Raw genomic sequence first — 115,343 nt, 5'->3', positions numbered from 1 at the left:
CTGTACAACCGTTACTTATGTATTTTATCGCCATTCTTATGGGTCTTTCGGCGGATGAAATTACAAAAGCTGTATTGCTTGTTGCCTTCCCAGGTTCAGCTGTTGCGGCCATGATCGCCACTCGATTTGAGAAACAGGAAGCAGAAACAGCATCGGCATTTGTGATCAGTGCGATCATGTCACTCATTACATTACCGATCATTATTGCACTTACCGTATAATATAGTAGAAAGGCTGCCTCGTTAGGCAGCCTTTCTTAGCGAAATGAATGAAACAGAGGGAAGAGTGCACGCTTTTTTTTCATTTCGGGGTGTGCCTTTTCCTTTTCTTCTTCTTTTAATGGTTTTGGTTTTGTCAATGTGGCTGTGAGGCGTTCTAATTTTGCAGTTAATTCTTCAATTTCTCTTCTGTGCTGGAGGAGCTGGTAGGAAACGCCTTCATCTGCTTTCTTAGCGAGTTTCCGTTCCATTTCTTGAAAACGCGCTTCAATATGACTGACGTGTGATTGCTCTTGAAGGAGCTGTTTCATTTGTTTTTCTAAGGCTTCTATCCGTTTTGATGAGTCAGAAGTTTCTACAGTAGGTGATAATTGCTGGGCGGTTTCTTCATGGATCGGCAGTCTAATGTCATGGAGAATCACACCTTCGTTCATTTGGTGTTGGACCTCTTTGAGCAGCTGGACAATGTCATCATGAAATTCATAATGTCCTAGTTCATTCCGGGCGACAGGGATGTTGAGCTGTTTGACCCAGCGCTGAATGGTTTTTGAAGATACACCAATTTCCTTTGCAACCTCATTTGTATTCAAACCAAATGCCCTCCCTTTTTTCAATTACAAGTACCATTCTCTTTCGTGAGCATCCGTTCCTTCACGTTAGACAAAACAAGTAACCAATCGCCAAAGATCGTGTTTTCTAGTGAAAAATTGCAGAAAATCAATTGTTTTGGAAATTTTTTTGACTGTCATACCCCGCTATACTATAATTAGACTGTTACGCACAAAACAGAGGTGAAGACCATGTTAGACCGTTTAAAATCAATTGAAGAACGCTATGAAAAGCTAAATGAATATTTAAGTGACCCTGAAGTGGTGAACGACCCTAAGAAGCTTCGTGAATATTCGAAGGAACAATCTGATATTCAAGAAACTGTTGAGGTATATAGACAATATCGTGCGGCATATGATCAGCTAAGTGATGCGAAAGCCATGCTGGAAGATAAGCTCGATGCCGATATGCGCGACATGGTCAAAGAAGAAATTTCAGAGCTCACAGAGGAAACAGAACGTTTAGAAGACGAGCTGAAAATCTTACTCATCCCGAAAGATCCGAATGACGATAAGAACGTTATTGTGGAGGTTCGTGGTGCAGCGGGCGGAGAAGAGGCTGCGCTGTTTGCAGGAAACCTGTACCGTATGTACAGCCGTTATGCTGAAATGCAAGGCTGGAAAACGGAAGTCATGGAAGCGAGTGTCACTGGAACTGGCGGTTATAAGGAGATCATCTTTATGATTAGCGGTAAAGGTGCATATTCTAAACTAAAGTTTGAAAACGGTGCACACCGCGTGCAGCGTGTTCCTGAAACTGAGTCAGGCGGCCGTATTCATACATCAACAGCGACAGTTGCTGTATTACCAGAGGCTGAGGAAGTTGAAATTGATATCCACGAAAAAGATATTCGTGTGGATACATTCGCATCAAGCGGACCAGGGGGACAAAGTGTTAATACCACAATGTCTGCTGTTCGTTTGACTCACCTTCCAACCGGTGTAGTGGTTTCCTGTCAGGATGAGAAATCACAAATCAAAAACAAAGAAAAAGCGATGAAAGTTTTGCGTGCGAGAATTTATGATAAATTCCAGCGTGAAGCACAAGCTGAATATGATCAAACCCGTAAATCTGCTGTTGGAACAGGGGATCGTTCAGAGCGTATCCGTACGTACAATTTCCCGCAAAACCGCGTGACGGACCACCGCATTGGATTGACGATTCAAAAGCTTGATCAAATTTTAGAAGGAAAACTTGACGAGGTCATTGATGCATTAATTATGGAAGACCAAGCAAGAAAACTTCAAAATGCAAAATAAAGAGCGAACGATCTTTGAAGCCCTTAAATGGGCTTCTTCTTTGTTAACGGAAGCGGGCAGAGACCAAAACGCAGCAGAGTTAATGTTGATGCATGTGCTTGGATGGAGCAGAAGTGAACTTCTTGCCCGTTTTCATGATCCACTGCCAGAGGAGCAAGATTCACAATTCAGCGAGTTCGTTACGCAGCACAAGCGTGGAGTGCCTGTGCAGCATTTAACGGGTGTTGAATTTTTTTATGGGCGTCCTTTTGAGGTAAACAAACACGTTCTGATTCCTCGTCCTGAAACGGAGGAAGTGGTGCTGGCGGCATTAAACATGATGAATCGTGTGTTTTCTGATGGTCAGCCTCTCAAAGCTGTTGATGTAGGAACAGGTAGCGGTGCAATTGCGATTACGTTAGCTCTTGAAAAAGAATCTCTCACTGTGACAGCGACGGATATTTCACATGAAGCACTTGAAGTAGCAAAGCGAAATCAAGAAGCGCTTGGTGCAGACGTTCATTTTGTCCAAGGGGATTTACTTGAACCGATTATGGCTCAAGGCATTAAAGTCGATGTGTTTATTTCCAATCCGCCTTATATTGCGGCAGAAGAAATGGATGGTTTATCAGAGGTTGTCACAAAGCATGAACCTGTCAATGCGCTGACAGATGGGCGTGATGGCCTGTGGTTTTATGAGCGTATCGCCTGTGATCTCCACAAGGTACTTCATCAGCAAGCGGTGGTTGTCTTTGAAATAGGACATACACAAGCACAAGATGTAAAAGCGCTTCTTTTGCAGGCGTTCCCTTCAGCTGATGTTCATATCATCAAGGACATCAACGGAAAGGATCGAGCGGTTTGCGCACACATTCAAAACGGAAGTCCGGCTGAATAAAGTCGGACTATTTTATTATGTAAAGATGAAACTTATGGTAAAAGGGAAACGTATATATAGAAGAATGAACATTCTGATCATGATTTTTTACATAAATTTGTTTTGAAGGAGCGAATGGTGTGAACAGAAGGTATGCGATGGTGTTGGTCATCGTCAGTGTACTATTGATTGTGAGTGCTTGCGGTAAACCGAGCTTTAAAAAAGAAGCAGCAGCATTTGGGGAAAACTATAAAAAAGCACAATACACAGTGAATCGGACGGATGACCTATCTGACATGAAGGAGAAGTTGAAGAATTATTTAACCGAGCATGAATATCAAGAATATACAGAAGACAGCATGTTTCCAAGTGTATTAGAAGCAGCAAAAGATCAAGATTGTCAAATTAAACTGAAAAAAATTACGTTTACACCTTCAGATGAAAGCGATGACAGGATTGAATTTGACTATGAAATGATCATTCAATTTATTGACCATAAAGGAAAGGTCAAAAAGGAAATTGAGAAAAAAGGTGCAATGACAGTTATCAAAACAGATGCGGGATTAAAAATCAGCCGAGATTGGGATGGAAGACTGTACCCGTCCGATTACCAATCCTCACTAAAAAGCCGTTCATAAGTTGTTGAATGGCTTTTTTGCATGCAGAAAAAACATTGATTCGCTCACCTCATGTAGTTGTTTTTTACTCATAATCTATTAAAAAAATCATTTTTGCTGTTTACGAGATGCGTTTCCTGGACACAATGTTTGTAGCGAAGAGAAAAAGTGGGGGGAACACATTATGTTCAAAAGTAAAATGATGATTTGTCTTTATATGTTTCTATTATTATGTGGTGCTTTTGCAAACCTTGGAAAAGAGGAGACGGCGGCTGCTTCTGCTAATCAGCCTGTTGTGATTCCAGATGAAGCCATTCGTTTACGCATTTTAGCCAACAGTGACCAGTCGGCAGATCAAGATGTGAAACGAAGTATTCGAGATGAGGTCAATGCCAATATAACGGAGTGGGTGAAAGACCTCACATCCATTGAAGAAGCTAGACGTGTGATTCGTTCAAAGCTTCCAGACATCAATCGTATTGCCAAAGCAAAATTAAAGGAACAACACATTGATCAATCCGTATCGGTCAGCTTTCAAAAAGCCTCATTTCCAACAAAGCTATATGGCAACTTTGTTTATCCTGCTGGGAAATATGAAGCCATTTTGATTACGTTAGGGGAAGGAGACGGAGCCAATTGGTGGTGTGTGTTATTCCCGCCTCTCTGCTTTATCGATTTTTCAAACGGAGAAGCGATCGCCTCACCAGAAGGAGATGATAAAGAGCAGGTAGCCGCAGAGCCATCAAATGAATCTGTCAATGAAGTGGTAAAAGAAGAAGAGACGGGTGAAGTGAAATTCTTTCTGTTCGAATGGGTCTCTAGTCTTTTCTCTTAAAAAAGGTCTAAATCTGTTTTTGCCTCATAGAGTTGAAGTAAGAGAACAAAAAGAGGTGAAAGCATGTATTATCAATTAAGAATAGCGACAGAAGAAGATGCCCCGGCCATTAATGCTTTTCTTGAAAAAGGCCAAGCAAAAGGCGGGGTGACGATTGCAGAGTGTATGTCATTTGTGGTCATGGAAGATGCAGACGGTGAGCTTGCAGGCTGTTTAGGTCTTGAACGACTAAATGAACAAGAAGGATTGCTAAGATCACTTGTGATATCAGATAAACTGGGTCAGGGGCATATCGTTTCTCTGTTCCAAAGTGTTCAAACGCTAGGGGAAAAACAAGGTGTGGACACCTTTTATGTTGTAGCCAATCACTCCTCTTCGCATGATTTTTTAGCGCTGATGGGCTTTACGCCTATAGAGGAAATCCCAGAAAGTGTGTGGGTATCTGCGCATGCAAAAGAGTCATTGGGAAAAGAGCAGGCGGTTGTGCTGCAAAAAACAGCTAGTTAATCACAAAACACCGGACTTATTCACATACTTATCCACTGTAAAACAAGCGTTATCCACAAATTGTGGACAACGCTTGTTTTATTTAGCATCATCTTTTATACTTTCAAAAGGATAATTGAGATATATCAACAGTTTTATCTTTTTTAAAAGGAGTTTGTATGATGTTAAATACAAAAAGGTGGTCTGTGGATTTAAAAAAGGATTTATCCACATACTATCCACAAATTGAACAAGCAGCTCTGTTGTTGCGGCAGAATGAAGTGGTCGCTTTTCCGACAGAAACGGTTTATGGACTAGGGGCAAATGCAAAAGAGACAGAGGCTGTGAAGAAAATTTATGAAGCGAAAGGACGCCCAAGTGATAATCCGTTGATTGTTCACATTGCGGACGTTCAACAGCTTCATGAATTTGCGCAAATAGAAAATGAAAAAGTAACAGCGCTGATGGATGCCTTTTGGCCAGGCGCTCTCACCATTGTTCTACCTTGTAAGCCGGGCACATTATCAAAGCAGGTGACGGCAGGTTTAACGACAGTAGGCGTAAGAATGCCTGATCATCCTGTTGCGCTTGAACTCATCCGAGCAGCTGGTCTGCCAATTGCCGCACCAAGTGCCAACCGTTCGGGAAAACCGTCGCCGACACTTGCGGACCATGTCGCGAGTGATCTTGATGGGAGAATTGCTGGCATTGTCGATGGTGGTTCAACAGGTATTGGTGTGGAGTCAACGGTTGTATCCTGTATAGACGAGATTCCAGTGATCTTAAGGCCGGGCGGTATTACAAAAGAAGCGTTAGAAGAGGTCGTAGGAACAGTCAACATAGATCCAGGGCTGACGAAAAAGGATGAGGCGCCTGTATCGCCGGGAATGAAATACACACATTATGCACCTGAAGCACAAATGTATATATTTCATGGAAGTGATGAAGACATGCAGCTGCACATTCAGAAGTACCGAGCTGAAGGGCTAAAAGTAGGTGTGCTGACGACAGAAGAAAAGAAGGAATGGTTTGCGGCAGATGTTATCTTTAGCTGTGGATGGAGAGAAAAGCCTGAAACGGTTGCGGCAAACTTATATCGTGTGCTGAGACAATTTGATGAAACGGATGTAGACTTGATCATTTCAGAAGCCTTCTCAGAGCAGGGAGTTGGTTCTGCGATCATGAACCGTCTGCAAAAAGCGGCAGGAGGGCGCACTCTCTCTTCATTCAAATAGTTCTAACCTCTCTTGGACAAACATAGGTTAAAGGAGAATGCGTGTCCAAGGGGGATTTACATGAATGAACTAGCTGGCGAATTGCTGACACTCAGTATCATGGCTTTTGCACTTGGAATGGATGCCTTTTCGGTTGGACTCGGCATGGGGATGATTCAGCTGAGATTCCGCCAGATCCTTTATATTGGACTTGTCATTGGGATATTTCATATGTTTATGCCTCTTTTTGGCATGCTGACAGGTCAGCTTTTATCTGGCTGGCTTGGGCTCCTAGCAACCTATATTGGCGGGGCGCTGCTTTTGGTGCTGGGTCTGCAAATGATCATCGCTTCTATCCGAAAAGAAGATAAGCCATTTATCGCACCTGTTGGGGCCGGTCTCGTTCTTTTTGCAACAAGTGTGAGTTTAGATAGTTTTTCCGTTGGCTTAAGCCTGGGGATTTACGGTTCTCGGGTGTTGATGACCATTTTATTGTTTGGTTTTTTTAGTATGATGCTCACATGGCTTGGATTATTACTCGGTAAACAGGTTCGGTCATGGGTAGGTTCATACAGCGGGGCGCTTGGCGGATTGATTTTACTAGCCTTTGGAATCAAATTATTATTTCCGCTCTAGCCAGTCTCCTTACATAACATGTAGAATGAAATGCTATATAATAGAAGAAAAGGAGGTCGAAAGATGAATATCTTATTTGTTTGTACGGGAAATACTTGCAGAAGTCCGATGGCTCAAGCCCTTTTTTCCTCCATTGCAGATGAAAAAGGCTTACAGGTCACTGTAAAATCAGCGGGCATCTTCGCCTCTGATGCAGGGAAGGCTTCTCCTCAAGCAGTCGAAGCATTATTTGAGAAAAGCATTCCACTCAATCACTCGTCGTCTAAACTAACAGAAGAACTTCTTCATGAAGCAGATTATGTCTTCACCATGACGATTCAGCATAAACAGTTGATTGTGGAGCAATATGCTCATGTGAAAGACAAGGTCTTCACTCTAAAAGAATTTGCGACAGGATCAGAAGGTGACGTGTCGGATCCATTTGGAGGGAGTCTCTCCATTTATCAGGAGACACGAGATGAACTAGAAACGCTATTGTATCAACTTGCTAAAAAACTTAAACAGGATCACCAATCCTCATAAATGGACAACCTGTAAAACCGTTGCGCAAACGGTTTTTCTGCTTTTGTTTGCAAATGACTAGGCAGAGGTTAAAATATAACTGTAAATAAAAAATGAATGTAAGACATGACAGATTAACTCACCCTTAGGAGGAATTGCCCGATGAAAGTAGCCATTGCATCCGATCACGGCGGAACGAATATTCGTGAAGAAATCAAACAACTAATGGATGAATTAAAGATTGAATACATTGATATGGGTTGTGAATGTGGATCAGGTTCTGTAGACTACCCAGACTATGCTTTTCCCGTAGCCAATATGGTGGCAAACGGGGAAGTCGATCGTGGCATTTTGATTTGCGGGACAGGTATTGGTATGAGCATTTCAGCAAACAAAGTGAAAGGCATCCGCTGTGCACTGGCGCATGATACATTCAGTGCAAAGGCGACGAGAGAACATAACGATACAAATGTTCTTGCGATGGGAGAACGAGTCATTGGACCAGGATTGGCAAGAGAGATTGCTCACATTTGGCTGACAACAGAATTTACTGCAGGACGTCATGCTGTGCGGATTGGTAAAATCGCTGATTACGAAGAAAAGCACCTGTAAGGAGCGCTTAACATGAACATTGGTCAAGATTGGCTTGAGATGTTAAAAGAGTTTCATCAAACAGTTGAACTGCGAGCCGGCCACATTTTAGTGATTGGCTGCAGTACATCAGAAGTGGCTGGCGAGCACATTGGGACAGCGGGAAGTGAGCAAATTGCTGAAGCTATTTATCAAGAGCTCGATCAACTGAGACGCGAGACAGGAATTGAATTGGCCTTCCAATGCTGCGAGCATTTGAATCGTGCCCTCGTTGTGGAAGAAGAGGTGGCGTACCGGCTTAACTTAGAGATTGTAGCGGCAGTACCTGTCCGTAAGGCGGGTGGTTCTATGGCGGCTCATGCGTATCAGCAAATGGAACACCCTGTGCTGGTTGAATCCATTTCAGCACATGCAGGTATTGATATCGGTGATACATTCATCGGCATGCACTTAAAGCGGGTAGCCGTACCGGTCCGTCTCAGCCGTCATCAATTAGGACAAGCACATGTGACGTTTGCAAAAACTCGTCCAAAGCTGATTGGCGGAGAACGAGCCGTTTATACAAGATCATAGTTCGGATATATTTCTAATATAATGTTGAATGATGAAGACGCTTCACCCTTTGAATATTCGGGTTTTCATAAAAAATAAGTCGATTTTCCAAAAAAACTTTTACATTTTACTCAAAAACCGTGTACAATGAGATGGTGAAAACATCGAATGGAAATAGATTGGAGAGGATTTCGCTGATGAAACATTTACCTGAGCAAGACGCACAAGTATTCAAAGCAATTCAACTAGAGCGGAAACGCCAGCAGGACAAAATCGAATTAATTGCATCAGAAAACTTCGTAAGCGAAGCAGTCATGGAAGCACAGGGCTCTGTCTTAACAAACAAATATGCAGAAGGTTACCCTGGTAAACGCTACTATGGCGGCTGTGAACATGTAGACGTTGTAGAAGATATCGCACGTGACCGCGCAAAAGAAATTTTTGGCGCTGAGTATGTGAACGTACAGCCTCACTCAGGAGCTCAAGCGAATATGGCCGTATACTTTACAATCCTTGAGCATGGCGATACAGTGCTAGGCATGAACTTATCACATGGCGGGCATTTAACACATGGAAGCCCTGTAAACTTTAGCGGCGTACAGTACAACTTTGTAGAATACGGTGTAGATAAAGAAACACAACATATCGACTACCAAGATGTACTTGAAAAAGCACGTGAGCATAAGCCGAAACTAATCGTAGCGGGGGCAAGTGCTTACCCACGTCAAATTGATTTCAAAAAGTTCCGTGAAATTGCCGATGAAGTCGGTGCTTACTTTATGGTGGACATGGCTCACATCGCGGGTCTTGTTGCAGCAGGTCTTCATCCAAATCCAGTTCCTTACGCTGATTTTGTGACAACGACAACTCACAAAACATTGCGCGGACCTCGCGGCGGAATGATTCTATGCCGTGAAGAGTTTGGTAAAAAGATCGACAAATCGATCTTCCCTGGTATTCAAGGTGGACCACTCATGCATGTGATCTCTGCAAAAGCTGTTTCTTTCGGTGAAGTATTGAACGGAGATTTCAAAACATATGCACAAAACGTGATTGATAACGCAAAACAACTAGCTGAAACCCTTTTATCTGAGGATATTCAGCTTGTATCTGGTGGAACAGATAACCATCTTGTTCTCATCGACTTGCGCTCTCTTGGCATTACAGGAAAAATTGCAGAAAACGTTCTTGATGAAATTGGTATCACGGTGAACAAAAATGCAATTCCATATGATCCAGAGAAACCATTTGTTACAAGTGGTGTACGTGTAGGTACAGCAGCAGTGACAAGCCGTGGCTTCGATCAAGAAGCGATGAAAGAAGTCGGTTCCATTATTGCGCTTGCTCTGAAACATCATGAAGATGAAGCGAAATTAGAAGAGGCGAAAAAGCGTGTATCTGATCTGACAGCTCGTTTCCCTCTATATCATGAATTAGATTATTAAAATGCAGACCCATTTGCCTATTTTTGGCATGTGGGTTTTTTTTGTAGGATTTGCGAATCATATTGAAAGATGATGTCTTTTTATGTAGAATTGTAGGAAGTGTGCAAAGTTCACCGGAAGATGACAGAAAAGGAGTTGTAGCAAGCAATGGCAAAGGTTTATGTATTTGATCACCCGCTTATTCAGCACAAACTTACATATATTCGTGACGTTCATACAGGAACAAAAGAATTTAGAGAGCTAGTGGATGAAGTCGCAACATTAATGGCATTTGAAATCACAAGAGACTTACCGCTTGAAGAGGTAGATGTAGAAACACCTGTACAAGTCGCTAAATCAAACGTGATCTCAGGTAAAAAACTCGGAGTTGTGCCGATTTTAAGAGCAGGTCTTGGAATGGTAGACGGGATTTTGAAACTCATTCCAGCTGCCAAAGTGGGACATGTCGGTTTATACCGTGATCCGAAGACATTAAAGCCTGTTGAATATTATGTGAAGCTTCCATCTGATGTGGAAGAGCGTGAATTTATCGTAGTAGACCCAATGCTTGCAACGGGCGGATCAGCAGTAGAAGCATTAAACAGCTTGAAAAAACGCGGTGCGAAAAACATCCGCTTCATGTGTCTGATTGCTGCGCCAGAAGGTGTAGAAGAAATGCAAAAGCATCATCCAGATGTTGATATCTACATTGCAGCATTAGATGAGAAGTTAAACGAAAAAGGTTACATCATCCCAGGTCTTGGTGATGCTGGTGACCGTATGTATGGAACAAAATAAGAATGATTCATGAAAAGCCCACATGCAAACGTGCATGTGGGCTTTTTTGAAAAATATGACAAACGGTTGATATCGTTCTTAGAAAAATCAATGTATACTGAACATTAGCAGTTTTTTTAATGAATGTCACATCTCTCCTAAAGTTTGATGAAATTGTGAACATTTTGTGTGCTCTCTCATTATAGAAAAGTTTTTTAACTTTCAACGGATTGACACATCATAGACGCTATTGTATGCTAAACGAGGGTATTATGGTAAGGTTTTCATAGCCTATAGCACTCTACTAATCCTCATTGTGAACCCTTTAATAATCAGGGTTTGTATCAGCGAATGAAGCAGAATCCCATAGATCTAAAGATTTCAAGTCTGATTGCACAATTAGACCGATGGGTGATTGATTTTTTTCAAACAGGACGGCTTATCATAAGCGTCTTCTACGCAGTTTTCATCACCATTTATCACCTTTTTTACAATATTTTTCATCGGGAGTCAGATGAATGAACGATCCAAACGTCATTTTCCGCAGACAGAGTAAATATATGTTCTATTTATTGGCAATTTTTGTGTTTGGCTATGCCATGCCTGGTTTTAAACCACTGTTTCTTGGTTTCATTATCGGCACAATTTTTGCTTTCTTTAATTTATTCCTGCTTATTCGGAGAATGCATGCTTTTGATCGAGCAGTTAAAAAAGGAAAATCTATTCGTTCAATGGGAAGTACAGCCAGGTGGGCCAACGCAATTCTCGCAGTAGCGATTGCTTGGCGTTACCCTAACGAAGTTCATCTGGCAGGTGTTGTTATAGGATTAATGACAATATATCCTGTCATTATGATAGATTCCTTCATTCAACTTAAACGTTCTACTATGGAAGAGAGGTGAATACTCTTTGGGTCACAGTTCAAAAACTACAGAATTTTTAGGGTTAACGTTCAACTTATCCAATGTTCTCATGATTACGATTGCTAGTATCATCGTTCTTCTCATAGCGGTGCTGACTACTCGTGTTCTGGCTATTCGTCCGACAAAGGCGCAGAACTTCATGGAATGGATTGTTGATTTTGTTCGAAATATCATAGGTAGTTCGATGGACATGAAAACAGGAGCCCCATTTCTAGCGCTTGGCGTTACATTACTCATGTACATATTTGTTTCAAACATGCTTGGACTGCCATTCTCGATTACGGTCGATCACAACTTATGGTGGAAATCACCAACTGCTGATCCTGCAATCACAATGACACTAGCGGTTATGGTCATGGGATTGACACACTACTATGGTGTTAAAGCAAAAGGAGTCAAGGAATATACAAAAGACTACTTTAGACCAATCCCACTTTTAGTACCGCTGAAAATTATTGAAGAATTTGCAAACACATTAACACTTGGTTTGCGTCTTTATGGAAATATTTTCGCTGGAGAGATTCTTCTTGGTTTACTTGCAGGACTTGCGACTAATTTCTATTCGCAAAACCTTGCACTAGGTATCATTGGTACATTAGGTGCCATCGTGCCGATGATTGTATGGCAGGCATTCAGTTTGTTTGTCGGAACCATCCAGGCATTTATCTTCACCATGCTGACAATGGTGTATATCTCCCATAAAGTCAGCGACGAACACTAAAAAATTGAGAGTCCAAAAAGGACGTTATTTTAAAGGAGGAGCTTTTTAATGAATTTAATAGCAGCAGCAATTGCAATCGGTTTAGGAGCACTAGGAGCAGGTATTGGTAACGGTCTAATCGTATCTAAAACAGTAGAAGGAATCGCTCGTCAGCCAGAAGCTGGTAGAGAACTAAGAACACTTATGTTCATCGGGGTAGCTTTAGTTGAGGCACTTCCAATTATCGCTGTCGTTATCGCATTCTTGGCATTCTTTGGTTAATATGTGAGAAGCGTTCTAATATGAATTTTAATGGCGAAGATCAGATTAGTTCGAAACTTCGCCATTCCTTTATGTTTTGTTTCTTAACATATTATTTAAAGAAGGGAGTTGCCGTACTAAATGTCTCAGTTACCAGTAGTTTTAGGAGCAGGTCTAAACACCGGAGATATCATATTCCAGCTGATCGCTATGCTCATCCTGCTTGCACTTTTAAAGAAATTTGCGCTTAAGCCTTTATTAGGGATTATGAAACAGCGTGAAGATTATATAGGAAATGAAATTTCAAGTGCTGAAGAAAAGCACGTTCAAGCTGAAAAGCTTCTTGAAGAACAACGTGTCTTATTGAAAGAAGCACGCGAAGAATCACATACACTCATCGAAAATGCGAAAAAGATTGGTGAGAAACAAAAAGAAGATATCATTCAAGCAGCGCGTCAAGAATCAGAGCGCTTGAAAGAGTCTGCTAGAACTGAAATCGTGAAAGAAAAAGAACAAGCTGTGGCTGCACTGCGAGAGCAAGTTGCATCACTATCTGTATTAATTGCTTCTAAAGTGATTGAAAAAGAACTTGATGAGCAAGCACAAGAGAAATTGATCCAAGAGTATCTTAAAGAGGCAGGCGAAAGCCGATGAGCGTGACTATTGTCTCTAAGCGTTACGCTTCTGCTCTTTTTGACATCGTTCTTGCTTCTTCGGCAGTAGACGAAACTGAAAAAGAGCTGAATGAGATCAAAAAAGTTCTCAAGGCTGACCAAGAATTAAATGACTTTCTTGTTCATCCGAAGATTACGGCAGACAAAAAGAAACATCTGATTGCAGAAGCTTTCAAAGGTGTTTCGACATATGTTTTGCACACAATGTATTTACTGATTGACCGCGGACGCACGAATATTTTTCCTGAAATGGCGTCTGAGTTTGTGAAACTTGCAAACCGTACGAAACAAATAGACGATGCGATCGTGTATTCAGTTAAACCGCTCAGCGGAGCTGAAATTCAATCTTTATCTGAAGTATTTGCCAAAAAAGCCGGAGTCACATCACTGCGTGTAGAAAACGTGATTGACAAGGATCTAATAGGCGGAGTGAAAATCCGTATCGGAAACCGCATTTATGACGGCAGTGTCAGCGGAAAGCTTTCCCGCATTGAACGTCAGCTTGCAGGCGAAAATCGTTAGAAGGGGTGAAACCTTAGTGAGTATCAAAGCTGAAGAGATTAGCGCGCTGATAAAGCAGCAAATCCAAAACTATCAATCTGAAATTGAAGTAAAAGATGTCGGTACAGTCATTCAAGTAGGGGACGGTATCGCGCGTGTACATGGCCTTGACAACATTATGGCAGGAGAGCTTGTTGAGTTCTCTAACGGTGTAATGGGTATGGCTCAAAACCTTGAGGAGTCTAACGTAGGTATCGTAATCTTAGGACCTTACAAAGATATCCGTGAAGGTGACGACGTAAAACGTACAGGTCGTATCATGGAGGTTCCAGTAGGAGAAGAGTTAATCGGACGTATTGTGAACCCACTTGGTCAGCCTGTTGATGGACTAGGTCCAATTTTAACAAGCAAAACACGTCCAATCGAAAGTGAAGCACCAGGCGTTATGGATCGTAAATCGGTACATGAGCCGCTTCAAACGGGAATTAAAGCAATTGATGCCTTGATTCCAATCGGACGCGGACAGCGTGAATTGATCATTGGGGACCGTCAAACAGGTAAAACATCTGTTGCAATTGATACGATCCTGAACCAAAAAGATCAAGACATGATCTGTATCTATGTAGCGATCGGACAAAAAGAATCAACTGTTCGTGGTGTTGTTGAAACACTTCGTAAGCATGGTGCGCTTGACTACACAATCGTTGTCACAGCTTCTGCATCACAGCCAGCTCCACTTCTTTACCTTGCTCCTTATGCAGGTGTAACGATGGGTGAGGAATTCATGTATAACGGCAAGCATGTGCTTGTTGTGTATGATGACCTTTCTAAACAAGCGGCAGCTTACCGTGAGCTTTCATTATTGCTTCGTCGTCCTCCAGGTCGTGAAGCATTCCCTGGTGATGTTTTCTATCTTCACTCTCGTTTATTAGAGCGTGCAGCGAAGCTTAGTGATGAAAAGGGTGGCGGTTCTATCACAGCATTGCCTTTCGTAGAAACGCAAGCTGGTGATATCTCTGCATATATCCCAACAAACGTTATCTCAATCACAGATGGACAGATCTTCTTACAATCTGACCTCTTCTTCTCAGGCGTACGTCCAGCGGTAAACGCAGGATTGTCTGTATCTCGTGTAGGTGGTTCTGCACAAATCAAAGCGATGAAAAAGGTAGCAGGTACACTTCGTTTGGATCTTGCTTCTTATCGTGAGCTTGAAGCATTCGCTCAGTTTGGATCTGATCTAGACCAAGCGACTCAAGCCAAATTAAACCGTGGTGCTAGAACAGTTGAAGTCTTAAAACAAGACTTGAACAAACCGCTGAAAGTTGAAAAACAAGTAGCGATTCTTTATGCACTGACAAGAGGATACTTAGATGATGTAGCGATTGCTGATGTCAAACGCTTTGAAGCTGAGTTATTCATGTACATTGAAGAAAACCATAAAGACTTGTTTGACACAATCTCTCAAACAGGAAACATGCCTGCTGATGAAGAGTGGAAAACAGCGATCGAAGGCTTTAAACGTACGTTTGCACCAAGCAACTAATTAGTAATCTTTCCGAGAGAAAAAGATTCTCTTTTTCTCTCTTTTCACGTAAATGAACACGGATTCCTGAAAAAAGGTGGTGAAATCTTTGGCCTCATTACGCGATATTAAGTCAAGGATCACGTCAACAAAAAAATCGAGTCAGATCACAAAAGCGATGCAAATGGTATCAGCTGCGAAACTGAATCGTGCTGAAAATAATGCGAAGTCCTTTGTTCCTTACATGGAGAAAATCCAAGAAGTCGTTGCGGCAATTGCAACTGGAACAAGTGCTAAGCACCCAATGCTTCTTTCAAGACCTGTTAAGAAAACAGGGTATCTCGTCATTACATCTGATCGAGGACTTGCAGGACCTTTTAACAGCTCGATTTTACGTGCCGCTTACCAAGCCATTCAATCTCGTCATCAATCTGCTGATGAATATGCGGTGATTGTGATTGGTAAAATCGGACGCGACTTCTTCAAAAAGCGTGGTATTCCAGTTATTTCTGAAGTAACAGGGCTTGGAGACGAAGTAGCGTTTGCTGATATTAAAGAATTAGCAAGCAGTACAGTGCAAATGTTCTCTGATGAAGCGTTTGATGAGCTTTACATGTTCTATAACCATTTCGTCAGTGCCATTTCACAAGAAGTAACAGAGAAAAAATTATTGCCGCTAACGGACCTTTCGGCCGCAGCGACACCAAATAAACGTTCCGCATCTTATGAGTTTGAGCCTTCTGAAGAAGAAATTCTTGAAGTTCTCCTTCCTCAATATGCAGAGAGTTTGATTTTCGGTGCGCTTCTTGACAGCAAAGCAAGTGAACATGCTGCAAGGATGACAGCAATGAAGAGTGCAACAGACAACGCAAAAGAATTGATCGACAGCCTGACACTCTCTTACAACCGTGCTCGTCAAGCAGCGATTACACAAGAGATTACAGAAATTGTCGGCGGAGCAGCTGCCTTAGAATAGAAATAATTGTCAGGAGGGAATGCAATGAAAACAGGACGCATCAGTCAGATCATGGGACCAGTCGTAGACGTTCGTTTTGAAGACGGTCACTTGCCTGAGATTTATAATGCGATCAAAGTTTCGCATAAAGCGGAAAGCGAAAGTGAAGTTGATATCGACTTAACTTTAGAAGTAGCACTACATTTAGGTGATGATACAGTGAGAACCATCGCAATGGCATCAACAGACGGTGTGAAGCGCGGTATGGAAGCTGTAGACCTTGGAAAACCAATTTCAGTACCAGTTGGTAACGTAACACTTGGACGTGTATTCAACGTACTGGGAGATAACATTGACTTAGATGAGCCACTTGGTGTGGAAGCGCAAAGAGACCCAATCCACAGACAAGCGCCTTCTTTCGATCAACTTTCTACAGAAGTTGAAATTCTTGAAACAGGTATCAAAGTTGTTGACCTTCTTGCTCCTTACATCAAAGGTGGAAAGATCGGTCTATTCGGTGGAGCCGGTGTTGGTAAAACCGTTCTGATTCAAGAATTGATCAACAACATCGCACAAGAACACGGCGGTATTTCTGTATTCGCTGGTGTTGGAGAGCGTACACGTGAAGGAAATGACCTTTACTACGAAATGAAAGATTCTGGCGTTATCGAAAAAACAGCGATGGTCTTCGGCCAAATGAACGAGCCACCAGGTGCGCGTATGCGTGTAGCTCTAACTGGTTTGACAATGGCAGAGCATTTCCGTGATGAACAAGGTCAAGACGTATTGTTCTTCATCGATAACATCTATCGCTTTACACAAGCAGGTTCTGAAGTATCAGCCCTACTTGGACGTATGCCTTCAGCGGTAGGTTATCAGCCAACTCTTGCAACAGAAATGGGTCAGCTTCAAGAGCGTATCACGTCTACAAACGTAGGATCGGTTACATCGATTCAAGCGATCTATGTACCTGCGGATGACTATACAGATCCAGCTCCAGCTACAACGTTCGCTCACCTTGATGCAACGACAAACCTTGAGCGTAAGTTGACAGAGATGGGGATTTACCCAGCGGTAGATCCACTTGCTTCAACATCTCGTGCCCTTGCACCTGAGATTGTTGGCGAAGAGCATTATGCGATCGCGCGTGAAGTTCAGCAAACATTGCAACGTTATAAAGAATTGCAAGATATCATTGCCATTTTAGGTATGGATGAATTATCTGAGGACGATAAGCTTGTGGTACACAGAGCTCGTCGTGTTCAATTCTTCCTATCTCAAAACTTCCACGTAGCAGAACAGTTTACTGGTCAAAAAGGTTCTTATGTGCCATTGCAAGAAACTGTTAAAGGCTTCAAGGAAATCTTATCTGGTAAATACGATCACCTTCCAGAAGATGCATTCCGCTTAGTCGGTCGCATTGAAGAAGTGGTTGAAAAAGCCAAAGAGATGGGTGTAGAGGCCTAATCTGGTCCTTAGGAGGGTAAAAGCATGAAGACCGTTCAAGTCAATATCGTTACTCCCGACGGCCCAGTGTATGAAGCGGATGTGGAAATGGTCAGTGTAAGAGCAGAAAGCGGTGAGCTTGGAATTTTAGCTGGCCACGTTCCAATGGTTGCTCCGCTAAAAATCGGTGCAGTTCGCTTAAAACATAGTGGATCAACTGAATTGGTTGCAGTAAGCGGTGGATTTGTTGAAGTTCGCCCCGAAAAAGTAACCATTCTTGCTCAGGCTGCTGAAACATCAGACAAAGTTGATGTCGATCGTGCAAAGTCAGCGAAACAGCGTGCTGAAGAGCATTTGAACCACCCGAATGAAAGTGATGTACGCAGGGCGGAACTCGCATTAAAACGGGCATTAAACCGTTTAAATGTAGCAGGGAAATAAAACAGAAAATCCTTCTTATCATTGCGATAAGAAGGATTTTTTTTAGGATGACATGAGAGACTGATACATCGACACATACGGATGAGATGCTTGCTTTTCAAGATATAAATGCTCGCAAAAATGCGTACTATGCCACGTTTTATTGTTTCGGCGCAAGCCAAGGGTATATTGATGCGAAGAGTCCATATAAGGCCGCACGACCCAATCAGCATCTGAATGATGCTTGATGACAACCTCTCCCATGTACACACTCAACATCGCTTCCAATGCATCAATAGGCATTTTCCACTCAGCAAAAAGCTGCTGACGGAAGGCATCGAAGTATAATGACTCTAACTGATAAAGGCTTTCCTCTGAGTAATCCAAAGAAATGTTATGAAAATGACACAATTGTGCTAATTCTTCTAGCTGTGTCTGTCTATAATCAAAGTAGAAAGCAATGGCTTCCCATTCATGTTCAAATGAGGGAACCAGTTCTCCGTACAAATCAACAAAGTCAGGAAAAGAATCTTTCAAATATGATCAGCTCCTTCCACCGCAGTATATCATCTCCTTCGCATCAGAATAAGAGGGGATTCACTCTAAATGTAGCTCTTTTTTCCAAATGATTCATCTTTCCGATTTTGGAGGATATAATGAAAGGGAGTTTTCCTTTACAGAAATCAATAAAAGGAGGATTCAAGTGTATGGAAGACGTAGGACAACAAGCAATTGTCAGTATTGTGATCCACCTATTTTTTATCGCCATTACGTGGTGGGCATTGCTTGCGGTGAATATCGATCCACTGATTAAAAAAGGAAAAATTATTCAAGCTAGATTGCTCATGATGCTGCTCACGATTGCTATTGCATCGGCAGTCAGCAATTTCTTCCTTGATTATTTAAATTTCTCCAGACAAATCCCTTATATGTTTTAACATAAAAGGTTTGGTCACTGCCTTCTGCGGGAACGTAAAAAGAAGTGTCAAAAATATGGCCTTTGATGACTTTTCCACGTATGCATTGATCTCCTTGCGGCAACACTTGTAGCAAGGGGGAATGACAAGTGAGAAAGTATTTAAAAGGTTGGCCATTATTTGCATTTATTCTTTTTTTTGTTCTGATGATTCAAGGTGTTCGGGCAGAAGAAACATCGACGCTCGCCCAAATAGCAGAAGGTATGAAAAACCAGCAAATCGAAGTAAGTGGATGGACGCTTCATGCCAAAACAAATATAGACATTTCATCCGAACAATTTTCAAAAAAAGTGAAACGTTTGAAAGACGAACTACGACAGTATGAGTGGACCGAAAAAAAAGAGAAACATGTCACCAAAGTCACAGGAATTTACAAAGATGAAAAAAATGATACATTATCGAAAATTTTACTCGTGAAGACCGACACAAAATCAAACCAAAAGTCGTATTTATTATATGAGCAAAAAGGTGCTCGCCCACTGAATACCTGGGAGCATACATATGATCAGTTCGTACGTCATGCAAAAAGCATATTACAAGAAAAATTTGTGATTTTTACTTGTCTCGATGGTCATGTAAATGGTATGATGGATGTTGTTTTGCAAAAAAAAGCTGAAATGATAGCAAATGAATTTCAAGCAAAACCTGTTGAGTATCTCGTTGAGTCTAATTTTGTGTCGCTTTCCGCTTACACAGAGAAGTGGGAACAGTTCATTATGACTTCAAATGATAAAATGAATGTTCAAATTGCCATCAGAAGTTCGGAAATGAACGAAAATCATACGATTACGGTTGGCACACCAATCGTAACGACTGAATATTAATATAGAGAATTTGGGACGCGGAGGGGAAGACCTTGGAAAAAATCATCGTCCGCGGCGGTCAAAAGTTAAACGGCACAGTTAAAGTAGAAGGCGCAAAAAATGCCGTTTTACCAGTTATCGCTGCATCTTTGTTAGCAAGTACAGAAAAAAGCGTAATTTGTGATGTACCTACGCTCTCCGATGTATATACAATCAATGAAGTGTTACGTCATTTAGGAGCAGAAGTACATTTTGAAAATAACGAAGTATCAGTAGATGCATCTCATGCACTAGAAACTGAGGCTCCGTTTGAGTACGTCCGTAAAATGAGAGCATCTGTGCTCGTCATGGGACCACTTTTAGCTAGAACAGGTCATGCAAGAGTTGCATTACCTGGTGGTTGTGCGATTGGTTCAAGACCAATTGATCAGCATTTAAAAGGCTTTGAAGCAATGGGAGCTAAAATTCAAGTAGGTAATGGTTTCATCGAGGCTGAAGTAAATGGCCGTTTAAAAGGTGCAAAAATCTATTTGGATTTCCCAAGTGTAGGGGCAACTGAAAACATCATCATGGCAGCAGCATTGGCTGAAGGAACGACGATTTTAGAAAACGTAGCAAAAGAACCTGAAATTGTTGATTTGGCAAACTACATCAATGCCATGGGCGGTAAGGTTCGCGGTGCTGGAACTGGTACAATCAAAATCGAAGGTGTAGAAACACTTCACGGTGCAAAACACAACATCATCCCTGACCGAATTGAAGCTGGTACGTTTATGGTGGCAGCAGCCATTACTGAAGGGAATGTTCTTGTAAAAGGCGCTGTGCCTGAGCACATGACTTCACTTGTGGCGAAAATGGAAGAAATGGGTATTCAGATCATTGAAGAAGAAGAAGGTTTAAGAGTCATTGGACCATCTGAGCTCAAGCCAATCGATCTAAAAACAATGCCGCATCCTGGTTTCCCGACGGATATGCAATCTCAGATGATGGCGCTATTGCTTCGTGCGAACGGAACAAGCATGATCACAGAAACTGTGTTTGAAAATCGTTTTATGCATGCTGAAGAATTCCGCCGCATGAATGGCGATATTAAAATTGAGGGTCGCTCTGTGATAATCAATGGACCTGTTCAACTTCAAGGTGCTGAAGTGGCAGCGACTGATTTAAGAGCAGGAGCAGCACTTGTACTTGCTGGATTAGTGGCAGAAGGTCATACACGTGTCACTGAATTGAAGCATATTGACCGTGGATATGTGAACTTCCACCAAAAACTAGCAGCAATCGGTGCAGACATTGAAAGAGTAAATGATGAATCAGCAGATGTGACACAAGAACAAGTTGTATCAGATCTAAACGCATAATCATAAAAGAAATCAGTGTGTCCATTTGGGCATGCTGATTTTTTTTAGAATCATAGACTGGTTGCATTTTCAAAAGCTTATCATTAGTGTATCCAATCGTTTTAAATTTTATTCATAAAGATGAACAGTAAATCAAATGATGAAGAGCACAAACATATCAGCAAAAGACTTGTCCAATGAATGAAAGAAGCTGTCATATTAGCTTGTCCTTGCCCATAGGATAAAAGAGATTCAATGACAAATGGGGGCAGCCAATATGAAACCAATGATATGGACAATCGCAGGAATTTGCATCATCATTTTAATGATTCCAACCTTACTCGTGTTGCCGACGTTCCAAGGAAAACCAGCAGCCAGCCAACACGTAGCAGCAGAACCATCAGTTAAAAAAGAAGTGAAAGGTTCAGTCAAATTGAAACAATCACCCGTCTCCATTCCCGTCTACCGTTCAGCGCATCAGCAGGTAGAAAACATCCCCTTAGAAGAGTATGTGATCGGTGTCGTCGCTTCTGAAATGCCAGCCGATTTTGAAATAGAGGCGCTCAAGGCACAGGCACTCGCCGCTAGAACGTATATCGTCAGACAAATGATCATTGATAAAACGGTCAAATCTCCACAGGGTTCTCTTGTAGATGACACTCAAATGTTCCAAGTGTACAAAAATAAACAGGAACTGAAGAAAATTTGGGGAAAAGCGTACAATTGGAAATTAAAAAAGGTCACAGAAGCGGTCGCCAGTACACAAGGGAAAGTACTGACGTATGACGAAAAACCAATTGATGCTTCCTTCTTTTCAACAAGTAATGGGAAAACCGAAAATGCAGAAGCTTATTGGAAAAATGAAATCCCTTATTTGAAAAGCGTCTCAAGCAAATGGGACGAAAAATCACCCAAATTCCAAAACAAGAAAACCATCACAGTGAGCGAATTTCAGCAAAAACTGGGTGTGACCCTTGGCCAGCAGCAGGTGGGAGAAATTGTAGAACGAACACCAGGCAATCAAGTAGCCAAAGCCGTCATTAACGGAAAAACATTGTCGGGCAGAGACATTCGCGAATCACTAGGATTGCACTCTGCAGACTTTACATGGGAACGAAAGGGTCAGCAAATCGTGATTACGACAAAAGGGTATGGCCATGGTGTGGGCATGAGTCAGTATGGTGCACATTATATGGCACAGTCAGGCAAAAAAGTAGAGGCGATCGTGAAACATTATTATCAAGGGATAAAAATTGAATCAGCTGATCGCTTTCTGAACACATATATGGCTAAGAAATAAAAGCAAAGGTGCCTCAAAATGGGGGCATCTTTTTTTATGTGTGAAGAGGTTTGAACAGAATGTGACAAATTGCGACTTAAGGCGCACCTCAGGAAATCTTAAACATTTACATCCCGACAAGAACCGATGGCCGATACAAAGCCCCTCGAAAGAATGAGAAAACGAGGGTGACAAAAGAGTCGTTAGGTGAATATATCTAGACATCTGACAGAATTTTAGTGATTTTGATGAAAGAGAAAAAGGGATCGAGTCCTATACCATTCCAAGACAGAATATTTTACGATTAAGATGTTTCAATCGAATACATAAGGAGGAAGGAAAAGCATGTTGAAAAAAGTATTTACACTCGTAACCTTAGCTGTATTGACATTATCAATGTCAATCTCTTCACCAGTATTTGCAGAAGCAGCATCAGCCAAAAAACATAAGAAAGATGTAAGAGTGACGATCTTACTTGATGCAAGTGGAAGTATGGCAAGAAAAGTGGATGGAGAGCGCAAATTCGATTTAGCAAAACAAGAGGTATTTAAATTTGCTCAGTCTCTTCCGAAAGATGCTAAAATCCGTATGAGCTTGTTTGGATCTGAAGGAAACAACAAAAACTCAGGTAAAACTCAATCATGTGAAGTCATTAGAGGCGTTTATGGCGTTCAGCCTTATGAAAAGGATAGTTTCGAAAACTCTCTAAACGGTCTTGGACCAAATGGCTGGACACCGATTGCACGTGCTCTTGAAAGTGCAAAGCAAGCGGATAAGCAGCTTCATAAGGGAACAAAACACATTGTGTACTTAATTACTGATGGTGAAGAAACTTGTGGTGGAGATCCAGTGAAAGTAGCGAAAGAGCTTCATAACTCAAAAGGATCTACTGTAGTCAATGTGATTGGATTAGACTTTAACGATGGCTATGAAGGTCAATTGAAGCAAGTAGCTAAAGCTGGTAAAGGTCATTACTACCAAGCAAGCACAGGGAAAGAAATGGGTTCTATCCTTACAGCAGAATCATTAAAACTACACGAATAACTTGCTGAAGAAAAGGGAAACGATTGATGCTTTCGTTTCTCTTTTTCTGTACAAATGAAAAAAAGGGAGATTTTTTAATGAAAAGAAATATTATATTAACCATTTTAGCGAGTCTTGTTCTGCTTCTTTCTTCACCAGCTCATGCTGTAACGAAAAAGGAGCCTGCTCATGTGGTGATTTTACTTGATTTAAGCGGAAGCATGGCACAATCGGTTGAAGGCGAAAAGAAAATCGATATCGCAAAACGCTCGATCCAAAGTTTCGCAAGTATTTTATCAGAAGATACACAAGTCTTGCTTCGTGTTTTTGGTCATGAAGGAACGAATAAAAATGCAGGAAAAGCCGTTTCTTGTGCAAGTTCCGAAGCAGTTTATGGATTTGGAACATATGAGCAAGCAGCCTTTCAACAAGCGCTAAATGTGTATGGTCCAACAGGGTGGACACCACTTGCCAAAGCATTAACTGATACGAAACAAGATTTTGAAGATCACCAAGCTAAAGGAAAAAATATTGTATATGTTGTCAGCGATGGTGAGGAAACATGTGGCGGAAGCCCATCACAAGCAGCAAAGCAATTACATGAAGAAGGTATTGACACAATCGTCAATATCATTGGCTTCGATGTAAATGAAAAAGAAGCAAAAAGTCTAAAATCTGTTGCCAAAGCTGGTGGTGGACAATATCAACCAGCAGCAAATGCAGAAGAATTGAATCATATTCTTCAAAAAGAAGCGAACTCTTTTGGTCAATAGGATGTGAATAGACAGCTGGGGAGAAACCCCCAGCTGTTTTTTCATTAAGGATCAATAAGGATCAATTTAAAGTCGTTTCCAATTCATCAATCCGTTTCTCCACGTAGTGCTGATCTTTTCTTGCATGAAAGGTTTCGGCTTTTTCTAATATTGCGGTGGTATTGTATTCTGGAATCTGGGAATAGCTTTCGTAAACTCCTTTTGGTATTAACACGTTTCCTTCAGGCCAATAAACTGCGATATTTCCACGTTTCAGCTCTCCGAATTGAGCAACTCCTTGGTAGGATCCATATTGATTAAAAAGGACAACGGGATCGCCTTCTTGGACGTAAAGCTCTTTCGCATCTTCTTCATTCATCAAGATAGAATGCCGCTTTCCACCATTAAAGGCATCCTTTTCACTGTAAATCATAGAGTTGAATTGCTTGCCTCGTCTTGTCGTGATATTGAAATGCCCCTCAGTTTTTCGGTATTGAGGCAGCTGTGCTGGGAGCAGGTGTCCTTTTCCATCCGGTGTTGGACACACCCCATCTTCGCAAAGCCATGCGCCACCCCATTGAAAGACATCCCCTTTATGACGCAAATGCTGGATCCCATCATAGTTCCGATTTGCGATGGCAATCTCACGACGAATGTCTTCAGCATGGTCAAAATGAATCAGCTTCGCGTCTTCTGGGCGAACTCTTTTTGCTAGGTCAATATAAATGTCCCATTCAGCTCTGGCTTCTTCAATGCGAGGTCCTTCAATTTCCGGACTGAAATACACCATGCGTTCCGTACTGGTTGATGTACCGCCGCCTGGCTGTTCATATCTTGTCATTGCAGGCAGAACAATCACAGTCTCTTCTGCTTCTACCAGTGTAGAGGTGTTCAAAATAATATCTTGATGGACACGGAGTTCAAGTTCGGATAGTGCTTTTTCAATCGCTTCAGGATTTGGCATCGTTTCTAAAAAGTTTCCACCGCTAGTAAACAGCATCTTCAGCTTTTGCGGGTGTTCTTTTGGAAGAGCCATTTTTTCAAATGATTGCCCAATCGTGTCACCATGCCATTTTGGAATATCAAATCCCCATATCTTCTCGATTCTTTTAATATTCTCTTCATCAAAATCACTGCCGGGCAATACGAATGGATCGGCACCCATTTCGCCTGAACCTTGGACACCGCTATGGCCACGAATAGGCATAACGCCACAATGTTTTCTGCCAATAAATCCGCGTAACATGGCAAGGTTTGCGACTTGTGATATATTATCAGTTGCAAAGCGATGCTGAGTGAGACCCATACTCCAAATAAACACCCCTGAATTGGCATTGGCAAGCAGTACAGCGAATTCCTTCATTCTTTCTTTAGATAAGCCTGACGATGCTTCGAGATCCGACCATTTTAACTGAGTGACATGCTGCTTTACATCTTTTATGCCGGTTGTATGTGCTTGGATAAATTCATGATCAAGAGCGGAATGGGGCGCTTGCTCCTCCATATCAAACCAATGTTTGATGACACCATTCATAAACGCAATATCGCCGCCTATATTGACTTGATAAAAATCATCCGCTATTTTTGTGCCGAATAAAGCACTTTCTGGAATAGAAGGGACCCAATATTTTTCCATTGCAGGTTCTTTATATGGATTGATGACAATGATCTTGGTTCCTTTCTTTTTAGCGGCGTACATATATTTAGTCGAAACCGGCTGGTTGTTTGCTGCAACAGAGCCCCAAAATATCAATACATCTGTTCCAATCCAATCACTGTAATTACAGCTGGATGCACCTATACCAAGGGAGCGTTTAAGAGCGGTTTTGCTTGGTGAATGGCAAATACGAGAAGCATTATCGATATGATTTGTTCCAATAAATCGCGCAGCTTTCGCCGCAGTATAGTACACTTCATTTGTAATCCCTCTAGCCGTTAAATAGAAAGCAAGCTGACGTTTATCAATGGATTTGATTTTAGCGGCGATTTGATCTAATGCACTATCCCAAGAAATGCGTGTAAAAGCATTCTCACCTTTTTTTCGAATCAGGGGATAAGGAATACGCCCAAGTTTTCGAAGAGACGTGCTATCCATTTGTTTGAGCCGCTCAATATCTTCGAACCATTTTGGATCAATAGCTGGCATTGTGTTAAGCCGTAGCACATTCAGTCTTGTAGTGCATATATGGGGTCCTGCTAGTGTTTGATCGTATAAACCTGATACACCAAGAGCACAGCCGTCACAAACGCCCTGAGTCAATATACGGTACGCATAGGGGAGATTATCTTTGTTCTCCCATGCCACTTTCATCGTGTCTCGAATGTGTTTCGGTTTTACTTTTCCGAGCCCCATAGGAGCAAAAGAGGCCCATAGCTTTGGTGAGGGTTTTTTGTTGAGTTTAATAGGCCCCTTGTGTTTTGTTTTTCCCATGATATCGTCACCCTCCTATCATTTTGTAAAGCGTTTTCATATCTAAAAATTACCTGTAGATTGTCATTCTGTCAAATTCATATTAAGAGCGGACCGTGACAGAAGAAGGAGCAGTAAGATTTGATTCACGAAGTTGTTTAATATCCTTCCGAATGAGAAGAGATATGATAAACGCAATGAAAAATAGGCCAGAGAAGACCATGAGACTTTGTGTGTAATTGCCTGTAATGTCACGAATAAAGGAGGAAAATAAAGGTCCTGCTAAACCAGCAGCGGCCCAAGCGGTGAGAATATAACCGTGTATGGCACCTAGCTGCTTCGTACCAAATAAATCTCCGATATAGGCTGGAATTGAAGCAAACCCTCCTCCGTAGCACGTATAAATGATCGCCATCACGATTGAAAAGATGAGCGGTTCTTTTAAGTAAGGAAGTAAGGGAAAAGCAATGAGCTGTATAGTAAAGAAAATCGTATACGTATTCGGCCTTCCGATATAATCAGAGAAAGATGCCCATCCGATCCGTCCTAGCCCATTAAAAGCACCTAAAATTCCAACAAGAGTAGCTGCTGCACCGGCCGTGAAACCAACGCTTTCTTGAGCAAGTGGTGATGCTACAGAAATAATAGCAATTCCGCATGTGATATTGATAAAGAGCATGATCCACAAATAATAAAAGCGCCGTGTTTTAATGGCTTCATTTGCGGTGAGCTGTGATAAATCTTGAGGAATTTTCCTTTGGCTTGTTTTTAGCACGTTAAATTGTTTGACATCATCAGGTGTTGGTGGTGATAAATAAAGAGATGAAACGACCATGATGATAAAATAAGAGATTCCGAGAATATAGAAGGTGTTTGCAATATCAACTTTTTCAATGAGAAATTGAATAATGGGACTGCAAATCAGAGAAGCAAACCCAAAACCCATAATGGCTAAACCCGTTGCGAGTCCTCTTCGATCTGGAAACCATTTGACTAATGTGGATACTGGAGCAATATAGCCTACACCTAATCCGATTCCAGCGAGTACACCATAAAATAAATAGAGGAGAGGTAATGAAGACATGTGGACAGCGAACCCTGATCCAGTCATCCCAATGCCGAAGAAAATAGCTGAGAAGAGCCCTGATGCCCTCGGCCCATACTTTTCAACGAAATGCCCCATAAAGGCAGCCGATAAACCTAAAAATAAAATAGCGATGCTAAATGTCAGGCTTATTTCTGTTAATGACCATTGAAAGGTTTGATGTAAAGGATTCGTAAAAACACTCCATGCATAAACAGATCCGATAGATAAATGAATCCCCACAGCACTTGTAGCGATAAGCCAACGGTTTTTTGTTTTGTTCATTGTGTTCCCTCCATATAAAGCAAACAAAAAGTTTGATAAGATAGAAATATGTTACATTTTTATGACTTTTTAAAATAATATCACAATTCGTCTGGTTCATATAACTAAATTTGTGTTGAAAGGAAGATCAGATCATGAATCCTTCTGTTAAAACGAAACGACGCATACACCAATATCGCAGTGGTCAAATGACATGTAAAACAGATGAAGTTGTAGAAGAATTCCCTTTAACCGTGCTGGTGAATGGTGAAGAGTTTGTCACACTCGTTTGTTCACCGGATCATTTGAAAGAATTGGTGATCGGTTTTTTAGCTTCAGAAGGAGTCATTCGATTTGAAAAAGAGATTAAAAGGTTTACAATAGATGAAAGTATGGGTTTTGCATATGTTGACTTACATCACTCAACTCAGTTCCAATCCTCAGATTTTACAAAACGAGTGATCGGATCTTGCTGTGGGAAAGGAAGACATTTTTATTTTCTCCAAGATGTGAAGACGGCAAAAACAGCCATTGACCAAATCAGTATTTCTGCTGAAACTTGTATTCATTTAATGAAATGTTTACAGGAGGAAAGTCAGTTATTTCAACATACTGGTGGTGTCCATAATGCTGGACTGTGTGATACAGAAAAGCTATTCATCACTAGGACGGATATAGGACGGCATAATGCGTTGGATAAAATCTATGGATATTGTTTACTTCATAAAATCCCACTGAGAGATAAAATCCTTGTATTTAGCGGCCGGATATCGTCTGAAGTTCTGTTGAAGGCAGCAAAATTAGGGGTATCAATCGTCATATCAAAATCAGCTCCTACTGAGTTAGCACTTAAAATGGCAGAAGAATTAAATATAACAACAGTTGGATTCGTAAGAGGAGAATCTTTTAATATCTATACTCATCATCAGCGTATTACAGAATAGGAGGCTAAGTATGGTCAGTATTTTGGATAAAAGACATCGACCATTGCGCGATTTAAGAATATCCGTAACAGATCGCTGTAATTTTAGATGTACGTACTGTATGCCTGCTGAAATCTTTGGACCAGATTATCCTTTTTTAGATAAAGAAGAGCTGCTTAGCTTCGAGGAAATTGAACGACTTGCTGCGCTTTTTGCAAAGGAATTAGGTGTGGTGAAATTACGTATTACGGGTGGTGAACCTTTAATGCGTAAAGATTTGCCCGTTTTGATAGAAAAACTCGCAAAAATTCCAGGTATTGAAGACATCGCGATGACAACCAATGGAACGCTGTTACCTTTGTACGCAGATAAGCTAAAGAAAGCAGGTCTGAATAGAGTCACCATTAGTTTAGATTCTTTAAATCCAGATCGTTTTAAGCAGATGAATGGAAGACACATTTCTATCCAAAAAGTATTTGATGGGATAGAGGCTGCAAAAAAAGCTGGACTTGCTATTAAGATCAATATGGTTGTCCAAAAAGGTGTGAATGATCAAGATATCTTACCAATGGCAGCCTATTTTAAAAAAGAAGGACACATTCTACGATTTATTGAATTCATGGATGTTGGCAATACGAACAAATGGAATCTCAAGCATGTATTGACGAAAAAAGAGATTATGGAGCTAATTCATTCAAAATACCCTATCAAACCAGAACCCCCTCGATATCAAGGTGAAGTAGCCAAGCGTTATTTTTATGAGGATGGGTCAGGAGAGATTGGCATTATTTCTTCCGTTTCAGATGCTTTTTGTGGATCGTGTAATAGAGCTAGACTATCTGCACGTGGCGAATTATTCACCTGTCTTTTTGCATCATCGGGCTTTGATCTGAGACGATTCATCCGTAATTCAGAAAATGATGAATATCTAGTGAACATATTGAAGGAACTTTGGTCAAACAGACAGGATCAATATTCAGCTGAGAGAGAGCAAAAGAAAGATCAGAAAAAAGTTGAGATGTCCTACATCGGCGGGTAATGACAACAAAGTATCATGATCATCGATTTTTGAAAAGAAGAGAAAATGCTATAATCACTGTTGAAAATCTTCTTTTAACATCAGGACAATTTTTCCTATAAGCTCATCCCCATAAAAAAACAGCAGAGATTCTGCTGTTTTTTTAAAATGCTATTTTGTACCTCAAAATTGACGGAGTAAGGATGAAAAAAAGATTTTTATTCATTTTGTCCTACTTTACATTGACAGGAACTATGCTAAGATCAAATCAATATTTACCAACTCGATTTTTTCACTCCTGGAATCTGTCCTTTATAGGCAAGCTCACGAAAAGCAATTCGAGACATTTTAAATTTTCTCAAGTAACCTCTAGGACGGCCAGTTAATTCACAGCGGTTTTTTAAGCGAGTGGGTGAAGAGTCTCTAGGTAGTTTCTGCAAAGCTTCATAGTCACCTTTTTCTTTTAGCTCTTTCCTTAATTGTGCATATTTCAAAACGAGCTGCTGCCGCTTTTTTTCTTTTGCTATTTTTGATTTCTTTGCCATTTAAAACCCTCCTGGTTTAAGTGTGTATGTTCCATTGAAAGGGGTCTTCAAACGTTGTCCAATCTTGAACAAATTCTTCAGGTGTAAGTAAGCATTGATCTAGTGTACGAATAATATCTGCTTTTGGTAAATCTACACCGATAAAGACAAGTTTTGTATGTCGATCACCAAACTCTGCATCCCACTCATCTAGAATGTCTGGTTCCTGATTTAAGATCCGTGATCGTTCTTGCTCAGGCAAGGCAGCAATCCAGTATGCGATTGGTTCAATTGCCACAGATTTTCCGGCTTGTGAAATTAAAATGGTTAAATCATGATGTGTCGCTAGCCATGTAAATCCTTTCGCTCGAACGATTTGCTCTGGCATTTGATCTAACCATGCATTCAGTCTGCCAGTATGAAAAGGAAGCCTTCTTTCATAAACAAAAGATGAGATTTGGTATTCTTCTGTTTCAGGCGTATGCTGAGAGTGTCCAGCATTGATTTCTTTGATCCAGCCCGCAGAAGCACTAGATTTTTCAAAATCGAATAAACCAGTATTCAAAATATCACTAGGCTGTACGTTACCTTTAGAGGTTCTAATAATAGTTGCTTCTGGTTGAAGTTTAGTTAATACGTGCTCAAGCCGATCTAGTTCTGATGCTGATACAAGATCACATTTATTGATAATGAGTACATTACAAAATTCAATTTGATCAATAAGTAAATCGGAAATCTCTCGTTCATCATCATCTGAAACTGCTTCTTTACGATCCAATAAACTTTCTCCTGACTGGAAATCTGTCCAGAAACGGTTTGCATCTACCACCGTTACCATCGTGTCTAATCTGCAAAAACGTGTCAAATCTATGCCCATTTCTTCATCAATGTAAGAGAAAGTTTGAGCGACAGGAATTGGTTCACTAATACCTGTAGATTCAATGACAATATAATCGATATTCCCAGCCTTACAAAGGCGTTCTACTTCAATTAATAAATCTTCTCTCAATGTGCAACAAATACAACCATTAGATAGTTCAACCAGTTTCTCATCTGATCGAGAGAGTTCGCCGCCTTGCTTAACTAATTCCGCATCAATGTTTATTTCACTCATGTCATTGACAATAACAGCTACTTTTAGCCCTTTACGATTCTGAAGAACATGATTTAATATCGTGGTTTTTCCAGCTCCTAAAAAGCCGCTTAAAACTGTGACAGGTATTCTTTTATCCATTTGTTTTAGTCCTTTTGAACATGCTCATTTTGTATGCATCCTCACTTATATAGTAATGATTACGATTTAAATCTTAAAAATTATTTTGTTTCCCGATGAAGGGTGTATTTCTTTAATCGTGGAGAATATTTTTTTAACTCCAATCGGTCTGGGTTCGTTCGTTTATTTTTTGTAGTGATATAGTTTCTGTCACCTGTTTCAGTACAGGCTAAGGTGATTTTCACACGCATAATTGCTATAATCCTCCTTCATTTCGTAATGATTACGATTTGTATTTTAAAATGATAAAGGCTGATTGTCAAGTTTAGTATCAAGTCTATGCCAACTCAAATAAAAAAGGGGTATCGTATTTCATTGATACCCCTTTTCATTAATAAAAGTCACCAAGTTCTTCTTCGTAATAATCTTCGTACTGTTGGACATCGGTAGGAAGCTCTTGGAGAAAGGCTAGCCCGCCTAGTATAAACATCAAAACGATAGCGATGAATGAGAGAATAACTGCGGCAATACTTGAAATGGCAAAAAGTGTCTGCATTTTCATCATCTTAGCATATTGTTCCAATAATTCTTCGTAAGAAGTATCAGGCGCTTGAATCAATTGTTCAGCTGCTTTCACGGATTTTTGGACATGAATTCCCATCATAATCAGAAAAACGCCAATGGCAGCAGGAAGAACAAGCCAAAACCCACTGAGGATGGATAGACCACCTGAAATATAAAGAAAGATGCTCCCAACCTTTCCCCACTTTGTTATTGAATGAAGAGATTGAATGATTTTCTCAGTTTGTTGCAATTGTGTTCACTCCTTTATGTACTCATTCTTTATCATACTGGAGCATGTAGTACTTTAGGAAGAGTGAATGTTGATCAATTGATTTTTTTTCATCATTTATTTACTTTTTATGATAATTAAATGATTTTCGAACTATCAATCTGAAAAGAAGACAAAGGACTAAATTAAAGTTCAATTTAGCCCTTTGTCAACAATCTAAAGCGTCTCTTTCTTCAAGAGACGCTCCGTTCATAATTCTTTTCCTAAAATATCTAAGTCGTACCGATTGCCGTCCATTTCCGCGATGCGTGGCAAATGTCCCCAAGTCTCAAAGCCGTGCTTCTTAAATAATTTGATGCTGGCTTCGTTGTGGCCGAAAATAAAGGCAAGTAACGTTCGGATGCCTAATGAGGGTGCCAATTCAAGCGCCTCTTGTAAGAACAATGACCCTAAACCTTTTCCTCGATAGTTTTGGTTCAAATAAATACTCATTTCAACAGTACCGTTGTATGCAGGTCTGCCGTAAAACGTTTCAAAACTGAGCCAGCCGTAGATATTTCCTTCCTCATCTGTTTTCACATAGAGAGGACGTTTCTCTGAATGATTCAAAAACCACTGACGGCGGTCTTCTACTGTAACAGGTTCTGTATCGGCCGTTACTTCTCTTGAAGCAATCGTAGAATTGTAGATATCGACGATCTCTTTGAGGTCATCTTCTGTTGCCATGCGGTTGAAAGTTTTCACCATATGTACCCCCATCTTTTTTCATTCATCATACATATTATTGATGCGATTGCGCAAAATAAAAAGAAAAATGATTTCGTGTGTATATATTTTTTGAAAAGTGTTCAGAATGTTGCTGAGGTGATGAAAAATGAGAGAGGAAGAAAAGAAACGTACTTCCAAAATCACAAAAGTTCAGCAATTTTTCCGTAAGCGCTGGGTATTCCCTGCTATTTACTTGGTCAGCGCAGCGGTCGTGTTAACAGCCGTTCTTTGGTATCAAGCTGTATCGAAAGATGTGAAAGACCAACTATCTGATGGAAATCAAACAGGACAAGAACAACGTGATGATGCCGTTGAAGTTGGAAAGCCAATTGAAAATGTCGCTATGCCGGTCCAGAATTCTGAGAATGTTTCTGTCGTGAAAAAGTTCTATGAAGCAGATGCTGATCAAAAAGAAAAAGAAGCAGCACTTGTAAACTATAATAACACCTATACCTTAAGCAAAGGTATTGATCTTGCAGATAAAGATGGCAAAGTGTTTGATGTCACAGCTGCTCTTAGTGGAACAGTCGTTCAGGCGAAAAAAGATCCAGTTCTCGGTCACGTTGTTGAAATTGAACATGAAGATGGATTGTCTACTGTTTATCAATCGTTGTCTCAAGTGAGTGTAAAAGAAGGCGATGAAGTAAAGCAGAATGATGTCATCGGTGCTTCTGGTAAGAATCTATATGGTGCTGAAAGCGGCAACCATGTTCACTTTGAAATTCGTATGGAAGGTTTAGCGCTTAATCCACTTAGCTTCATTGATAAGCCTGTTTCTTCCATTGAAAAAGCAGCGCAAGAAGTGACGGAAGAAGCAAAAGAACCTGCTCAGCCAAAAGTTGATGAAAAAACGAAGGAACCTGCTGCTGACGATAAGGCAAAAGAGCCGGCTGAAGAAAAGTCTGAAGATAAGTCTGATGAGAAGGGGAAATCCTCTGATCAAGAAAAGTCTTCTGATTCCTCTAAAGACCGCAGTCAGTCAGAAGAAACAAAACAATCTTAATGTCATGTCAGATCCTCTGTGTAGATAAATGCACAGAGGTTTTTTTCTGTCTTTAAAAAAACCTCCGCCATATGGCGGAGGGGATGCTATAAGGCGGCAGGTCCTTCTTCACCTGTCCGAATGTTGATTGTATTTTCTATCTCATATATAAAAATCTTCCCATCCCCTGGTTCTCCTGTACGAAGTACCTTTTGAGCCGTTTCCACGACCTGTTCAACAGGTACTTTGCTTAAGACGATTTCGATCTTTAAACGTTCGTACACATTGCTTTCCTTTTTGACGCCACGGTATAGTTCCGTATGTCCTTTTTGTAATCCGCAGCCGTGCACATTGGAAAAGGTAATCGAGGTGACACCAATCTTTCCAAGCTCCACCTTTAATGTTTCAAAATTAGCTGGACGTGTGACAATCTCCACTTTATACATTTTGCTCATAGAGACACCCCTTTTTTCTTTAATCTTGATATGCTTTTTCGCCGTGCATCGTTAAATCAAGACCGACTGATTCTTCTTCTTCAGTTGCGCGGATCTTGAAGAAGATGTTGACGACTTTGATGATCACGTATGTGACAACTGCAACAAAGACGTATGTGGCCACGATGGCGACAACTTGTTTCCAAAGTAAGCTTGGATCGCCGTAAAATAAGCCGTTGGCTCCGCCATCATTGACAGATGTAGTGGCGAAAAGGCCTGTAGCAATGCCTCCCCACGTACCGCCGATTCCGTGGAGACCGAATGCATCCAGTGCATCGTCATAGCCGAACTTGGCTTTGAGTGAATAGACGCCCCAGAAACAAACGATTCCGCCGATGATTCCGATGATGATCGAAGCGAATGGTGTGACAAAACCTGCGGCAGGTGTAATCGCTACTAGGCCTGCAATGGCGCCAGAGATTGCACCTAGCATCGTTGGTTTTTTGTTGATCATCCATTCGACTAACAGCCAGCCGATGATTCCTGCAGCAGCTGCTGTATTCGTGTTAATAAAGGCATACATGGCGACACTATCTAATGTGAGGGCACTTCCTACGTTAAACCCAAACCAGCCAAACCAAATCACAGCTCCGCCAAGAAGTGTGTAGATCAAGTTATGCGGAGAAGAGTTTGCCGCTTCTTTTCGCTTCCCGAGAACAATGGCTACGACTAGACCAGCCACACCGGATGATATGTGGACGACGTTTCCACCGGCGAAGTCAAGTGCTCCCATTTCGCCAATCCAGCCGCCACCCCATACCCAGTGTGCGACTGGAGCGTATACAAATGTGACCCAAAGGAGTGTAAACACGACCACCGCTGAGTAACGAATACGTTCAGCGAAGGCACCAGAGATAATGGCTGTTGTGAGGACGGCAAAGGTCATTTGGAACATCATGAACAATGAATGTGGAATCGTATCACTATATGAACCAGGTTCAAAGCCAACGCCTTTTAGTCCAACCCAGTCAAAGCCTCCGATCCATGCATTGCCTGGCGCAAAGGCCAGTGAATAGCCAAACACGATCCAGACGATAGAGACAATGGCTAGTGAGGTTAAGCTGTGCATTGTCGTACTTAACACGTTTTTACTTCTCACAAGTCCTCCGTAGAATAAGGCTAAACCCGGTGTCATTAACCACACGAGTAGTGCGCAGAAGAACATAAATACTGTATCACCCATTTGCATGCTGCATTCCCCCGAATCATTCAGAATTAATAGATTTCTTAATTCTTCATTATAGAGAGAAAAGTCATATATAACATATTCATGTAAGTTTATCTAACATGGTTTTTTGGTCATTATCAATATAAATGGATGAAAAGTTCGTAAAAAATGAGAATAAACGTGTATGAACGACGAAAAATAAAGGGCGTTTGACCTATAAAATCGAACTGAGAAACAATTTGGTTCGCTCCTCTTGAGGAGAATCAAATAATTCTGATGGGGTACCTTGTTCGACAATTCGTCCTTCATGCATATAAACAACTCGGTCAGCTACTTCTTTTGCGAAGCCCATTTCATGAGTGACGATGACCATTGTCATGCCTTCTTTGGCAAGACTTTTCATGGTTTGCAGCACTTCGCCTACAAGCTCTGGGTCCAGCGCAGAAGTAGGCTCGTCAAATAACATGACATCGGGCTTCATGGCGAGAGCTCGTGCGATGGCAACGCGCTGTTTTTGACCGCCTGATAGCTTTGAAGGGTACACTTTTGCTTTATCCGCTAGTCCGACTTTCTCTAATAAGATATTGGCTTCAGTTATCGCTTGTGCTTTCTTTGTTTTTTTCACCATGACCGGTGCTTCGATGATGTTTTCAAGCACGGTTTTGTGCGGGAAGAGATTAAAATGCTGAAACACCATGCCTATTTTCTGCCTCATTTCATTTAATTGATCTCGTTTTGGATGAACGGGACTGCCATCAATGATGATCTGACCGTCATTTTTTATTTCTAAAAAATTCATACAACGGAGCAAGGTGCTTTTCCCAGAGCCGCTTGCACCAATTAAGACGACGACATCATTTTCATATACAGTGAGATCGATATCTTTTAAGACATGCAGCTCTCCAAAGTATTTATTCAGTTTTTCAACACGAATGATCTCTTTTGATTCTGTCATGCTTCTCCTCCTAATGATCACTGACTGAAAGTTTCTTCTCAACGGTTTGCACAGCGAATGTTAACAGCAGGACAAGAACTAAGTAATAGACAGCCACGACAAGTAAGTACGTCATGTTGTCAAAACTGTTGGAACCTTGAGTGGTGGCGATGTTAAAGAGTTCATTGACGCTGATGAAGGCGGCAAGTGATGAATCTTTTAAGCCGATAATAAACTGATTGCCGAGAGGGGGGAGGGCACGCCGCATCGCTTGCGGGAGAATGATACGTCTCATGGTTAGAAATCGCCCCATGCCAAGAGAACGTCCTGCTTCTTTTTGACCTTGATCGATTGATTGAATCGCACCTCTAAATATTTCTGCTATATAGGCACCGTTATGGAAGGCAAGCGCAATAGAGGCTGCCCAAAAGTCGGGTATATTTAATTCTGTCAGCCCAAAATACAGGATAAAAATCTGCACAATGAGTGGTGTCCCGCGTACAAGGAAGATATAGGCATTTGCGATATAACCGAAAACGGCTACGTGGGATATTTTTAGTAAGGCAAAGAAAAGCCCGATGAACATGCCGATGAAAATACTGATGACAGTGAGTTGTAAGGTGAGCAGCATTCCTTCTAAGAAAACGCCTCTAGAATCAATCAGCGTTTGAAAAAAGTGTGATAAGGTAGGCAAAACAATCATCTCCATTTGAAGAAAGTGCGCCTAGAGAAAGGCGCACAATCGTGGTTTTAATCCTGTTTGACGGTAATATCTTCGTCAAAATACTTTTCGCTAATTTGTCTTAATGTTCCGTCTTTTCTAAGTGCGTCAATCGCATCGTTGATTTCTTTTATGAGCTCTTTATTGTCTTTAGAGACAGCGATTGCTTGCTCACTTTGCCCGAGTCTTTCTTGTGCTTCAATTTTAAGTTTTTTCTTCATGGCTTCTGCACCTGTGGCAAAATCAGTGACGACCGCATCGTGTTTGCCGTTGGCTAGTGCTTCTAAAGCGACAACATCACTGTCGTAATATTTTGGTTCCTGCCCGCTATGTTCTTTGGCAATATCCGCATAGGACGAACCTTTAGAGACAGCGATTTCTTTGTCTTTTAAGTCATCTGCACTGTGAATGTCTGCACCGGGTCTTGTGAAGATTTGCGGACCGGAGTAGTAATACGGTTGAGAAAAAAGGACGTGTTTTTTTCGTTCCTCGTTGATGGTATGACTTGCAACGGCCGCATCAAATTTACCTGCTTTGACGCCTTCGACGATGCCTGCGAATTTATATTTTTTCTGTACAGGCTCTAGGCCCATCTTGTCACTAATCGCATTGCCGACATCAATATCAAAGCCGGACATCTGGTTTCCATCCATGTAACTGAATGGGTGGAATTCACCTGATGCTGCAAAAATAAATTTCCCATCCTCCAAAATCGGCGACCCTTTCGCTGTAGAATTACGTTTATCTCCGTTCCCATTTGTTTCATTTGAACCGCACGAAGACAGAAGTAATACTGCAACCGAGAAAAGGGCTGGGACCCAAAACCGTCTTTTTTTAATAATAAGCTATCTCCTCCTTTTCAGCCGTTCTCCGTATAAGGAGAAAGTAGGCTTTTAAATATGTGTAGCATCTTACCATTTGTTCCTCATATTCTCAATTTTATATGCGCTTTTCCAACACTTGCCCTTTTTAGAATGTATGTCTTGCTTTTCGGAGAGAGAACTTGAATTGCTAAGGGTAAAAAAGGGAAATGAATCTCATAATAACGAGGAGATAGACAAAGAACGTGTATGTCAAAAGAAGGGGGCGGGTGTATGATCAAATGGAAAAACAACAGAAAAGTCTTTTTAACGGCGATTGCTTTTGGCACGATGTTAAATCCATTGAATTCCTCAATGATTTCTTTAGCCTTGCATCAAATTCAGCATGAGTTCGGTTTGTCGTTTACGACGGTATCTTGGCTCATTTCAACCTTTTATTTGGCCAGCGCGGTCACGCAGCCGGTGAGTGGACGAATTGGAGATCATGTGATGAGCCGGAGAACTTTATTTTTATTTGGACTAGTTCTAGTGGCAGTCTCAGCCATTTGTGCGCCGTTTGCCCCGACTTTTGCGGTGCTGATTGTAATCCGGCTTCTTCAGGCGATTGGAAGCAGTGCGATCTATCCTTCAGGTGTTGGACTGATTCGGGATCATGTGAAGGAACGACAAGCTTCTGCTTTAGCGGTATTGTCTATTTTTGCTTCAGCGATGACAGCACTCGGGCCGACACTTGGCGGGTTTTTGATGACAATCGGCAGCTGGCCGGCGATCTTTTTAGTGAATCTGCCATTCATATTGATTAGTTTTTTTCTAGGCCTTTCCTTGTTTCCTAAGGAGAAAAAGAAAAAATTGCGTATCGGAGACACTGTCCGAAAGCTTGATTTGCCAGGGATGTTTCTATTTACAGTTTGTATTGTCCTTTTGCTTTCTTTTTTATTATCACTATCTGATGGTATTCAGTATGTACAGGGCATTCTCTGTCTTGTGAGTGCAGGTGCTTTTATATGGTGGGAATATCAGGTGGATGAGCCATTTATCCAAATTCGGATGTTCAGGCAGGAGAAACGGCTTTCGCTTGTGTATGTGCAATTTATCATTTTGAATATTTTCTTCTATTGCCTCTTTTTTGGCTTGCCAAGTTATTTTCAGGATGAATTGGGCTGGCGTGTGGAGATGACGGGTCTCTTTATGCTTTGCATGTCTGGCGTGAGCATTATGGTATCGCCGCTGACTGGCAAGTGGGTAGATCGCGGCGATGAACGGCACCCTGTTTTGGCAAGTGCTGTGCTGATGCTGGCCGGCGCTTCCGCCATGACTTTCTTTTTTATTCCTGCGCCATTCTGGGGGAAAGGACTGGTTCTTGCTTTGCTTGGACTCAGTTACGGGATTGGAAATGTTGCGCTTCAAGCTGCGATGTTAAAAGCGAGCCCTCAACAAATGATTGGCACGACCTCTGGGCTTTTTCAAACATGCAGGTACCTTGGTTCCATTCTGTCATCTGCCGTGCTTGGCATGCTGTTTGGTGAGGAAATTGCAGGTTCTCATTTTGACCAATTAGGCTGGACATTGATCATGATTTCTCTTGTCGGCATTAGCGTCAGCCTTTATTTTTCGAGTATGGTCAGAGGAAAACAAACAATGAAAAAAGCGGCTGGGATAAAGTAGAAGAGAGGTCTTCCATACTTTATCGCAAGCCGCTTAAGAGTTGGACAGGTCTGATCCTTGGTCCTTTTGCTTCCTTCTGAAAATTTTGCCCACAATGTTCTCGTAAAATGTCACGATACGGTCAATTGGAGAGTCAAAGAACTTCCATAATTTATTCATGATAAAGACAACCACAATCGATACGATCAAGCTGCCTAATACATCAAATGGATAATGATGACCGACCCAGATGCGGGAGAACCCTGTCAGTAATCCAAAAACAAGCAAAATATTGCCGAGTTTTTTATTACGGGATCGAATGGCTAGTGAAAGAGCCAGTGCACCTGTTGTGTGGTCACTTGGGAAGGAAGCGTCTGCTGAGTGCGGGATGAGTGTGTCGACTTTGTGCGCCACAAACGGCCGCTCTTCATAATAAAACAGCGTAATAGCAAAATTGACGATGAGTGCCACGATGCCTGTTACACCAGAAAAGAAGACATGCTTCTTAAATTTGTGATTACCTAAAAACCAGCAAATCAATAAGACGAGGGCATATACGAGAATGGCCTTTTTCGTAATGAAAATCATGGCCTGATCTAAAAACTCAGAATGATGAGCCATCCCGTGTATGACTTTAAACAATTCGTAATTCAAAACATCACCTATACTTTCGCTTAACGCCAACTATTTTTCAAAAGACCTATCTGTTCATTTGAAATATCCTATATTTTAGCATGTTTTCAGTGAAGTTTAAAACAGTATCCTATTCTGATAGGGAAACCTTTTGTGCTTTTGCTTCTTGCGGTTTTCGTTCGCTCCAATAAAAAACGCCCATGCTGAGTAACACGACAACGCCAGCAATGAGATATACATTTGAAAAATCTGTGAAGCTGACAAGCAGTCCGAAGACAAATGATCCAGCGGCAATCCCCGTATCATACAGGGTAAAGAAAGTTGCTGTGGCGTAGCCTGTACGGTGTGCTGGTGAGTGCTGTATCGCAAGTGTTTGTAGACATGGCACCAAAGAGCCGTAGCCAAGGCCGATGACAGCGCCGGATAAAAGAAGCATGGTGGCTGTTTGGGTAGCGGTCAGCATCCATAAACCAATCGCAAAGAGAGCAATCGATGGGTAGATCACTATATGAGGCCCGACTCGGTCAAACAGTCTGCCTGTAAATGGACGTGATCCAAGCATCGCAGCTGCAAAAACAATGAAGAAATAACTGCTTGCACCCATTAGGTTCAGGGAATTGGCATAGACTGAAATAAATGAAATGATCGGCGAGTAACAGAAGGAGATAATGATTCCAACTGCTGCCGTTTTTAAAGCACCTTTTTCAAACAGGTGAGAAAAAGTGAATCGAAAGATGACACTTCCGCCGTTTTCAGGCTCTGGTTGTCTAATCAGCATCGTGAAAGCTGCGCCGATGGAGACGATGATGGAAAAGAGCAGAAATAAAGAATGGAATCCTACTTTTCCGACTTGATTCAGTGCGATAAACGGACCGATGACCACGGCAAGGTTCATCGACATCACAAAGTATCCAAGACCCTCTCCTCGTTTATGTTTCGGAATCATATCAGCTGCAATGGCACTTGCTACGGTTGTCAAAATGCTGAAGAAGATTCCTTGCACGAAACGCAGCATGAGAAGTGTTTGGAATTGATCAATTGGAATGTATAAATAAGTGAGCAGGGCAAAAGCTGTTGAAGAAAAAATCGCCATGCGTTTCTTGCCGAATTTCTCAATAATGGCCCCTGAAAATGGTCTTGTCACAATTGCTGATAATAAGAAGACCGTCACAAGGAGGCCGCCCTGTGATTCTGTTCCATTTAATTCATCCATTGTGTAAATGGGGAGTAGTGTCAAAAGGGCATAAAAAGAGGTGAATGTAAATAAATTCACCAGGACAATCATGATAAAGTCTTTTGTCCAAATGCGTTCGTTCATGGTGTATGTCACTTCCTATTCAGTTGATAATTTGTGTAAAAGTGTATGGAGGAGTTGTTTTTCTTCGTAGGTAAAATCTGAAAGACATTCTTCTTCAAATTGTTCCATCGTCTGTTTGATTTTTTTAAACTTTGCTTTTGCATCGTCTGTCATGACGATGAGATTCTCACGTTTGTCTTTTCCTTGGACTCGTTTCACCCAGCCGTTTGCTTCTAGACGCGTCACGGTTCTGGTAATCGTCGGTGCTTCGACGTTCAAATAGGTCCAAATGTCTTTTTGCGTTTTAGGGCCGAATGTATCCAAACAAAAAAGTACAGTCCACTGGGACATGTACAAGTCATAAGCAGCAAGCGCTTCGTTCGCTTTTTTAGACAGCAGCCGCGCGCTTTGATGTATTTGATGTAAACACTCTCTGTTTAACGTATCCATAGGCTCACCTTTATTCATTATTTATCTAGGTAAATAAATTCACCTTTCCTATTTTACGTGTTACACCGATGCTTGTAAAGTGAAAATTTTCGCCACTCGAAATGATTTTTTGTTTTGTCTTTTCTGATAAATCCCTTGTCCCATCTTCATTTTTAGCATATTCCCTATGCAATGCTAATACACTGTTACAAACCTGACAAAGAGAGTGTTTGAGGTGAGGGATCGTGTTTGGCATTTGCTAACTAATGGATGAGAAATTAAGACGAACAAGCGCCGCTGAAAATGGATAATATTGATACGGATCTCATTTCACACTTCTCACATCCATTTTAGGGAGGTCGAGTGGTGTGCACGATTACATCAAAGAGCGAACAATCAAGATAGGAAAGTATATCGTGGAGACAAAGAAAACCGTTCGTGTAATTGCGAAAGAATTTGGAGTCTCTAAAAGTACTGTACACAAGGATCTAACAGAAAGACTGCCAGAAATTAATCCAGATCTGGCTAACGAAGTGAAGGAGATACTGGATTATCATAAATCAATCCGTCACCTGCGAGGGGGAGAAGCCACAAAGTTAAAGTATAAAAAAGAAGAAATTTTAGAAGGTGAGCCTGTAAAACAGTAAGCTTTAGTTCTTTGTTCATAAACATGATATATATATCTTCCTCTTATCGGTAGTTTCTAACCACAAATTTTGTAAAGACTTTTGTAAAGAAATATCTTTTTTTCTGCAAATTATGATAGAATATATAATTAGGGCAGAATGTGGTATTTGCTATGGAAACAGATTTTCAAGGAGGATATATATAGATGTTTGCTAGGGATATTGGAATTGATCTTGGTACTGCAAATGTACTGATTCATGTCAAAGGAAAAGGAATTGTGTTAAATGAACCATCTGTTGTCGCTCTTGATAAAAACAGCGGGAAAGTATTAGCTGTTGGAGAAGAAGCGAGACGTATGGTTGGACGTACGCCTGGGAATATTGTTGCGATTCGTCCATTAAAAGATGGCGTAATTGCTGATTTTGAAGTAACTGAAGCGATGCTCAAGCATTTTATTAACAAATTGAATGTGAAAGGGCTGTTCTCTAAGCCGCGTATGCTCATCTGCTGCCCGACAAACATTACATCTGTTGAGCAGAAGGCAATCAAAGAAGCTGCTGAAAAAAGCGGCGGGAAGCATGTATTTCTTGAAGAAGAGCCAAAAGTAGCAGCAATTGGTGCTGGTATGGATATTTTTCAGCCAAGTGGAAACATGGTCGTAGATATTGGAGGCGGAACGACAGATATCGCTGTCATCTCGATGGGTGACATTGTAACCGCCTCTTCTATTAAAATGGCTGGAGACAAATTTGACCTGGAAATTCTAAACTACATTAAAAAAGAGTACAAGCTGTTGATCGGTGAGCGAACTGCAGAGGACATTAAGATCCAAGTTGCAACGGTATTCCCAGACGCACGTCACGAAGAGATTTCGATTCGTGGACGAGACATGGTGACAGGATTACCAAGAACGATTACCGTCACAAGCAAAGAAGTAGAAGAAGCATTACGTGAATCTGTATCTGCCATTGTTCAGGCTGCGAAACAAGTTCTTGAAAGAACACCACCTGAATTATCAGCTGATATCATTGACCGCGGCGTCATCATTACTGGTGGCGGAGCGCTTCTAAACGGGCTTGATCAATTGCTTGCAGAAGAGCTGAAAGTACCAGTTTTCGTTGCAGAAAATCCAATGGATTGTGTAGCAGTTGGTACTGGCGTGATGCTTGATAATATGGACAAGCTGCCAAAGCGTAAACTCAGCTAATGATTTCCCTCATTCTTTTTAGAAAGAATGGGGGATTTTTATTAAAGAAGCCTGCCAATATGCCGATATATTTCATAGAAGATTGTGTACTGATGATTTTAGGTCATGTGAAAGAATTTGAATGAGGTGAGCACGTGTTAAAAGGACTATACACCGCAACATCTGCCATGATCGCTCAAGAGCGGCGGACAGAAATGCTTTCAAATAATATCGCAAATGCGAATACTCCAGGCTATAAAGCAGATGAAGGGGCCATGCGCGCATTTCCAGAAATGTTGCTAAGCCGAATGGAATCAGGACGTTTCCAAACATCTTCAGGCAAAGGCTTTAGTATCCCGCAGCAAACGGCGATTGGCGGAATTAATACGGGAACATACATGCAGGAATTGATTCCCCAATTTACACAAGGAACATTAAAAACAACGGATCAAACAACTGATATCGCATTAGTAGAAAATAATGTACCCATCAACCCGGAGACAAATCAAAAGTCAGCGCTTTTTTATGCTGTGAATACACCAGAAGGCGTTCGTTATACGAAAAGCAGTTCCATTACATTGAATGATCAAAATCAGCTGACGATCAATGGACGTGCCCTTCTTTCCGTGACGGGCCAGCCGATTACCGTTCAAAGTGAGAATTTCAAAGTGAACGCAGATGGAACCGTGAGTGAAAACGGACAAAACCTTGGACAAATTGATGTACGTGTTGCAATGGATACAAGAAACCTTGCGCGTGAAGGAAATGATTTATACCGTACAGCTGATAACCAGCCTCTTCCAAGTGCGGTCAATAACGGTCAAATGTCCTATACATTAAGCCAAGGTGTATCAGAGCTGTCGAACGTTGATGTGACGAAATCATATACAGAAATGACAACAGCCTACCGCGCATTTGAAACAAACCAAAAAGTGGTTCAGGCATATGATAAAAGTTTAGAAAAAGCAGTGAATGAAATCGGAAGAGTGTATTAATGAAGAAATGAAAGAGAGAGGAGGATTCTCATGCTTAGAACGATGATCAATGCAGCTGTGTCGATGAACGAGGTGCAAAAGCAGCTTGATATCATTAGTAATAACATCGCAAACAGTGAAACAACAGGGTATCGCGCGAAAAACACCCGTTTTTCAGAGCTGGTCAGACAACAGTTTAATCAGGTAGATGAAAAAAATGAGCAGGTGGCAAACAGTCGTCTGACACCTGCTGGTTTAAGGCTTGGAACTGGTACGATGGTCAATGCATCCATTAACTCATTGCAAGGGTCTATTAAAGAAACAGGCCGTGACCTTGATGTTGCATTTGGTGCGCCATCTCAGTATTTGCAGGTCAATGCTGGCGGTAACATCCGGTATACAAGAGATGGCTCTCTTTATTTACAGCCAGGAAATAATCGGAATCAAGTCCAGCTGGTGACAAGCGAAGGCCATCCGATTCTTGACGAAAACGGGAATGAGATTGTCTTAAATGCGAATTTCCGTGATATTTCTATCGATAAAAATGGCCGGCTTACAGCTATTTCTCGAGGCAATCAACCGAATCAGCAGGTGAATCTTGGGGTTGTTCAAGTGAATAATTCTTCAGCACTCATCTCTGAAGGAGAAAATTTGTTCTCAGTCGACGGCAACTATCAAGGCGCTTTAACGGCACTGAATGGGGCAAACCGTCAGGCCATTCAACTTCAGCAAGGTGCACTTGAAACGTCGAATGTGGACATGTCTAAAGAATTAACAGACCTCATGACAACACAGCGTTCGTATCAGATGAACTCAAGAACCATTACGATGGGCGATCAGATGCTAGGACTCATTAATACCATTCGATAATGAGCAGGCGGATGTCAGCCTCTCATGATAAAAAAGGCGGCTCGCTCAAAGTCGCCCTTTTTTTTATAAAAATCTGAGACATCTGCAAGCAGATCTTCAAGATCAATCCAGGCTTCTTTTCGTTCAAGACATGTGACGAGTGTAGCAATCTGTTCATCTGCCTTGGGCGTTTGGCTGTAGAGAAGGAATAAAATTTGGAACTTGATTCTTAATAGATCAAATTGGGCATCAACGGCTTCTTTTAGCCCTTTTTGAATATATTTCATTCCTTCATCAGTTAAATTCTCTTTAAAGCAGGAACGCACAGTTTCATAGAGACACGATACATAGGAGTGGGCAGACTTCCGGTATGCTGGGAGCCGAAGCGCTTTTTTAAAGTATTCTAGTGCTTCCTTATGACGGTTTTGTCTTGACTTGATAAAACCAGCGTCATAATACACGATACCAAGCAGTTCTTGGTCATCAATCATTTTCACGTATTCGATAATTTCAATAAAAATCGCTTCTGCTTCTTCATATTTTTTTTGGTCACTAAAGTTAAGTGCGAGCACAATTTTGCACCGATAAATGCTGTGGATATCCCCGTGCTTTGCAAAGATATTCATGGCTTTTTCAACATGTCGAATGGATAACAGTGAATAGCGGTTGTTATAATAAACACCACTTGTACGGAAATGAAACTCTGCTTCCTCTAGCTCATCGTCTAGCAGGGGCAGTTTCTCTTCTGCTTTTTCAAGATAATGAATGGCATCATTTTGATCGCTCTTTAAAGATTCGTATAAACCGAGAAAAAAGTAAAAATAATATTGTAGTTGATCATTCATTTGATCTTTGTGGAGCATGAGTTCATGCTTCAGTTTTTCTAAGTCTTCTGTTTGGTTCATCCAGAGCTGATGGCGAAAAAGCATAAGCTGATAATGTAAATGAAGCTCCTGTTTCTTTGACAATCTACGTTTATATTTGGTTAAGGACGTTTTGATCTCTTCAGCCTTCGAAAAGTGTCGATGTTTTAGCATTGTATACCACGAATGGAGAAGTTTTTTAATGGATTTATCGCTTATAAAATTCATTTTTACCCTCTTATTCAATCAATGATGTAATATATATTACCATATTTGTGAAAAAACGATGAGTGTAGAGTGGATTATATTTCATGACAATAGGTAATAATAGATGTTATTTTTTACCATAATTGTTGGCTAGACATTGAAAAATGACTGCATTCATAATATACTTCAATAGGAATCAAATGAAGATTAGCGATATAGAAAAGAAGGAGAGATCAAGACATGCTTGATGCTCAGCAAATTCAAGACATTATTCCACACCGTTATCCATTTTTATTGGTTGACCGTATTTTAGAAGTTGATGGTGAGAAAAGAGCGGTTGGAATCAAAAATGTCACAGTAAATGAAGAATTTTTTAATGGCCATTTCCCAGGATACCCCGTCATGCCGGGTGTGCTTATTGTAGAAGCGCTCGCTCAAGTTTTTGGGGTCATCATGTTAGGTAAAGAAGAGAACAAAGGGAAAATTGGTTTGTTTGCAGGGATTGACAGCTGCCGATTCAAAAGACAGGTCAAACCCGGCGATCAGCTACGTTTAGAGGTTGAAGTCACGCGTCTTCGCGGTCCAGTTGCCAAAGGAAAAGCAGTTGCAACAGTAGATGGCGAAGTGGCATGTGAAGCAGAACTGACATTTTCTATCGGTCCTAAAGTATCGTAATGTGTCTGACGGTTCATCATGTATGAACCGTTTTTTATATGGAAACATTCAGCCAAAGCGGATAAGGACTTGCTTTTTTGACAAAAAAACGTCATATTAGACAAAAAAAGATGAAGGTGATAAAGAATGCTGAAAGAATTTAGAGAGTTTGCCGTCAAGGGGAATGTGATTGACCTGGCTGTCGGTGTCATCATCGGGGGAGCATTTGGCAAAATTGTCACTTCTCTTGTGAATGATTTAATTATGCCGCTTGTTGGTATTATTGTGGGGGGGCACGATTTTAGCGGATTGTCTATTAAAATCGGTTCTGCTCAAATTTTGTATGGAAGTTTCATTCAAACAGTGGTCGACTTCTTGATTATCTCCTTTTCCATTTTTATCTTTATTCGTTATTTAAATAAATTAAAACGGAAAAAGGTAGAGGAAGAAGAAGTGGTTGAAACGCCAGATCAAACGGAAGTGTTGTTAACCGAAATTAGAGATTTATTGAAAAATCAAAGCCAATCGAAAGATGTGCAATAGAAAAAGAGCGGCTCATCCCGCTCTCAGCGTGTAGACAAACCCTCGCATTCTTTGTCAGGGCTGTGCTCCGGTGCTCACGAATATTAAATTCGCTCTGCTCCGGTGATCGCCCTTCCTTGACTTCAAAGGTTTTCTATCACGCTGAAAAGGAAGACAAAGGGCTAAAATAAAGTTCATTTTAGCCCTTTGTCAACCATCTAAGAGCGGCTCATCCCGCTCTTTTTTTATGTGTTCTGTTTAAAAGCATCCAGCAGTTTTTCTCCTGACAGCCCCTCTTTGACGAGGTCTTTTAATACTTCTTCGGTTTCTGTTCTGTAACGATTTGTGATCATTTTACCGTCGAGTAATACAGATATGTTTTCTTCTAAGGCAACGATGTTTTTGACTTGGACCGATAGATGAACAGGGCGGTTGTTTTCTTTTGTAATCGTCACGAGAATCTTTACTTCTGTATGCTGCTGGAAGAGCACCTCAAACACTTGTCTATGCTTCTTTGGAATCAGTGCCTCGATCATCCAGTGATTTTCGCCATCTTCTTTATTAATGATTAAGCCGTCACGAAGGGGAATGCTGGACATTTTATCTTGCTTTGGATCAAGTTCGATTTTTAAATCAATCAGCCTAAAGGTTTTCATATTTATCACCTCACAAGCGTTCATTATTCGTAAGTATCATTATAGCATACAACATCTGTATAAATGAAACCGCTGCCTACTCAGAACTAGCTGCATATAAGTGAAAGGAGATGTTTTATGGAGTCCTATCAACTTCGAAACATACATATTGGTGAGGAAAAGGAAAGCAATGTGAGGGTCTATACATGGGGAGACATTCTCTCATTTTGTGATGTGTATATGGAAGAAGGGGAGTCCCTCACTTTTCAATACGTGACAGACGATCAAATGGACTGTTTTGAATTTCAATTGTCAATTCATGATGGAAGGCTTTGTTTTTATTGGTTTGCGTGGGACGGGTCTGACTATATTCACATGCCTTCTAGTAATTGGATTCATTCAGATGTTTTTTATCAATTTATGAAAAATAAGTATTTCGTCAAACAAAATAAGATGATGTTTTATACGCAAGCGGTAAAAAGTAAAAATGATTGAGAAAATAAAGAATTTGAAGAACGATTTTGTCATTTTCGTTTTTTGTCTCTTGTGCTATTTCTCAGTAGACTAGGGTTAACTGAAAGGAAAGGAGGCAAAAGGCAAAGGTCTAGCATCTCGCGGCCCCCCTCTAGCTATAGCTGATAGACTTTGTCTTGTACACATATCCACTGCGTAATAGTAGAACCAATGTTTCTTTGTATCAGTCATGTGTCCTCTGTGAATCCCCTTATGCGTATCCGGTCATGTAGCGTGACCGGGTACTCTTATATTCATTGATAAGCCGATCATCCCTTGCAAATAGTGGATACTCATTTCATAATGATGATGGATTTGATAAACGGAAGGTCAACTGAAAATGAAGGCAAAAAAGGAGAGACCGATGACAAACATTCAATTAATCGCAACGGATTTAGACGGAACTTTATTGAACAGTGAGCACAAAGTGAGTCAGGAAAACGAGCAGGCGTTAAAGGAAGCAGCAGCGAGCGGGATTGAGGTTGTCGTTTCAACAGGAAGAGCGTATTTTGATGTGAAATCTATTTTTGATCAGCTTGGGATGAATACGTGGGTCATCAGTGCAAATGGAGCTGTGATTCATGATCCCAAAGGTCAGGTATATCATTCGGCTGTTCTAGAAGAAGAAAAAGCAAAACACATCTTATCATGGCTTGAGGAGCGTGATTATTACTATGAAGTGTTTACGAATGAAGCCATTTACACACCAAACCGCGGCAGAGAGCTTCTGGCGATAGAAATGGACCGCTTAAAGAGTGCAAATCCAGAAACGGATCAGCGTGTTCTTGAGCAAGCGGCTGAAGTTCAATACAGCCAGTCAGGTTTTGCTTATATTGATACATATCAAGAATTGTTTCGTGAGGATCAGAATCTTTCGTTTTATAACATCTTAGGTTTCTCATTTTTTCAAGACAGATTGAAAGCCGGATGGGATGCGTTTGGACATGATTCTGAATTAACATTGGTTAGTTCGGCTGATCATAACTTTGAAATTGGTGCAAAGGAAGCGTCGAAAGGGCAGGCGTTAACCAGGCTGGCAGAAAAGCTCGGTATTCCATTAAGCCAAACAGCGGCTGTAGGAGACAGTTTAAATGATGAATCGATGATTCGGGCAGCTGGGGTTGGAATTGCAATGGGGAATGCGAGAAAGGATATAAAAGAATTAGCTGATCACGTCACGTTAACAAATGATGAACATGGTGTGGCACATATGATTCAACATCTTTTGAAATAATTGAATCGTATGGATTTGTATAAATGACATAGGATGAAGCGCATTCTACAAAAGAGGAATTCAGAACTACTTCTATTTACACCTGCTATGGAACATCATATAATTTAATTATGAATATAACCCGCTTGTAAGGAAGTTAAGGAGAGTAAACGAATGGCGCTGGAATCTTATAAGTCCGACAATCTGCATTTAATCAAGGAAGCCTTAGACTATACTCAGGTTGGCCTGACGGTGACGGACCCGTCTTTACCTGATAATCCTTTAATATATGTGAACAAGGGCTTTTTAGATATGACAGGCTATCAAGAAACCGAAGTATTAGGAAAGAACTGTCGTTTCCTTCAAGGAGATGAAACTGAACAGATTGCTCTCAAACAAATTAGGGCAGCCATTGAAAACAAAGAGGCTGTCACTGTACAGTTGAAAAACTATAAAAAATCTGGTCAAATGTTTTGGAACGAGTTAAGTGTGGCGCCTCTATGGATTGATGAAAATGAAGGGAAACGCCTTTATTTCGTCGGTCTGCAAAAGGATGTTACGAAAGAGAAGGAACAGCAAGAGCTTCTTGAGCAATCTATTGATGAAGTATTGAATATTTCTGTCCCAATTGTTCCGGTGAAGGATGGTATTTCTGTACTGCCGATCATTGGTACGTTAACAGCGCCAAGATTTGATAAAATCATCTCAACGGTCTCCACTTATATCTCTCAATCCAAAGACGATTACTTCATTGTGGATCTGTCTGGTTTATTAGAGGTGGATTCATTTGTGGCGGATGCGATCTTTAAGCTGAACGATTTGATTTTAATGACTGGCACTGAACTGATCGTGACAGGTATTAAACCAAATCTTGCGATGAAAATGGGAGAAATGAGAGAGGACTTCCGTGAGTTGAATACGTATATGAATGTGAAATCTGCATTGAAAAAGCTGCAAATTTAAGCATTCCTTTATATGAGATTAAAAAAAGAGGACTTTTCATCAAGTTTGAGAAAAGTCCTCTTTTTGCTGTCATTAAGATGATTGAGCGGCTGCACTTAACGTGAATAAATCTTCTAGTTCGTTCGTTGACAGCTCTGTAATCCAGCTTTCACTTTGGATAATTTGATCATTTAACGTTTGTTTTGTTTCGAGCATTTGATCAATTTTTTCCTCTATCGTGCCGGTTGTGATCATCTTATGGACGTGAACAAACCGCTTTTGCCCGATGCGGTAAGCACGGTCTGTTGCTTGGTTTTCTACAGCAGGATTCCACCATCTATCGTAGTGAATGACATGATTGGCGGCGGTTAAGTTTAGTCCGGTTCCTCCTGCTTTTAAAGAAAGAATTAAGATGTTGAACTCTTTTTTCTGGAAGCGTTCCACCATTTTGTCCCGATCATGTTTTGATAAGCTCCCATTTAAAAATTGAACTGGTTCTCCAAACATCTTTTCAGCCAGCTGTTTGATCATGTTGCCCATTTCAATATACTGCGTAAAAATGAGACAGCTTTCTCCTTGTTCGTGTATGGCTTTTAACAGCTCTGCTAATTTATCCATTTTTAATGAACGTTTCAACAATTTCACGTCTGTTCCGCTCTCTTTTAAATAAAGAGCAGGGTGATCGCAAATTTGTTTGAGTCTGCCAAGCATACTTAAAATGATGGCTTTCCGCTGCATCCCTGTTAATGAGGCCATATGTTCGAATGTATCTTTGACCAGCTGTTCATATAAAGATGCCTGCTCTGCAGATAACGGGATGAATTCTTTTTCTTCTAGTTTCTCTGGCAGATTGAGTGCGACTTCTTCATCTTGTTTTGTTCGTCTTAATAAGAATGGCTTGATCAGCTGCTGCAGCTGTTGGATTCTTTTTTCTTCACGGTCTTTTTCAATCGGAAGGACGAACTTTTTATGAAAACTGGTCAGGCTGCCGAGATATCCTTTGTTCACGAAGTCGAAAATAGACCAAAGCTCTGTCAAACGGTTCTCCATCGGTGTCCCGCTGAGGGCAATGTGGTGCTGTCCTTTTAATTGCCTAATGGCTCTCGATTGTTTCGTATGGGCATTTTTAATGTTCTGGGCTTCGTCTAAGCAAATGGTATTCCATTTGGCTGCTGTTAATTCATCACGGTCAGAATGTGAGAGACCATACGAAGTGAGGACGATATCTGTTGACTCGTATGCTTTTGTAAAGTTCTCACCTTGTGGACGTGACGGTCCATAATGCAGAGCGACATTTAAATGTGGTGCGAATGTTTCAAGCTCTCTTTGCCAGTTCCCTAATACGGAAGTCGGTGCAATGATGAGAGATGGAGCGGCGTCTTGTTGATGCTCCTTCAAATAGGTGAAATAAGCGATCATTTGAATCGTTTTTCCAAGACCCATATCATCTGCTAAACAAGCCCCGAATCCATGAGACCTTAAGAACAGAAGCCAGTTGACACCGTGCTGCTGATACGGGCGCAGTGTGCCCTTAAAGGACTCACTCATCTCGTAGGATGGCAGCTCTTGTGTATCATTTAACTGATGAACAAGCCCTCGTAATTGAGACGAAAGTTCAAATTGAATATGGGCAAAGGCCGAACTGTCTAGTAGCTCAGGAATCGACTCAGAAGAGGCCTCTTGGTCTGCGAGTTCACGCGACAAAATATCCGACATATGAAGTCCTTCGTTCTCAGCGCGCTCCATCCATTTCTTCATTTGCTGGATAAAGGTCGGATCGATTTTAATCCATTGTCCACGAATGTTGACAAGACGACGTTTACTTTGAACAAGCTCGTTGAACTCATCTTCTGTCAACTCAATACCGTTTGTGGCAAAGCGCCAATTAAAGTCCATAAGGGCATCCATTCCAACGTGCGATTCGCCTCGTGGTGTGGAGGAAATCCGTGCTTTTAGCATCATGGTGCTTTCTTTGACGATCTGCCACCATGATGGGAGCAGGATCTCAATCCCCATGTTCACAAGTGTTTCACTCGCTTCAGATAGGAAGAGCCACGCTTCTTCTTCTGACATGACGGTGGTACCAGATGTGAATGAGAGCCAAGGGACAATCTGACCGAACCGCTCCAGCTCTCTGGTGATTTTTTCTTGAAACGGACGCCATGATTTTTTTAAAGAACGGATGCCTTCAAAGAAATGCAGATCACTGTTTTTCTTATCACGCAAAAACAATTCAATTTTCCAATCATCCCCGTCGAAATCAGGCTCATTTAAACGCAAGCCGACAGTGAAAGGCGTCTCATCATCAATCCAGCCGATCGTTTCCAAGAAATCCTGTTCATCTAAAAAATGTCCTTGGAAGGAGGAAAGAGCAGGCGATTGTGCAGTCATTCGGTTCCATTTGTGCTGCAGGGCATCATCATACTGAATGTAATCCTGTACGGCAAAGGAGAACCAATCAGCTGTGTAGCCATCTAACAGACCTTCTTTGTCTTTAAAGCGAAGCATGCCTTGTGTCCATGCCTCGAAATCTGGGACAAAATCTTCATCCTCGATGAATTCGTAAATGGTTGAGGCTGTTTTCATAAGCGGCTCTGTTTCATCCGTTAACGTCACATGGCTGAAAGTATTGAATGAATTTTTCCCTAGCAATTCAACGGTCATCCAAGGACTTAACAGGAAGGCAGGTGTGCCAATAAAGCTCACATCTTCTAAGAATGTTCCGTAAAAAGATGATTCGTGCCATTGGAAAAGCTGCCTCTTCATTTCATTTAGCGGTACAGGCTGTCCGTCCTCTGCTTGCGCTGAAATGGTGAAAGAGAAATCTTCGGTTTGTTCTGCATGAATGACAATTTGTTTATGGCGTGTCATCAATTAATTTTCCTTTCTTCATTTCCTCTTGGAACGCACGCAGCCGTTTTGTTGAATCTTGCAGCTGCTGTACATATCTTTCCCACACCGCGTTTTTCTTCGTTTTATGATAAAGCGTACGCAGTTTTTTGAGCATTTTCACAGATTCCCGGTAAGCACTTCGATTCTTTTGGTCGAGAAGCAGTGAGATTTCCCGGTGGTACGAAGGAATGAGTGCTTCAGGCTCTTCCTTTGCAATCTGTTTGATTAATTCTTTCTCCAATTCACTGATGGAGAAACCAACGAGGCTGTGTATTTCAATCCATTCTGCATAGCGTTCTTGTGCATATAAGAGCTGACTATATTCAGTAAATGCATAAGGCATACAGATTTGGAGATAGCGTTCATACAAGAAATGATCTTTCGTCTGTTTAAAGTACGCGTCTAAATAAAAGAAGAAATCGCTGACGGCTCCACGCAGTTCTCTATAAGATAGGTCAAGCTGGCAATATTCTTCTAATACATATGTGATCTCTTGATACCAAAGTTTGAGACGCTTCCAGTCCTTGCGGTTTGTGAGATCCTTTAGCCAATTGAGCACATTTGGCAGCATATCTGCATTGAGCAATTTTAATTGCTGGAAGAGTCTTTCGTCTTCTTTTAGCAAATAATCCATATGCATCAGCCCAATGGTGCGCTCAACCGTTTGCTCCTGCTGTTGGGCGCTCTTGAGTAATTCTGTTTCTTTTTTGACCCATTTCCCTCTATTTAATATAGTTCCCCACATTTCCATAAAGACCGCAACTCGTTCATGCTGGAAAGGTCCGCTGATTTGAAGAAGTGTCCGAACGGCAGTTGGTGTGTTTTCAAGAAACGGATCGAGGGAAAAGGAAAGGGCGTATGTCCTCAAATGATCCACTGAATCAAAAATGGTGTTCATGAGCTGTTCTACATATGGATTCATTGAATAAAAGTCTTTTTCGGCATCAAGGCGGCCGAGGTCGATTAGCTCATGGAGCCTTAACCACACATCGATGGACGTATGAATCGCATACAAACTCTTGAATTCAGGTGAAGTGGGTGCGTGTTTTTTCAGGATCGATAAATAGCCGTAATACAAATGCTGTGGCGTTTGCTGGTGTTTCGGTGTCCGTTTCAGCCAGAGGTGAAATTCCTCCTGGAAAAAATTCAACCAGCTCTGAAGTGATTGTTCATCTGGGCGCTTCACTTGGAAGTGCTGGCGAATGAGTTCTTTGCTGCGCTGTAATTCATCCTTCTCTGACCAATTTTCTGTAAAGCCGGTCACACTCTCTACTTGAGCGTATAGCGAAAAGAAAACAGCGAGGATGTGTTTACATAGTCCATCAGCTGGACATGAACAGCTGCTTCTCACTGGAAACAGCACATGAAGGTGGACTCTTGCTGCCACGACATCATGTACATAAGCTGACCATTCGGTATCAGACTCTTGCTTGAGCCGATATACGCTGTCCTGTCTATAAGTAATCAATGCTTTTTTGATGAGTTGCTTGTTTTCATCTGTTGCAGGAAGAAGTTCTTTGATCTGTTCGGCTGTTTGTTTGATTTCTTCTTCGTTGATGTTGTGCTGAAGCATTTGATCCGCTCCTAACCAAGTAAAAGATTCCAATTCTTTTATTATAGCTCAATGGTGATTTATAAAAAAGTTTTTCATGAAAATGGTCATAAATTTCAAAAGCTGTCGAATGATGTATTAGAGTATTGCATAAACCAACCATACAGCATATAATAATGAAATTAGTGGAATCGAAAGGATACAGACATGGATAATAAGGGTTTAAATCAAGAAGAGTTTTTAAAGATTTTGATGTACGCTCATGATATTGGTGAAAATTCAAATGATGTCACAACAAAAGAAATGCTTGAAAATTTGATTGCTCATATTCGAAATGGCCTTGTTTCATAAAAGTAGCCCCCTGCTCTCTCAGCAGGGGGTTTTTGTATGCTTTTATGAATGGAACGAAAATCCCCGGCATACGATGACATTACAAGCATAAGGAGTATGGGGAGCTGATGTGTCATGAAGGTTGCGATTGCAGGCTGTGGATATGTAGGGCTTGTCACAGGTGTGTGTTTAGCAGAGGCGGGTCACGACGTGACATGTATGGATATTGACCGGCGGAAGGTCATGCAGCTGAAGCAAGGGAATCCTCCGATGTACGAGCCGGGATTAAAAGAACTGCTCAAACGGAATATGGAGCAAGGACGCATTCGTTTTCATATTGATGGAGCGTCAGCCTATTCGCAGGCTGACGTGTTAATGATTGCTGTCGGTACCCCGCAACAGGCAGACGGTCAAGCTGATTTGCAGTATGTCTTTCAAGCGGCAAAGGAGATGGGCTTACAAGCAAAGCCAGGCGCAGTGCTTGTCGTGAAAAGTACAGTGCCTGTCGGAACGGGCGATCAAATTGATCATTTGATTCATCACGTGTTAGGTCGTAAGGAGCCATTATCTATCGCATCTAATCCAGAATTTTTACGAGAAGGGTCTGCTATCTCAGATACGCTGCGAGCGGATCGGCTGGTGATTGGAGCCGAAACAAAGAACGGATTAGATCAGCTAGAGTCTATGTATGCGGATTTCCACATTCCATTCGTGAGAACAGATCGGAAAAGCGCAGAGATGATCAAATACGCATCAAATGCATTTCTTGCCACAAAAATCAGCTTTATGAATGAAATTGCTTCGATTTGTGGAAAAACGGGAGCTGATGTTGAGAGAGTTGCAGAGGGGATGGGACTCGATCAGCGGATTGGTGCTTCGTTTCTTAGGGCAGGCATTGGTTACGGAGGTTCCTGTTTTCCGAAGGATACAAATGCCCTTGTTCAAATTGCAGGACATGTGTTCCATGATTTTGAGCTATTGAAGGCTGTCATCAAAGTCAACAATGAGCAGCGAGCAAGTTTTATTCGAAGTGTGAAGGAGCGGATGGGAGAAAACTTGGAAGGGAAGAGAATGGCTCTCCTTGGCCTTTCCTTTAAGCCGAATACAGATGATATGAGAGAGGCGCCGTCAATCCCGATCGCTCATCAGCTCCATCAATTAGGAGCGGAGATCGTAGCCTATGATCCTGCTGCCGCTCGCAATGCAGCTCAAGAACTGCCTGATCAAGTCCTTTTTGCTCAAACGATTGAAGAGGCGATCAAGGATGCTGATGCGGTCTGTATATTAACTGAGTGGGCGGATATTCAGTCATTTCCACTTTCAGCTTATAAAGATTTCATGAGGCAGCCGATCATTTTTGATGGCCGGAATTGTCATACGCTTGAAGCGGCAGAAGTAGCTGGTGTCGAGTATCATTCTATTGGGCGCAGGCCTGTCTCTCCTATTTATATGTAATGAGAAAAACCGATAACTTCACGTGTTATCGGTTTTTGCGTTAATGCGGAAGAATGAATCCGCCATATAAAAATGCAGCCACAATCAGAAAGGCAGGGTGCAATTTGAATTTGGTCATAAAGAAAAATGAAATGGCAGCAATGGCAAGTGATTGTGTCCAGCCAATGGCTTTCACGGCATCTCCGCCAATTTCCCATGTTAATAAAAGCATCATCATGGCAATGACAGGCTGTACAGATAGGGTCATGCCTTTGACGACAGAAGATTGGCGAAAACGATCAATGAGTTTTAGCAGTAAGATCAATCCGATCGCAGACGGCAGTACCGTCGCAAGCAGTGCAACGATAAAGCCTGGCCATCCCATGACATCATAGCCTACATAAGCCGCAATTTTCGTAGCGATTGGACCTGGAAGTGCGTTGGCTAATGCGAGCATATTGGAGAACCCTTCGTTCGTCATCCAATGAAAATGATTGACGATTTCTTCATAATTGAGCGGAATGGAGGCAGGTCCTCCGCCATACCCTAACAGATTGGATAAGAAGAATGCCCAGAATAAAAAGAGAATCAGCATCATGAAGACACTCCTTTCTCTTTATTTGTTCGATTCCAGCGATCTTTCAGTCTAAAATGAAAGGCACCATAACATAAAAAGATGATGACAATGATTCCTGGATGAATCGAGAGTACTTGAAGACCGACAAATGCCAAAAGGAATAGGGCGATTCCGAAGATCATGCCGAAGCCCTTCAACGCTTTTTGTCCAAATTCATATGCCATCATTCCTAACAGAACGGCAATCACTGGTGTCACAGCACCGATCATATTTTGAATGATGACTGAAGAGCTTAAGACGCTGACAAGTGTAACAAGTGCCACCATAGCGAGACATGTCGGTAAAATATGTGCAGCTGTTGCAACAATGGCGCCAGATACACCTTTTAATCGATAGCCGAGGTATGCCGACATTTTCGTAGCAATCGGTCCGGGTAATGCGTTGGCGATGGCGAGTGTTTCTCCAAATTCGTCATCATTGATCCATTTGTATTTGACGACCGCTTCATGGCGAATGAGCGGGATCACAGAAGGTCCTCCGCCAAATCCCAGAATACCGGTTCGCACCATGGCGATCATGAGTTCAAGATATGATTGCAAGTGGTTCAACTCCTATCTACAATTTCATGCCCATTCGGCTTTTGTATCGTTTAATGAGCATTTGACAGTCCACACTGACGACGCCTTCAAGTGGGTACAGCTTCTTTGTCAGGAACGTCTCCATTTCCTGTTCATTTTGAAAAATGCCATGCATATGCAGTTTGCTTGGTCCTGTCATATGATAAAGGCTTGTGACGGCTGTTTCCTGCTCAAGCTGAAGGGCGACTGTTTCTAAACATTTCGGCTCAACCTCTACGTTAAAAAAGACAGAGACATGAATGCCGATCTTTGCTGGATTAATGACAGCGGTGAATCGTTCAATGACACCTGCTTCAATAAGCTGCTGAATACGGGCTTGTACTGCAACACGGGAAAGGCCGACTTGTTTCCCTAAATCTGTATAGGACATACGCCCGTCCTCGTGTAATAAGGAAAGAATTTGTTTATCTCTTTCATCTAATGTTAAGTTTGGAATGCGATATTCATGTGCCATCGTATAACCACCTTTCTTCTGTTGATATTCTATCATATTTTATTGCGAATAGAATGTTTGATTTTCAATTGAGTAACGAAATGAAATGGTAAAGGAATATAAAACATCTTTTTGCATAAAAAAACACCCCGGCATCACCGGGGTGTGTTCATTTTAATTTTCTGGGCTGCTTTCCGCACTGGCAATTTGTTGTGCAAGGTCAGCACGATCAATGTCTGCTTGGAAGAACTCTTGCGTATTTGGAAGGTGTAAATTCATGTGACGTTTTTGGGAAATTCGGATGGTCACTTGATCCACAGTGTAATCAAATACGTGCCCGCCGACACTGCGATCATCATCAATAAAGTGGAGATGATATCCGCTTACCGCAATGCCATGTGCGTACTGCGGTGTTCGGAATCCTGCGATTGTCCCGCGAATATTTTCGAAATCGAAAATAGGCTGTGACTTAACTGCTTCTACCATCGGAACGTAAGGTTTTTCCTGTTTTTCAACCGTACGGGTTTGAACCTTTTTGAATGACCCATCGATGCGGATCGCATAAAAGACATTTTTGCTCGGTAAGATTCGGTCGATTTCTTCCTCTAGCTCTTTGGACGTCATCGGTGCATCAATTCGATGAACGATGTCCGTTTCAAAGAATGCTAGAGAGCAGAATGGTGAATAATCTTGATCGGTTACTGGTGTGGCTGTTCCATCAGAGCGCAGTCGATAAAAAGCGCCATCAAAGCCGATTAGTTCCCCATCTAATTGATTGAATGTGCCAATGCCAAAATCACCGTGCTCGGGAATATGTGATAGGGAGAAATCTCCATCGTATACGGCTTCCAGCAAGGAGGTCATGGTCGATACTTGATAGACCTCTTGCTTTTTGTCCTGCGGTATTGTGTTGTTTTGTTGATTCATTGGGTGCATCATACCCATATCCGCTCACTCCTTTAAAGTAATGTATCGAAGTCTTATCTGACGTTCGTTGTGTGTTTTTCACGAAAGACTTCTGGCCATTTTTGACTGGCGAGGTCTGGGTTGTCTTGATAGTCTATCGGAATATCAATAATAACGGGTCCTTCTATGTTTATACCCTTTTGAAGGACAGTTGAAAGCTCTTCAGGTGAGTTGACACGTAATCCAGTTGCTCCAAAGCTTTCTGCATATTTCACTAAGTCGATCTGACCGAACTCAACACAAGACGTACGGTCATACTTCATTTCCTGCTGGAATGCCACCATATCGTATGTGCTGTCGTTCCAAACGAGATGAACGAGATTTGTTTTCATGCGCACGGCTGTTTCTAATTCCATGGCGGAGAAGAGAAAACCGCCATCACCTGAGACTGAAATGATCTTTTCATCTGGATTTAATATGGAGGCTGCAATCGCCCATGGTAATGCCACGCCAAGTGTTTGCATTCCGTTACTCACTAGGAACGTGTTCGGTTCATAAACACGGAAGTGGCGAGACATCCAAATGGCGTGCGATCCGATATCACATGTCACTTTCGTCTCATCTGGGATGATACGTCTCAACGTATGAATGACATCCAGCGGGTGTGATAAATGACTTTCTCTTTCTGGTGCTTTTTCGATATCACTTAACAGCTCTTGTAATTCTGTGACGAGATCTACGTTCTTTTTGCATAATGAAAGTGGAACGCTGTCGTGGGCTAGATGTTGCACCGTTTCAGATATATTGCCCACAAGCTCAAGCGTCGGTTCATAGAAATGGTCAATATCTGCCTGCATGTCATCCACATGGATGATGTGACGCTGCTGCGGTTTCAAATTCCAATGCTTCGGATCGTATTCGATTGGATCAAAGCCAATAGTTAAAATCACATCTGCTTTCTCAATGAGAAGGTCGCCTGGCTGATTACGGAATAAACCGATTCTGCCCACATATTGAGCCTCAAGCTCTCTTGAGAGAACGCCGGCTCCTTGGTACGTTTCGACAAATGGGATACCAAGTGTTTTTAATAATGTTCTTGTCGCATTTGCCGCAGCTGGACGGCTAGCTTTCATTCCCACAATTGCAACAGGTAAGTGCGCATTTTGAATTTTGGCGATGGCCGAACTGATGAGAGCATTCGGTGCAGGACCTAGTTCTGGAGAAGGGTGAGCAGACACTGGTGTTTGTGTGGTGTGTTCGGTCACGACATCTTGTGGAAAGCTGATAAATGCTGCCCCAGCTTGACCTCTTTGTGCCGCGCGAAAAGCATTTGTTAAGGCTTCTGGTATATTGTTTACGTCTTGTACTTCAACGCTATATTTTGTCACTGGTTTGAATAATGCCGCATTGTCGAGTGATTGATGTGTTCGTTTGAGCCGATCCGCACGGATGACGTTTCCAGCGATTGCAACAACAGGGTCACCTTCTGTATTGGCAGTTAATAGACCTGTCGCTAAATTGGATGCGCCAGGACCTGATGTGACGAGACAAACGCCTGGTTTGCCAGTTAAACGACCGACGGCTGCTGCCATGAATGCCGCATTTTGTTCGTGTCTGCATAGCACAAGCTCTGGACCTCTGTCTTTTAATACATCAAATACTGCATCAATTTTTGCACCTGGAATCGCAAAAACATGGGTCACACCTTGGGCAATGAGCGTATCAACAATCAACTCTGCTCCTCGTTTTGTTAGGGGTTGTGTTTGAGAATTCATTTACCCCGCACTCCTTTCGGCAAGTAAAATTTTTTATGAAAATATATTTTCATGATATGATTTACTATACATTTCACAAAATAAATTTTCCAATATATGTTTAACGTAGTTTTAATATGTTTCACGAATAAGTGTTTGAGGAGTGAAAGGATGGAACTGAGACATTTGCAGTATTTTGTCACAGTCGCGGAGGAGCTGCATTTCGGCAGAGCGGCCGCACGATTGAACATGACACAGCCTCCACTTAGTCAGCAAATTAAGCAGTTTGAGGAAGAATTGGGATTTCCTTTGTTTCACCGGTCTAAACGGGTGGTGGAGTTAACAGCTGCTGGAAAGGTTTTTTTACATGAGGTCCGGGGGGTGCTGCATCAGCTTGATAAAGCCGTTGATCATGCCCGGCATACGGCAAGAGGGGAGCTTGGGAAGATTATCATCGGTTTCGTTGGTACAGCGACATATGATATTCTGCCGCCAGTTGTCCGTGAATTCAGAGAGCTGTACCCCTCTGTCAGTATTGAGCTGCAACAGCTCTCTGTCCCGCAGCAGCTTGAGGCGCTTTTGAATGGTGAGATTGATATTGGTTTTTTGCATCCTACATCACCGCAAGAAGAATTGGTCAGTCGTTTAATGAAGCAAAGTGAATGTATTTTTGCGATTCCGAAAAACCATCCGCTGGCGGAAAAAGAAGCGGTCACGATTGAAGATATTCGTGATGAGCCGATTATTTCTTTATCAAAGGAATCATGGCCGTCCCTTTATCAGCATTTTGTCCTACTTTGTGAAAAGTACGGATTTTCACCCAATATCGTGCAGGAAGCAGCAGAATATCAAATGGTCATTGGTCTTGTCACAGCGGGAATCGGAATTGCTATCATTCCAACATCGGCCCGGCGTTTATTTAATTTAGATGTGGTGTATCGGTCAATTGAAGGTGAGCAGCTACTCGCGGAATGGACCATTTCTTATAGGCGAGAAAATCATAATCCGGCATTGTTTCATCTTGTCCATCATATTCTCCATCGTGCTGAGCCGGAATAAGGGAAGAGAGAACGGGGTATGGTATGATGTCGTTACATACAAGAGGAGGCATGTCTGAAGTGATTACATTACAAATGGATCAGTTGTCACGAAAAGAAGCATATAAAGTATTATCTGGTTCCGTCGTTCCAAGACCCATTGCATTTATTACAAGCCTTTCTAAAGAAGAAGTCGTCAATGCTGCACCATTTAGTTTCTTTAATGTCATTAGCGGCCATCCTCCGCTGATCGCTGTTTCTATTGGACGTCGTCAAGGAGAGATGAAAGATACAGCAAAACATATCATCGACAGGGAAGAATTTGTTGTCCATGTGAGTGATGAAGCGATGATTGAAGATATTAATGAAACAGCTGCTACTTTGCCAGAGGATGAGAGTGAGCTGACTCGTACCGGTCTTCATCAAGTGAAGAGCAGCGTGGTGTCAGTGCCAGGAATCAAGGAAGCACGCATTCGCTTTGAATGTCAGCTGGAAAAACATCTGACCTTTCAAAATGATGAAGGGGAGATCACAGTCGATCATATCATTGGCCGGGTGGTGTGTGCGCATTTAGATGAATCCGTCTATGATGCGGAAAAAGGATATATTTTTACGAATGAATTAAAGCCAGTTGCGCGTTTAGCGGGGAATGATTATGCCCATTTAGGTACGCCATTTGTACTGAAGAGACCGGAATAACATCTAAAACCCCCGAGGCTATCGGGGGTCCAGCGTGTAGACAAACCCTCACATTCTTTGTCAGTCCTGCGCTTCGGTGCTCACGAATGTCAATTCGCTCTGCTCCGGTCCTCGTCCTTCCTAGACTGCAAAGGTTTTCTATTACGCTGAAAAGAAAACAAAGTGCTAAAATAAAGTTCATTTCAGCCTTTGTCTACAATCTAAAACCCCCGAGGCTATCGGGGGTTTAGTGTTTATTTCTTTTGTTCTAGTTTCAATGGAGCGGCGATATTTTTTTCTACCTTTTTGCCTTTTAATACATCGTCAGCAGCACCGACTGCCAGTTGACCGATCAGCTCTGGCTGCTGCGCGACTGTTGCAGATAGTTTTCCTGCTTTGATCGAGTTGAGTGCATCTTCATTACCGTCGAAACCGACGACAAGAATGTCTTTTCCAGAGCTTTGGATGGCCTCTAGTGCGCCAAGTGCCATTTCATCATTGTGGGCAAAAACGGCTTTGATGTCAGGGTTTCCTTGAAGAAGGTTTTCCATCACGTTGAGCCCTTTTGTCCGGTCGAAGTCAGCGGCTTGTTTTGCTGTGACATCTAACTGTTTGTCTGCAATTTGATGGAAACCTTTTCCTCGTTCACGTGTCGCAGAAGCACCTGGTACACCTTCTAGTTCAGCCACTTTTGCACCTTTACCAACCTTGTCGATGATAAAGTTAGCTGCCATTTCGCCGCCTTTGATGTTATCGGAAGCAACGAGCGCTTCAACCTTTCCGCTTTCTGCCGAGCGGTCTAATGTGATGACCGGTATGTCTGAAGCATTCGCAGATTCGACAGCCGTTGATATGGCAGAGGAATCGGCTGGGTTAATGAGTAATGCATCGACCCCTTGTTGAATTAAATCTTCTACATCACTTGTTTGTTTGGCTGAATCATTTTGTGCATCGGCAATGACAACTTCGATGCCAAGCTTTTTCGCTTCTTTTGTCACACCGTTTTTAAGAGAAACGAAGAATGGGTTATTTAAAGTCGAGATCGACAGTCCGATTTTCATGTCTTTTTTCTTGCCATCCTTTGTTGATTTGGCCCACTCTGGCGGTTCAAGCGAGCAGGCAGAAAGCATGAATAGTGAGAGAGTCACGATCAAGATTACATATTTTTTCATAGCAGCTGCCTCCTTAAGCAGATTTCTTTCTGTCGAGTAGGACTGCAATCAAGATGACAATCCCTTTCACAACAGACTGATAGAATGATGAAACACCAAGTAAGTTCATACCATTGTTCAAGACACCGATAATGAGCACCCCGATGAGTGTGCCGACAATTCGCCCTCTTCCACCGGATAGGCTTGTCCCGCCAAGTACAACGGCAGCAATTGCATCAAGTTCATACGACGTACCAGCTGTTGGCTGGGCTGAGTTGAGACGAGATGTTAAGATCGCACCTGCTAAAGCAGACATAAAGCCCGCTAATGAGTAAATCATGATTTTGACGCGTGGTACTTTAATACCTGAAATGAGGGCTGCTTTTTCATTTCCGCCAATGGCATACGTTCTTCTGCCAAAAGGTGTTTTATGAAGCAAGACCCAAAGTACGATAAAGGTGAGAAGCATGGTAATCGCTGGAACAGGAATGCCTAAGAAATATCCACGGCCAAATAGCTGAAATGCATAGTTAGAGCCAAGCCCAGTAATAGGGTTTCCGTCTGTATAAACAAGTGTCAATCCTCTAAAAATCGTCATCGTCGCAAGTGTTGCGATAAAAGGAGCCATCTTTCCTTTTGTGATTAAAAGACCGTTGATCATTCCAAGGATGGCACCGATGATACATCCAACAATGATGGCAAGAATCGGGTCCAAACCAGATACAATAAAGCCGGCAGTCAGAGCACTAGACAGCGCTAGAATGGCACCGACAGACAAATCAATTCCTCCGGTTAAAATAACAAACGTCATGCCAAAGGCAATGAGGGCGTTAATGGAGATTTGTCTGAGTAAGTTTAAAATGTTTAATGGTTCTAAAAAGGCCGGATTTAAAATAGAAACAATGGCAACAAGGATGATGAGTCCTAAGAATGGCCCAAGCTTTTGCATGATGTTGTCAAATCGTCCATTTGAAGTAAGTGGTTTCATGTTACTTCCCTCCTGTAGCTAATGTCATAATTCGTTCTTGTGTAGCTTCTGTTTTACTTAATTCTCCGCTGATGGTTCCTTCATGGATGACAAGCACTCGATCGCTCATCCCAAGAACTTCTGGGAGCTCAGAGGAGACCATCAAAATGGCAACACCTCGATCTGTCAGCTCGTTCATGAGCTGATAAATTTCTCGTTTCGCCCCGACGTCGACACCTCTTGTCGGTTCATCTAGAATGAGTACCTTCGGTTGAATGCCGATCCATTTGGCGATGACAACCTTTTGCTGATTTCCACCGGACAGGCTGCGTGCAGAGATTTCAGATGAAGCGGTTTTGATCGTGAGTCGTTTGATAAGCAGGTCAACAAAATCCTGTTCGTTTTTCTTATCAATCAGCCCCTTTGGAGAGAAGCTATCTAAGTTAGGTAACCCGATGTTTTCCCGAATGGATGCATCCAGCATCAGTCCTTCATCTTTACGATCCTCCGTGATAAAACCGATGCCAAGTTTGACTGCATCACTTGGTTTTTTTATGACAGCCTTTTTCCCATGAACCCAAATTTCCCCTTGATCCAGGGGATCGAGTCCAAAGAGCGACCGCATCATTTCCGTCCGGCCAGCACCCATTAAGCCTGCAACACCGACAATTTCCCCGGCTTTGACGGAAAAATTGATATCTTGAAAGCGGCCTTTCCTCGTTGCTTGCTTCACTTCTAGGACGGTATCACCAGTAGAAGGTGTGCGTTCAGGGTAACGATCGGTTAATTCGCGGCCGACCATTTTTTTGACGACTTCATGGAAATTCGTGTCTGGTATCGCTTTCGTATCGACCGTTTTTCCGTCACGCATGATCGTAATCCGGTCACAGATGGCAAAGATTTCTTCCATGCGATGAGAAATGTAGACGATGGAAACGCCTTCTTTTTTGAGTGATTCAATGACCTGAAATAGCTTTTCAATCTCACGGTCTGTGAGAGCGGCCGTTGGTTCATCCATAATAATGACCTTTGCATCGGTCATTAACGCTTTCGCAATCTCAATCATCTGCTTTTGGCCGACAGAACAGCTTCCTGCCTCTTGATCGAGCGATAAGTTGACAGACAATCGGTCGAGCTGCGCTTGGGCGAGTGTTTTCATTTTTTTGGTGTCTAGGAGACCAAGTTTTGTATAGATTTCTTTCCCGATAAATAAATTCTCGAGTACCGTCATATCAGGCCATATATTCAGCTCCTGATGAATGAAGGCAATCCCGTTCTGCTCGGCTTCTTTCGGATTTTTGAAAGCGGTTTCTTTTCCGTCGATTTGAATCGTTCCTTGATCCAGGGAATAGAGTCCTGTCAGCAGATTCATTAACGTTGATTTTCCTGCCCCGTTTTCACCCATAAGTGCATGGACTTCGCCTGTGACGAGGTCAAAGGAGACCCCGGCGAGAACGGTGTTTTTTCCAAAGGCCTTATGGATGTTATGCATTTCAATGTTCATAAGTGGCTCCTCCTTTTAAAAGATGACACCGGCATGAAGAATACAGTTTGCGTATGGGGTGGCTTCACCCGTTCGAATCACTGCTTTTGCCTGTTTGGTCATGTCTTTGAACGTCTCGTGATCGACTTCATCTAACGGATGTGAGAACGCTTTCTTTAGAAATAAATGATCTCTCTCATTGGCTTCTTTGATTTCACTGGCGATTGTGATGTGTTCAACGGCCATTTCCTCAAGAAGGAGGGAAGTAACCTCCTGAAAGGATGGTGTGCCGATGGATAATGCAAGGTCGATCTTGACCGGGCCTTCTGGAATGGGCAGGCCACAGTCTGCGATGACAATTGTATCTGTATGACCGAGGTCAGCAAGCACCTTGGCGATATGACTATTTAAAATACCATTTTTCTTCATTTCTTATTCTCCAATTCTTCTCTTGCTGGCATGCCGCCTTGGGCTCCAAATTTTGTGACTGAGATAGATGCGGCTAAGTTGGCAAAGGCAAGTGCGTCGTATAGGGATTTTCCTTCTGTTAGTGCTACAGCTAGAGCGCCGTTAAAAGTATCGCCAGCGCCTGTAGTGTCGACGGCTTTCACAGGATAGCCCGGTACCAACACTTCTTTTGATCCATCAAAGTAACGAACACCATTTTTTCCTTCTGTAATGAGTAATTTGTTTGGATATTGGCGCAAAACCTCTGCTATGGTGAGTCCATCAAACATAAGAGCTGCTTCGTGTTCGTTTGGCGTGATATAGGCAGCTTGATCTAATATTTGCTGAGAGACTTTGCGAGCTGGTGCGGGATTTAAGATGACTGGGATCCCTTTTTCGCTGCAAATGGCGCAGACGGCTTCGACTGTTTCTTCAGGAATTTCCTGCTGGATAAGGACGATTCCGATATCTTCAAGAGAAGAAAGAGCATCTTTTACATAGTGAGGTGTTACCTCATTGTTTGCTCCTTTGACGACAACAATGCTGTTATCTCCTTCAGCTAGAATGATATGAGCTGTTCCGCTTTCCATTTCGGTAACCGGTTTCATATAGGTGGTGCGAACACCTTGTGCTTGCAAATTGCTCATAATGTCCTGACCATACGCGTCATCACCAACTCGGCCGATCATATATACATCTGCACCGAGCCTTGCGCTTGCTACTGCTTGATTTGCTCCTTTTCCCCCAGGAACCGTTTTAAATGATTCGCCTAGGACGGTTTCTCCGGCACTAGGACGCTTATTCGATGTGACAACTAGATCCATGGAACAACTTCCTACGACAACTATTTGACTCATTGTGAATCCACCTTTCTTGTGGTCTCTCGTTCAATAAAAGAGACGGGCATTTGAATAACTGCTTGATCTATAGGCTGTTTTTGAATGGCTTTAATGATCAGCTTTGCGGCTTCTTTCCCCATATCATAGGCAGGCTGCCGGATCGTTGATAGAGAAGGGAAGAGCAGTTCACTTTGCGGAATATCATCAAATCCAATGATTTGGACGTCTTCTGGAATGGCTTTTCCAATACGAAGCGCTTCGTGTACGACGGCTGCTGCGACGATGTCATTGCTGGCAATGATGCCATCTGTTTCAGGGTACAGCTTGAAAAGAGCCTTGGCGCTTTTTCGGGCTTCCTGAAAAGAAAAAGAAGCGTTAGACATCACATGAAAGTTAGCACCTTCTTCAGTCAGAACATCAAGTGCGCCTTTGAATCTTTGCCGTGCCGTTTGAAGATGAGCGGGCCCTTTTAGCAATGTGATCTGTTGACTGCCGCGTTTGATTAATTCCATTGCAGCCATTTTCCCGCCTGCCGTAGCATCTGCAAACACAGAAGGCGCATTTGGCACGGTACGATCTAAGAAGACAACAGGCAGTTCATCATCATTGTACAAATCCGATTCAGGTTCGTTTGTGACAGCGATGACACCGACCACCTGGTTTTGCTTAAAGGTTTGTAAATAGGCCATTTCCTTCTCCCGATCTTCATCACTGTTTCCGAATAATAAGCGAAAACCGTGTGCATGAATCTCATCCTCAACGCCTCTAGCCAGCTGAGGGAAGAAGGGGTTTGTGATATCAGGTAAGATGAGACCAACTAATCTTGATTCTCTTTTAAAAAGGGATCGTGCCACTTCATTGGGGAAGTAGTTCAGCTCCTGCATCGCTTGTGTCACACGGGTTTTCGTATCAATATGGACGTATCCAGTATCGTTGAGCACGCGTGAAACAGTCGCAACAGACACTTGAGCAGCTTTTGCAACATCTTTAATTGTAGCCAATGGAGTGCCTCCCTTCGTCGATGTGTAACCGTTTACACAGATAGATTATCACGAAAGCATTAAAAAGACAATCTTAAAAAAATAAAAAAAGAAAAGAAAGAGGACGTCTTCCTTTTCTTAACTAATAATGCCTGTTTGTGTAATGTTTACTTTGATTTTTGGAATGATTTTCACTTTTGGATAATCGGTGACCCAATTCATTTTCATATACTCATCATAATGTCTGACCCGGTATTTTCTGCCGAGGCTTAAGACGTCAGAATTTGCTTCTTGTAATGTAGCAACAATTTTTTCTGCTTCTTTTGTCAAGATGGTTGAAAGTCTTTTATTGAGCATTTCAATTTTTTTGTCTGTATCTAGATTATCTTTTGGGTACTCAAGGACAGAAGTATTAAATTCAAATTTGAGTGAGTATGTTAAGTTTCGATGATCAGGATTCAGAATCTCAATGTCTCTCTTCACATCAGTGACTTGGATGGTGATGTAATTGTTTTCTTTAGACTTCATATCGCTTCTCACTTTTTTTGTGAAGTTGGCATACTTGCCCATTTTTCCGTCCATGACGGTGAGCAAGATCGCATCTTGACCATACAGCTCGCCTTTCTTTTTCTCATTATCAAATAGTGCAACACCTTTTACACTGATTAATTTCTTCGATTGATCAAAATAGATTAACGGCAGTGTGAAGTCCTCTCCAGTTTGGAGCATTTTAGATCGAATACTTTGAATGTTTTTAGGTGCTACTTGGGAGGAGCGTGATGCGGTTGTGATTAAGTTATTTAAATAGTCACTCACAATGAGTTTTTCCTTCAGCAGCGAGTTAATCACTTCTTCACAGGTCCCCCCTTGAACAACGGCAAGATTTGCGAGGAGGGGACTTTTTGGATCACGATAAAACATATCTAAGTAGGGCAGAAGACGATTTTGGGCAAATTCATCACCGATCAGCATCACCCGCATTTTCGACATGTCTATTTTTTGATCCACAATCCGGCTGAAGTTGGTTCTCGCTTTTCTTAAAGTAGGGGCTTCAGTTGTGAGAAGAGTGGTTAAAAAGCTACCTGTATTTCCTTGTTCCATACTTTGAGACTGCTGCACCTTTCGATAAGTAATCGAGTATCTTGCATTTTCATCCTCTCCCTGATCAACAGCGGAGGTTAACACAAGAGAGATGTTCTTTAATAAATTTTGATCCCAGCAGCCAGGCATGAATATGAGAGAAACACACATGAGCAACGTCAGTATGTACTTATGACGCATGTGATTTCACCTTCCCTTTGCGATGTTTGATAAAGATGATAATGGCCATAAAGATTGGGAGTGTGTAAATAAATGAATATTGAGCGATGGTGGTAAAATCATTAAAACGCTGAATTCTAAAATTATCGGTTGCAAGGTAACAGCTAGCCGCATAGATCAAAATGGCAAAATAAAAGACATATTTTTTGTGTTCTTTTTTCTTAAGAATACTTGCCACGCCATTCGCACAAAAGTAAAGGTAATTGCTGAGTGTGGCAAGAATGATAAATACCCAGAAACTGAGAAAGATCAAGTCTGTTCGCTCAATCACACCGAACGAAATGGTTTTTAACAGATAAAGAACAGGGTTGGGAATGATATTGAGCTCAATCGGACTGAAGAACATAAAACAAATCAATGTAATAAATAGGTAGTAAAGCGTCGTGCATATATTGGCAATGGTCATGACTTTATATCGTTCCTTAATGGTTCCTTTCATCAATGGAGAGATAATGAGGATCATCTCGAACCCATTCATAGATAGAACGACGTCCTTTAATCCGAGTGAAACTTGAGAAACGTCCACTTGGAAAAAGGGCATGAGGTAGTCGATATTGGTTCCTTTTAATGAATAGAGCATTAAGAGAGACAGCATGAGCAAAAAGGGCGTCAAAATGAAGTTAAACCTGACAATCGCCGTAATTTGCTCCTTTGCAATGTAAATGATGGAGATCATCAGTAATAGATTAATGACCCAATTTGGTGTGAGCGGCAGCACCCAAATGCCAAGAATTCTTGTGAAAATGGATAAAACAACAATGCAGACGGAGGCGAAGTATAACGTATATAGTGCCACCAATGTCCGGCCGATCCATTTTCCGAACACTTCAATTAAGGCTTGGAAAAATGATGTATCAGGATACTTCTGAATGATGTAAATAAAAATGGTGTTAATGATTTGAATGAAAAAACAGGCTAAGATAATCGCCATCCACCCATCGTGTCCCATGTCTTTCATCAGCAAATGGGGGAGAGCTAAAATACCGACACCAATTTGAGATTGAATGATAAAAAAGACAGCTTGAGGTGGAGATATTTTATTTTTCATCTTTATTTTTCCATCCTCTCAAATTTTCAATTTGCTCTTTCTTTTTTGGATTTAAGTAAACAGGGCGCTTTTTGTACATCCACATCGGTAATCGGATCACAGTATCTTTTAAGTCCTGCCAGTTAAATGGAGCCACTGGTGATAAGTACGGGACACCTAGTGATTCGAGGCGGCATAAATTCATCAATACGATCGACAGGCCGAATGAAATGCCAATAAACCCAAACATCGATGCCATAAACATGAGAGGGAAACGAAGCATACGAATGGTGGACGTCATTTCAAAGGATGGGAGGACAAAGGATGCAACAGCTGTCACGGCAACAACAATGACAAGGACATTCGAAATGAGTCCAGCTTTTACCACAGCGTCTCCAATCACCAAACCGCCTACAATCCCAATCGTCTGACCAATTGGCTTTGGCAGTCGCACCCCTGCTTCTCGTATGAGCTCAATCGTAATTTCCATCAGCATTGCTTCAATTAACGGCGGAAAAGGAATGCCGATGATGGAATTTTTCATCGTAATCGCTAATTCATCCGGGACCACCTCATAATGAAAACCAATGACCGCAATATAAAAAGAAGGCAAAATCACTGCGATGATACAGGCAACATAGCGAAGAATACGAATAAATGTAGCCGGAATCCAGCGGCTATTATAGTCATCTGGTGATTGAAAGAAACTAAAGAACGTAATAGGCAGAATGATAGCCATTGGGCTGCCGTCCATTAAGACGACAATTCTTCCTTCAAGAATGGCGGATCTCACTTTGTCAGGTCGTTCTGTGTCAATAAGCTGCGGGAAGATGGAATACGAATCATCCTCAATCGCCTCTACAATAGAACCTGGGCTAAGCAGCGTGTCTACTTTAATAGAAGAAATTCGTTTGTTAACCTCATCTATCTTTTCTTGATTGGCAATATCAGAAATATAAACCGTCGCAACCTTTGTTTCAGATTTTGTACCGACCTTATGATACTGGATTGCAAGTTTTCGATCATTTAAGTGTGAACGCAGCAAATATAAATTGGTATCTAAGCTCTCAACAAACCCATCATGTGCGCCTGCAATAATACTTTCAGAAGAAGGTTCAGAAATGGAACGCAGAGGCGGCTGCCCAACAGCAAATATTTTGATCTGTGCGGATTTTTCATCAAGGAAGGCAATACTTCCGGCAATAATGCTGTCGACAATAAGCGTCAAGTCACCTGTTTCGAGTGAACTAAGAGATTTTGCATAGTCCTGCTTTCCAGGAGGGCCAAGCAAGTTGCCAATAATGAAGTTGTTTAATTTACTTTCATCCACTCTTGTTTTAATAAAAAACAGCACTGATTTCGTTTCATTCACCATCAATTCCCGGTATTCAAAATCAGCGCTTTGTTGAAATGCTTTTTTCAGAATCCGAATCTTTTCCTCAAAACCGCCTGATAAAAAATGTAAGCGTGTTTGCTCATTCGTATTTGGCATCTTTAGCCTCCTCTCACAGATTTTTTAACCATAGTGTAAGCCGAGAAGATGATTTTATGCGTCATCTTTGGGGAAAGCATGACATGCACCGACAACTTTCAACTAAAATCACATTAAAAATGTTAAGAAATGATGAATCTTGATAAAAAGAAATGAATAATGTTTCATTGTTTAGGTCATAAGGAGTGAATATCGTAAAGAGAGGCTATAACAAAATGATTAATATTTGACATCTTATCCCAATTTTTTGTGACCTGGAAATAAGCAGATGACTTGATTTTTTGACAGGTGACCTTTGTCATAGGTCAACACATAGCGTTCTGACCAATGAGGATGACTTTCTAACCTGTTCATTTAAAAATATAAAATATTCTAAAACACGCACTATTCATTTAAAGCACTGATATGACTGATTTCGTAGAGATGAAAGGACTTTAAAACATTGATTCAAAATACATCTTAATAATTGTCGAAAAATTTAGGGAGAAAAGGACAAAAGATTTTTCACTGTTTGATGGTAACGCTTTCTCTTGTTTGAAGCAGAAATTCAGCCGTCATTTTGTCCGTCTTTTGGCCTTTTCATTTGAGCGTGAGGTAGGCAAATACGCCTTCTGATTAGAGGAATTTGGCATACGAGGAAGTGAAAGATTATGTTACATAATACCGATTGTGATTTTATGCTGAACCTATATACTGTTGATTGAATTTACATATCACACTCATAAAAAAAGGAGATGTAGATAAGCGATGTGGTTAATCGTTATAGCCTGTGTCATCATGTTAGGGATTGGCTTTATTGAAAAGAAGCGTCATCAGAAAAATATCGATGCCCTGCCGGTACGCGTCAATATTAATGGTATACGCGGAAAGTCTACCGTTACAAGATTGACAACCGGTATCTTAATGGAGGCAGGTTATAAAACTGTCGGCAAAACAACAGGAACGGATGCAAGAATGATTTATTGGGATACGCCAGAAGAGAAACCGATTAAAAGGAAACCGCAAGGACCAAATATCGGAGAGCAGAAAGAAGTTATGAGAGAAACCGTTGAAAGAGGAGCAAATGCCATCGTCAGTGAATGTATGGCGGTGAATCCAGATTACCAAATTATCTTTCAGGAAGAGCTGCTTCAAGCGAATATTGGCGTGATCGTAAACGTTCTTGAAGATCATATGGATGTGATGGGGCCAACTCTTGATGAAATAGCTGAAGCCTTTACAGCGACAATTCCTTACAATGGGCACTTGGTTATTACGGATAGTGAATATACAGATTTCTTTAAAGAGATTGCGAAAAAACGCAATACTGAAGTGATTGTTGCAGATAATTCCAAGATTACCGATGAGTATTTACGGAAATTTGAGTACATGGTATTCCCTGATAATGCTTCACTTGCACTTGGTGTTGCACAAGCATTGGGAATTGATGAAGATACGGCATTCAGAGGCATGTTAAATGCGCCGCCTGATCCAGGAGCGATGAGAATTCTTCCATTAATGGACGCAAAAACACCTGGACATTTTGTAAATGGATTTGCGGCTAATGACGCAGCATCTACATTGAACATTTGGAAGCGTGTGAAGGAAATTGGGTATCCAACAGATGAACCGATTATTATCATGAACTGTCGTGCGGATCGCGTAGATAGAACGATCCAGTTTGCGGAGGATGTACTTCCTTATATTGAAGCAAGTGATCTTGTCTTAATTGGTGAAACGACAGATCCAATTGTGAAGGCATTTGAGGATGGAAAAATTCCGGCTGACCACTTACACAACCTTGAATATCAATCTACAGAACAAATTATGAACATGCTTGAGAAAAAGCTTCATAATCGAGTGGTTTATGGAGTCGGCAATATTCACGGCGCCGCTGAACCTTTAATCGAAAAAATTCAAGAATACAAAATTAAGCAGCTTGTCAGCTAGGAGGAAATATAGAAAATGTTCGGATCAGATCTTTATATCTCGTTAATTTTAGGTGTTCTACTCAGTTTAATCTTTGCAGAAAAAACAGGAATCGTACCAGCTGGGTTGGTTGTTCCAGGTTATCTGGCGCTCGTCTTTAACCAGCCAGTCTTCATTTTAGTTGTTTTATCTGTCAGCTTGTTGACATATGTGATCGTTCGTTTTGGTCTATCGAAATTTATGATTTTGTACGGACGCAGAAAGTTTGCGGCGATGCTGATTACAGGAATTGCCTTAAAGCTCATATTTGATTTCTTCTATCCAGTAGTTCCGTTTGAAATAGCAGAATTCCGCGGAATCGGAATCATCGTGCCTGGATTGATTGCGAATACGATTCAAAAGCAAGGTCTTACGATTACCCTTGGAAGCACATTACTTCTAAGTGGTGCAACATTTGCCATCATGTATGTTTACTATCTATTTTAAGATAAGGTGTGTCCAATGATGAATAAAAAATTGAGCTTTCAGGAAAAGCTGCTGAAAATCACAAAGAACCAAAAGAAAAAGACGAATAAACACGTACTGATTGCTTTACCGATTGTCATTGCTTGTACATTTCTATTTACATTTATCGGGAAAGCACAAGTACCAACTGTAGAAAAGAATCCAGAAAACATCCTGACCGCTTCGTTTGTCGGAGATATTATGTTTGGAAGAAATGTAGAGAAAGTAACAGACCGCTATGGAAAGCAGCACCTGTTCCGCTATGCGAAGCCGTATTTTGATGTATCAGATTATGTAACAGGGAATTTTGAGCATCCAGTGGCTTCAGATAAGGAACAGGCAGCACAAAAGAATATTCATTTGAAAACAGACGAAGATTCTGTACAAGCGTTAAAGGATTTGAATTTCTCTGTACTAAACTTTGCGAATAACCATGCAGCAGACTACGGTGAAAAAGGCTTAAATAACACGATTGATGCCTTTGAAAAAGCTGACATGGATTATACAGGGGCAGGGCGCAACGTCAATGATGCGAAGCAGAACATTTCATACAAAGAAGTGAATGGCGTTAAAATCGCTACCCTTGGTTTTACAGATGTATATGGAAAAGATTTTAAAGCAACAAATCGTAAGGCAGGTATTCTACCAGCTGATCCATCTATCTTTATTCCGATGATTTCACAAGCTGCTGAAAAGGCAGATATCGTTGTTGTTCATGCGCACTGGGGACAGGAATATAACAATGAAGTAAACGACAGACAAAGAGAGCTGGCAAGAGCGATGTCAAAGGCTGGTGCTGATATCATTATCGGTGCACACCCGCACGTTCTTGAGCCGATGGAAGTCTATAACGGAACAGCGATCTTCTATAGCTTGGGGAACTTTATTTTTGACCAAGGCTGGTCAAGAACACGTGATTCTGCCATTGTTCAGTATCATCTGAATGAAGATGGAAAAGCGACATTTGAAGTAGTTCCAATGTACATCAAAGAAGCGACACCTGCTCCAGTCAAAGCAGGATCTCTTGAATCAAAATCGATTATCCGTATGCTGACAAATGGCACGAATGCGGATTGGAAAGAAAAAGACGGACATATTTTCTTTGAAGTCGATCATTCTGATAAAGTTCAAACATTAAAAGAAAACGAGGGGAAGGATAAAAAATGAAATTCCTTAAAGCAAGCTGGCCGTTTGTTGCGTTAATTTTAGTCTTTGTCTTTATGTCTGCTTTTAAATTTAGTGACAGCCTCACAGATCATGAGAAACAAAAGATCTCGGTTGAAATGCAGAAAATCGAACAGCAAAAGCAGTCAAAAGCAGAAGCAAGTAAATAAAGAAATGATGATGAAAAGAGCACGCGAGGCGTGCTCTTTTTTGACGGAAAAAGGTGTAAAATGAAAGGGGTCATGTCGAAACTATAAAAGAAAGGAGGTAGAGAGGATGAAATGGAAAGGAATACTGCTTGGAGGATGTGCCATTGTAGGACTCATGTTTATGTCCCAAACAGAGGTGTCTGCTCAAACAACATCTCCTTTAAAACAAGCGGAAACGCTGATAGGCACGCCTTATCATAAAGGAGGAATCAATCCGAAAACGGGCTTTGATGCTTCTGGCTTTATACAATATGTATACAAAACAACAGGTGCATTTGATTTGCCGCGAAAGGTGATTGATCAATACCAAATCGGTGAAAGCGTATCATGGGAAAAAGCGAAGCCCGGAGACCTTGTCTATTTTCGCAGTCTTGAAGAAACAAAAGACATCCCAACACATGTTGCTTTGTACGCTGGAAATGATCAGGTGATCCACATCACACTCAGTCAAGGGGTGGTGAAAACAGATGTCAGCAAAAGTAAATATTGGACCGATCGGTTCTATGCGGTCAAACGGCTGCCTGTCTCCCAAGAGATGTCGGATGATCAACTGGTGAAAGATGCGATGAAATATTTAGGAATCCCTTATGTATTCGGGGCATCAGATCCAAAAGTAGGATTCGATTGTTCAGGTTTTTTACAATATTTATTTGAAAAATCACTTGGGATTTATTTGCCAAGAAGTGCTGAGCAGCAATGGATGGTTGGAGAGAAAGTGGCACGAGACGATATTCGTCCTGGAGACTTTGTTTTTTTTAGCAACACGTATAAAAAAGGAATTTCACATGTAGGAATGTACATCGGAGGAGACCGCTTTATTCATGCGAGCCGTTCGGAAAGTGTGACGATTTCTTATTTGTCTGAATCGTATTGGCGTGAGAAATGGACAGGTGCGAAACGATTAACTGAGCTGAAACTAGCGAAAGAAGACCCAGTCGTATCAAAAGCCGCTACGTATATTGGAGAAGTACCCTATGTAAAAGGTGGTGCGAGCCCAAAGCAAGGCTTTGATACAGCAGGATTCACGCAGTATATCTATCAAGAAGTGCTTGGAATTGAGATGCCTCGCTATGCGCCGGGACAAGTTAAAGCAGGTACACCTGTGAAACGATCGGAACTAAAGCCAGGAGATCTTGTCTTTTTTAAAGGGACTTCGTTGATGCCAGCCATTTATGCTGGTTCAAATCAAGTCATTCATGTGACGGTTTCAAATGGCGTTGTCATTACCAATATGAAAACAAGTACGTATTGGAAGGATAAATATGAGACGGCTGTTAGAATCAAAAAATAAAGAAAAAGCCCGATCAATGCTCAGATCGGACTTCTCGACTTCTCACTAGGCGCTGATCAGACAAGCGTCTTTTTTTCTTGAAATTGATTCTGCAAAAGCAGATCAATAAAATAGGCGACGCCATCTTCATGGTTGCCTTTTGTGATATAGGTGCTTTTTTCTTTAATGACATCCACCGCATTCCCCATCGCTATCCTGTGTCCTGCTTCATCGAACATGGATAGATCATTAGGGCTATCACCGATCGCATAAATATTGGATCGGTCTACGCCATAATGGGCTGCAAGTTTCTTGAGGGCATGTCCTTTGCCTGACTCTTTTGGCAGTACCTCAATGATATGTTCTCCAGATGAGGTCAATGAGAGCTCAGGCATCTTAGAAAGAAGATCTCGTGCTTCTTGCAGCTTATTCATATCAAATGAGAAGCATAGTAATTTATAAGTTGGTTCATTCGACTCAAAAATTTGACGGATGTCATCGACAGGTTTGATGCCAAACTGTTTAAATTGAGTCATCGCCCCTTCCCATAAATCAGCTACATCCTCGTTAGGATTGGCGCTTTTGATCATATCAAATTCAGCTTTGAGCTTTTCTTTTCCATCAAATGGGGAAAGGAGGGCATCGTCTGTATAGACCTCGAAATAAATGTTCCGTTCCACCAATTCCTTTGCAGCACGTCTTCCAGCTTCTTGATCAAGGGTGATTCTGCTGAAGAGCTTGTACCCTTCTGTATGGACAGTTCCTCCGTTTGCCGCAATAATGGGAATGTCCAAATCCCCAAGAAGCTCTTTTACATCAAAAGTCGCGCGCCCTGTACAAATGGTCACAATATATCCAGCTTCCTTCGCACGAATCAATGCTTGCCGGTTTTGAGCGGATATTTCACTTTTTGTATTTAAGAGTGTACCGTCTAAATCAATCGCAATCATTTTTTTCATTGCTGTTATATCCTCCTTCATTCATGCAATAGCCTCTTCAAAGTATGTACGATTTCCTTCATTCTCATGAAAGAGTCGGATCGTGGATTCCTCTCTTTAAGGCTAAACAAAAATGGTCAATTGATCAAGGATATAAGAAAAAGCGCCCAAAAGGACGCTTTCAGCGTGTAGACAAACCCTCGCATTCTTTGTCAGTCCTGCGTGCTGGTGCTCACGAATGACAAATTCGCTCCGCGCCAGTACTCGTTCTTCCTAGACTGCAAAGGTTTTCTATCACGCTGAAAAGAAGACAAAGGGCTAAAATCAAGTTCATTTTAGCCCTTTGTCAACAATCTGAAAGCGCCCAAAAGGACGCTTTCTGTGTTTATGATAATTCAAGCTGTTTCTTCAATTCTGTTTTGACTTCGTTCAGTTGGTTTTGATCCAATTGGTAATAATAAACGCCATTTGGCTGGTAATCAGATCCTTTTAGTTGAATCGTATCAACAGATTTCAATGAAGTGAGTAGTGGGAAAAGACCGACTAGTTCTTTCATTGACAGGTTAGTTGAGACGTTATCACCTAGAGTATCTATGATATTGTCATAAGACGGAATGGACGTTACTGATTTTGATTTATCGAAAATGGCTTTTAAAACTTCCATTTGACGCTGTCCGCGCATGAGATCACTGTCTGCTTTTCTTGTTCTCACATAAGCGAGAGCTTGATCACCATCTAGTGTGTGAGTACCCGTTTGCAGCTGAACTTTGCCCTTTGTATCTTTAAGAATCTGTTTCACAACATATTCATCTTTAATGTTAACGGAAACACCGTTTAATTCGTTCACAATTTCCTTAAATGCTTTGAAATTACTTTCAATCACAAAGTCGACAGGGATATCTAGTAAATTTTCAACTGTACTCACCGTGAGGTCTGCATCACCAAATGCGTGTGCATGTGTGATTTTGTCATAACCATGACCTGGAATATTAACATATGAGTCCCTTGGAATACTTAATAATTTCACGGTTTTATTCGTACGATTCACTGTCGCTAAAACCATTGCATCGCTTCGTGCTTGTTTGACTGTTTCGCCGGGTCTGCTGTCAATGCCAAGCAGCAAGACAGAAAAGCTGTCTTTCCCAGGATCAAATGCTTCAATCCGTTTGACAGATTGTGCACCGCGGTCTAGAGAGACTTGTGCTTTTTTCGCAGCCGATGTCACTTTATAGTAGGCATAGCCGGTGACAGAAGCGGTTGTCAGTAAAAGAATACCAAAAATAAAAAGAGTGACTTTCACCCATGGTTTTAAACGCTTTTTGCCTTTGCGTTTACTTCTTGTTTGATCCATATATTTAAACCCTCGCTATGATTTTATAGTAAAGATGTCCTTCTTCATGCTTACAAACTAAAACAAATATACCTTAAAACGGGATATAGTGCGACATTTTTTTCACTAACGCTTAATTGACGTTTCCTTATCTAAAAAAGTTTCAATGATACGCAAATGAAATATATTTGTCATAAAACATCGAAATGTTTGAAATGACAGGAAGTGAGGAAAATGATTTTTCATAGAGAAACATCCAGTCATTACATAGATAAAAGAGGGGTTATGATCATGAAAAATCGGAATGGGTGGCTTTATTTCTTCGGCGCACTTGGCGGCGCCTTATATGGTTACGATACAGGTGTCATTTCTGGCGCTATCTTATTTATGAAAGAGGATTTGGGTTTAAATGCATTTACAGAGGGACTTGTGGTCAGCTCGATTTTAATCGGGGCGATGCTCGGGTCTTCTCTTTCTGGAAAACTGACAGATCAATTCGGACGGAAAAAAGCGATAATCGCCGCAGCCATTTTATTTATTTTCGGTGGATTTGGAACAGCCCTTGCGCCGAATACGGAGGTTATGGTTTTATTCCGAATCGTGCTAGGACTTGCTGTCGGTTGCTCGACGACGATTGTTCCATTGTATTTATCTGAACTTGCGCCAAAGGAATCAAGAGGGGCACTTTCCTCATTAAACCAACTCATGATCACATTTGGTATTCTTCTTGCCTATATTGTGAACTACGTTTTAGCAGATGCAGAGGCATGGCGTCTGATGCTTGGAATTGCCGTTGTTCCTTCTGTGCTCTTGTTATGTGGTATTTTGTTTATGCCAGAAAGTCCTCGCTGGCTGTTTGTCCAAGGACAGGCGGACCGGGCGAAAGAAATATTGTCAAAACTTAGACAAAGCAAGCAAGAAGTTGAAGACGAAATTGCGGATATTCAAAAAGCAGAAAGTGAAGAAAAAGGCGGTCTTAAGGAATTACTCGAACCATGGGTGCGCCCCGCTTTAATTGCTGGTGTCGGTCTAGCCTTTTTACAGCAGTTTATTGGGACAAATACGATCATTTATTATGCACCAAAAACATTCACAAGTGTCGGCTTTGGCGATTCAGCAGCCATTTTAGGAACTGTAGGAATTGGTGCAGTCAATGTTGTCATGACGTTTGTTGCGATTAAAATCATTGATCGTGTCGGGCGGAAAGCGTTACTCCTATTTGGAAATGTAGGGATGGTCCTTAGTTTGATTGTTCTAGCAGTGGTCAATCGTTTTTTCGAGGGATCAACAGCTGCAGGGTGGACAACGATTATATGTTTAGGACTTTTCATCGTCATTTTTGCTGTCAGCTGGGGCCCGGTCGTATGGGTGATGCTGCCAGAGCTGTTCCCTGTACATGTCCGGGGAATTGGTACGGGGGTATCGACCTTCCTACTGCATACAGGGAATTTGATCATCTCGCTCACATTCCCGACCTTGTTAAGTGCAATTGGCATCAGTAACCTTTTCCTTATTTATGCAGCCATCGGCATAGGTGCCTTCTTATTTGTGAAATATTTAGTCACAGAAACGAAAGGGAAAAGTCTTGAAGAGATTGAAGAAGATTTAAAAAAGAGAAACCGTGCCGTCGTGAATGACGAAGGGGAAACGGTATGAAAAAAGACCAGCTGCATGAGGCAGCTGGTCTCAGCGTGTAGACAAACCCTCGCATTCGGTGTCAGTCCTGTGTGTCGGTGCTCACGAATCTCTCATTCGCTCCGCTCCGATACTCGTCCTTCCTAGACTGCAAAGGTTTTCTATCACGCTGAAAAGAAGACAAAGGGCTAAAAAATTCATTTTAGCCCTTTGTTAAACAAACGTTTAATCAAGAAAGGACAATCACTCATCTTCTGAACGTGCTGCCTATGACATACATATGGAACAGGCGGGCGAAAGGTGGAAATGAGATGAAAGGAAAAACGAGCATTGTGATGCTGACGTACAATGAACTGCACCTAACGAAAAAATGTATCGACAGTATCAAGAAGCATACTCGGCGTGATGAATATGAACTCATTATCGTGGATAATGCTTCATCAGACGGAACAAAGGAATATGTGAGACAACTGGAAGATGTCGTGTTGATTGACAACGAGAAGAATCAAGGTTTTGCCAAGGGCTGTAACCAAGGGGCGAAAAAAGCAACAGGAGATAGTCTTCTTTTTTTAAATAACGACACGATTGTGACCGAAAACTGGCTTTTGCCTTTAAGAGAAGCCCTTTTTGCATCAGAGCGTATTGGCATGGTAGGGCCTGTCTCCAATTATGTAAGTGGTCCTCAGCTCGTTCAGCCATCTTACACAGATGTGAAGGAGCTTCCTGCCTTTGCGAAGGCATATACGGCTTCGAAAAAAGGTCAAAGAACATATGTGCATAGACTTGTTGGTTTTTGTTTGCTGGTCAAAAGAGAGCTGATCGAGGATGTAGGGTTATTTGATGAGCGGTTTGTATATGGATCATTTGAGGATGATGACCTTTGTCTGCGCTCATTGCTGAAGGGGTACCAGCTGCAAATCGTCCATGATTCTTTTGTGCATCATCACGGTCATGCTACCTTCAATGCCAATGAAGAAACGAACATCTCTACGTTGTTTGCGGAGAACAGGCTTCGTTTTTTAGATAAATGGGGCATTGATTTAAACTTGATAACACCCCATCCATATTTTGCAGCACTGCTCCCTGAGGATGCCAGGTGTGTGCTGGACGTTGGCTGCGGTGCTGGGGCGACAGGACTTGAACTGATCAACCGGCAGGCCGTTGACATGTACGGAGTAGAGGCGGATGCATTAAAAGCAGAGATAGCAAAGGCGTATTACAAAGAAGTGATTGAGACAAAAGCGGAGGCGTATCCTTGGTCAGAGAAAGAAGCTTTTTTTGATGCTGTGATCTTTTCTGATGTGTTAGAGCATGTGTCAGACCCATGGCAGATGATTGCTCAAGCGCATGCGTCTTTAAAACCAGGAGGCGTGATCATTTGCTGCTTACCTAATATGATGCATGCGGAAGTACTGCTGCCTTTATTGGCAGGTGATTTTACGTATCAAGATGTGGGGATTTTAGATCGAACACATATGAGATTTTTCACACCAAACACAATGCGGGCGCTCTTTCCAGACCATTTGTTTCATCGCGTGATTGAACAGCCCATCAATGTGCCAATTGATCAAAACGTTCAATTGTTTTTTGACGAAGTGGCGAGAGTAGGAGAGTCACTTGGCTTTCAAACAAAAGCATTATCTGATCAAGTGACGCTCTATCAGCTTTTGATCGTTGCACGTAAAAAAGGCGGTCCCCCCTCCGGGTAATCCGCCTCAGCGTGTAGGCAAACCCTCGCATTTTTTGTCAGTCCTCTGCGCCGGTGCTCGCGAATCCCTCATTCGCTCTGCTCCGGTACTCGTCCTTCCTAGACTGCAAAGGTTTTCTATCATGCTGAAAAGAAGACAAAGGGCTAAAACAAAGTTCATTTTATCCCTTTGTCAACCATCTAAGGCGGTCATCCGCCTTTTGCGCTACCATTTAAAGCTTTTCGTTGCGCCTTCTGCACCAAAGTTCAAAATGCTCACTTTTACGTCATATGCAATGTCTACTTCTTGAAATAGTGTATCCCATTCATTGCGGTGCTGATCCCAAAAGTCTGGATACTTGATGCGCACCTGCCGATTTAAAAGGATCGGGTCAACACCAACTTCTTTTTGCATGTGGTGGACAGCTTTTTGAATGCGCTCTTTGATTTTGCGTTCAAAAATGTGCTCAAATCGTTTGATGTATTGCTCATCGTATGAGTTTTCAGGGGGATATTGATCTTCTGATAGTTTCCCGTTTGTTTGTACACTAATTTTAAAGGAAATCTTTCCGTTCTTCAGATAGGGTTCAATCTTGGACTTTGCTTTCTTGATTTCATATGTAATCGGAAAGCCTTTGTAGGTGGCAGGTACGACTCCGCCTGAGATGCGATTCATGACCCAGTTTAAAGATTGGACATCCTTTGCTGGTATGAATCCTATCAGCTTTCGCGTTTTCCCATGGATAATGCCTGCACCATCATAGGTGAGTTCTCCGTTTACGACATCCACACTTTGGACAAGAAAGCTTGTACCCATCTGAAAGTAATCCGACGCTCGGCCAATACGTGTTGGCAGTAAAATCTTCCCGTTAAAGCTCCGGTTTTTTGATGTTTCAAAAATATGCTCGACTGGAACCCTCTGTTGTGATTTTAATTTTTGATTGATGACTTTTGAAGCCTCATGGCGTGACACTAAGAGGTAGCTGCTTCTTCGAACCTCATCATCTCGTATAAAGTGGTTGAGTGTCCCTTGAATATCATGATGCTCGGCTTGATTTTTGCCAAACAAAAAGATTTTGAGGTGATCACTGTAAATCGGCGGGTCCTTCAAAGCGACATTGCTGACTGCTTCCAGTACATTTTTCCCCTTTGAGACGACATTCACATAGCCAGGGGAATCTGCTTCTTGTGTTCCGCCCATTTTAGGGACAAGGTTTTGATAGGTGAGTTTGACTCCGTTATCATCTTCCTCGTCAATGCCAACACCGCGCACAAACGATAATTTCTCAATATCTTTTAAGTCCCAGCAACCTGTCGATAAAAGCAAAAGACAGCAAGACAGAAAGGTGAGCCATAAACGCCGCACTTTCATGCAGATCGACCTCCCCATTTTTTACGTATCATGAGCAGAACAGCTGTTATAAAAGGAATCGCTAAAACAGCGAATAATGCATAGCCGAGTAAAGTCGAGTAGTAAAAGACTTCATTGATATTTCTCGGAAAAAGAGAGAGAGCTGAGGTCAGCAAAAACAGCAACCATAGCAGTCTCGTTAAATTGGTTGTCTTAAACACCGTTTGACAGCCTTTAATAGCAAATTGGAAAAAGCCAAGCATACAAATAAACTGCTGGCACGTCCAGATCGTCAGTAAGAAAATATCAAAGCGTTCAATGAAGACCCCTTCTAGTTCTAGCGCTTGAATGAGTGAGACAGTGGGCCAGGTGAGTGATTTCGTTTCTCCAACCGTCATGGAACCAATCACAATAAAGAGCGTGAGGGAGTAAATAAGTGTGGTGATCCCTACACCGATCGCTGCGGCCCATTTCGCTTTTGACCATTTGTCTTTATAGATAAGCGGTACGACAAACAAAATGACTTCAAAGCCTGTAAATTGAATAAATGTTTGAGAGAACAAATTACTAAAATCTTTAAACCCGTGAGCCATTACCGGGCGTAAATAATCAAAATCAAATATTTTCAAACTAAACAGCATGAGCCCAATGTAAATGATCATGGTCATCGGATAAATATATGTCACCATTTTCACTACCGGAAAAATGCCGCTTTTTAAATGATAGGTGGCCACTAGTAAAAAAATCATCACAATCACGGTCATCGGGGTCGATTGCAGCAGGAAAAATTGAACCACTTCCCCAAGTACACGCGCCTCAAAGCCAACAATGGCTAGTAAATAACCGATCAGCATTAGGTTAAAGATTGTGCCAAAGAAGGCACCGGCTCCTTTTGTATTCGATTCAAAAATGGTATCCGGCGCATTCTTCTCCGCAATCCAACCTAGCAAAAAAGCAACGAAAGCAAAGATGACTCCCTGTATTAATACAATGATCCAGCCATCAGGGAATCCTGAATTGGCAGAACTGCGAGGAATGGTTAAAATTCCAGCGCCTATCATTGTAGAACTGCATAGAATGGTGACTTGTAACAATGATAGCTTCTCAGCTCTGTACATCGTTTACTCTCCTTGTCTTTTGAGATTTTTTGTTTTGGCTGTTTTCGGTCTCGATTTAAATAGCCCTATTGGTAAACGAACGTACGTATCTTTTAAATCTGAAAACGGTGAAGACAAAACAGGTGTGAAATAGTCAAAACCAAAGGTCTTTAGCTGCATCAAGTGACAAAGTACAAATAAATAACACATAATTAAGCCGTATAATCCAAACATGGCTGAACTGAAGATGGCCATAAACCGCAGAATGCGTAAGGGGAAGCTGAAATCATATGATGGAGCAGTGAAATCGGCTAGTGCCGTCAGAGACACAATAATGACCATTAAGGCACTGACGATATTGGCTTGGACAGCCGCCTGTCCAATAATGACGCCGCCAATCAGTCCAATCGTCTGCCCGATCGCCCTAGGAAGACGAAGTCCAGCTTCCCGCAGCAGTTCAATCGTAAACGACATCAAAATGGCTTCCACTACAGGAGGAAAGGGCACATTTTGCCGGCTGCCTGCGATGGTAAGTGCCATTCGTGTTGGTAATAAACCAGGATGATAGGAAACAAGGGCGATATAGAGTCCCGGTAAAAAGATCGTCAAAAGCACGGCAATATAACGGAGCAAACGCAAAAGAGTCGCACTTGTCCATCTTTGATAATAATCCTCCGGTGATTGCATCAAGGCAGTGAGAGTCATCGGCATAATGAGGGCAAACGGCGTCCCATCGAGCAAAATAGACACCTTTCCTTCGAGCACAGAAGCAATCACCCGATCAGGACGTTCTGTATTTTGAATCTGCGGAAAAATAGAGACATGACTGTCTTCAATCAACTGTTCAATATAGCCGGACTCAGGAATATCATCCATTTTGATTTGCTTCATACGAGAGAATACATCATCTACTAGTTTGGGGTCTGCGATATCACGAACATACACAAGAGCAGCAGATTTCTTGTTGCGAGTTCCTATGTTTACCTTTTGAATGACAAGGTTCGGATCGTTTGCTCTTTCACGAAGCAATGCCGTGTTTTTTTCAAGATTTTCAATAAATCCAATCCGGGGTCCTCTTACAAGGACTTCTGATTGCGGCTCCTCTACTTCTCTAAATTGAAAAAGATTCGTATGGAGCGCAAGCGCTTGAGTGGCCCTATCCACAAATAAAATAGCCCTGCCGCTGTATAACTGCTGGGTGGCAAGGTTCATATCTTCCAGCACATCATTTTGAATGCCAAAGAACGTTTTAGAAAGGGAAGAAAGTGTGGTGTGGTCGACCTCAGTGATGGTCAGTTCCTTTTGCATAGGTGAAATGATTTGTTTGGAAAGCATCTCAAATTCTGTGAGTCCTTCAACGTACACGAGACATGCAGAGACAGCGGAAGGACCAAATGAAAAAGAGTGGAACACGATATCATCACTTTTGCCGGCAAAGCTTTTGACACGCTGAATGACGGACTCTATATCTTGTTCAATACGACTTTTCATAATACCTCACCCTCATGTCTTTTTTTATAGAGTGACTCGGAAGGAGAAGAATTATGCAAATAGAAAAAAGAGAATCCCCTAAAATAGGAATTCTCTTCACATGTTTATCTCGCCAGCCAGCCGCCATCTACGGCTAAAATATGACCGTTCATATAATCAGAGGCAGGGGAGCTGAGAAAGACGGCGGCACCTGCTAGATCTTCAGGCCGTCCCCAGCGTCCAGCGGGGATTCGTTTCAGAATCTCTTCATTCCGGTTCGCATCGTCACGAATGGCTTGCGTGTTATTGGTTGCAATATAACCAGGCGCGATCGCATTGACCTGAATATGCTGACTTGCCCATTCATTTGCAAAAGCTTTCGTCAAACCTGCGACAGCATGCTTACTTGCTGTATAAGCGGGAACAAAGACACCACCTTGAAATGATAGAAGGGAAGCGATATTGACAATTTTCCCTTGCCCTTTTTGCAGCATCTGCTGTCCGACCTTTTGCGTGAGGAAAAAGAGACTGTTGATATTCACATCCATCACAGTATGCCAGTTTTCCTCTGAATATTGAGCGGCCTCTTCTCTTTTAATGGTCCCAGCATTATTAATCAAAATATCAATTGAATGCTGCTTTAAAAGGGCATCAACATCCCGCTTTGCGGACTGAGGATCTGAAAAGTCTACTTGAATCGCATGAAATGATCTGCCGGTCTGTTCGACAAGTTCTTTTGTTTCATCAAGCGGCGTATGGTGGTAGGTGCCGATGATATCTGCACCTGAACGGGCAAGCGCTACGGCAATCCCTTGCCCAATACCAGTTCCAGGACCTGTGACAAGAGCTGTTTTGCCTTCGAGGGAAAAGAGGGACGCTACATATGATGTCGACGTCATCTCATTACCTCAGCTGGTCCATCGGGACAAAGTCCATATCTTTAAACGTATAGTTTTCTCCCGCCATTGCCCAAATAAATGAATAATTTGCTGTACCTGAGCCTGAATGAATGGACCAGGCAGGTGAGATGACGGCTTCTTCATTTGCCACAACGAGATGTCTCGTTTCAGATGGCTCCCCCATAAAATGAAAGACACGTGCGTCTTCCTCTATATCAAGATATAAGTACACTTCCATCCGCCGGTCATGTATATGAGCAGGCATCGTGTTCCATGTGTTATTGGTTTCAAGCTGAGTGATGCCCATCATAAGCTGGCAGCTTTGGATGCCGTCTGCATGAATGACCTGATACAGATTCCGTACGTTCGAGGCGGATGCTTCCCCTAAATGATTCGGTGTTAATTCAGCGATCGCAGCCTTTTGTGTCGGATACGCTCTATGAGCGGTGGCTGACACAAGATAAAATTTGGCCTGCTCACCTGATGAACTAGCAAACTGTACATGTTCGTGTCCAAGTCCAATATATAAGAAATCTTTATGCTCCAGCATAAATGACTCACCATCGACTGTAACCGTACCTTGGCCGCCGACATTTACAATGCCAATTTCCCGTCTTTCAAGAAAATATTCTGTACGTAAAAAGTCGCCGGCATCTAGCTTGATCGGTTCTGATGTCGGCATAACACCGCCAATCACCACACGGTCCTCATGCGAATAATACAGCTTCAATTCACCACTGACAAAAAGTGTCGGAATATGAAAATGACGACGAAGTTCCTCTGTTGTAAAACGCTTGACCTGCTCAGGATGTACAGCATAACGATTTTCCATTTGAGATAAGCCTCCCTTTCCATCTGAAACATATGATTATTTTATTTGGTATCGGTTTCAAGGAAAATTCTAGAGGAAAAAGAGAGCGGCGTCAACCGTTAATTTGTAATCGCTTTCTTTATTTGTATAAAAGCTTTTTTTCTTCATGTTCATGAAAAAAATCTTCTGATACAGCTCAACTTGTGGTATGCTTTTTTTAAGTTTATTTGAAATCGGTTTCGAAACAAAAGAGAAGATCGATCTTGGGAGTTTTTTGTATGAAAGAGAAAAAGCAAACGAAAGTCACCATTAACGAAGTTGCAGCATATGCAGGTGTCTCAAAATCAACGGTATCCAGATACATCAATGGCAGAACAAATGAGATTTCTCCTGAAAAGGTAAAAAAGATAAAAAAAGCCATTGAGGAGCTCCATTATCGTCCGAGTCAGCTTGCCCAAGGATTGAAAGTAAGAAAGAGCAAGGTCATTGGTTTTATTGTGGCTGATATTACGAACCCGTTCTCTGTTGCGACACTTCGTGGTGTGGAAGAGATTTGTGATGAATATGGATACAGCATCATGGTGTGCAACACAGATAATCGTCCAGAAAAAGAACGAGAAATGTTACTGAAGCTGCATGCTCATTATATTGAAGGGCTGATCATCAATACGACCGGTCAAAACAATGACATTTTGCAAGACTTTAAGCAAAACGGTGTACCGATTGTTCTTGTTGACCGTAAGTTACCTGAACTCAAGGTCGATACCGTCACAACGAATAACCGTGACATCACGGCTCGTCTACTTCATCAGATGTATGAAAAAGGCTACGAACATATCGCTTTCTTTACTGAGCCTGTCGATGGGATTAGTCCTCGTGAAGAACGAAAAGAAGCCTATGAACAGACGGCCATGAGTCAACATAAGACACCTATGATTGCAGAAATCAATTTGAAGCAAAAGGAACAAATGCGAGATGAGATTTGTCGTTTTTTACAATCAAACCATCAGAAAAAAGCGATTTTAGCAGGCAATGGATTACTCATGCTGAAACTCATCAGTGAACTCGTCGATCTTGGGGTGAAGATTCCTGAAGAGATAGGCATTGCCGGATTTGATGATACAGAATGGTATAAGCTGATCGGGCCAGGCATCACTACGGTGGCGCAGCCATCTCATGAGATGGGGAAAGCGGCGATGCAAAAAATCAAGACGCGTCTTGAAGGAGATAAGAGTGCACCCCAGACCATTCAACTTGATGGAGAAATCATTGTGAGAAAATCTTTATAAACGTCAGGCAGAGAAGAGTATACATACGTGCATGCTCTCTCTTTTTCAACTGTTTTGAAACCGGTACCAAGAAAGGGGAGAAATCAGTGAAAGCATTGGATGTGATCACTTTTGGGGAATCAATGGCGATGTTTTATGCAAAAGAAATTGGCGAGCTTCACCAAGTGCATACGTTTCAAAAAGCACTTGCTGGTGCAGAGAGTAATGTTGCGGTCGGCTTGGCAAGATTAGGCTTTAGCGTTGGCTGGATGAGCAAGGTCGGGGCGGACTCACTTGGTACATTTATTTTAGAAGAGCTTCAAAAAGAAGGGGTCGATACGAAGGCAGTACTCCGTTCAAATGATGGAGCCAAAACAGGGATATTGCTTAAATCAAAAGTCATCGATGGAGACCCTGATGTGACGTACTACCGAAAAGGCTCTGCTGCGAGCACATTGAACGCAAGCGATTTCCCGTCCACTTATTTTCAGCAGGCAGGACATCTTCATATGACCGGAATCCCGCCTGCTGTGTCTAGTGAAATGAGAGCGTTTTCTTTTCATGCCCTTAAAGAAATGAAAGAAGCAGGAAAAACCATTTCCTTTGACCCGAACCTGAGACTTCAACTATGGGAAGAGGAAGAAGACATGATTCATACGGTGAATCAGATGGCTGCTCAAGTAGATTGGTTTTTCCCTGGGCTTGCAGAAGGTCAAAGACTCACGGGGTGTCATGAGCCGGAAGCGATTGCGGATGTTTATTTACAAAAAGGCGTCAAGCTTGTGGTCATTAAACTGGGAGCGGAAGGAGCCTATTTCAAAAGTGCATCCGGCCAAGGTGTAGTGGATGGTTTCCATGTGTCTCATGTCGTGGATACAGTCGGAGCTGGTGATGGATTTGCAGTGGGAGTGATGAGCGGTCTGCTGGACGGATTATCATATGAAAAATCGGTGACAAGAGGCAATGCCATTGGAGCACTTGCAGTCATGTCCCCAGGAGATCACGAGGGACTGCCGACTCGAAAAGAGCTTCAGGCATTTATAAAAGAAGCCAAACGATATCAAAGGCGACACGATATGAAGGGAGATGAGAGGTATGGGAAAGTCAGCAAGTATGAGCGTTAAAGAGAAGCTCGCAGCTTGTAAACTCATTGCGGTGGTCAGAGCAGGTAGTGAAGCAGAGGGGATAGAGATGATTGCTCGTTTAAAGAAAAAAGGGGTGCGGGCCATCGAAGTGACATATACCACGCCCAATGCAGAGCGGATCATTGCATCTTACCAGCATGACCACGACTTGATTGTCGGAGCCGGAACGATTACAACGCTTGAGCAGGCACAATCAGCCATTGAAGCCGGCTCTCAATTTATCGTCAGTCCAGGATACCTTCCTGTCATCGGAGAGCACCTATCTTTTCACGATACACTTTACGTTCCGGGTGTTTTGACCCCAAGTGAAATTATGCAGGCAAAAGCAAATGGATACAGCGTGTTAAAGCTTTTTCCGAGCGGCGCCTTCGGTTTGTCCTATATGAAAAATTTGCAAGGCCCGTTTCCAGAGATTGAGTTCATCCCAACAGGAGGCATTCATCCAGTCGATGTGCCAAAGTGGCTTGAAGCAGGAGCTGTGGCAGTAGGTGTCGGCAGCCAGCTTGAAAGCAGTACAGCAGAAGAATTACAGGCTGTTCTTTCTTCCGCCATCATGTAGTTCACATAAACAACCGGCGGATGACTGCCGGTTGTTTGTTCGTTTATCTGACATAAAAGATGGGAAGGCACTTCTTTTCACGTAAAATGAGCATAAAGGAGAGGTCGATATGTACATTCAACAAGATGAACTAAAAGATGGTCAAATTGAACAATTGATTCAAGCTCATTTAGAAGAGATGAAAAAACATTCACCGCCAGAAAGCATTCATGCCCTTCCGTTAGACGATCTGAAAAAACAAGATGTCACAGTATGGAGTGCAAGGGATGGCGAGGTGCTTCTTGGCTGCGGAGCCATCAAGGAGCTATCGAGTGAACATGGTGAACTCAAATCGATGAGGACGGCAGCAGCCCATATGCGAAAAGGCGTGGCGAAGTATCTGTTGACCCACCTTCTCCAAGAGGCGAAGCGGCGGGGTTATACACGAGTCAGCCTTGAAACAGGTGCGATTGCTTTCTTTGAACCGGCAAGAAGATTATATGAGAGCTTTGGCTTTCAATATTGTCCGCCTTTTGGTTCATACCAAGAAGATCCAAACAGTTTATTTATGACAAAGGAATTATAGCGGTCGAGAGAGTATGCTTTTATAAGCAGCTCTTTTTTTATGCGGCAACAATGGAAGGAGGGGAATGTGAATGAAATGGTCGAAGTTGTTCGGAATGGGCGCATTTCTCACATTTTGTGTCGTATCTGTTCTTTTTTTATCTGTATTAGGTCAAGATTTAGTTAAAATTGAAAGCGCTTCCGAAGAGACGGTATCAACTTATCAATATCACTTTGTTCTTGTACCGGAGGAACTTGATAATGAATATTGGCAATTGGTGCAAAAGGGAGCTGCTGATGCGGCGGAAGTTCATCGGGTGTATCTTGAATACCTAGGTCCAAAGCAAGCTGATTTGGATGATCACCTGAAAACCATTGATATGGCGATTGCTGGTCATGTGGATGGCATTATGACGCAAGGTCTTGATGCAAAGAAATACAAACCGCTCTTTCAAAAAGCAAGAGAGAAAGGTATAGATGTCGTCACAGTCGATACGGATGCAGAGGGGAGCAAGCGTCAAGTGTATGTCGGAACAGATAACTATTATTCCGGTTTTATCGCCGGACAGGCACTCATCTCTGATACAAAAGGCGAGCAGTATGTGGGCATTGTGACGGGACGGCTTGATGCAATTCACCAGAAGCTTCGCGTGAAGGGGTTTCGAGATGCCGTCTCTGGTGAGAAACGCATTCATATTGCTGGAATAGAAGAGTCGGCGATTACGAAATCAGGTGCTTCCGGTGCTGCGTATAAATTGTTAAATGATCATACGCAGCTCACCGCATTTTATGGAACAAGCGCATTAGACGGTGTCGGCATTATTCAAGCAACAGAGCAATATCATTCGTCTAAAGATGTTTATGTGCTCGCATTTGATACTCTGCCTGATACGATTCAAGCGCTGGATGATGGGAAAATTGATGCAGTGGTTGTACAGCACCCTTATGAAATGGGCTATCAAGCGGTTGAATCTCTTGTTCGTTTGCAGCAAGGGAATAAACAAGAACCGCTTCAGTACACAGGGACGAGTGTGATTCGGCGAGGAGACCTGCCCCTTCATCAAATGGAAAGACCACAGGGGGTTCAGCCATGAGAAAAATACGAAGTAAATTATTATTGGCATTTTTAATTCTTGTGCTCCTTGGTAATGTGGCCGCTTTTTTTGTGTATTGGAGCAGTTCAAAAATCACATCAGAATATAGCAAGAGCTTTCGTTCCTTTCTCCTGCTGAATGATATTTCGACAGAGGCAAAAACGATGTATGAAAAGGTCAACGCCTTTGCCATTGAAAAGGATCAGGCGTTTGCCAAGGGGTATGCAAAATCAAAACAGAAAATGACATCATATGACCAAGCATTGCTCAAAAATGCAGGGCTTCATGCCGCCATCCCGTCCATTGAAAAATATCAATATATGATGCGGACGCTCATAAACGAAAGTGATGCGACAATGAATCATGTCAAAGAAGGGAAAATCAAAGAATATGCTGCAAGTGTGAAAGAAGTAAGAACCGTGTCCTCTTATATCCAAGAACAGACAATGACTCTTTTGGATGATGAATTATCTGAGTATCAAGTACTCTACCAATCCCTTCAAAAAAGACATCAAACGTATGCGCTTTTTACTCTATGTCTGTTTACATTATCGATAGGCATCGCTTTATGGATGGCCTATATCATTGCGGGTGGAATTTCAAGACCGATCGTTCATCTGTCTCGAAGTGCCAAAGAAGTATCAGAAGGAAATTTTGACGGTCCGAATTTGCATGTGTCATCAAAGGACGAAATCTCTGTGTTAAATCATGCCTTTGAGCGAATGCGGCGAGAGATGAAGGTCATGATTGAAGAGATGAAACAAAAGGCCGCTTTAGATCAGAAAATTAAAGACATGAAGCTGAAAACACTACAAAACCAAATGAATCCACATTTTTTATTTAATACATTAAACATCGTTTCACGTATGGCGTACTTAGAATCAGCTGATGCGACATCGAGATTAATACAATCCGTTTCTACGCTGATGCGGTATTCGCTATCTCCTCTCAGCGCATCTGTTACGTTAGAACAAGAAGTGAAAGTGGTAAAAGAATATTTTCATATACAAGAAACAAGATTTTCCGATCGTATTACATGCAAAACGACCATAGATGCGTCGTGTCTATCTGTTCACATTCCGAGCCTTACATTGCAGCCGCTTGTCGAAAATGCCTTTATTCATGGGGTAGAACCAAAAGAAGAGGGTGGGCTTGTAGAGCTCTCTATTGATCGAGATGATGGCTTTGTCATGATTCGGATTCGGGATAATGGACTTGGCATCAGTGATCAAGAGAAAAAGAGATTGCTATCGCAAGAGGAAGAAGATCATTCAGACACACGTAGTAAAGGTCACTCGACAGGAATTGGTCTTCGAAATGTGATGTCGAGGCTGCGTTTGTTTTACGGAGTGCAGGATGCCCTTCAAATTGATTCAAAGCCAAACGAAGGGACCACTATTCAATTGACAATACCAATTAAGGAGGAACGAGCATGCTGAACGTGCTGATTGTGGATGATGAAAAAATTGAACGAATGGCGATGCGTAAGTTCATGACCGAATGGCTGCCAGACTGTCATATTGCAGGGGAAGCTGCGAATGGAAAAAAGGCGGTGGAATTGGCGCGGTCTAAGCCAATTGACCTTGTGCTCATGGATATTCAGATGCCAGGCATGGATGGACTCACAGCGATCAAACAGATCAAGGCAAGCTGTCCTCATACTAAATTTATTATGCTGACAGCCTACGATACGTTTGATTATGCCAAGCAAGCCATGCAGGAAGGGGTCAAACAATACCTTGTCAAACCAGCTGATAAAGACGAAACCATTACAGCGATTCGTTCTGTTGCGGCAGAAATTCAGCAGGAGGTCTCCCTGCGGCAGGCGGAGAAAGTCAATCAGCAGTCAAAATGGCTGGAAGCTCATGTGTTGAACGGTCAATCTTATTCCTCCACAGCGTTTGAGCGGCTGTTTCAGGATTTTCAAGCAGGTCTAGTGATCGCTGTTCAGCGGACAGGCGGGGATCAACTCCTGAATCATTTGCAGGAGTCTGCTCTTTTTCAAGCAGTGCCTATTAAAGTGAGCGGTGAGCTGGTCACATGCTTGATTTACAGCCATCAATCACCTGGTCACCTAAAGGCGAATGTACTGCAAGCCATTCGCGCTGCTATGACAAGCGAACGGCATTTCCCTGTCATTGTTGGCATGGGTCATCCTGTCTCAAATCCACTTCAACTTCAGAAAAGTGCGGCAGAAGCGAAGCTTTCCTATTATCAGCGAAAAAAAGATGACGGTGCGGTTCGTTATGGCTTTTACTATACAGATAGACAACCTTACGTATTGATCAACTTGCCTGAGCTTGCCGATGACATGATGCTGGCACTAGAAGAAGGGAGAAGAGATGATGCTCTTGCTTACTATGATGCCTTCCAATTAGAAGGGGCAACCATTTCTCATGTGAAAGAGCTGCTCATTTTACTCAAATCACGACTTCGTGCAGATGTGCCGATTCTAGCTATCACCACAGAAACAGAATGCCGCCAATGCTGTGAACATTTATTTGATCTGTATGAAGCAAGAACCCAGACGGTGAATGATATGGAACGGGCGAAACGATACATTCAAACACATTTTTGCGAACATATTACGCTGGAGCAAACGGCCGCCTATGTTGATTTAAGCCCGACGTATTTCACCAAACGCTTTAAGGATGAGACAGGTCTGACGTTTAAAGAATATGTGACGACCTGTAGGATGGATAAAATGAAGAAGCTACTGAAAGAGAGTTCGCTTAGTTTAAAAGAAATCACCTATCAAGCAGGATATACTGATCCGAATTACGTCAGTCGTGTGTTTAAAAAAATGGTTGGCTGTTCGCCGAAGGAATATCGAAAACAGGTCGTAAAAAAATGAAGAATTTCATAAAAAAGTGAAGAAGTTTGCCTGAAAAAAGGCAAGGATCTGCCAGTATACTTATTTTGATAACGCTTACAAAATAGGGATGGGGGATCCATGATGAAGTTTAAATTAGGCTTTACTTTATTGGCACTCTGTATGCTGGTCGTCTCTGCTTGCAGTTCATCGACGAACTCAGATGCAAAAAAAGAGGGCGGAGCGGAGAAACTAGAAATTTTCTCTTGGTGGACTGGTGCAGGTGAGGAAGATGGGCTGAAGGCACTCATTCAATTGTTTGAAGAGAAAAATAAAGATATTCCAATTGAAAATGCAGCTGTCGCTGGTGGCGCTGGTACGAATGCGAAGGCTGTTCTAACAAGCCGGATGCAAGGAGATGATCCGCCAGCTACTTTCCAAGTACACGGGGGAGCAGAGCTGAATGAGAGCTGGGTAGCCGCAGGTAAAATGGAGCCGCTGGATGACCTTTATGAGAAAGAAGGCTGGAAGGATAAATTTCCAGACTCACTGATTGACCTTGTGAGCAAAGACGGGAAAATCTATTCCGTTCCAGTGAATATTCATAGAGGCAATGTGCTTTGGTATAACAAAAAAGTATTTGAAGATCAGGGCTTAGAGCCGCCAACGACGTTTGATGAATTTTTCAAAACAGCCGATGCCTTAAAGAAAAAAGGGATTACTCCACTTGCGCTTGGGGATAAAGAACCTTGGGCAGCGACTCATTTGTTTGAGAGCGTTCTTCTAGGAGTACTAGGTGCAGATGACTATCAAAAACTTTGGGCGGGCGACTTAAAAATGGATGATGCAAAAGTGAAGGAAGCGGCAGACATCTTTGGACGTATGCTCGAATACGTCAACGACGATCATAGCTCGCGTAACTGGCAGGATGCCTCACAGCTCGTGGCAAAAGGGGAAGCTGCAATGAATGTCATGGGCGACTGGGCAAAAGGATACTTTGTAAATGATCTAGATTTGAAGGTAAATAAAGACTTTGGATACGTGGCAACTCCTGGTACGGAGGGTAGCTTTATGGTTATCACGGATACATTCGGACTGCCGAAAGGTGTCAAACAGCCAGAAAACGTAAAAAAATTCTTATCTGTCTTAGGATCTGTGGAAGGACAGGATGCGTTTAATCCGCTGAAAGGGTCAATACCGGCACGTGTGGATGCGGATGTATCAAAATATGATGAATACGGAAAATCGGCAATGAAGGCGTTTAAAGAGTCAAAGCTGGCACCGTCTCTTGCGCATGGCTCAGCTGCTGAAGAAGGTTTTGTCACGAAGGCGAACCAAGCCGTCAATATTTTCGTGACACAAAAAGACAGCAGCCAGTTCGTTTCTTCTTTAAAAGATTCAATGAAATAAAGATGAAAGAGGCGGCCGTTAGGCACCGCCTCTTTTTTAAAAAAAGGAGTGTAGCTTCATGCGCATGGACACATCGCCGACCACAAAAACACCAGCAGCAAAAGTGAAACGTGTTCGGAAAAAATGGAATGGAGACCAGCTGCTTGCCCTGCTGTTTTTAGCACCGTCAGCTGTTTTATTATTCATTTTTGTTTACGGCTTTATTGGCTGGACAGGATATGTTTCATTATCGAACTGGACCTCGCTTGTTCCTGATTTTTCTTTCGCAGGTATGAAAAATTATGTCATGCTGTTTCAAGATTTTCGCTTTCAGTCAGATCTTCGAAACACGGTCTTTTTTACATTATTCTTTATTGGAGCAGTCATTGCTTCTGGGCTTGTACTGGCCATTTTACTAGATCAGAAGATCAAGGGGGAATCACTTTTTCGGAATCTCTTCTTCTTTCCGATGGCCCTTTCTTTTGTTGTCACAGGCGTTGTGTGGCAATGGATCCTAAATCCATCAACTGGGGTGAATCTGTTTTTAAAAACACTCGGCATCCAGCCCAAGTGGTACACGGATACGAACATTTTAGCTGGATTTGTCTGGGGGAAAATTGAGTTTGGTGTACCGGCAGCAATGATTGCAGTTGTCATCGCTGCTGTGTGGCAGATGACAGGGTTCTCACTTGCGATGTATTTGGCTGGTCTTAGAGGTATTCCAGAGGAAGTGAGAGAGGCAGCTAGAATGGATGGCGCAACCGAGTGGCAAATCTACTGGAAAATCATTTTCCCGCTGTTAAAACCAATCACAGCGAGTGTCGTCATTATCATGGCACATATTTCTTTAAAGATCTTCGATTTGATTTACTCGATGACAGGACCAGGTGCAAACTTTGTCACCGATGTGCCAGGTGTTTATATGTTTGAAATGACCTTTAGAGGAAACCATTATGCAGGTGGTGCCGCCATTGCGATCGTTATGCTGATTTCTGTTGCGGTCTTTATCGTGCCGTATCTCCTGTCTAGTCGGAAGGGGGCTTCATCATGATCGCAAGAGGGTTTGTCCGTCCAGTTCTTTATGCGTTATTAATACTGTGCAGTTTGTTTTTTCTCATGCCTGTTTATGTCATGCTCGTCACAAGCTTAAAGCCATTAGGTGAAGTGACCCTTGAGCGAATGTGGTCGCTCCCATCTACACTAGATTTCTCAAGCTACAAAATCGCTTTTGAAAAGTTATCACCCAATTTAATGAATTCTCTTTATCTAGTCATTCCTGCTACCTTATTGTCAGCTGTATTAGGTGCGATGAATGGCTATGTGCTGTCTAAATGGCGCTTTAAAGGATCAGAAGTGGTGTTTACCTTCATGTTGTTTGGTATGTTTATTCCATATCAAAGTATCCTCATTCCACTTATTCAATTTTTACGTGAAATCGGCTTGTATAACTCCATTCCGGGACTTGTGCTTGTTCATGTCGTATATGGCCTGCCAATCACAACACTCATGTTCCGCAATTTTTATGTAAGCATTCCTGATGAAATGATTGAATCAGCGAAGATGGATGGTGCCGGATTTATCGGGATCTTCAGACATATGATTCTGCCGCTTTCCATCACAGGGTTTGTCGTGGTTGCCATTTGGCAATTCACAAATGTGTGGAATGAGTTTCTATTTGCGGTCACTATGACCACAGCAGAGAATCAGCCGGTCATGGTTGCACTGCAAAATTTATCAGGCAGTCAAATTGTGCAATGGAATGTTCAAATGGCAGGTGCCATCTTGGCTGCGCTGCCAACACTTTTGGTCTATATTCTACTCGGAAAATACTTTGTGAAAGGGCTTCTTGCAGGCTCTGTCAAAGGGTAAATTGATTTTCTTGTTATCGTTTTCATTCGGTGTACTGAAAGGATTGACTTCTCTTTAGATAGCGTCATAATAAAAGTTGAGACTTGCTAGTTTTCATCTTGCTAGGCAAGGATTATAAAGGGTAGCAAAGGGAGGAGTCATCCTGAATGAAGCAGTCACCAATTTTTTTACTGCCTGAATTGAAGGAGAGAATATGGGGAGGTACAGCCTTAAGGGATCAATTTGGCTATGATATTCCTTCTGATCAAACGGGAGAATGCTGGGCAATTTCTGCTCATCCAAACGGACCAAGTGTCGTGCAAGACGGTCCATATAAAGGGAAAACGCTGATCGAACTATGGGACAATCACAGAGAATTGTTTGGGGGAATAGAAGGCGATCGCTTCCCGCTCTTAACAAAAATTTTAGATGCAAACCAAGACTTATCCATTCAAGTTCATCCAGATGATGATTATGCGGAAAGACATGAAAATGGTGAGCTTGGGAAAACAGAGTGCTGGTATATCATTGACTGCAAAGAAGGCGCAGAAATGATCTACGGTCATAATGCAAGGACGAGAACTGAGCTTGTGACCATGATGAACAGTGGAGATTGGGAAGGCCTTTTGCGGCGAGTGAAAATTAAGCCGGGCGATTTTTATTATGTGCCAAGCGGTACCATTCATGCACTATGTGAAGGCACACTGGTTCTCGAAACGCAGCAAAGTTCAGATACGACCTATCGGGTGTATGATTATGAACGAAAAGACCAAAATGGCCATGAACGTGAACTTCACTTCACGCAGGCCATTGATGTCACAACGGTTCCTCATGTAGACGGTTATGCAGATGAATCAGTAGAAACTCGTTCAGGGGTGACCATTAGAACATTTGTAGAAGCAGAATATTTCTCTGTGTATAAATGGGAAATTGATCAAAAAGTAGAGCTATCGCAAGATTATCCGTTTTTGCTGTGCAGCGTTATTAATGGGGAAGGGTCCTTAGAGCATAATGGACATACATATCCGCTGCCAAAAGGAGCCCATTTTATCCTGCCGGCTGAAACTGGGAACTTCACCATTGAAGGATCTTGTGAACTGATTGTGTCACATATATAAAGGTAAAGAGGACTTCGAGGGAGTCCTCTTTTTTTCTATTGCATAAATGACTTGAAAGAGACTTGTTTTTGTCGATAAAGAGATTAGTAGACTATTATGCAAAGTTAAGAGAGGGACAGGGACCGTGAAAAAAACCATCAAGATTATGTTACTCGCAGCTGCCTTTGGTATGACATTACACACAGGCAAAGAAGCGCAAGCAGCCTCCTATGTCGATCAATCCATTTATACGATTAGCACCTCAAAAGTATTTACAACAGAAGCAGAAGTGAAAAAAGCGGTTGACACGTTGAAAAAGGACAAAAAGTGGACAGCCACGTATCAAACGTCAGGAAATACATCGACTTATCAACTGACTGCCTCAGGATATGACTCACAAGCAGCAGCGAGTGCAAGTGCCGCTGCATTAAAAAAAGAGTTAGGCATGAGCGGTACGGTGTCTCCAGTAGGTGACCGCCTTCCTTTACAGAAAATCGTATCTGATCCAATCAACGATGAAAGTCAGGCGAAAAAACTGACGCTCGAGCTGACGAAAACATCAGGACTCAATAGCACGTATGAAGCTATCAATCAAAGCAGACCATCTTATCAGGTCATTTCAGGAGCCATTGATTCTGAAACGAAAGTCAAAAATATTCAAACCGAACTACAAAAACAGGCCGGAGTCACTAGTACATATCAAACCGAAAACAAAGCTGGCACCGTGTATCAGCTGATCTCAGGCAATATGGTTGGACAGAGTAAGGCAAATACCATCCTGCAAGGTTTTCAAAAGCAATCTGGTTTAAAAGCAGTACTCCAAACGGTAGCGGCAGGCAAACCGTATTACATCGTCACATCTGCTGCACAAACGAATCAGTCTAAAGCGCAAACCCTTCTGACCCAGCTGCAAAAAGAGGCGAAAATTAGCGGAAAGATTCAGAAGGCTGGAGCTGTTAAAAATGTATATAGCATGGAATCAGGCTATTTCAAAGACAGTAAGCAAGCAGCCTCAGCGGCGGCTCAGATCAAAAAACAAGCTGGTGCGTCAGGGACTGTGCAGCGAGTAGGAAAAACGAAAAATTATATCGTAAAGCTCAATCAATTAAATGACACAACTTACGCAAAAACAGTTGCTTTTTTCAAGAAAAAGAAATGGCGCTATACGTCTAAAAAGATCTCCTCTACACAGCCATATCAAGTAGTGACTGGGAATCTTTTGGGCGATGATCAAGCGAAAAAAGCAACGGCATTTTTCCAAAAGAAAAAAGTATCCGCCACAACGAAAAAAACAGGCAAAGCATCTGACAGCACGTATCGACTTGTTGTGAATCAAGCAACGGATCAGACAAAAGTAAATAAAGGTGCTGCATACTTAAAGGCACAAAAGGTGACAAGCAGCATCACAACAGGCAAGGGACAAGCCGTCAGTAAAGCATACAGCCTAATGACAACCCCTGTATATGATCAAAGCAAAGTAAAGCAAGCGCAAGAGATCATCAAGAAAAATGGAGTTGCCAGCAGTACAAAAACATTAACAGAAGCTGTTAAGCAATACCGTATTACGACAGAGGCGACTGTGAATAAGACAAAACTGAATCAAGCCTTAAGTTATTTAACCAAACAAAAAATGAAAGCAGCCGCTCAGAAAACGGGAGCAACTGATTATGGTCAATATCAGATCAAAACAGGGGTCATTTCGACTGCTACGTTAAGAGATCAAGGCATGACATTCTTCAAAAAGCGAAATGAACCAGCTGCTTATACAACAACGACAAAACCGGCATATAAAATCAACATCACACAGCAGTTTACAGGTTTACCAAATGCGAATGCGGCCATTGCTTTTGTGAAAAGCCAATACGGCTGGACAGCCACAGCGACAAAAATCAAAAACGGTCCAATGGTGATGCAGACGAATTATAACCTCACAGTCAATGAGATGGTAAACAAACAAATGAAGGTGTCACCGCAGACAGATGGTGCAGCATATGTCTATGCGACATATGTAGACCCAGCGACGTCCACAGTGAATACAGACGGGCTAAATGTACGTTCTACACCTGATTCAAGTTCGGCTAGCAACATCGTCGCACAGCTGAACAAAGGGACAAAAGTGAAGCAGCTTGGAAAAGAAGGCAACTGGATCAAGATCAGCCTCGGCTGGAGAAATGCGAGTTCAGCAGAAGTATTAAAATATGTAGACCCAGCGAATTTCGCGGAGGGCACTCAATCTTATTTTCAATTTCTCAAACTCTCTGAAGCTGCAAATCTCAATCCGACTGAAGTGAATACGAAGATTTTAGCAGGGAAAGGGATTCTTGCCGGAAAAGGACAAGCCTTTATCACAGCAGCGAAAACGTATCATATTAACGAAATTTATCTCATTTCTCATGCGCTGCTTGAAACAGGTAACGGAAATTCCATTTTAGCGAATGGTACGATGTTTAATGGGAAAAAAGTATATAACATGTATGGCATTGGTGCATATGACAGTAACCCGAATTATCTCGGAGCAAAATATGCGTATGAACAGCAATGGTTCACACCAGAGGCAGCCATTATTGGCGGGGCAAAATTCATTGGCAACAGCTACATCAATAATGCCACATACAAACAAGATACCATTTATAAAATGCGCTGGTCTGCGACAGCCACTCACCAATATGCAACAGATATTGGCTGGGCTTCTAAACAGGTCACTCGTATGTATAGTTTGTATAACTTACTTGATAACTATACGCTGTATTATGATATCCCCGTGTATAACAAATAAAAAAACGTCCGTGCTTCTTAATGAGAAGCCGGACGTTTTTTGTGTAAGAGCTGATGTTCAATAAAGGAAAGAAGCTGCTGACTTGATTTCCCTTTTGAATATTGGTTCCATTCCTCAGCAAAGGTTTTCAATAAGTCTTGATTGGTTGATTCGTTTAGCCCCTTAAGCTCCGTTAAGAGCATATCTTGAGTGACGCAAGCCTTTCCTGGAATGATGTCTTCATAACGTTCGACTAAGCCGCGTTTTGTGCGATAAGTCTCTAGATCGTAAGTGAAGAACAACACAGGCTTTTGGAGCAGCGCATATTCAAACACAATGGACGAATAATCTGTAATCAGGACATCGCATACAGAGAGCAATGGAAAGAGCGGCTGATCGGACACATCAAAGATCCACTCACCATCTGTTTCTGCTTTGGCTAGGTGTTTCACTGCAGGATGAAGTTTGACGAGCAGGATATAGTCACCATTCAGCTCTCTCTGCAATTGTTCTTTAGAAAAAGGTAAGACAAGACCGTCCATTGCAAAGTCCCGGTAGGTCGGCGCATACAGCAGCACTTTTTTGCCTTTTGGAAAAATATCCGTCTGAAAGGAAATAGGGCGCTCATCATAGTACGCATCTGTGAAGGGGACACCTGTTGGCAAAAAACGATCGTCGTTGACGCCAAATGAAGTTTTGAAAATCTCGCGCATGTGATCTGAGCCAGTAACGATATAATCGAAAGACGCATAGACCCGCTTGAAACGCTGCAGATCACGAGAACTACGGTGATGATTTGAAGCGTCTTCAAGACCGAACTTTTTCAAAGCACCATTGGCGTGCCACACTTGAATACAAGTGGTAGAAGGTCTATTTCTTAGCACACTTGTCATCAGAAAATAATTATCTGTGACGACAACTTTGCTTTTTAGCATCGTATAGATACATTGAATGAGATGAAAGGGATTTTTTTCATGAAAATAGCGAAATGACACATGAGGCACGTCCTTTTCTATCACGGAAGCATGCTTCGTATAGAGGACAGTGAGCTTCATTGTCATATTCGCCTGTTGTTGATAAGTATCGATGAGAGCAGCTGCATTCTCTTGGAATGAAACAAGCAGCGTCACCTGATTGTCACGAGGTTTCACGCCGCTCATGAGCCATCCAGCAAAAGAAACAAAAGCTGCATAGCATGAGATGATCATTGAGTGTATATTCATCATGTATCAGTCTCTCACAGCTGCTTCGTCTGATCTTTTACTTGCTCAGGATAGTAGCGCTTTTTCCCTTTGTTTTCTTTTAATACGGCAAAAGCGTACTTTGGGATATTCAGCATTCGTTTCCATCTCCACGGATTGACAATGAGTCTGTACAGCCATTCCGTATTTGTTTTAATCATCCAGCGTGGTGCACGCTTCACCGTACCGCTAAATACATCAAAGCTTCCACCTAAACCGATGCAAACAGCTTGCGGGAACAAATGACGGTATTCATAAATAAAGTTCTCTTGGTTTGGATAACCTAAAGCAACAAACACCATATCTGCTTTTGAACGAGCAATTTGTTTTGCCACAAATCGTTTATCCGCTTGATAACCATCACAGCTGCCTGCAATCACCACATTTGGATATTCTGTATCAATTCGCTGTTTGACAGCCTCGAGCACTTCTTCTTTCGCCCCATATAAAAAGATACTTTTAGATTGCTTGTTTGCGAGATCAAGCATAGACATGAACACATCAAAACCTGCAATTCTTGATTTCAATGGACTTTGCGTCATGCGTGACATCAACACAACACCTACACCATCCGGCAGTACATAATCCGCGGAAGAAACCACTTGATGATATGCATCATCCTTCATGACAGCATAGCCGATCTCTGGATTCACTGTCGCAATCATGGCGCCTCTTCTCTGGGAAATATGATGCTGGTTGATATAGCTAATAAATTCATCTAAGTCACCATTAACATAAGAAAGGTTAGAGACCACTTCTGTTTGCATTGTTCAGACCTCCTTTTTCATTTTGTTATCTATGAAACGTTCATTGTAAATTCATTCTTCGCCTACTCATCATTTTATCACAGTTGCTCCATGAAATATTAACAATAACTTTACAATCCTTTAAATTTCGTGACATTTTGATAACTTCATATGGAAGGTGCTTCATAAAACATTGATTTTTCGGACTTTACGTTCCGTGCCCATTAAATTGGAAATAGTTTGTCTTTACATCTGCTTAACGTTTGTTAGGCGCTGTGATATAATGAGGTTCCGAAGAGCGAAAAACACGATCGAAGATAATAGGATTACGGATAAACATTACTGCTTGAAGCAGTCGAATAAGGAATGAAGAAAGGAGTTTATGTTTGCAATGAAGAAAGTTATTACTTACGGTACATTTGATTTATTACACTGGGGGCACATTAAGCTGCTAGAGCGTGCAAAGCAGCTTGGAGATTACTTAGTGGTAGCCATCTCGACAGATGAATTTAATTTACAAAAATCCAAAAAGGCTTATCATAGCTACGAGCATCGAAAGCTGATTTTAGAAACCATTCGTTATGTAGACGAAGTCATTCCAGAAAACAGCTGGGATCAAAAAGTCCGCGATGTACAAGAGCATGACATTGATGTCTTTGTCATGGGAGATGACTGGGAAGGTAAATTCGATTTCTTGAAAGAGCATTGCGAAGTCGTTTACTTGAAGAGAACAGAAGGTATCTCGACAACACAAATTAAGGAAGAAATTGCGGGACTTTAATAGATCGAAAAAAAGTACTTCTTATCTTTTGGTGAGAAGTGCTTTTTCATGTAAAATACAATGAGCAAGTTATCATGATTTTTAAGGAGAGCTTCCTTTGTTTCAAAATTGGATGAAGAAAAAAGTTGAAGATACATTGGATCAACCTGAACAAAATGAAACGATGACTTTAGTTGAAATTCCTGACATGGACTACTACTTTATTGTAGGTGACGTACCAAACGAGGAAGACGGCTTAACGAAGTCTTTAAAAGCAAGAATAGAGCCATTGGCTGAGAAACATAAACGTACTGCGATGTTAACTTTGAATTTCGATGTAAATGTGAAGGAACGTATTCGCCGCTTGGAGGAGACCTTTCATCCTCAAATTGACATCCTGAATGTATTTGAACATTACATTATGCCAGAGAGCGGAAGTAAAAGGTATTATTCGGAGTTTATTGCGGGTGAAGTACCTCAATCAATCAATGAAGCAGTTATCCCGGCAGATACATCGACCATTCAGGTGACGAGATATGAACTGCCTTCTTCCCCAATCTGTATAATTGATCAATATAATGAAGAGCAGCAATTAGTGAAGAGAGAAGAATACAATTGGCAGGGAGCTTTACGCAGAGTTCAAAGTTTTGTTCCTCATACAGGTGCTCTCTATTTAGAAGAATTGATCAAGGATGATGGCAGCATTTTTATGGAGATCATCTATGCTGGTGATACAAAAAAGAATCCAGTCCGTCACATTAATTGGTATAAAAAAACAGGAATTCAAACATTTACAAAGAAGACGGATATAAAACAACAATGGCTATCCAGCATTCAATTACAAAATGACCGGTTAAAACTGATGGTCACAGAGGACCGGGACCAGGACCGCCACTTGTTTAAAATAGATCAACCGGAATCAACTTATTATGCTGCCTTTGTGCATGAAGCCCATTATGAGGAAAATCCGCACCATATCTATTCTCAATATGGAGAATTATTTAAACAAATAAGAAAACAACAAGTCGATGCCGTCTTCTTTGGCGATACTAAGCATAAAGAAGATGTTGAGAAGGTTTTAGGAGAACAAACTTATTTCTACCATGTGCCTTCTGATGAAATGTCAGCTTGGAAAACAGTACTTCATCAGATGCTGGAAAACCGTATACGTAAAGATGAGCTGAGAAAGATCTTGGATCGCACGAAATGGGTGCTGCATGATCTTAGCTCTGAACACCATGTTCTTCATCTTCAGCTTAAGATGACAGACGAAATGAGCCAAGCGGATCATGTGGAAATTGATTTTGCAGGATATGATCGAGTGAATGGAGCTGAAATCATTTCTCAAACAATTGATGAGAATGATCAAGTCAGTTTCCCAATTGGTCATTTTCAAACAAAGAAAAACATCGAAACCAACCAAACAAAATTTGTGGATTTTTACATCCGCTTTAAAACAGAAGAACTTCAAGAAGTTTTGCAACGTCTAGAAGTAGAGGGAGAGCTCCTTACCAATAAACCATCTTCAATTGATGGTTGGTCGTATCAAACGAAACAGGGGAACTATTCTTGGAAAGTAAAATAATGATACAAATAACGGTAAGATTTTTGAACAGAGGAGATTAACGATTAATGATTGAAGAGGGAATCCATAAGAAGAGTGTCGTTGAAGGTTTAAAAAATCATCATGAAAAATTGGAAATGCTCGTTCGCATCTACGATGACATGCCATTAGCAGATAGAGAGTTTTATCTGTTTATGAGGGAAAGGGTCTCAAAACAAGAACTATTCCTCCCGCTTGTTCATCAAGAAGAGAATCTATTCAAATTGGTACTGAGTGAAGCATCGCTTCCGCTTGCGTTAGAGCAAGGCCAGACATACAACTTATATGTCACGGACTATCTGAGCGCCAACAAAGAAGAGGACGAAGACGAGCTTGAAGACTCATCCTATGATTCTGATTCGGAAGAAGAGGATGAAGACGCAAAAGAAGCGGATACCAGCGCAACTTCCGAAATAGAAGAAAAAACACCATATTATAAACGTCGTTTGAAAATGGAAATTGAAACGCCAGAGCTGACATTTTTAGAAAATAAAGAAGTGCTGTTGTATGTTATTCCATATCGTACAGACAAAGGCAATGCTTCATTGAAAATCAAACGGGAGCTCAAAGTTGTGAAATTCCATCACATCGAGCTCAACAAAGAATGCACGCTATCCTTATCTGGGTATGCCGGCGTTCTAAGTGCAGAGCATCCTTATCAGATCAAAGAAGTGAAGCTTCTATTGAAGAAAAATGGTGAGGAACCAGTTGAGCATCGTTTTCCTGTCAAGATGACACATAAAAAAGATGAAGTCATTCAATATCGTGATGACCATCAAACACCACAACTGTATCAATTTTCAGCAGAAGTTCCTTTAGAGGAGTTAACTTATTCTTTAAATAAACGCCTTATATACCGCTTTTATCTAGAATTTATTTGCGACGTCAACGGAGTGGAGGAAACATTAACAACTGCTTCTTTGGTACTTGGAGATCGTTCAAACAAACTCAAAGGGCTTGTTCAAATTCATAAAAGAGACGACGTACCAATTCGTTATGAAGTGTACAGAAAGAAAAAAAGACAAACTCTTGGTATTCGAATTAATGATTACACCATGAAGACACGTGCTAAGTACTACGTGAAAAGCAAGTGGAAGAAATTCAAAAAGCAATTTGGGAAAATCAAAAAAATTCGAAATCGTCTTGTAACAAGAACCTTTAAAACAACCTTTAAGTTGGCGAGTAAGCTGTCCGTCAAAAAGAAAACTGTTGTGTTTGAAAGCTTTAATGGAAAACAATTTAGTTGTAATCCGCGTGCTATTTATGAATATATGAAAGAAAATCACCCTGAATATAAACTGATCTGGAGTGTTAAAAAAGGGCATGAAGCACCATTTAAAGAAAAGGGCATCTACTATATCAATCGTCTATCATTGAAATGGATTTTTGCAATGGCAAGAGCTGAGTATTGGGTCGTAAACAGCCGTTTGCCGCTATGGGTTCCAAAACCAGAACACACCACATACCTACAAACATGGCATGGCACGCCGTTAAAACGACTGGCGATGGACATGGACGAAGTGCATATGCCTGGAACAAACACGAAGAAGTACAAAAAGAATTTTACGAAAGAAGCATCGAATTGGGATTATCTGATTTCTCCTAATGCATACTCGACCGAAATCTTTACCCGTGCGTTCCAATTCCAAAAGACCATGATTGAGTCAGGATATCCGAGAAATGATTTCCTTCACAATCAAAACAATGAAGAAACAATGAGAGCGCTCAAACAAAAAATGAACTTGCCACTTGATAAAAAATTGATTTTATATGCACCGACATGGAGAGACGATCAATTTTATAAAAAAGGGCAGTACAAATTTGATTTAGACCTTGATCTGCATGAGCTACGAGCATCTATCGGAGAAGAATATATCATCATCCTTCGTATGCACTATTTAGTAGCGGAAAACTTTGATCTCGGACCATATGAAGGCTTTGCCTATGACTTCTCTCATTACGAAGACATTCGAGACCTTTATATGATTTCTGACCTACTCATTACAGATTACTCTTCCGTGTTCTTTGATTATGCAAACCTTAAACGTCCGATGCTGTTCTATGTACCAGACATCGAAACATATCGTGACAAACTGAGAGGCTTCTATTTTGACTTTGAACAAGAAGCACCAGGACCACTTGTAAAAGAAACATCACGCGTGATTGAATGGGTAAGAGAAACAGAACAACCGACATTTACATTACCACCTTCATTTACGCCGTTTTATGAAAAATTCTGCTACCTAGAGAGCGGAGAGTCATCGAAGCGTGTGGTGGAAGTCTTTATCAAGAAAGAGCAATAACATGAAAAGCTGTCGAGATTATAGGATCATTCCTATAGCTCGACAGCTTTTTTAATTTTCTTCATTTGTTAATTTTTGGTATAATGCTTCGCGATAGCTTTTATGTTGGTAGAAGAAATCATTCATTCTTTCTTTGTGAGTATCTTCCATTTGGAAATCGTTTTTCACTATGTTAGAGATTTCTTTAATAACTGAAGAGCTATTTGTAACAAGCTTACCGAAGCTGTCTTTTAGATCCATATCTAATTTGTTATATAAGTGGTTTCCACAAATAAACTCTGCATAATCGGGTATAAAGAACAAAACGGCTCTATTCAAAAATGCAAAATCAAATACAAATGATGAGAAGTCAGTAATGAATAATTTATAATCACTGAGATTTATATCTTTGGTAACAAAATTAATTCTTGGATGATCTGCTTTGAATTCATTTATAACAGAATTAAAAATAGGATGTAACTTTAATTCAAAATATAAATCCTCTTTTTCGAGTAAATCAGTAAATTCTTTTGAAGAAATCAAATGGTTTATTTCGTTATAATAAGAAGAATTTTTAAAAGCTTCTTCTTTTATAGCCCACTCTCCACCTTTAGAGGAATTAACTAGTGAGACTCTCCAAGAAGGTGCAAAAATAATTTTATTGCTGGTAGGTGTATGACTTTTGACAAAATCAAAGCGTGCCATTCCAGTTTCAATTATGTTTTCTGGTCTGTAGTTGTAATTCTCAATTAAATTCTGTTTTTCGAAATTACTGGAGACTACAAATTTATCTATTTTATTCTTTTCACTAGAGTATATCCAAGGCGTGTGCGCATGTAGGATCCCATGCTGTAAGTAAATTAACTCAAAGTCTAAACGGTCATTAATAAATTTCAATCTTTTTTCAGAAAATGCACTATATTCTTGAACAGTCCTAAATGAAGTCAAAATCTTAGTAGCATTTAGAAATAGATATTTATGCTGTCGAGACCTGAATTTAATCACATGTTTCCTTTCTTCATGATTAAACATGTTTTCTAGATCAATGCTATCACCATCGTAAATATAGTATCTTTTTACACCGTCTTTTTTGTGAAAATCATGTTTAAATTGATAATATCCATTATCTATAATGTTCTTTCTATCATTATATAGCCAAATGTCTTTTCTTTTTTTGTTTATTAGCTTTCTAGCCAAAAATAGCTTTTTGTCATGCTTTCTGACTATTTTATCAAATTCTTTTGTATATGAATCTGCCTCACCTTTAGTAGCTTTTTCGACAATGATTTTTTGTTGTTTAGGCAAAAATTTTAAACCATAGCCATTTTTGAATGCCTTATGTTTCATAAAGCTCTGAAATACAACATCATTGATAAAATAGAAAGAAACGGGATAATCGTAGTTTTTATAATTGATATTGAACTTCAAATGTAATGTTTGCTCATCAAGTTCCTTTTTCCAACTAAATCTATAAAAGTTATTTGTTTTCATTCTTGTTTTGTAATAGCTATGATTAGACAAAGAGAGTCTAGGTGCAAAAGATTGTCCGTTAACATCAATCTGTAAATTTAAATCTAAGAACTCATTAAGTGGACTTTTAATAAAACCAGCTACTAATAATTGATTACCTTTAATAGTAAATTGGGTCATGACTATTTCAATTCGTTGCTGTTTAAACAGCAGTTCATTATTGCGATAAATATAGATACCTTGTGAATCGTATTTTATCGTAGGTTTAGGTTGTTTCAAACTTAGTAAAGATGCTTTATGATATATATCAATAAAATCGTGATTTAAAATGATTTTATCCTCAAGTTTTTCTATGATATTAAACATGCGTTTTTTCCAACTTGAAAATTCATCTTGATCGAGATGAAATGGTATTAAAGATTTTGACTTAAATCTCCAATTCAATTCGTATAAAATCATACTTTGGACATAGGGATGAACATTATTATGATAAGAGTATGAATCCATCATTTTTTCAAAGTACAAGAGAAGCATATTGTATGAGTGTACGGGACTTCTATACTTCATAACTGTTGAAGATTGGTGAGTTCGGTATATATATTTTCCGTTTGAACAAATTCCAATTCTTCCTGTTCTCATGATGTAGGCTGTATTAAAAGTTGCATCTTCAGCATACGCGAGATCTGTGTCAAAATAAATACGTTCATTAGCGGGTAAATTCTTCACACAAACGTTGATTGTTGTTTGATTTATATTTGGATAAACAGATACATCATAAACGCCGGTTGTTGAATAGTTCTTGGTCCTAGGATGATCTTTTACTTTTCCGTTGACTAAAGAATAGAGAGGGTATGCAACAATGGAAACTTCACCTTCAACTTGATTAAAGTAGTTAAATAATTCATGAATTGTATTACGTCCAATTAAATCGTCTGAATCTAAGAAAAGAATATATTTGCCTGTTGCTTGTTTTAATCCAAAGTTTCTAGCTGCTGAAACGCCAAGATTTTCTTGTGAATAAATTTCCATGTTCTTGTATTGTTTAACATATTCGCTGCAAATTTCAAAGCTGCCGTCAGTTGAACCATCATCCACAAAAATGACCTGTATTTTTGTGAAATCATGTGTCTGTTTCATAATTGATTTAATGGTATCTTCTACATAAACCTCTGAATTAAACAAAGGAATAATAATAGTCATATCGTAGTTAAAGTTCATTTTCTTCCTCACTTTTGAATTAATAAATGGACAAATCAATTTAATTGAATTTTGAGTAGATATTATCTTAAAAGTGATGAATATCCTATAAATAGATTACAACAAATTAGAATAAAAGAACAGATCATTAGTATTGTAGGATTTAAATCAGGGAACTTTATTACTTATACATTTAGGAAAAAACGTTTCAAGGGTTTGTTAATCAGTGAAATCTTCATCAACTTCTGTTACAATTATGAGCGGTGCTTTTAAAAAAAGTAATTCCAAAAACTTATATCTAAGGAAGATTAGAATGAACGCAATGTTGACGATATTAAAGGAGCAAATCAGCTCATTTCCGCTGATTATGCGACTTGCTGTTTATGAAACAAAATCAAAATATCAGATGAATTATTTAGGTGTTTTATGGCAGTTTTTAAATCCATTGATTCAAATGCTGGCTTACTGGTTTGTTTTTGGTTTAGGCATTCGCGGAGGACAGCCAATTATCATTGGAGGCATGGAGATTCCATTTATCATCTGGATGCTTGCTGGATTAATACCGTGGTTCTTCATTAGTCCGACGATCCTTGATGGATCAAACAGTGTGTTTAAACGCATTAATATGGTATCAAAAATGAATTTTCCGATTAGTGCGCTGCCGTCTGTGGTCATCATGTCCAATTTGTTCAGCTATTTTGTCATGATGGGTGTCTATCTGATTGTGCTGATTTCTTATGGCATATATCCTGACGCGCATTGGCTACAATATATTTACTACCTTATATGTATGATCGCGTTTATGTTTTCGTTTAGTTTGTTTAATTCAACAATTAGTGTACTCGTAAGGGACTATCAATTTCTTTTACAATCAGTGACACGTTTACTTTTCTTTTTGCTGCCGATTTTTTGGAATATCTCAGAAAAGCTCACTGGAGACAAAGCATGGATAGGGGATATTTTAAGATTAAATCCTCTTTTCTACATTATTGATGGTTTCAGAAATAGCTTGTTAAAGGGAGAATGGTTCTTCCATGATGTGAAATATACACTTTATTTCTGGTTGATTACGCTTCTTCTTTTAACAGTCGGTTCATTGCTTCATATGAAATTTAGGGATAAATTTGTCGATTTTCTTTAAAAAGTAAGGAGATTATACGATGAAACTAAAGGTTTCGTTTCGAAACGTATCCAAGCAATACGTCCTATATAAAAAACAGTCGGATAAGATTAAAGGGCTGTTTTTACCTAATAAAAATGAAAAAGGTTTCTTTGCCGTTCGTGATGTGTCTTTTGATGTCTATGAAGGAGAGACGATTGGTTTTGTAGGGATCAACGGGTCTGGGAAATCCACGATGTCGAACCTTCTAGCGAAAATCATTCCACCGACAAGCGGTGAGATTGATATGGACGGTCAGCCATCGTTAATTGCCATTGCTGCAGGGCTGAACAATCAGTTAAGCGGTAAAGACAACATTCGTTTAAAATGCTTAATGATGGGTCTGACAAATAAGGAAATTGACGATCTTTATGAAAAAATCGTAGAGTTTGCGGATATTGGAGACTTTATAGATCAGCCTGTAAAGAGCTATTCAAGCGGAATGAAATCCCGTCTAGGTTTCGCCATTTCAGCGCATATCGATCCAGATATCTTGATTATTGATGAAGCGTTGTCCGTTGGTGACCAAACCTTCTATCAAAAATGCGTGGATCGTATCACAGAATTCAAAGAACAAGGGAAGACAATCTTTTTTGTCAGTCATTCCATTAGTCAAATTCAAAAAATCTGTGATCGGGTTGCTTGGATGCATTATGGTGAACTTCGTATGTTTGATGATACGAAAAAGGTTGTGAAAGAGTATAAG

General features: G+C 41.4%; 113 protein-coding genes and 1 pseudogene (2 of these 114 only partly in view). 69 read left to right on the top strand and 45 right to left on the bottom strand.

What is annotated here, in order from left to right:
* Positions 1-221 carry the 3' portion of an AEC family transporter gene (locus FXF70_RS02925; RefSeq protein WP_017368214.1) on the top strand. The gene continues 736 nt to the left of window position 1, outside the view, so the window shows 221 of its 957 coding nt (coding positions 737-957); its start codon lies beyond the left edge, outside the window; the stop codon is at positions 219-221.
* A gap of 35 nt (positions 222-256) precedes the next feature.
* Here the strand turns inward: FXF70_RS02925 and racA are convergent, their stop codons facing one another.
* Complete coding sequence (gene racA / locus FXF70_RS02920) at positions 257-808, bottom strand: chromosome-anchoring protein RacA (protein ID WP_148779805.1); 552 nt, start codon at positions 806-808, stop codon at positions 257-259.
* 210 nt (positions 809-1,018) lie between these two features.
* On the opposite strand from racA, the gene prfA reads away from it, so the two are divergent.
* From prfA to FXF70_RS02815, 21 genes are all read left to right on the top strand, one after another.
* Entirely contained in the window at positions 1,019-2,086 is a 1,068-nt protein-coding gene (prfA, locus tag FXF70_RS02915) for a peptide chain release factor 1 (protein WP_008343422.1), read from the top strand.
* Positions 2,076-2,963 (top strand): peptide chain release factor N(5)-glutamine methyltransferase, encoded by an 888-nt coding sequence (prmC, locus tag FXF70_RS02910; RefSeq protein WP_148779804.1) that lies wholly within the window; start codon positions 2,076-2,078, stop codon positions 2,961-2,963. Before prfA ends, prmC begins: the two co-directional genes overlap by 11 nt.
* Before the next feature lie 137 nt (positions 2,964-3,100).
* The gene (locus FXF70_RS02905) at positions 3,101-3,580 is read left to right on the top strand and encodes a hypothetical protein (protein ID WP_148779925.1); all 480 of its coding nucleotides are present in this window, start codon (positions 3,101-3,103) and stop codon (positions 3,578-3,580) included.
* Between the two features lie 163 nt (positions 3,581-3,743).
* On the top strand, positions 3,744-4,394 hold the full coding sequence (gene spoIIR / locus FXF70_RS02900; protein WP_017360045.1) for a stage II sporulation protein R: 651 nt from the start codon (positions 3,744-3,746) through the stop codon (positions 4,392-4,394).
* Positions 4,395-4,457: 63 nt separating this feature from the next.
* Positions 4,458-4,901: a GNAT family N-acetyltransferase gene (locus FXF70_RS02895; RefSeq protein ID WP_148779803.1), complete on the top strand. Its 444-nt coding sequence runs from the start codon at positions 4,458-4,460 to the stop codon at positions 4,899-4,901.
* A 161-nt stretch (positions 4,902-5,062) separates the two neighbouring features.
* Positions 5,063-6,115, top strand: a complete 1,053-nt coding sequence (locus FXF70_RS02890) for an L-threonylcarbamoyladenylate synthase (protein WP_081298178.1) — start codon at positions 5,063-5,065, stop codon at positions 6,113-6,115.
* A 60-nt stretch (positions 6,116-6,175) separates the two neighbouring features.
* A complete protein-coding gene (locus FXF70_RS02885; protein ID WP_025208133.1) occupies positions 6,176-6,730 on the top strand; it encodes a manganese efflux pump MntP in 555 nt (184 codons plus the stop codon).
* 63 nt (positions 6,731-6,793) lie between these two features.
* On the top strand, positions 6,794-7,252 hold the full coding sequence (locus tag FXF70_RS02880) for a low molecular weight protein arginine phosphatase (protein ID WP_046526722.1): 459 nt from the start codon (positions 6,794-6,796) through the stop codon (positions 7,250-7,252).
* 141 nt (positions 7,253-7,393) lie between these two features.
* On the top strand, positions 7,394-7,843 hold the full coding sequence (gene rpiB / locus FXF70_RS02875; RefSeq protein WP_003214714.1) for a ribose 5-phosphate isomerase B: 450 nt from the start codon (positions 7,394-7,396) through the stop codon (positions 7,841-7,843).
* 12 nt (positions 7,844-7,855) lie between these two features.
* The gene (locus tag FXF70_RS02870; RefSeq protein ID WP_007497644.1) at positions 7,856-8,395 is read left to right on the top strand and encodes a TIGR01440 family protein; all 540 of its coding nucleotides are present in this window, start codon (positions 7,856-7,858) and stop codon (positions 8,393-8,395) included.
* 176 nt (positions 8,396-8,571) lie between these two features.
* Entirely contained in the window at positions 8,572-9,819 is a 1,248-nt protein-coding gene (gene glyA, locus FXF70_RS02865) for a serine hydroxymethyltransferase (RefSeq protein WP_026050167.1), read from the top strand.
* A 147-nt stretch (positions 9,820-9,966) separates the two neighbouring features.
* Positions 9,967-10,596 (top strand): uracil phosphoribosyltransferase, encoded by a 630-nt coding sequence (upp, locus tag FXF70_RS02860; protein ID WP_003214553.1) that lies wholly within the window; start codon positions 9,967-9,969, stop codon positions 10,594-10,596.
* A gap of 497 nt (positions 10,597-11,093) precedes the next feature.
* The gene (locus tag FXF70_RS02855) at positions 11,094-11,477 is read left to right on the top strand and encodes an ATP synthase subunit I (RefSeq protein ID WP_007497639.1); all 384 of its coding nucleotides are present in this window, start codon (positions 11,094-11,096) and stop codon (positions 11,475-11,477) included.
* Between the two features lie 7 nt (positions 11,478-11,484).
* Complete coding sequence (gene atpB / locus FXF70_RS02850; protein WP_007497637.1) at positions 11,485-12,219, top strand: F0F1 ATP synthase subunit A; 735 nt, start codon at positions 11,485-11,487, stop codon at positions 12,217-12,219.
* Between the two features lie 48 nt (positions 12,220-12,267).
* Entirely contained in the window at positions 12,268-12,480 is a 213-nt protein-coding gene (gene atpE, locus FXF70_RS02845) for a F0F1 ATP synthase subunit C (RefSeq protein ID WP_003214968.1), read from the top strand.
* Between the two features lie 120 nt (positions 12,481-12,600).
* Positions 12,601-13,113 (top strand): F0F1 ATP synthase subunit B, encoded by a 513-nt coding sequence (gene atpF, locus FXF70_RS02840; protein ID WP_007497634.1) that lies wholly within the window; start codon positions 12,601-12,603, stop codon positions 13,111-13,113.
* Complete coding sequence (locus tag FXF70_RS02835; protein WP_007497632.1) at positions 13,110-13,655, top strand: F0F1 ATP synthase subunit delta; 546 nt, start codon at positions 13,110-13,112, stop codon at positions 13,653-13,655. Before atpF ends, FXF70_RS02835 begins: the two co-directional genes overlap by 4 nt.
* 16 nt (positions 13,656-13,671) lie before the next feature.
* A complete protein-coding gene (gene atpA / locus FXF70_RS02830; protein ID WP_035389793.1) occupies positions 13,672-15,180 on the top strand; it encodes a F0F1 ATP synthase subunit alpha in 1,509 nt (502 codons plus the stop codon).
* 88 nt (positions 15,181-15,268) lie between these two features.
* The gene (locus tag FXF70_RS02825; protein ID WP_007497628.1) at positions 15,269-16,135 is read left to right on the top strand and encodes a F0F1 ATP synthase subunit gamma; all 867 of its coding nucleotides are present in this window, start codon (positions 15,269-15,271) and stop codon (positions 16,133-16,135) included.
* A 24-nt stretch (positions 16,136-16,159) separates the two neighbouring features.
* Positions 16,160-17,581, top strand: a complete 1,422-nt coding sequence (gene atpD / locus FXF70_RS02820) for a F0F1 ATP synthase subunit beta (protein ID WP_008343395.1) — start codon at positions 16,160-16,162, stop codon at positions 17,579-17,581.
* 24 nt (positions 17,582-17,605) lie between these two features.
* Entirely contained in the window at positions 17,606-18,001 is a 396-nt protein-coding gene (locus FXF70_RS02815; RefSeq protein ID WP_008343393.1) for a F0F1 ATP synthase subunit epsilon, read from the top strand.
* Positions 18,002-18,043: 42 nt separating this feature from the next.
* Here FXF70_RS02815 and FXF70_RS02810 read toward each other — a convergent pair whose 3' ends face one another.
* Entirely contained in the window at positions 18,044-18,517 is a 474-nt protein-coding gene (locus tag FXF70_RS02810) for a hypothetical protein (protein ID WP_019743250.1), read from the bottom strand.
* 170 nt (positions 18,518-18,687) lie between these two features.
* Here FXF70_RS02810 and FXF70_RS02805 point away from each other — a divergent pair, with 170 nt between their 5' ends.
* The 6 genes from FXF70_RS02805 (at position 18,688) to FXF70_RS02780 (ending at position 24,175) form a co-directional block, all read left to right on the top strand.
* Positions 18,688-18,918, top strand: coding sequence for a DUF1146 family protein (locus FXF70_RS02805; protein WP_008343389.1), 231 nt, complete (start codon positions 18,688-18,690; stop codon positions 18,916-18,918).
* A gap of 128 nt (positions 18,919-19,046) precedes the next feature.
* Positions 19,047-19,781, top strand: coding sequence for a YwmB family TATA-box binding protein (locus FXF70_RS02800; protein WP_008343385.1), 735 nt, complete (start codon positions 19,047-19,049; stop codon positions 19,779-19,781).
* 32 nt (positions 19,782-19,813) lie between these two features.
* Complete coding sequence (gene murA, locus FXF70_RS02795) at positions 19,814-21,121, top strand: UDP-N-acetylglucosamine 1-carboxyvinyltransferase (protein ID WP_007497616.1); 1,308 nt, start codon at positions 19,814-19,816, stop codon at positions 21,119-21,121.
* A gap of 256 nt (positions 21,122-21,377) precedes the next feature.
* A complete protein-coding gene (gene spoIID, locus FXF70_RS02790) occupies positions 21,378-22,400 on the top strand; it encodes a stage II sporulation protein D (protein ID WP_008343381.1) in 1,023 nt (340 codons plus the stop codon).
* 324 nt (positions 22,401-22,724) lie between these two features.
* Positions 22,725-23,423, top strand: a complete 699-nt coding sequence (locus FXF70_RS02785; RefSeq protein ID WP_080964606.1) for a VWA domain-containing protein — start codon at positions 22,725-22,727, stop codon at positions 23,421-23,423.
* Between the two features lie 77 nt (positions 23,424-23,500).
* A complete protein-coding gene (locus FXF70_RS02780; RefSeq protein ID WP_039963096.1) occupies positions 23,501-24,175 on the top strand; it encodes a VWA domain-containing protein in 675 nt (224 codons plus the stop codon).
* Between the two features lie 61 nt (positions 24,176-24,236).
* Here the strand turns inward: FXF70_RS02780 and FXF70_RS02775 are convergent, their stop codons facing one another.
* Complete coding sequence (locus FXF70_RS02775; RefSeq protein ID WP_047945746.1) at positions 24,237-26,585, bottom strand: FdhF/YdeP family oxidoreductase; 2,349 nt, start codon at positions 26,583-26,585, stop codon at positions 24,237-24,239.
* An 82-nt stretch (positions 26,586-26,667) separates the two neighbouring features.
* Positions 26,668-27,933, bottom strand: a complete 1,266-nt coding sequence (locus FXF70_RS02770; protein ID WP_035702299.1) for an L-lactate MFS transporter — start codon at positions 27,931-27,933, stop codon at positions 26,668-26,670.
* Positions 27,934-28,067: 134 nt separating this feature from the next.
* Here FXF70_RS02770 and fdhD point away from each other — a divergent pair, with 134 nt between their 5' ends.
* Both fdhD and moaA read left to right on the top strand, forming a co-directional pair.
* Complete coding sequence (gene fdhD / locus FXF70_RS02765; protein ID WP_148779802.1) at positions 28,068-28,856, top strand: formate dehydrogenase accessory sulfurtransferase FdhD; 789 nt, start codon at positions 28,068-28,070, stop codon at positions 28,854-28,856.
* Between the two features lie 10 nt (positions 28,857-28,866).
* Complete coding sequence (gene moaA, locus FXF70_RS02760; protein ID WP_017360030.1) at positions 28,867-29,874, top strand: GTP 3',8-cyclase MoaA; 1,008 nt, start codon at positions 28,867-28,869, stop codon at positions 29,872-29,874.
* 254 nt (positions 29,875-30,128) lie between these two features.
* Here the strand turns inward: moaA and rpsN are convergent, their stop codons facing one another.
* From rpsN to FXF70_RS02735, 5 genes are all read right to left on the bottom strand, one after another.
* A complete protein-coding gene (rpsN, locus tag FXF70_RS02755) occupies positions 30,129-30,398 on the bottom strand; it encodes a 30S ribosomal protein S14 (RefSeq protein ID WP_008343369.1) in 270 nt (89 codons plus the stop codon).
* Between the two features lie 16 nt (positions 30,399-30,414).
* A complete protein-coding gene (locus FXF70_RS02750; protein WP_148779801.1) occupies positions 30,415-31,611 on the bottom strand; it encodes a GTP-binding protein in 1,197 nt (398 codons plus the stop codon).
* Positions 31,612-31,691: 80 nt separating this feature from the next.
* Complete coding sequence (gene rpmG, locus FXF70_RS02745) at positions 31,692-31,841, bottom strand: 50S ribosomal protein L33 (RefSeq protein ID WP_003214771.1); 150 nt, start codon at positions 31,839-31,841, stop codon at positions 31,692-31,694.
* Between the two features lie 140 nt (positions 31,842-31,981).
* Positions 31,982-32,404 (bottom strand): DUF5362 family protein, encoded by a 423-nt coding sequence (locus FXF70_RS02740; protein ID WP_007497598.1) that lies wholly within the window; start codon positions 32,402-32,404, stop codon positions 31,982-31,984.
* A 228-nt stretch (positions 32,405-32,632) separates the two neighbouring features.
* Entirely contained in the window at positions 32,633-33,130 is a 498-nt protein-coding gene (locus FXF70_RS02735; RefSeq protein ID WP_008343345.1) for a GNAT family N-acetyltransferase, read from the bottom strand.
* 127 nt (positions 33,131-33,257) lie between these two features.
* Here FXF70_RS02735 and spoIIQ point away from each other — a divergent pair, with 127 nt between their 5' ends.
* Positions 33,258-34,154 carry a stage II sporulation protein SpoIIQ gene (gene spoIIQ, locus FXF70_RS02730; protein WP_039165313.1) on the top strand — a complete coding sequence of 299 codons (897 nt, stop codon included), beginning with the start codon at positions 33,258-33,260 and terminating at the stop codon, positions 34,152-34,154.
* An 86-nt stretch (positions 34,155-34,240) separates the two neighbouring features.
* On the opposite strand, the gene FXF70_RS02725 is transcribed toward spoIIQ, so the two are convergent.
* The 5 genes and pseudogenes from FXF70_RS02725 to FXF70_RS02705 all read right to left on the bottom strand — a co-directional run bounded on the left by FXF70_RS02725 (position 34,241) and on the right by FXF70_RS02705 (position 38,368).
* Positions 34,241-34,588, bottom strand: coding sequence for a P-II family nitrogen regulator (locus FXF70_RS02725; protein ID WP_007497589.1), 348 nt, complete (start codon positions 34,586-34,588; stop codon positions 34,241-34,243).
* 19 nt (positions 34,589-34,607) lie between these two features.
* Positions 34,608-35,816, bottom strand: coding sequence for an ammonium transporter (locus FXF70_RS02720; protein WP_035389777.1), 1,209 nt, complete (start codon positions 35,814-35,816; stop codon positions 34,608-34,610).
* Positions 35,817-36,009: 193 nt separating this feature from the next.
* Positions 36,010-36,750, bottom strand: coding sequence for an amino acid ABC transporter ATP-binding protein (locus FXF70_RS02715; RefSeq protein WP_035389775.1), 741 nt, complete (start codon positions 36,748-36,750; stop codon positions 36,010-36,012).
* Between the two features lie 10 nt (positions 36,751-36,760).
* Positions 36,761-37,438, bottom strand: a complete 678-nt coding sequence (locus FXF70_RS02710) for an amino acid ABC transporter permease (RefSeq protein WP_081832172.1) — start codon at positions 37,436-37,438, stop codon at positions 36,761-36,763.
* 41 nt (positions 37,439-37,479) lie between these two features.
* Positions 37,480-38,368, bottom strand: a pseudogene (locus FXF70_RS02705) (transporter substrate-binding domain-containing protein).
* Between the two features lie 176 nt (positions 38,369-38,544).
* Between FXF70_RS02705 and FXF70_RS02700 the strand changes: the two are divergent.
* The gene (locus FXF70_RS02700) at positions 38,545-39,936 is read left to right on the top strand and encodes an MFS transporter (RefSeq protein ID WP_144625606.1); all 1,392 of its coding nucleotides are present in this window, start codon (positions 38,545-38,547) and stop codon (positions 39,934-39,936) included.
* A gap of 33 nt (positions 39,937-39,969) precedes the next feature.
* Here the strand turns inward: FXF70_RS02700 and FXF70_RS02695 are convergent, their stop codons facing one another.
* From FXF70_RS02695 to FXF70_RS02685, 3 genes are all read right to left on the bottom strand, one after another.
* Positions 39,970-40,569 (bottom strand): undecaprenyl-diphosphatase, encoded by a 600-nt coding sequence (locus FXF70_RS02695; protein WP_008343330.1) that lies wholly within the window; start codon positions 40,567-40,569, stop codon positions 39,970-39,972.
* A 109-nt stretch (positions 40,570-40,678) separates the two neighbouring features.
* Entirely contained in the window at positions 40,679-41,866 is a 1,188-nt protein-coding gene (locus tag FXF70_RS02690) for an MFS transporter (protein ID WP_007497577.1), read from the bottom strand.
* A 15-nt stretch (positions 41,867-41,881) separates the two neighbouring features.
* On the bottom strand, positions 41,882-42,295 hold the full coding sequence (locus FXF70_RS02685; RefSeq protein WP_026050165.1) for a MarR family winged helix-turn-helix transcriptional regulator: 414 nt from the start codon (positions 42,293-42,295) through the stop codon (positions 41,882-41,884).
* Positions 42,296-42,642: 347 nt separating this feature from the next.
* On the opposite strand from FXF70_RS02685, the gene spoIIID reads away from it, so the two are divergent.
* The 4 genes from spoIIID to FXF70_RS02665 all read left to right on the top strand — a co-directional run bounded on the left by spoIIID (position 42,643) and on the right by FXF70_RS02665 (position 45,931).
* Positions 42,643-42,921 (top strand): sporulation transcriptional regulator SpoIIID, encoded by a 279-nt coding sequence (gene spoIIID / locus FXF70_RS02680; RefSeq protein WP_008343327.1) that lies wholly within the window; start codon positions 42,643-42,645, stop codon positions 42,919-42,921.
* A 185-nt stretch (positions 42,922-43,106) separates the two neighbouring features.
* Positions 43,107-44,108, top strand: coding sequence for a cell shape-determining protein Mbl (gene mbl, locus FXF70_RS02675; protein WP_007497573.1), 1,002 nt, complete (start codon positions 43,107-43,109; stop codon positions 44,106-44,108).
* 134 nt (positions 44,109-44,242) lie between these two features.
* Positions 44,243-45,082 (top strand): flagellar hook-basal body protein, encoded by an 840-nt coding sequence (locus FXF70_RS02670; RefSeq protein ID WP_017360018.1) that lies wholly within the window; start codon positions 44,243-44,245, stop codon positions 45,080-45,082.
* Positions 45,083-45,112: 30 nt separating this feature from the next.
* Positions 45,113-45,931, top strand: a complete 819-nt coding sequence (locus tag FXF70_RS02665; RefSeq protein WP_007497568.1) for a flagellar hook-basal body protein — start codon at positions 45,113-45,115, stop codon at positions 45,929-45,931.
* A gap of 14 nt (positions 45,932-45,945) precedes the next feature.
* Here the strand turns inward: FXF70_RS02665 and FXF70_RS02660 are convergent, their stop codons facing one another.
* Entirely contained in the window at positions 45,946-47,001 is a 1,056-nt protein-coding gene (locus FXF70_RS02660; protein WP_008343319.1) for a tetratricopeptide repeat protein, read from the bottom strand.
* Positions 47,002-47,220: 219 nt separating this feature from the next.
* Between FXF70_RS02660 and fabZ the strand changes: the two genes are divergently transcribed.
* Positions 47,221-47,655: a 3-hydroxyacyl-ACP dehydratase FabZ gene (fabZ, locus tag FXF70_RS02655; RefSeq protein WP_007497564.1), complete on the top strand. Its 435-nt coding sequence runs from the start codon at positions 47,221-47,223 to the stop codon at positions 47,653-47,655.
* Between the two features lie 126 nt (positions 47,656-47,781).
* The gene (mscL, locus tag FXF70_RS02650) at positions 47,782-48,177 is read left to right on the top strand and encodes a large conductance mechanosensitive channel protein MscL (protein ID WP_007497563.1); all 396 of its coding nucleotides are present in this window, start codon (positions 47,782-47,784) and stop codon (positions 48,175-48,177) included.
* Between the two features lie 224 nt (positions 48,178-48,401).
* Here the strand turns inward: mscL and FXF70_RS02640 are convergent, their stop codons facing one another.
* Positions 48,402-48,812 carry a YwpF-like family protein gene (locus tag FXF70_RS02640; protein WP_003215215.1) on the bottom strand — a complete coding sequence of 137 codons (411 nt, stop codon included), beginning with the start codon at positions 48,810-48,812 and terminating at the stop codon, positions 48,402-48,404.
* Positions 48,813-48,929: 117 nt separating this feature from the next.
* Here FXF70_RS02640 and FXF70_RS02635 point away from each other — a divergent pair, with 117 nt between their 5' ends.
* The 3 genes from FXF70_RS02635 (at position 48,930) to ytvA (ending at position 51,480) form a co-directional block, all read left to right on the top strand.
* The gene (locus FXF70_RS02635; RefSeq protein WP_008343305.1) at positions 48,930-49,286 is read left to right on the top strand and encodes a hypothetical protein; all 357 of its coding nucleotides are present in this window, start codon (positions 48,930-48,932) and stop codon (positions 49,284-49,286) included.
* A 391-nt stretch (positions 49,287-49,677) separates the two neighbouring features.
* Positions 49,678-50,538, top strand: coding sequence for a Cof-type HAD-IIB family hydrolase (locus FXF70_RS02630; RefSeq protein WP_025208115.1), 861 nt, complete (start codon positions 49,678-49,680; stop codon positions 50,536-50,538).
* 153 nt (positions 50,539-50,691) lie between these two features.
* Positions 50,692-51,480: a YtvA family blue-light photoreceptor gene (ytvA, locus tag FXF70_RS02625; RefSeq protein WP_017360015.1), complete on the top strand. Its 789-nt coding sequence runs from the start codon at positions 50,692-50,694 to the stop codon at positions 51,478-51,480.
* A 72-nt stretch (positions 51,481-51,552) separates the two neighbouring features.
* Here the strand turns inward: ytvA and FXF70_RS02620 are convergent, their stop codons facing one another.
* Together FXF70_RS02620 and FXF70_RS02615 are read right to left on the bottom strand one after the other, a co-directional pair.
* The gene (locus tag FXF70_RS02620) at positions 51,553-54,330 is read right to left on the bottom strand and encodes a DEAD/DEAH box helicase (protein ID WP_148779800.1); all 2,778 of its coding nucleotides are present in this window, start codon (positions 54,328-54,330) and stop codon (positions 51,553-51,555) included.
* On the bottom strand, positions 54,317-55,924 hold the full coding sequence (locus FXF70_RS02615; RefSeq protein WP_008343292.1) for an SWIM zinc finger family protein: 1,608 nt from the start codon (positions 55,922-55,924) through the stop codon (positions 54,317-54,319). Before FXF70_RS02615 ends, FXF70_RS02620 begins: the two co-directional genes overlap by 14 nt.
* Positions 55,925-56,110: 186 nt before the next feature.
* On the opposite strand from FXF70_RS02615, the gene FXF70_RS19000 reads away from it, so the two are divergent.
* Positions 56,111-56,254: a YwzD family small protein gene (locus tag FXF70_RS19000; protein ID WP_003214884.1), complete on the top strand. Its 144-nt coding sequence runs from the start codon at positions 56,111-56,113 to the stop codon at positions 56,252-56,254.
* Between the two features lie 114 nt (positions 56,255-56,368).
* Positions 56,369-57,688: a UDP-glucose dehydrogenase family protein gene (locus tag FXF70_RS02610; RefSeq protein ID WP_148779799.1), complete on the top strand. Its 1,320-nt coding sequence runs from the start codon at positions 56,369-56,371 to the stop codon at positions 57,686-57,688.
* Positions 57,689-57,728: 40 nt separating this feature from the next.
* Here the strand turns inward: FXF70_RS02610 and chrA are convergent, their stop codons facing one another.
* From chrA to alsS, 5 genes are all read right to left on the bottom strand, one after another.
* Positions 57,729-58,262, bottom strand: coding sequence for a chromate efflux transporter ChrA (gene chrA / locus FXF70_RS02605; RefSeq protein ID WP_007497548.1), 534 nt, complete (start codon positions 58,260-58,262; stop codon positions 57,729-57,731).
* On the bottom strand, positions 58,262-58,822 hold the full coding sequence (gene chrB, locus FXF70_RS02600; RefSeq protein ID WP_041091499.1) for a chromate efflux transporter ChrB: 561 nt from the start codon (positions 58,820-58,822) through the stop codon (positions 58,262-58,264). Before chrB ends, chrA begins: the two co-directional genes overlap by 1 nt.
* A 37-nt stretch (positions 58,823-58,859) precedes the next feature.
* Positions 58,860-59,336, bottom strand: a complete 477-nt coding sequence (gene chrS / locus FXF70_RS02595) for a chromate efflux transcriptional regulator ChrS (RefSeq protein ID WP_017360010.1) — start codon at positions 59,334-59,336, stop codon at positions 58,860-58,862.
* Between the two features lie 153 nt (positions 59,337-59,489).
* The gene (gene budA / locus FXF70_RS02590) at positions 59,490-60,251 is read right to left on the bottom strand and encodes an acetolactate decarboxylase (protein ID WP_395947855.1); all 762 of its coding nucleotides are present in this window, start codon (positions 60,249-60,251) and stop codon (positions 59,490-59,492) included.
* Positions 60,252-60,295: 44 nt separating this feature from the next.
* Complete coding sequence (gene alsS, locus FXF70_RS02585) at positions 60,296-61,996, bottom strand: acetolactate synthase AlsS (protein ID WP_148779798.1); 1,701 nt, start codon at positions 61,994-61,996, stop codon at positions 60,296-60,298.
* A gap of 150 nt (positions 61,997-62,146) precedes the next feature.
* On the opposite strand from alsS, the gene alsR reads away from it, so the two are divergent.
* A complete protein-coding gene (alsR, locus tag FXF70_RS02580; protein ID WP_008343276.1) occupies positions 62,147-63,034 on the top strand; it encodes an acetoin biosynthesis transcriptional regulator AlsR in 888 nt (295 codons plus the stop codon).
* 59 nt (positions 63,035-63,093) lie between these two features.
* Positions 63,094-63,711, top strand: coding sequence for a flavin reductase family protein (locus FXF70_RS02575; protein ID WP_008343275.1), 618 nt, complete (start codon positions 63,094-63,096; stop codon positions 63,709-63,711).
* Between the two features lie 233 nt (positions 63,712-63,944).
* On the opposite strand, the gene rbsB is transcribed toward FXF70_RS02575, so the two are convergent.
* The 9 genes from rbsB to FXF70_RS02530 form a co-directional block, all read right to left on the bottom strand.
* Positions 63,945-64,862 (bottom strand): ribose ABC transporter substrate-binding protein RbsB, encoded by a 918-nt coding sequence (gene rbsB / locus FXF70_RS02570; protein WP_008343273.1) that lies wholly within the window; start codon positions 64,860-64,862, stop codon positions 63,945-63,947.
* Positions 64,863-64,875: 13 nt separating this feature from the next.
* Positions 64,876-65,829 (bottom strand): ribose ABC transporter permease RbsC, encoded by a 954-nt coding sequence (gene rbsC / locus FXF70_RS02565; RefSeq protein ID WP_007497532.1) that lies wholly within the window; start codon positions 65,827-65,829, stop codon positions 64,876-64,878.
* A gap of 1 nt (position 65,830) precedes the next feature.
* On the bottom strand, positions 65,831-67,312 hold the full coding sequence (locus FXF70_RS02560; RefSeq protein ID WP_148779796.1) for a sugar ABC transporter ATP-binding protein: 1,482 nt from the start codon (positions 67,310-67,312) through the stop codon (positions 65,831-65,833).
* A gap of 15 nt (positions 67,313-67,327) precedes the next feature.
* Positions 67,328-67,720 carry a D-ribose pyranase gene (gene rbsD / locus FXF70_RS02555; protein WP_017360008.1) on the bottom strand — a complete coding sequence of 131 codons (393 nt, stop codon included), beginning with the start codon at positions 67,718-67,720 and terminating at the stop codon, positions 67,328-67,330.
* The gene (gene rbsK / locus FXF70_RS02550) at positions 67,717-68,595 is read right to left on the bottom strand and encodes a ribokinase (protein ID WP_148779795.1); all 879 of its coding nucleotides are present in this window, start codon (positions 68,593-68,595) and stop codon (positions 67,717-67,719) included. Before rbsK ends, rbsD begins: the two co-directional genes overlap by 4 nt.
* Positions 68,592-69,578, bottom strand: a complete 987-nt coding sequence (locus FXF70_RS02545; protein WP_007497527.1) for a LacI family DNA-binding transcriptional regulator — start codon at positions 69,576-69,578, stop codon at positions 68,592-68,594. Before FXF70_RS02545 ends, rbsK begins: the two co-directional genes overlap by 4 nt.
* A gap of 117 nt (positions 69,579-69,695) precedes the next feature.
* A complete protein-coding gene (locus FXF70_RS02540) occupies positions 69,696-70,838 on the bottom strand; it encodes a Ger(x)C family spore germination protein (RefSeq protein WP_046344643.1) in 1,143 nt (380 codons plus the stop codon).
* Positions 70,828-71,925: a GerAB/ArcD/ProY family transporter gene (locus FXF70_RS02535; protein ID WP_035702259.1), complete on the bottom strand. Its 1,098-nt coding sequence runs from the start codon at positions 71,923-71,925 to the stop codon at positions 70,828-70,830. Before FXF70_RS02535 ends, FXF70_RS02540 begins: the two co-directional genes overlap by 11 nt.
* Entirely contained in the window at positions 71,915-73,396 is a 1,482-nt protein-coding gene (locus FXF70_RS02530; RefSeq protein WP_008343262.1) for a spore germination protein, read from the bottom strand. The genes FXF70_RS02535 and FXF70_RS02530 overlap by 11 nt, the downstream gene beginning before the upstream one ends.
* 747 nt (positions 73,397-74,143) lie before the next feature.
* Between FXF70_RS02530 and pgsB the strand changes: the two genes are divergently transcribed.
* The 5 genes from pgsB to FXF70_RS02510 all read left to right on the top strand — a co-directional run bounded on the left by pgsB (position 74,144) and on the right by FXF70_RS02510 (position 78,472).
* The gene (gene pgsB / locus FXF70_RS02525) at positions 74,144-75,325 is read left to right on the top strand and encodes a poly-gamma-glutamate synthase PgsB (protein WP_007497522.1); all 1,182 of its coding nucleotides are present in this window, start codon (positions 74,144-74,146) and stop codon (positions 75,323-75,325) included.
* Positions 75,326-75,340: 15 nt separating this feature from the next.
* Positions 75,341-75,790 (top strand): poly-gamma-glutamate biosynthesis protein PgsC, encoded by a 450-nt coding sequence (gene pgsC, locus FXF70_RS02520; RefSeq protein ID WP_007497520.1) that lies wholly within the window; start codon positions 75,341-75,343, stop codon positions 75,788-75,790.
* An 18-nt stretch (positions 75,791-75,808) separates the two neighbouring features.
* Positions 75,809-76,975: a CapA family protein gene (locus FXF70_RS02515; RefSeq protein ID WP_017360004.1), complete on the top strand. Its 1,167-nt coding sequence runs from the start codon at positions 75,809-75,811 to the stop codon at positions 76,973-76,975.
* A complete protein-coding gene (gene edmS, locus FXF70_RS18995) occupies positions 76,972-77,142 on the top strand; it encodes an extrachromosomal elements maintenance protein EdmS (protein ID WP_008343253.1) in 171 nt (56 codons plus the stop codon). The genes FXF70_RS02515 and edmS overlap by 4 nt, the downstream gene beginning before the upstream one ends.
* Positions 77,143-77,248: 106 nt before the next feature.
* A complete protein-coding gene (locus FXF70_RS02510) occupies positions 77,249-78,472 on the top strand; it encodes a C40 family peptidase (RefSeq protein WP_076821236.1) in 1,224 nt (407 codons plus the stop codon).
* Positions 78,473-78,528: 56 nt separating this feature from the next.
* Here the strand turns inward: FXF70_RS02510 and FXF70_RS02505 are convergent, their stop codons facing one another.
* Together FXF70_RS02505 and FXF70_RS02500 are read right to left on the bottom strand one after the other, a co-directional pair.
* A complete protein-coding gene (locus tag FXF70_RS02505; RefSeq protein ID WP_172673031.1) occupies positions 78,529-79,410 on the bottom strand; it encodes a Cof-type HAD-IIB family hydrolase in 882 nt (293 codons plus the stop codon).
* Between the two features lie 364 nt (positions 79,411-79,774).
* On the bottom strand, positions 79,775-80,740 hold the full coding sequence (locus FXF70_RS02500) for an LCP family protein (protein ID WP_008343248.1): 966 nt from the start codon (positions 80,738-80,740) through the stop codon (positions 79,775-79,777).
* A 270-nt stretch (positions 80,741-81,010) separates the two neighbouring features.
* Between FXF70_RS02500 and FXF70_RS02495 the strand changes: the two genes are divergently transcribed.
* Both FXF70_RS02495 and FXF70_RS02490 read left to right on the top strand, forming a co-directional pair.
* Positions 81,011-82,375 (top strand): sugar porter family MFS transporter, encoded by a 1,365-nt coding sequence (locus tag FXF70_RS02495; protein ID WP_148779794.1) that lies wholly within the window; start codon positions 81,011-81,013, stop codon positions 82,373-82,375.
* Positions 82,376-82,665: 290 nt separating this feature from the next.
* On the top strand, positions 82,666-84,063 hold the full coding sequence (locus FXF70_RS02490; RefSeq protein WP_148779793.1) for a bifunctional glycosyltransferase family 2 protein/class I SAM-dependent methyltransferase: 1,398 nt from the start codon (positions 82,666-82,668) through the stop codon (positions 84,061-84,063).
* Between the two features lie 204 nt (positions 84,064-84,267).
* Here FXF70_RS02490 and FXF70_RS02485 read toward each other — a convergent pair whose 3' ends face one another.
* From FXF70_RS02485 to kduI, 5 genes are all read right to left on the bottom strand, one after another.
* A complete protein-coding gene (locus tag FXF70_RS02485) occupies positions 84,268-85,413 on the bottom strand; it encodes a Ger(x)C family spore germination protein (RefSeq protein WP_148779792.1) in 1,146 nt (381 codons plus the stop codon).
* Positions 85,410-86,510, bottom strand: a complete 1,101-nt coding sequence (locus FXF70_RS02480) for a GerAB/ArcD/ProY family transporter (RefSeq protein WP_056704251.1) — start codon at positions 86,508-86,510, stop codon at positions 85,410-85,412. Before FXF70_RS02480 ends, FXF70_RS02485 begins: the two co-directional genes overlap by 4 nt.
* A 3-nt stretch (positions 86,511-86,513) precedes the next feature.
* On the bottom strand, positions 86,514-87,980 hold the full coding sequence (locus tag FXF70_RS02475) for a spore germination protein (RefSeq protein WP_144716421.1): 1,467 nt from the start codon (positions 87,978-87,980) through the stop codon (positions 86,514-86,516).
* Between the two features lie 104 nt (positions 87,981-88,084).
* On the bottom strand, positions 88,085-88,858 hold the full coding sequence (gene kduD, locus FXF70_RS02470) for a 2-dehydro-3-deoxy-D-gluconate 5-dehydrogenase KduD (protein ID WP_148779791.1): 774 nt from the start codon (positions 88,856-88,858) through the stop codon (positions 88,085-88,087).
* A gap of 4 nt (positions 88,859-88,862) precedes the next feature.
* Positions 88,863-89,690 carry a 5-dehydro-4-deoxy-D-glucuronate isomerase gene (gene kduI / locus FXF70_RS02465; RefSeq protein WP_052320917.1) on the bottom strand — a complete coding sequence of 276 codons (828 nt, stop codon included), beginning with the start codon at positions 89,688-89,690 and terminating at the stop codon, positions 88,863-88,865.
* A gap of 257 nt (positions 89,691-89,947) precedes the next feature.
* On the opposite strand from kduI, the gene FXF70_RS02460 reads away from it, so the two are divergent.
* The 12 genes from FXF70_RS02460 (at position 89,948) to FXF70_RS02405 (ending at position 104,200) form a co-directional block, all read left to right on the top strand.
* On the top strand, positions 89,948-90,958 hold the full coding sequence (locus FXF70_RS02460; protein ID WP_125589459.1) for a LacI family DNA-binding transcriptional regulator: 1,011 nt from the start codon (positions 89,948-89,950) through the stop codon (positions 90,956-90,958).
* Between the two features lie 86 nt (positions 90,959-91,044).
* Positions 91,045-92,061, top strand: coding sequence for a sugar kinase (locus FXF70_RS02455; protein WP_148779790.1), 1,017 nt, complete (start codon positions 91,045-91,047; stop codon positions 92,059-92,061).
* Entirely contained in the window at positions 92,033-92,641 is a 609-nt protein-coding gene (locus tag FXF70_RS02450) for a bifunctional 4-hydroxy-2-oxoglutarate aldolase/2-dehydro-3-deoxy-phosphogluconate aldolase (RefSeq protein WP_046344626.1), read from the top strand. Before FXF70_RS02455 ends, FXF70_RS02450 begins: the two co-directional genes overlap by 29 nt.
* 109 nt (positions 92,642-92,750) lie before the next feature.
* Complete coding sequence (locus FXF70_RS02445; RefSeq protein WP_076821220.1) at positions 92,751-93,206, top strand: GNAT family N-acetyltransferase; 456 nt, start codon at positions 92,751-92,753, stop codon at positions 93,204-93,206.
* A gap of 70 nt (positions 93,207-93,276) precedes the next feature.
* Positions 93,277-94,278 carry a sugar-binding protein gene (locus tag FXF70_RS02440; protein WP_148779789.1) on the top strand — a complete coding sequence of 334 codons (1,002 nt, stop codon included), beginning with the start codon at positions 93,277-93,279 and terminating at the stop codon, positions 94,276-94,278.
* The gene (locus FXF70_RS02435; protein WP_148779788.1) at positions 94,275-95,717 is read left to right on the top strand and encodes a sensor histidine kinase; all 1,443 of its coding nucleotides are present in this window, start codon (positions 94,275-94,277) and stop codon (positions 95,715-95,717) included. Before FXF70_RS02440 ends, FXF70_RS02435 begins: the two co-directional genes overlap by 4 nt.
* A complete protein-coding gene (locus FXF70_RS02430) occupies positions 95,711-97,132 on the top strand; it encodes a response regulator transcription factor (RefSeq protein WP_148779787.1) in 1,422 nt (473 codons plus the stop codon). The genes FXF70_RS02435 and FXF70_RS02430 overlap by 7 nt, the downstream gene beginning before the upstream one ends.
* 99 nt (positions 97,133-97,231) lie before the next feature.
* The gene (locus tag FXF70_RS02425; protein ID WP_148779786.1) at positions 97,232-98,500 is read left to right on the top strand and encodes an ABC transporter substrate-binding protein; all 1,269 of its coding nucleotides are present in this window, start codon (positions 97,232-97,234) and stop codon (positions 98,498-98,500) included.
* Between the two features lie 58 nt (positions 98,501-98,558).
* Entirely contained in the window at positions 98,559-99,530 is a 972-nt protein-coding gene (locus FXF70_RS02420) for a carbohydrate ABC transporter permease (RefSeq protein ID WP_017359986.1), read from the top strand.
* Entirely contained in the window at positions 99,527-100,348 is an 822-nt protein-coding gene (locus FXF70_RS02415) for a carbohydrate ABC transporter permease (RefSeq protein WP_007499907.1), read from the top strand. The genes FXF70_RS02420 and FXF70_RS02415 overlap by 4 nt, the downstream gene beginning before the upstream one ends.
* A gap of 146 nt (positions 100,349-100,494) precedes the next feature.
* On the top strand, positions 100,495-101,445 hold the full coding sequence (gene manA / locus FXF70_RS02410; RefSeq protein WP_148779785.1) for a mannose-6-phosphate isomerase, class I: 951 nt from the start codon (positions 100,495-100,497) through the stop codon (positions 101,443-101,445).
* Positions 101,446-101,569: 124 nt separating this feature from the next.
* A complete protein-coding gene (locus FXF70_RS02405) occupies positions 101,570-104,200 on the top strand; it encodes an N-acetylglucosaminidase (protein WP_148779784.1) in 2,631 nt (876 codons plus the stop codon).
* A gap of 17 nt (positions 104,201-104,217) precedes the next feature.
* Here FXF70_RS02405 and FXF70_RS02400 read toward each other — a convergent pair whose 3' ends face one another.
* Together FXF70_RS02400 and FXF70_RS02395 are read right to left on the bottom strand one after the other, a co-directional pair.
* Entirely contained in the window at positions 104,218-105,405 is a 1,188-nt protein-coding gene (locus FXF70_RS02400; protein ID WP_081832168.1) for a CDP-glycerol glycerophosphotransferase family protein, read from the bottom strand.
* Between the two features lie 11 nt (positions 105,406-105,416).
* Positions 105,417-106,187, bottom strand: a complete 771-nt coding sequence (locus FXF70_RS02395; protein WP_007499915.1) for a WecB/TagA/CpsF family glycosyltransferase — start codon at positions 106,185-106,187, stop codon at positions 105,417-105,419.
* Between the two features lie 370 nt (positions 106,188-106,557).
* Between FXF70_RS02395 and tagD the strand changes: the two genes are divergently transcribed.
* The 3 genes from tagD to FXF70_RS02380 all read left to right on the top strand — a co-directional run bounded on the left by tagD (position 106,558) and on the right by FXF70_RS02380 (position 110,832).
* A complete protein-coding gene (gene tagD / locus FXF70_RS02390; protein WP_008343212.1) occupies positions 106,558-106,947 on the top strand; it encodes a glycerol-3-phosphate cytidylyltransferase in 390 nt (129 codons plus the stop codon).
* A 97-nt stretch (positions 106,948-107,044) separates the two neighbouring features.
* Complete coding sequence (locus tag FXF70_RS02385; protein WP_148779783.1) at positions 107,045-108,511, top strand: alpha-glucosyltransferase N-terminal domain-containing protein; 1,467 nt, start codon at positions 107,045-107,047, stop codon at positions 108,509-108,511.
* Positions 108,512-108,558: 47 nt separating this feature from the next.
* On the top strand, positions 108,559-110,832 hold the full coding sequence (locus FXF70_RS02380; RefSeq protein WP_148779782.1) for a CDP-glycerol glycerophosphotransferase family protein: 2,274 nt from the start codon (positions 108,559-108,561) through the stop codon (positions 110,830-110,832).
* A 51-nt stretch (positions 110,833-110,883) separates the two neighbouring features.
* On the opposite strand, the gene FXF70_RS02375 is transcribed toward FXF70_RS02380, so the two are convergent.
* The gene (locus FXF70_RS02375) at positions 110,884-113,499 is read right to left on the bottom strand and encodes a bifunctional glycosyltransferase/CDP-glycerol:glycerophosphate glycerophosphotransferase (protein WP_148779781.1); all 2,616 of its coding nucleotides are present in this window, start codon (positions 113,497-113,499) and stop codon (positions 110,884-110,886) included.
* A gap of 292 nt (positions 113,500-113,791) precedes the next feature.
* Between FXF70_RS02375 and FXF70_RS02370 the strand changes: the two genes are divergently transcribed.
* Positions 113,792-114,619: an ABC transporter permease gene (locus tag FXF70_RS02370; RefSeq protein WP_116306315.1), complete on the top strand. Its 828-nt coding sequence runs from the start codon at positions 113,792-113,794 to the stop codon at positions 114,617-114,619.
* Between the two features lie 19 nt (positions 114,620-114,638).
* Positions 114,639-115,343, top strand: partial view of a teichoic acids export ABC transporter ATP-binding subunit TagH gene (gene tagH / locus FXF70_RS02365; protein WP_148779780.1) — the 5' end (the start) only. It continues 900 nt past the right edge of the window; the window shows 705 of its 1,605 coding nt (coding positions 1-705); the start codon lies at positions 114,639-114,641; its stop codon lies beyond the right edge, outside the window.

The sequence above is a fragment of the Bacillus sp. Y3 genome, from assembly GCF_008123875.1.
In the GTDB taxonomy this organism is placed as follows: Bacteria; Bacillota; Bacilli; order Bacillales; family Bacillaceae; genus Bacillus; species Bacillus altitudinis.
This window is presented reverse-complemented; position numbering and strand designations above follow the sequence as displayed.

Coding starts and splice junctions, on each gene's coding strand:
- prfA (WP_008343422.1), top strand. CDS start 1,019: ATGTTAGACCGTTTAAAATCAATTGAAGAACGCTATGAAAAGCTAAAT.
- prmC (WP_148779804.1), top strand. CDS start 2,076: ATGCAAAATAAAGAGCGAACGATCTTTGAAGCCCTTAAATGGGCTTCT.
- FXF70_RS02905 (WP_148779925.1), top strand. CDS start 3,101: ATGGTGTTGGTCATCGTCAGTGTACTATTGATTGTGAGTGCTTGCGGT.
- spoIIR (WP_017360045.1), top strand. CDS start 3,744: ATGTTCAAAAGTAAAATGATGATTTGTCTTTATATGTTTCTATTATTA.
- FXF70_RS02895 (WP_148779803.1), top strand. CDS start 4,458: ATGTATTATCAATTAAGAATAGCGACAGAAGAAGATGCCCCGGCCATT.
- FXF70_RS02890 (WP_081298178.1), top strand. CDS start 5,063: ATGTTAAATACAAAAAGGTGGTCTGTGGATTTAAAAAAGGATTTATCC.
- FXF70_RS02885 (WP_025208133.1), top strand. CDS start 6,176: ATGAATGAACTAGCTGGCGAATTGCTGACACTCAGTATCATGGCTTTT.
- FXF70_RS02880 (WP_046526722.1), top strand. CDS start 6,794: ATGAATATCTTATTTGTTTGTACGGGAAATACTTGCAGAAGTCCGATG.
- rpiB (WP_003214714.1), top strand. CDS start 7,394: ATGAAAGTAGCCATTGCATCCGATCACGGCGGAACGAATATTCGTGAA.
- FXF70_RS02870 (WP_007497644.1), top strand. CDS start 7,856: ATGAACATTGGTCAAGATTGGCTTGAGATGTTAAAAGAGTTTCATCAA.
- glyA (WP_026050167.1), top strand. CDS start 8,572: ATGAAACATTTACCTGAGCAAGACGCACAAGTATTCAAAGCAATTCAA.
- upp (WP_003214553.1), top strand. CDS start 9,967: ATGGCAAAGGTTTATGTATTTGATCACCCGCTTATTCAGCACAAACTT.
- FXF70_RS02855 (WP_007497639.1), top strand. CDS start 11,094: ATGAACGATCCAAACGTCATTTTCCGCAGACAGAGTAAATATATGTTC.
- atpE (WP_003214968.1), top strand. CDS start 12,268: ATGAATTTAATAGCAGCAGCAATTGCAATCGGTTTAGGAGCACTAGGA.
- atpF (WP_007497634.1), top strand. CDS start 12,601: ATGTCTCAGTTACCAGTAGTTTTAGGAGCAGGTCTAAACACCGGAGAT.
- FXF70_RS02835 (WP_007497632.1), top strand. CDS start 13,110: ATGAGCGTGACTATTGTCTCTAAGCGTTACGCTTCTGCTCTTTTTGAC.
- atpD (WP_008343395.1), top strand. CDS start 16,160: ATGAAAACAGGACGCATCAGTCAGATCATGGGACCAGTCGTAGACGTT.
- FXF70_RS02815 (WP_008343393.1), top strand. CDS start 17,606: ATGAAGACCGTTCAAGTCAATATCGTTACTCCCGACGGCCCAGTGTAT.
- FXF70_RS02805 (WP_008343389.1), top strand. CDS start 18,688: ATGGAAGACGTAGGACAACAAGCAATTGTCAGTATTGTGATCCACCTA.
- spoIID (WP_008343381.1), top strand. CDS start 21,378: ATGAAACCAATGATATGGACAATCGCAGGAATTTGCATCATCATTTTA.
- FXF70_RS02785 (WP_080964606.1), top strand. CDS start 22,725: ATGTTGAAAAAAGTATTTACACTCGTAACCTTAGCTGTATTGACATTA.
- FXF70_RS02780 (WP_039963096.1), top strand. CDS start 23,501: ATGAAAAGAAATATTATATTAACCATTTTAGCGAGTCTTGTTCTGCTT.
- FXF70_RS02775 (WP_047945746.1), bottom strand. CDS start 26,585: ATGGGAAAAACAAAACACAAGGGGCCTATTAAACTCAACAAAAAACCC.
- FXF70_RS02770 (WP_035702299.1), bottom strand. CDS start 27,933: ATGAACAAAACAAAAAACCGTTGGCTTATCGCTACAAGTGCTGTGGGG.
- fdhD (WP_148779802.1), top strand. CDS start 28,068: ATGAATCCTTCTGTTAAAACGAAACGACGCATACACCAATATCGCAGT.
- moaA (WP_017360030.1), top strand. CDS start 28,867: ATGGTCAGTATTTTGGATAAAAGACATCGACCATTGCGCGATTTAAGA.
- rpsN (WP_008343369.1), bottom strand. CDS start 30,398: ATGGCAAAGAAATCAAAAATAGCAAAAGAAAAAAAGCGGCAGCAGCTC.
- FXF70_RS02750 (WP_148779801.1), bottom strand. CDS start 31,611: ATGGATAAAAGAATACCTGTCACAGTTTTAAGCGGCTTTTTAGGAGCT.
- rpmG (WP_003214771.1), bottom strand. CDS start 31,841: ATGCGTGTGAAAATCACCTTAGCCTGTACTGAAACAGGTGACAGAAAC.
- FXF70_RS02735 (WP_008343345.1), bottom strand. CDS start 33,130: ATGGTGAAAACTTTCAACCGCATGGCAACAGAAGATGACCTCAAAGAG.
- spoIIQ (WP_039165313.1), top strand. CDS start 33,258: ATGAGAGAGGAAGAAAAGAAACGTACTTCCAAAATCACAAAAGTTCAG.
- FXF70_RS02725 (WP_007497589.1), bottom strand. CDS start 34,588: ATGAGCAAAATGTATAAAGTGGAGATTGTCACACGTCCAGCTAATTTT.
- FXF70_RS02720 (WP_035389777.1), bottom strand. CDS start 35,816: ATGCAAATGGGTGATACAGTATTTATGTTCTTCTGCGCACTACTCGTG.
- FXF70_RS02715 (WP_035389775.1), bottom strand. CDS start 36,750: ATGACAGAATCAAAAGAGATCATTCGTGTTGAAAAACTGAATAAATAC.
- FXF70_RS02710 (WP_081832172.1), bottom strand. CDS start 37,438: ATGGAGATGATTGTTTTGCCTACCTTATCACACTTTTTTCAAACGCTG.
- FXF70_RS02700 (WP_144625606.1), top strand. CDS start 38,545: ATGATCAAATGGAAAAACAACAGAAAAGTCTTTTTAACGGCGATTGCT.
- FXF70_RS02690 (WP_007497577.1), bottom strand. CDS start 41,866: ATGAACGAACGCATTTGGACAAAAGACTTTATCATGATTGTCCTGGTG.
- FXF70_RS02685 (WP_026050165.1), bottom strand. CDS start 42,295: ATGGATACGTTAAACAGAGAGTGTTTACATCAAATACATCAAAGCGCG.
- mbl (WP_007497573.1), top strand. CDS start 43,107: ATGTTTGCTAGGGATATTGGAATTGATCTTGGTACTGCAAATGTACTG.
- FXF70_RS02665 (WP_007497568.1), top strand. CDS start 45,113: ATGCTTAGAACGATGATCAATGCAGCTGTGTCGATGAACGAGGTGCAA.
- FXF70_RS02660 (WP_008343319.1), bottom strand. CDS start 47,001: ATGAATTTTATAAGCGATAAATCCATTAAAAAACTTCTCCATTCGTGG.
- fabZ (WP_007497564.1), top strand. CDS start 47,221: ATGCTTGATGCTCAGCAAATTCAAGACATTATTCCACACCGTTATCCA.
- mscL (WP_007497563.1), top strand. CDS start 47,782: ATGCTGAAAGAATTTAGAGAGTTTGCCGTCAAGGGGAATGTGATTGAC.
- FXF70_RS02640 (WP_003215215.1), bottom strand. CDS start 48,812: ATGAAAACCTTTAGGCTGATTGATTTAAAAATCGAACTTGATCCAAAG.
- FXF70_RS02635 (WP_008343305.1), top strand. CDS start 48,930: ATGGAGTCCTATCAACTTCGAAACATACATATTGGTGAGGAAAAGGAA.
- ytvA (WP_017360015.1), top strand. CDS start 50,692: ATGGCGCTGGAATCTTATAAGTCCGACAATCTGCATTTAATCAAGGAA.
- FXF70_RS02620 (WP_148779800.1), bottom strand. CDS start 54,330: ATGACACGCCATAAACAAATTGTCATTCATGCAGAACAAACCGAAGAT.
- FXF70_RS02615 (WP_008343292.1), bottom strand. CDS start 55,924: ATGCTTCAGCACAACATCAACGAAGAAGAAATCAAACAAACAGCCGAA.
- FXF70_RS19000 (WP_003214884.1), top strand. CDS start 56,111: ATGGATAATAAGGGTTTAAATCAAGAAGAGTTTTTAAAGATTTTGATG.
- FXF70_RS02610 (WP_148779799.1), top strand. CDS start 56,369: ATGAAGGTTGCGATTGCAGGCTGTGGATATGTAGGGCTTGTCACAGGT.
- chrA (WP_007497548.1), bottom strand. CDS start 58,262: ATGCTGATTCTCTTTTTATTCTGGGCATTCTTCTTATCCAATCTGTTA.
- chrB (WP_041091499.1), bottom strand. CDS start 58,822: ATGATCGCCATGGTGCGAACCGGTATTCTGGGATTTGGCGGAGGACCT.
- chrS (WP_017360010.1), bottom strand. CDS start 59,336: ATGGCACATGAATATCGCATTCCAAACTTAACATTAGATGAAAGAGAT.
- budA (WP_395947855.1), bottom strand. CDS start 60,251: ATGCACCCAATGAATCAACAAAACAACACAATACCGCAGGACAAAAAG.
- alsS (WP_148779798.1), bottom strand. CDS start 61,996: ATGAATTCTCAAACACAACCCCTAACAAAACGAGGAGCAGAGTTGATT.
- alsR (WP_008343276.1), top strand. CDS start 62,147: ATGGAACTGAGACATTTGCAGTATTTTGTCACAGTCGCGGAGGAGCTG.
- rbsB (WP_008343273.1), bottom strand. CDS start 64,862: ATGAAAAAATATGTAATCTTGATCGTGACTCTCTCACTATTCATGCTT.
- rbsC (WP_007497532.1), bottom strand. CDS start 65,829: ATGAAACCACTTACTTCAAATGGACGATTTGACAACATCATGCAAAAG.
- FXF70_RS02560 (WP_148779796.1), bottom strand. CDS start 67,312: ATGAACATTGAAATGCATAACATCCATAAGGCCTTTGGAAAAAACACC.
- rbsD (WP_017360008.1), bottom strand. CDS start 67,720: ATGAAGAAAAATGGTATTTTAAATAGTCATATCGCCAAGGTGCTTGCT.
- rbsK (WP_148779795.1), bottom strand. CDS start 68,595: ATGAGTCAAATAGTTGTCGTAGGAAGTTGTTCCATGGATCTAGTTGTC.
- FXF70_RS02540 (WP_046344643.1), bottom strand. CDS start 70,838: ATGCGTCATAAGTACATACTGACGTTGCTCATGTGTGTTTCTCTCATA.
- FXF70_RS02535 (WP_035702259.1), bottom strand. CDS start 71,925: ATGAAAAATAAAATATCTCCACCTCAAGCTGTCTTTTTTATCATTCAA.
- FXF70_RS02530 (WP_008343262.1), bottom strand. CDS start 73,396: ATGCCAAATACGAATGAGCAAACACGCTTACATTTTTTATCAGGCGGT.
- pgsB (WP_007497522.1), top strand. CDS start 74,144: ATGTGGTTAATCGTTATAGCCTGTGTCATCATGTTAGGGATTGGCTTT.
- pgsC (WP_007497520.1), top strand. CDS start 75,341: ATGTTCGGATCAGATCTTTATATCTCGTTAATTTTAGGTGTTCTACTC.
- FXF70_RS02515 (WP_017360004.1), top strand. CDS start 75,809: ATGAATAAAAAATTGAGCTTTCAGGAAAAGCTGCTGAAAATCACAAAG.
- edmS (WP_008343253.1), top strand. CDS start 76,972: ATGAAATTCCTTAAAGCAAGCTGGCCGTTTGTTGCGTTAATTTTAGTC.
- FXF70_RS02510 (WP_076821236.1), top strand. CDS start 77,249: ATGAAATGGAAAGGAATACTGCTTGGAGGATGTGCCATTGTAGGACTC.
- FXF70_RS02505 (WP_172673031.1), bottom strand. CDS start 79,410: ATGAAAAAAATGATTGCGATTGATTTAGACGGTACACTCTTAAATACA.
- FXF70_RS02500 (WP_008343248.1), bottom strand. CDS start 80,740: ATGGATCAAACAAGAAGTAAACGCAAAGGCAAAAAGCGTTTAAAACCA.
- FXF70_RS02495 (WP_148779794.1), top strand. CDS start 81,011: ATGAAAAATCGGAATGGGTGGCTTTATTTCTTCGGCGCACTTGGCGGC.
- FXF70_RS02490 (WP_148779793.1), top strand. CDS start 82,666: ATGAAAGGAAAAACGAGCATTGTGATGCTGACGTACAATGAACTGCAC.
- FXF70_RS02485 (WP_148779792.1), bottom strand. CDS start 85,413: ATGAAAGTGCGGCGTTTATGGCTCACCTTTCTGTCTTGCTGTCTTTTG.
- FXF70_RS02480 (WP_056704251.1), bottom strand. CDS start 86,510: ATGTACAGAGCTGAGAAGCTATCATTGTTACAAGTCACCATTCTATGC.
- FXF70_RS02475 (WP_144716421.1), bottom strand. CDS start 87,980: ATGAAAAGTCGTATTGAACAAGATATAGAGTCCGTCATTCAGCGTGTC.
- kduD (WP_148779791.1), bottom strand. CDS start 88,858: ATGACGTCGACATCATATGTAGCGTCCCTCTTTTCCCTCGAAGGCAAA.
- kduI (WP_052320917.1), bottom strand. CDS start 89,690: ATGGAAAATCGTTATGCTGTACATCCTGAGCAGGTCAAGCGTTTTACA.
- FXF70_RS02460 (WP_125589459.1), top strand. CDS start 89,948: ATGAAAGAGAAAAAGCAAACGAAAGTCACCATTAACGAAGTTGCAGCA.
- FXF70_RS02450 (WP_046344626.1), top strand. CDS start 92,033: ATGGGAAAGTCAGCAAGTATGAGCGTTAAAGAGAAGCTCGCAGCTTGT.
- FXF70_RS02445 (WP_076821220.1), top strand. CDS start 92,751: ATGTACATTCAACAAGATGAACTAAAAGATGGTCAAATTGAACAATTG.
- FXF70_RS02440 (WP_148779789.1), top strand. CDS start 93,277: ATGAAATGGTCGAAGTTGTTCGGAATGGGCGCATTTCTCACATTTTGT.
- FXF70_RS02435 (WP_148779788.1), top strand. CDS start 94,275: ATGAGAAAAATACGAAGTAAATTATTATTGGCATTTTTAATTCTTGTG.
- FXF70_RS02430 (WP_148779787.1), top strand. CDS start 95,711: ATGCTGAACGTGCTGATTGTGGATGATGAAAAAATTGAACGAATGGCG.
- FXF70_RS02425 (WP_148779786.1), top strand. CDS start 97,232: ATGATGAAGTTTAAATTAGGCTTTACTTTATTGGCACTCTGTATGCTG.
- FXF70_RS02420 (WP_017359986.1), top strand. CDS start 98,559: ATGCGCATGGACACATCGCCGACCACAAAAACACCAGCAGCAAAAGTG.
- FXF70_RS02415 (WP_007499907.1), top strand. CDS start 99,527: ATGATCGCAAGAGGGTTTGTCCGTCCAGTTCTTTATGCGTTATTAATA.
- manA (WP_148779785.1), top strand. CDS start 100,495: ATGAAGCAGTCACCAATTTTTTTACTGCCTGAATTGAAGGAGAGAATA.
- FXF70_RS02400 (WP_081832168.1), bottom strand. CDS start 105,405: ATGATGAATATACACTCAATGATCATCTCATGCTATGCAGCTTTTGTT.
- FXF70_RS02395 (WP_007499915.1), bottom strand. CDS start 106,187: ATGCAAACAGAAGTGGTCTCTAACCTTTCTTATGTTAATGGTGACTTA.
- tagD (WP_008343212.1), top strand. CDS start 106,558: ATGAAGAAAGTTATTACTTACGGTACATTTGATTTATTACACTGGGGG.
- FXF70_RS02380 (WP_148779782.1), top strand. CDS start 108,559: ATGATTGAAGAGGGAATCCATAAGAAGAGTGTCGTTGAAGGTTTAAAA.
- FXF70_RS02375 (WP_148779781.1), bottom strand. CDS start 113,499: ATGAACTTTAACTACGATATGACTATTATTATTCCTTTGTTTAATTCA.
- FXF70_RS02370 (WP_116306315.1), top strand. CDS start 113,792: ATGAACGCAATGTTGACGATATTAAAGGAGCAAATCAGCTCATTTCCG.